Genomic DNA, 115,343 nt, shown 5'->3' with positions numbered 1-115,343 from the left:
AACGGCTTTTTATCGCTCGTGCTCTCTATCGGCGGCCCGGCATTCTGTTCATGGATGAAGCCACCAGCCATCTTGATGAACATAACGAAGCGTTAATCAATGCTGCCATTCGTCAGCTCAATATGACACGGATTATTATTGCTCATCGCCCCTCAACCATCGCATCGGCAGATCGCATTATTAATCTGCCGCTATGATGCTGAGAGCAGCGCGATATCCACATCGGGGAAATCATGAAAAAGCTCGCTATGGCCGCTCTGTTATTAATGCCCACATGGGCAATGGCCAATACCTTTTCGATCACTAATAATGGTAAAGCTGAGGATGTGGCAACGATAAAGATTTCATTTTCAGGGCTGATCAGCGGCAATAAATCGGCCGCGTTGCAATCGGTGCTTGATGAGATTAACCAGCGTTATGTGAACAGCAAAAAAATTTATCTCTACCTGAACAGCGATGGCGGCAATTTAGATAGCGCGCTCGCCATGTATTATGCCCTTCGTAGCACAAACAAGCAGGTTGTTACCGTAAATCAGTCGATGGTTGCGTCGGCCGCTACCCTGCCTTATTGCGCGGGACAGGAGCGTATCGTGCTGAAAGAAGCAAATTTCATTATTCATCCGGCACAAATGGACAGCATCGCCGATAAAAATATTACCCCGGCGAAACTCGCCACGGCCCAGAACTATATTGGCATGTACAACCGCATGTTCAGGAATATCTATCAACACTGTACGGACTTCAGCGCAGGGGAGATGGATAAGGCGCTGGGCAGCGATGATAACCGTCTTTACCTCACCTCAGAGGCGGCGCTGCAACACAAGCTTGCCACTGGCATCGACGATAAAATGGTCGCCGCGCCCGTCTCCTATTTTATTACTGATTAGCATTCCGGTTATGCTGGCTGACTGCCGCTGGCAGTGGCATCACACACTCTTTTTCTGGCTGCCAGCACCGGCTGGCGCGTTTCGCCCCGGCGGATAGCGACGTAAACGTCAATATGCAGCTGCTGCGCGTCGGCGGAGCGGAGCGGGCGGTAACAGAGCCCATCCTGCGTAAAGATGCACTTTGACTGCGGCATCAGGGCAAACCCTTTGCCTCTGGCAATGTGCGTCAGCATTACCAGCGAATCATCCGGCTCTTTGACACGTTTAATTGCCGTTTCTAGCCGGGAAAAATGCTTTTCACACTTATCATAAAACGCCGGATTCGCGCTTCTGGCGAACCAGAACAGCGGCAGATCGCTGACCGATTCCAGCGACACGTTCTCCTCTGCGCTGGCGGGATGAGCGGCGGGCAGAGCCAGCAGCAGCGGTTCGCGGCAGAGCCAGCAATAGTCGATGTTTTCCGCCTGCGCTGCGCCTTGTTCACCGCTAATAACCAGATCCAGCGTGTTTTTGGTCAGGCACTGCAACAGTTGCGCCGAGGTCAGATTGGGCGTTTCAATATCCTCGCCGACCTTGAGATGTGCGAGTGACTGCTTCAGCGACGCGATTCTGTCAAAATTCAACGTGCGAGTCAGCCCGATGCGCACGCGCGCATCAGCGGGTGAGGGCTCAACCTTTAGTCCGGCAAGTGACAGCAAAATCTCTTCCGCGCGCGGAACCAGCGATCGCCCGGCTTCCGTCAGGCTCACCTCATGGGTGCTGCGTAAAAAAAGTGGCTGGTTCAACAGCGCTTCCAGGCTTTTGATCTGACGCGTTAACGGCGGCTGCGTCATGCTGAGCCGTTCTGCGGCGCGGCGAAAATTAAGCTCATGCGCCACTGCCAGAAAACATTGCAGCTGTTTTACGCTGGGCAGCATGGTGCCGATCAGGTGCGTTGCCGGGGTCATAGAATCCTTCCTGCCAGTCAAAAAGGTATTTTACCTGTTTACCCTTTGTCGATATAGCGGGCGGCCGCCCGCGGCAATAACTGGTGCGCGGGTGCCTGGCCAGATAACAGAAAAAAAGACCGGCCTGAGCCGGTCCTGAAGGGGTTTGATTGATCTCTCCGTCTGCGTCTTAACGCACCAGATGCAGGAAGTGAAGGTGTTTTTCATACTGGTCAAGAATATCGTTGATGATCTGTTCCTGAGGCCAGCTCATCACGTCATAATCCTGGCCGCCTTCCTTCAAATGCACTTCGGCGCGGTAGTAGCGGTTCTCCTCTTTTTTCTCATCGCCTAAGGCGGCAAGGGCAAAAGTAGGCTGAATATAGGAGCGCAGGCGAACCTCATAAACAAAGTTCAGCTCATTGCCTAAATCCACTTCAAAACGCACGCGATCGTCCGCACTGTCGTCGATGTGCGAGACGGTGCCTTGCTTCAGCAGCTCGCCGCTAACCATATGCATCGCGGGCTGAATCACCTCATCCATAAAGCGCTTCACGTTTGAGCGTTTCGGGAAGTAGGCGATGTTACGCAAGCGACGCTGCCAGGAGATGGGATTGCGCGAGGCTGGCGTGGCGATGGTGGTGATCTGCTTGCTTTCCCGCTTGTAATAGTCGATACGCAGCGCTTTAAACAGCCCGTATATCGAGGCGAGCAGAATAACCGCAAAGGGCAATGCACTGGCAATAGTCACCGTTTGCAAAGCTTTCATGCCGCCCGCCAGCAGCAGCACAATGGCCACCACGCCCATCATCGATGCCCAGAAAATGCGCTGCCACACCGGCGTATTGTCGGTGCCGCCGGAAGCCAGCGTATCCACTACCATCGCCCCGGAGTCCGCGGAGGTGACGAAGAACACCACCACCATGGCCATCGCAATAAACGACAGCACCGAGCTGAACGGGAAGTGCTCAAGGAAATTAAACAGTGCCAGCGTCTGATCTGACTGCACGGTTTCTGCCAAATCGCGCGCGCCCTGGCTCATGATCAGCCAGATGGCGCTGTTGCCGAAAAAGGTCATCCACAGCAGGGTAAAGCCCGCTGGCACGAACAGCACGCCGGTGACAAATTCACGGATGGTACGGCCACGCGATACGCGGGCGATAAACATGCCGACAAACGGCGACCACGCCAGCCACCATCCCCAGTAGAACAGCGTCCAGCCGCCCAGCCACTTGCTCGATTTCGGCTCATAGGCATAGAGGTTGAACGTTTTGTTCACAATCTCAGAGAGATAGCCGCCGGTGTTTTCCACAAAAGATTTCAGCAGCAGCACCGTTGGGCCCATCGCACCGACCAGAACCAGCAGCAGCACCGCCAGCGTCAGGTTAATTTCAGACAGAATACGAATGCCTTTATCCAGCCCGGAAACCACCGACAAGGTGGCAAGGCCGGTGATGACTACAATCAGGATCACCTGCACGGTTTCGTTTACCGGCAAGCCAAACAGATGGTTCAGTCCGGCATTCACCTGCAATACGCCATAGCCCAGCGACGTGGCGACACCCAGCACGGTGCCGATAACTGCAAACACATCCACCGCATGGCCGATCGGACCATAAATTTTATCGCCGATAATCGGATAAAGCGCCGAACGCAGTGTCAACGGCAGGCCGTGACGATAGCTGAAGAACGCCAGAATCAGCGCCACGATGGCGTAGATTGACCACGCATGCAGACCCCAGTGGAAAAAGGTGATGCGCAGCGCCTCTTTGGCAGCCTGCACGCTTTCCGGCGTGCCTGACGGCGGAGCCATGTAGTGCATCACCGGCTCGGCGACGCCAAAGAACATCAGGCCGATGCCCATGCCCGCTGAGAACAGCATGGCAAACCATGAGACGTAGCTGAAATCGGGTTCGGAGTGATCGGGCCCGAGTTTGATATCTCCAAAACGCGACATGCCAAGATAGGCGACGCTCATCAGGATAAGGGCAACGGTCAGTATGTAAAACCAGCTGGCATTGGCGAAAATACCGCTTTGCAACGCGCTCAGCTGCCGGTCGGCAAGCTCAGGAAAAACCGCGGCGAAGGCGACAATAATAAAGATCAATATGGCGGAGCTGTAAAACACCGGGGGATTGATTTTGCTTCGGGGTGAGCGCTCCGTTGTTTGTGGTTGGGACATAAAACCTCGTTGATACGTTTCTGAATGTAACGGCCATTATGGCAGACGAGACGAAAATGTCAGGAAATTGCTAGCGTTAAGCTAAATTAATTTATTCGTTAAAAATAATATTGTTACAGATGCGGCTCAACACAGCGCTGTTCTACGCTTGCTTAAGCGACTGCTGAACCTGCGTCGGAATGCCTGCAAAGTCAGACGGTTGAGGACGTCTTAGTCACGGCGACTAATCTGTTTTACGCTCGCGTTATTCACGCTACGTGCGGGCCGGTAACCCCCCTGTTAAAAGGCTGATTAAGGAAGAGAACATGACCTCAAAATGGCATTGGTTGCTGCAACAAATGACCCGCAAGCTCTGGTTTCGCACCTCGCTGTTTGCCATTCTGGCGGTGCTCACGGCGCTGGCGGCGGTAGTACTGAAAGCGTTTATTCCGCCTTCGGTTGCCGGTTTGATCGGCACCGATGCGGTCGATAAAATCCTCGGTATTCTGGCTTCCAGCATGCTGGCGGTCACCACCTTTTCACTCAATATTATGGTGACGGCCTACAATGCGGCCAGCAGCAGCGTTACGCCGCGAGCCACCCGATTGCTGGTGGAAGACAGCACCACGCAGAATGTATTGGCAACGTTTATCGGCTCTTTTCTCTACAGTTTGGTGGGCATCATTGCGTTGAGCATGGGTGCGTACGGCAGAGAAGGGCGGGCGGTGCTGTTTTTTGTCACGCTTTTGGTTATCGTGCTGATTATTATCACGCTGTTGCGCTGGATCCAGCATCTGGCACAGTTTGGTCAACTGGGCGAAACCACGCAGCGCGTTGAAGATGCGACCCACAACACGCTGTGTGCACGGATGGATAATCCTTTGCTCGGCGCTAATGAATGGCAGGCACAGCCGATCTCCACCAGCAACGCCACGGCGGTATCTGCTCAAGAGGTGGGTTATGTGCAGCATATTGATATGCAGGCGCTGGCGGCGTATGCCGATGCGCACGCGCTGTCGATTTTCATTGCCCGCCAGCCGGGTGAATTTGTTTACCCGGCGCAACCGTTGCTCTGGCTGTCTCCCGCCCAGCGAGACTTCCATGCTGAGGCGCTGATTGCGGCGTTTACCCTTCAACCCCAGCGCTCGTTTGAGCAGGATCCGCGTTTTGGTTTCTGTGTGCTGTCTGAAATTGCTTCACGCGCGCTTTCTCCAGCGGTTAACGACCCTGGTACCGCCATCGACGTCATTGGCCGTGGTGTTCGGCTGCTCTCCTGCTGGCCGCGCCAGATTGCCCACGCGACGGTAAGCTATCCGCGTCTCTTCATAAAACCCATCCAGGCCAGCGACCTGTTTGATGATTTCTTTATGCCGATCGCGCGTGACGGCGCAGCAATCATCGAAGTGCAGATTGCGTTGCACAAGGCGCTCACCGCGCTGGCGATGTTTAATCCCCTGGCGTTCAGCACCTGCGCCCGCGAACATGCTGCGCAGGCAGTGGCGCGCGCTGAGCAGGCGCTGCAATCGGAGCATGACAAAGCCCGGCTGCGAAAGTGTGTCGCCGCGGAGTAATCCTGCTTCGTGAGAATGAAAGCCGCAGGCAGAAAGCGGCAATCACCTGCCTGGTCATAGCAGTCAGATACAGCTTTCTGCGCGCAATTTTGCTGCCCTCAGCTACGTTGGCGCACTAAAGACGATAAATTTGAGCAGGCGTATTGGAAAATGAATTGATTTATCTGGAGCATTAACTCAGGATTGTCCTTTGTCCCGGGACGCAGGACAGTGGCGCTGGAGTGATAATGAAAGGTCAAGATATTTTATTGCTTTTGAAGTTAATCTCGCTACAAAAGCAAGAGCAGTTATCAACTGAAGCAGCAATGATGTCATTGGCTGAGCGGTGGCAGGACTGGGAAACAACTGAAGAAGAAACGTTGCAGCAAAAGGGGCTTATTGAACCTGGCGGAATAAAAGCCTGGCGTGAAAGCCTGTACACCGTCAGAAGCCTGGAAAACAGCACCGGAATCGGTAAAACACAAATAGGGGATTCCTTACGCCGTTGTATTGATATTGGCTTAGCGAAGAAAGACAGAAAATACGGCGTACCTCGCGCGAACAGAAAGTCGCTGCTGGAATTTTTTATTTATGGCTTAAAGTATGTATTTCCAGCACGAATGGCCGAAATGACCCGTGGAATAGCAACGTCATTCTCAGCGCCGGTATTAAGTACCACACTTTACAGTGCGGGCGATTTGATTCCTGTGTGGCCGGACGAAAGGGCAAAAAGTAAAGGGCTAAAGGTTCAGCCGGTGTTTCATACGGTGCCTTTCGCGGTAAAAAAAGATAAGGACCTCTATGCCATGCTTGCTCTGACGGATGCCCTACGATTAGGCAACCCACGTGAAGCAGGCGTTGCTGCGGACATGTTAGGAAATATATTCAGGGAAGGAACATAATGGAAGCTGCGATGCAACACAGCATGCTGATTGAAGTCGCACGGGCACTGGGGCCTGACTTGCTAAAGCAAATGACTTTTGTGGGCGGATGCACAACAGGACTTTTACTGACTGATGAGGTCACACGCGAACAGGTCAGACATACCGATGACGTTGACTTAATTGTTCATGTCATCAGTTATGCCGGTTATTCCGCGCTGCAGGAAGAGTTACAACGTCGTGGTTTTAAAATAGAAGCCCCATCAGACGATGACGACATTCCTATTTGTGCCATGAAGCTGAATGAATTACGGGTCGATATCATGCCCGATGATGAATCAATATTAGGGTTCAGTAACCAGTGGTACAAAGCGGCGATGGAAAATGCTTTGCCTTTTGTTCTCCATGAAGAGATTGCAATACGTCTGGTCTCACCCGTTTACTTTATTGCCACAAAGCTTGAAGCATGGTTAGGGAGAGGAAAGGGTGATGCACTCACCAGTCGCGACATTGAGGATATTATCAATTTGATTGATGGGCGTGAAGAGTTACTTGATGAAGTGATAATTGCCCCTGCGTCGGTAAAAAATTATATCGGTAAACAGCTTAAGGTTCTCCTTGAAGATATTAACTTCGAATACGCCGTGAGCAGTCAGTGTTGGAATAGTCCCCATCGTGAGCAGGTCATTTTTGAAAGGATCGAAGAAATGGTTCAAGGGATATTGGACTGATGAACATTATCTGGACAAGTATTCAGGGGCTCAGCGCAATGCAAATAATGATTATGTGGCGGTAAAAGCAGATGAAGAACAATTAATCGCGGTGATTGTCGACGCGGCGGAAAGAGGCGGAAATGCACAACGTTTTGCGGAACACTGGTCAACACTATTGTTAACGACGTATACGCAACCCACCAGATTGCCACTCAATATTCTTTTGCGTGAGTTACATAAAACGCTGGTGCCAGAATTCCTGCATGAACGGGCAAGTTACAGTCTGGTCGACATTGATTTACGCAATAACAGCGGTGAGATAATCTATGTGGGCGATTGTCTTTTGGCTGTGGTAACCGGCTCTCAAACATACCGGGTTAGCCGACCCCATGTTATTAATCATACTTTTACCAGCCTTGGTGACAGTTATGCGCATATTCTTACCCGGGTGCTGAAAGCAAATCGATTTATGCCGCCTGAGCGTATAGGCTTTACCTGGCAGCAGGGTGACAAGCTACTGTTGAGTACGGATGGCTACTGGCAATGGCAAGCAGATGGGCAGACTCAGTGTAGTGACGATGCTAGTGCGCTGCACATTATTCCTGATGGATCAGGCTGCCATTTTACGGCTGAAACTGAAGATACAAACTTTCGGGTTTATATATAGAAAGCAGTTAATCATTATTCTGACAATGACGTCTCATGCCTGCGAAAAAAAGTAGCCGGTCGAATCACTCTCATTGCGCCTTAATACGCTCAGTACAGAATTGGCAACAATAATCTGTTCCGGCGAGCTTATTGCAGAAGAATTAAAGATGTACTGATTTATACCCTGACGTTCCGATGGGCATGATGATTTTTTTAGCCAATGATAATAGTTTTATCAAACCACGGAAATAACCCTTTTCTGTAACCGTTCATTCTGAAACGCTTTTCAGGCCACACGCCATGCCGCTTCGCTCGCAATATTCCTGCTGTTGTACTTAACTCAAATTGATGTTTGATCATCGTTTCAAGTCTGCAACAGGAGGTTCCTTTGGCCGATAAAATCCATGCTGAAGACCATACCGATGAGCTGGTGTTACGTCGCTGGATCACGGTGGGGTTGCCCGCTACCGATCTGTTTGCGCTGTGGCTGGATCCTGATACCTTGCCGCGCATCATGAGCCACTTTGCCAAAATCACGCCGGTGAATGCCAGCGATGCGCTATGGCAGGTTGATGGGCCGTTAGGCAAACACTATTCCTGGGAAACGCGCATTGTCGAGGCGCAGCCGGGTGAAGTGATCGCCTGGCGTTCCCTTGAGGGCGGCGACATTCCCAATGAAGGCGAACTGCGGCTTCGGCCAGCGCCGGGCGAATGGGGCACCGAGCTGGCGTTGACGCTGCGCTTTACTCCACCAGGCGGCATGCTGGGTAAGAAAGTCACTACGACTTTTGACCTGCTGCCAAAAGAAGTCGTCAGCAAAGCGCTGCACCGTTTCAAAAGCCTTGCTGAAACGGGTGAAATTCCCACCCTTGATGGTCAGCCCGCTGGCCGCCACGCCGAACGTCAGGATAAGGAGAAATAGATGCGCGCACTCTGCTGGAATGGCGTAAACGATTTACGCGTCGAAACCGTGGCCGATCCGGGCCTGATCAATCCACACGATGCGATTATTCGCGTGCGGCTGACCACCACCTGCGGCTCCGATCTGCATGTGATCGACGGCCTTATCCCCAGCATGCGGGAAGGCGATATTCTCGGTCACGAATTTATGGGCGAAGTGGTTGAGGTTGGCAGCGCGGTAAAAAATATTCGCCGTGGCGATCGGGTGGTCGTGCCGTCGTTTATCTCCTGCGGTTCATGTTGGTATTGTCAGCATCAGCTGCCATCGTGCTGCGATAATACCAATCCACAGTGGGAAAAAGGGGAAACGGTGCTCGGTCATGCCACGGGCGGCATCTACGCCTACAGCCATGCGTTTGGTGGCTATGCCGGTTCCCATGCGGAATATGTCCGGGTGCCTTTTGCCGATAATGACTGCTTTGTGGTGCCGGACGGCGTTAGCGATGAGCAGGCGCTGTTTCTGTCGGACGCAGCACCGACCGGTTATATGGGTGCTGATTTTTGCAACATTCATCCGGGCGATACCGTGGCCGTATGGGGTTGCGGCGGCGTCGGGCTAATGGCGCAACAGAGCGCATGGTTGATGGGCGCGCATCAGGTGATTGGCATCGATCGTTACCCCGAGCGCCTGGCAATGGCGCGTGATCATGCTGGCAGCATCACGCTGGATTACAGCAAAGTGGATGTGACCGAAGCGCTGCTGGAGTTAACCGGCGGACGAGGGCCGGACAGCTGCATTGATGCGGTGGGCATGGAGGCACGGGGCGAAGGGCTGAGCCATGTCTATGACAAAACCAAACAGCTGCTGCATCTGCAAACCGACGTCGGCACCGCATTGCGTGAGGCGCTCTATGCCTGCCGCAAAGGGGGAAATATCTCGATTCTCGGCGTGTATGGCGTGATGGATAAATTCCCGCTCGGCCTGATGATCAACAAAAGCCTGACTATTCGTACCGCGCAGCAGCATGGGCAGCGCTATATGCATCGCTTGCTGGATCACGTGGCTAAAAATGAGCTGAGCCCAGCGTTTATGGCGACTCACCGCTTTACGCTGGAAGAGTCGCCCCGTGGTTACGAAATGTTTAAACACAAAGAAGAGGGGTGCCTGCGCGCCGTCTTCGCGCCCTGAGCAGCGGCGCCGTTACAAACGACGGCGCAAACTGCGTAATCCCAGCCAGGCAACGGCGGCAACGCTAAGGATCGCCAGGCCGGGATTATTCATGTTGAGATGCAAGGCACGGTCTTCGGCCTGATTGTCAAAACGACCGTGGCTGCGATGCAATCCTTCCACCGGCTGATGCAGGTTATCCGGGCGATCGGCGGCTTCCGGCTGGTCGGTGATTTGTCCTTCCCAGCCCTGTTTCGCCATCATGCGGTCAAGCAGGCCGGGAAACAGCATGGTGCCGACAATCGATTGCAGGGTGGAACGGCCCAGCCACACTTCGCGCGGTGCCCGACGTGCGGCACTGAGAATGGCGCGTGCGGCCACTTCCGGCTGATAAATCGGCGCGACCGGCTGCACGTTGTTGCCCATCTTGTTGCGCGACCAGTCGAACTGCGGTGTATTGACGCCCGGCAGATGCACCATGGTCAGACGAATCGAACTTTTGTTGTGGATCAGCTCGCTGCGCAGAGAATCGGTAAAGCCGCGAATCGCGGCTTTAGCGGCGCAGTAGGCGGCCTGTAAAGGCACCGAACGATAAGCCAGCGCAGAGCCGACCTGCACGATAGTGCCGCGGTCGCGTTCGGCCATGAGCGTCAGCGCGGTGCGCGTACCGTGGACGCAACCCAGATAAGTCACGTCAGTGACGCGCTGAAACTCTTCATCGGTGATGTCAGTGACCGGTGCCAGCACGGTCAGCGTTGCCGCATTAACCCAAATGCTGATCGGCCCCAGCTCAGACTCAATTTTGCGTCCGGCCGCCAGCAATGCCGCGCCGTCTGAGACATCCACTGCGGCACCGCTGGCGCGAGCGCCCAGCAGCCGGAGTTCTTCAATGGTGCTGTTCACACCCTGTTCGCTGCGGCCAATTACCGCTACCGCATAGCCCGCCTCGGCAAACGCCTGCGCGCTGGCGCGGCCAACGCCTGCCGTACCGCCGGTAATCACCACCACTTTTTCTGGAAACATAATCGGTCCTTGTTAATGGCCAGCGTGCAGCCGGATGATCGAAGAAATCGTGCGTTTTGCTTATCTGATTATGGCAGGTGGCTGAATAATGACGGGTTTAGTCGGGAGTTTTTTGTACGGACAGGCAAAGCGCTGTTTTTTTCAGCGATTTGCAGTCTGCCACTCTGCGCGGCTGAGCTGATAACAGAGGCTTGGCGGCCCGCTATCCACATCCTGAAGCGTGAAGACGTAGCGCAACCCGCTGTTGAGCAGCACCTTTTGCGAGGCGAGATGGGCTGGGCGGACCTTTGCGGAGATTGTCGCTAAGCCGATTTCCATGAAGCCATAACGCACGGCGGCGATAGCAAACTCGGTTGCCAACCCTTTTCCCCAGGCAAGGGTCGCGAAGCGGTAGCCAAGGTTATTAACCGACACGCCGTCATAGTCCGCAATGCTGATGCCGCCAAAGCCGAGCACGTTTTCTGCGTCGTCACGCTGCGCGATGGCCCACATGCCAAAGCCGTGCTGCTGCCAGTGGGTGAGCCACCTGTGCAGCAGCGTGCGTGCGCGATCGATATCCGGGCAGGGCCCGGCGGGATTAAACTGGTTGGTTGCCGGATCGCCGTAAATGGCGAACAGGCGCGGCGCATCGGCGGCAGTCACCGCCCGGCAGCAGAGCCGTTCGGTCAGCATGCGATTCTTATCCGTTGTCCAGGTCACACCGTGCGGGAAGCGTCTTCGGCGCGGTAAAGAATCGCTGCAATCTCCTGCGCGGTGTCAGCTAACAGCTCAGCGTTGCGGTAGCTTTCTTTAACCTTGCCTTCTTCATCCCATGCGCTTTTCGGGCGCTCGATAAACTGGCCCAGCGGCGTAAAATCAGCATCCAGCACCACGGCAAAAGGAATGCTGATTTTCTCCAGCTTGAAATGCGCCATGAACGCCTCGCCCGCCTGTTCACGCGTGACAATGCCCAGCCCGACGTGCGGTGCCAGCTGCGTGACGCGACGAATCGCAGGCAGGTTTTTATGGCAGTCCGGGCACCACATTTCAGCCACCACCAGAATATTGCAGGCGGTTTGCAGCGTGGGCAGGCGTGCCAGCTCGCCCTCATTGCGGATCGCTTTGGCCAGCTTTTCGCACTGTTTCAGCGCCTCAATGTCCTTTTCTTCAGCCTGAGCGGTGAAGTCGTGATAGGTCGACGCAGCGGCAAAAAGCGTTTTGAAATATTGCATGGTTTCTCTTCTCTGTCAGTGAGCAGCGGGAACGATCGTCCCCTGGCAACAGTGTAAACATTCCTGCTGTGCATCGCCATGTCGGGACGCCGGCGGCAGTCAGGAACAGGAGAACGCCTGTATGATAGCGGCTGGAATCAACCACCTGGAGAAGAGAATGATGGAAGGCTCATGCCTGTGCGGTCTGGTCGCGTTTGCCGTGAAGAGGAGACCAACGACATTTTACCGTTGTCACTGCTCGTTGTGCCGCAAGCAGAGCGGCGTGGGATTTAACCTGGCAACACTGATGGATGCCGAGGCGTTCAGCTGGTTGCAAGGCGAAGAGGCGATCGTCAGCTGGACCAAAAGCACCGGCTATCGCAACGACTTTTGCAGCCGCTGCGGCTCCACCGTGCCGAATCCGCTGCGCGGTCAGCCTTATGTGTGGATCCCGATTGGCCTGCTGGACGTTGACGACGAGATGACCTGCGTGGGCGACTTCTGCATTAACGATGCCCGCCGCTGGGACAGGGTACGTTCTGACAACAACAGCGGCGACGCGGTAGATTCTGTGGCGTCGCTGGTGAAGCGTCTCAACCAGTAGCAGCCTTACAGCAGATGGCGCAACAACGCCGTCGATGCCACGCTGATCACCACCACCGGCAGCAGGGAGAACCGCATCGCGGCCAGCAGTGAAATCGCCAGCGCCAGCAGGTCGGCAGGGTTGCCGGTGACAAAATGCGGCGCGATCACCGTAATCAGCACGCAGCCGGGCGCGGCGTCCATCACCGCGCGGGTACGTGGGCCAAGGTGACGATTGCGCAGCAGAAGATAACCGGCCACGCGGGTAAAGTAAGTGCTCAGCGCCATCAGCACAATGGTGGCCGCGGTCAGCATGCTCATGCTTTGCCCGCCATCAGTAAAATCGCCAGGATGCCGCTGACTGCGCCGATCGGCACATACACCGCGCCCGGTAAAAAGTGATACGCGGTGGCGGCGCTCACCAGGCTCACCAGCCAGGGAAAGGCCATCTTCACGCCTTTCCACATGCCTCGCAGCAGCACAAAGAACACCGCCGGAAAGGCCATATCAAAGCCCCAGCGCGTGATGTCGCCTAGCGCTGGCCCAATCACTACGCCCGCGGCGGTAGAGAAAACCCACATCAACCACAGCGCGCTGACCAGCCCGACATAAAAGCCCATGCTGAAGGCAGGCGGCAACCCCTGCTGTTGTCGACGGGCGGCGTCGGCCATGCTCATCGCCCAACTTTCGTCGCACATAAAGAACAGCGCGGGCAGCACGTTGCGCATCGGCAGGTGGCTGAGCCACGGCGAAAGCGAGGCGCCCATCACCATATGACGGCTGTTAACCAGCAGGCTGACCAGCACAATGGTGAGCAGATGCGGCGGTGAACTCCACAGCGCAATGGCAGCAAACTCCGATCCGCCGGCAAAATTCAGGCCGGTAAGCAGCGCGAGACTGGCCGGTGAAAAGCCTTTTTGCGCCGCCTGCGCGCCAAGTAAGAGTCCAAACGGCAGCACGCCGATCAGCACCGGCAAGGCGGCGGTGATACCGCGGGAGATTTCCTGGCGAAAGGATGATGGATCTGAAACGCTGGAAGAGTGAACCGACATAAACAGCCTCCTTTAAGGCTGAATATTATAGAGGTTTCTTATGACAAGCGGTTGCATTCATACAATATTCTTATGATTTGCTGCCATGAAGCAGCAGCCGTTAGTCACCTTGCGTGCCTTCACGGTGGCATTCTCACAGAAATCAGCCAGGCTGAAGCGCATTCTGATACGCCGCCTGCACTTCTGGCATGCGGCGTGCCCACCGCAGGAGAAACAGCATGACTCAGGAATGGCAACAAGCAGGACTGACAGCCGATCAACGGGCCGATATTGTCGTCAAAGCAATGACGGAAGAGGAAAAATTTGCCTGGTTGTCGGGGCCGATGGCGATCCCGTTGGGCGATGAACCGCTGCCGGAAGGAGCGATAGGCTCAGCGGCCTATTATCCGGGCATTCCCCGCCTGGGTATTCCAGCTATTCAGCAGAGTGATGCCAGCCTGGGCGTGACCGCGCTGGGCAACGTGCGGCCTGGCGACAACGCCACGGCGCTGGCGTCGAGCCTGCTGCTGGCGGCCACCTTTAATCCCGAGATGGCAGAGCGCACCGGTGCGCTGGTGGGTCAGGAAGCGTTTGCCAAAGGCTTTAACGTGCAGCTGGCGGGCGGCGCCAATCTGGTGCGCGAACCGCGCGGCGGCCGCAATTTTGAATACCTCTCAGAAGATCCGCTGCTGACCGGCATTATGGCCGGGTATTCGGTGCGCGGTATTCAGTCGCAGCACGTGGTCTCCACCGTTAAACATTTTGCTGTTAATCCGCAGGAGACCGGGCGCGTGGTCGTCAGCTCCGATCTCAGCGAGGCGGCGATGCGCGAATCGGATCTGCTGGCGTTTGAAATTGCCAATGAGGTGGGGCAGCCCGGCGCGGTGATGCCGGGTTATAACCTGGTCAACGGGGAATGGGCGTCGGAGAATGCGTTCCTGCTCAACGAGGTGCTAAAAGGCGACTGGCGTTATCCCGGCTGGGTGATGTCCGACTGGGGCGCCACGCACTCCGCGGCAAAAGCGGCGCTGGCCGGGCTGGATGTGCAGTCCGGCGCTAATCTGGATCAGCAGGCGTGGTTTGCTGAGCCGTTGCAGGCAGCGGTGGCCCGCGGTGACGTGCCGCAAAGCCGCATCGATGACATGGTCAGACGTATTTTGCGCAGCCTGTTCGCGGTGGGCGCTATCGATCATCCGGCACAGCGCCACGGCGACATTGATTACATGGCGCACCGCTTGCTGGCCCAGCGGGAGGCGGAGCAGGGTATCGTGCTGCTAAAAAACAGCGACGCGATGTTGCCGCTGCGCCGCGGCGCGAAACAGATTTTGGTGGTGGGCGCGCATGCCGATCACGGCGTGCTGGCGGGCGGCGGTTCTTCAGCGGTTACGCCAGTGGGTAGCCTGCGCCTGCCGGGCGTGGATTTTATGGGCATTCAGACCGACAAAGTGTTCCAGCCGTCATCGCCGCTGTGGGCCATTCGCGCTGAGTCGGGCGCTGAAAACGTTGATTTTGTCAGCGGCGACAACCTCGACGAGACGCTGAAACAGGCCAAAAAGGCGGATGTGGTGATTCTCTTTGCGGAGGAGTGGCGCTCTGAGGCGCTGGATGCGCAGGGGCTGGCGCTGAGCGATGAGCAGAATACGCTGATTACTGCCGTAGCCGCGGTCAATCCGCAGTTGGTGGTGGTGCTGGAAACCGGTGGGCCGGTGACGTTACCCTGGATCGAGCAGGTGCCTGCGGTGATCGAAGCCTGGTATCCGGGTTCCGGTGGCGGCGAGGCGATTGCTGGCGTGTTGTTTGGCCGGGTCAATCCATCAGGTCGTCTGCCGGTGAGTTTTCCTGCCAGCGAAGCGCAGCTGCCGCATCCGCAGCAGGTCGATCCGGAAAGTACCACTTCGCTGCCCGGTATGCCGGTTAAAGGCGGCATCATTCATATCGATTATCAGGTTGAAGGTTCGGATGTGGGCTATCGCTGGTTTGCCCGTACCGGCCAGACGCCTCTGTTTCCGTTTGGTTTTGGCCTTAGCTACACCACCTTTACCCGTGCTGATTTACAGGCCACCGCTGAGCAGGAGGGTGTGCAGGTGAGTTTTACCTTAACCAACAGCGGCGCGCGCGCCGGTGCCGAGGTGGCGCAGATGTATATCAGCCCGACCGATGGACGTTTTGTACCGCGGCTGGCGGCATTTCAGCGGGTGGAACTGCAACCCGGCGAATGTCGTCAGGTAGTGCTGACGCTGGAGCCACGGGTGATCGCCTGCTGGGATGATCAGCAGCAAGCGTGGGTGATTGACGCGGGGCGCTATGACGTCGTGCTGGGTCAGCATGCCGGTGATGTCTCGCTCAGCGTGCAGATCGATATCGCGGCACGGCGCTTCGGCTACTGACGCGCAGAATAACGGGCACACGCTGCCCGTTATTCATCCGTGATGATTATCGATGCTGCTGTTCCGTTTGCAGGAAATGGTACGTGGCCCCCAGCATGCCGGAATCATTGCCGTAGGTTGCCGCGTCAACCGGTGTCTCCACACCATATTTCTTGAGGTGATCGGCCAGCTCGTTGAGGAAAGGCTCGCGTTCTGTAATTCCGCCGCCAATAAACACCGACTGCGGGTCAAACACGCTGACCAGGTTATAGAGGCAGGCGGCCAGATCGTTATAAAAACCGTCAACCACCTTCTGCGCCGTCTCATCGCCGTTATCAAATGCATCGAACACATCTTTGCCGGTCACCTCGTCCGGCGAGATTTTCATCGCGCGCGCGTAATTCTCCCGCAGCGCGGTCATGGTGCAACTCTTGCTCATGGTGTGCGGTTCAATATTGCTGTCGGCGGGACGCGAGGTGAGCAGGCAGCCAAACTCACCGGCGCGATTACGTCCGCCGCGGATCAGCGCACCGTTACAAAAGGCGGCGCCGCCGAGGCCGGTGCCGATGGTCAGCATCAGGAAATCATTAAGTTTTTTCGCCTTGCCTAACCAGCGTTCCGCCAGCAGGGCACAGTGCGCATCGTTTTCGACGCTGGTGGGCAGCGAAGTATTTTCCTGCAGCCACTTGCGCAGGTGGAACTGGTCAAAGTCGCGAATGGTGCCGCCCATGCTGATAAAGCCGCTGTCCGGATCCACATAACCGGGAATGCTGATGGCAATGCCTTCGCAGGAAGGATTCTTTTCCAGCCAGGCGAGGATCTCCTGCAGGATTTTGTCGCGTGAATTATCCGAGATATCCATGCTGTCGCCGGTAACGATGTTGCCGTCAGTGTCGGTCACGCCCATTTTTAACGAGGTGCCACCAATATCAAAGGCTGCAATGTTCATGAATGTTCCCAAAGGTGGTGAAGTAAATCAAAAGTATAGCGTTGAATTCTCAGCTGAATTCTCGCTTTAAGAATTCCACCGGGAGATTTGTCAGCGAGGTTGTAGAAATCTGGATTAATGTTAATTTATTGTAAATTATATTCTTATTTGTCCGGCCAGCCGCTGCATTTGCCCCAAGTTGAACCGTACACAGGAGTCAGTAAATCGATGCCCGTTAATTTTGACCTGAGCGATCTCTACGCGTTTCGGGCACTGGTGGAATATGGCAATTTTCGCATCGCCGCGGAATCGATCTGTCTGTCGCAATCGGCCCTGAGCCGCAGAATCGATAAGCTGGAAACGGCGCTGGGACTGAAACTGTTTGAACGCACCACGCGTCGGGTGATGTTGACGCTAAAAGGGCAGGCGTTTGCCGAGCGCTCGACGCAGCTGCTGGCCGATCTCGAAGCGGTCATGGCCGATCTCAGTGAAGTCAGCGCAGTGCGCACCGGCCTGGTGACCGTCGCCTGCGTGCCTTCCGCTGCCTACTACTTTATGCCGCGGGTGATCCGCAGCTTTCAGGCGCGCTATCCTCGCGTGCGGGTAAAGCTGATCGACAGCAGCGCCGGTAACGTTTACGACGCCGTGGTGAGCGGACAGGCAGATTTTGGTCTCAGCTTTTCCGCTGGCTCACAGCCGGATATGGCTTTCCTGCCGCTGCTTGAGGATCGGTATGTGGCCGCCTGTCGGCACGATCATCCGCTGGCGAGCAGAAAGAGCATTAGCTGGCGTGAATTTTATCAGCACGACTGGGTGGGACTCGATAAAACCTCGGGGAACCGCAATGTGCTCGATCGGGCGCTGGCACATATCGCGCCGGCGAAACCGAGTATATGTGAAACGCGGCATGTCACTACGCTGCTGGGAATGGTTGAAGCGGGGCTGGGCATTGCTGCCGTCCCCGCTATGTCGCTGCCGATCTCCGAACCCTCTGCGCTGACCAGCGTGGCGCTGGTCGATCCGCTGGTGAATCGTACGGTTGGCCTGTTAAAGAAGCACACCCGTTTGCAATCACACATTGCAGCTGAACTGGAGAACCTGCTTATTGAGCAGTTTCAACAGCGTTAACCGGCTGTGACAACGTAACCGAATGCAGCCCGGTATCCTGAACCACCTGCTGCACTTCAGCGGACGCCAGCCATGCTAACAGACGCTTCGCCTGCTGCGGATGGGCCGAGCTTTTCACCACCGCACCGGCAAAACGGGTAGTGTATTGCAGGCTGGCGGGCAGTTCGCCAATAAAGGTGACGCCTGGCACCGGCAGCAGTTCGCTGACCTGCTGGAAGCCAATCGCATATTTCCCGGCGGCAACCTGCGAGGCGACCGGTATCCGCTCGACCTGCGTGGCCTTGCCTTTGACCTGTTGCTCAATACCCAGCTTTTTGAACAGTTGGGTGCTGACGTATCTGCCGCTGGCGCTGTCCGAATAGGCGATGGAGTGCGCATTAAGCAGCGCCGAACGCAACTGCTGTTCAGTGCTAATGCTGACGGGCTGCGTGCCTTGTTTGATCACCGCGCCGATACGCGAGTCAGCCAGCTCAACCCGCGATCCCGGCAGGATGCGCTGCTGCTTTTCCAGCCCGCTCAGCGCATCGCCCACCATAATCACCACGTCAGCCTGCTCGCCACGCGCCAGCCGTGCCGGAATGGCCTGCGGCGTATTGCCCATCGACGGACCGGAAACGGTATGAATCGCCTCGCCTTCCTGTGCGGCATAACGCGGCGACAGCTGCTCCCAGGCCGCCTTGAAACCACCTGAGATCATGACGGTCAGCTCTTTAGCCTGCACGCCCGCAGAGCAGACCCACGCCAGCAGAAAACCTATGAAGATACGTTGAATAGCCATGATTATTCCTTAATCAGAGTAGGGGATGTGCGTTGAAACGACTCGGCACGATGACGGTATAAAAACAGGGTTGCCAGCAGCGCGCAGATGGCGGCAAAGCTCATCCAGTAACCGGGCGACGCTTTATCACCGGTATATTCAATCAATGCGGTAGACATCACCGGGGTAAAACCGCCAAACACTGCGGTCGCCAGACTGTAAGCCAGCGAGAAGCCCGCCACGCGTACCTCGGCGGGCATGATTTCCGTCAGCGCCGGGATCATCGCGCCGTTATACAGGCCGTAGATAAATGACAGCCACAGCAGCACGCCCAGCATCATATAAAAGCCGGGTGCGCCCGCCAGCAACCGCAGCGCCGGATAGGCGGTGGTCAACGCCAGCAGCGCCATGGTGATCAACACCGGTTTACGGCCAAACTTATCGGATAACGCTCCACCAATTGGCAGCCAGAGGAAGTTGGATACCGCCACCAGCAGCGTGACCAGCAGGCTGTCGGAGGCGCTCAACATCAGCACCTTTTTACCGAAGGTCGGCGCATAGACGGTAATCAGGTAGAACGCGGTGGTGGTCATTGCCACCATCAGCATGCCTGCGATCACCACCTGCCAGTTTTTCAGCAGCGTGTTAAAGGCCTGACGCATATCAGGATGGCTGCGACGTGCGTTAAATTCCTCCGTCTCTTCCAGCTTGCGGCGTAGCAGGAAGATAAAAGGCACAATCATGCAGCCGATCAGGAACGGAATACGCCAGCCCCAATCGCGGATGGCGCCCTCATCGAGCAGCGCATTGAGCCCGAAGCCCAGCGCCGCAGCGACCATAATGGCAACCTGCTGGCTGCCCGACTGCCAGCTGGTGTAGAAGCCTTTGCGTCCCGGCGTGGCAATTTCAGCCAGGTAAACCGATACGCCACCCAGCTCAGCTCCGGCAGAAAAGCCCTGCAATAAACGCCCCATCAACACCAGAAAAGGTGCCCACAGGCCAATGCTCTGATAGGAGGGAATCAGCACGATCAAGAAGGTTCCGGCGGCCATGATCGACAGCGTAACGATCAGTCCTTTACGCCTGCCCACTTTATCGATCCAGGCACCGAGCACCACTGCGCCAATCGGCCGCATCAGAAAGCCTGCGCCAAACACCGCAAACGTCATCATCAGTGAAGCAAACTCGCTGCTCGCTGGAAAGAAAGTGTGCGCAATATAAGTGGCATAAAAACCAAACAGGAAGAAATCGAACTGTTCGAGAAAGTTGCCTGAGGTTACGCGGAAAATGGCGCCAATTCGCGCCCGAGTGGTCAGCGGTGAGTGAGGGGATGTTTGCATCAGGTTCTCCAGTGTATTGATGACGCTTTTAGCTGCGCCTGTGACTGCAGAGTGAATCAGGAACAAGGACGTAATAAGTGCAAAAAGCGGGTTAACCGATGTGCCAGACGCATCAATCACCGCACGGCAGTTAAAAAAACCTGCCTTTACGTGGGTTTACAAAAGGAGAGAGATCTTTCGCATCATGCACCGCCAGAAAAACCGATGTGTGGAAATGTGACGGCATTCATAAGCGCAAACGCACTATTGCTGCGCGACCGGGACGGGTAGCTTAGGGCGTTATCAGAAGTAGACCACGTGGGATTTAACTCCCCGCGTCGATCGCTTTGCCTGCTGTCGCTGCCTGGTTGCGCCCTTTGCGTTTGGCGGTATAGAGCGCGTCGTCGGCCAGCTGCTTGAGCTTTTTCATGTCATCTTCCTGATTGGTGCTGAACAGCGTGGCGCAACCGGCGCTGATAGTGACGATGCGTGCCGGAATGGTGGTCGTGGCGTGAGGAATGTGATGGCTGCGAACCGCGCGCACGGCACGCCAGGCGATCGCCAGCGCTTCGTCGGCGCTGGTTTCGGGCAGGATCAGCGCAAACTCTTCGCCGCCGTAGCGCGCCGTTAAGCCGATACCGCGCAGCGACATGCCGCGAAGCGCCGCGCTGACATTTTCCAGGCACTGATCGCCCGCGACATGGCCATAAGCATCGTTGTACTGCTTGAAAAAATCGATATCGATCATCACCAGCGATACCGGCTTGCCGCTGCGAAAGGCGCGCTTCAGGCTGTCGCGCAGAAAGAGATCGAATTGTCGGCGATTGGCCAGGCCGGTCAGGCCATCGATCATCGCCATCGATTGCAGGGTGTGATTGATGGTGGTGAGTTCGTCACGCAGATGGGCCAGCTCGTGCTGATTGCGAATATTAATACGCACCTGACGCAGGATCCAGATGCCGACGGCCAGCATGATCGCCAGCAAAACGGCATTGAGTATCACATCCTGCAGCCTGCTTTTTAGCCAGTTCTCCCGCAGTGAAGTCTTGTCAAAACCGGCTGCAACCACCAGCGGATAGCGTTCGGAACGCACAAAACCAAACACGCGCGGCAGGCCGTCCAGCGCCGCATTCCATTCGCCGCTGCCGCGATCCGATTTCATCAGCATCTGCTGGAACAGGTGGCTGGACGAGAGGTTCCTGCCGATGTAGCTGTCTGGCATCGGACGGGCGTAGAGCACGGTGCTGTCCGCCAGCATCAGTACCAGCACATCTTTATCATCCAGTTCGTAATAGTTGTAAAACTGGCGAAAATAATCGACTCGCACCGTGGCAAGCAGGATACCGGCAAAGCCGCCCGCCCTGTCGTTCAGGCGCAGTGAGACCGGGATCACCAGTTCGCCGGTGCTGCGACTGTGGATCACCGGGCCGATATGAATATTGTTGTGGCCGTTGAGACGATGGTAGGCGAAATATTCGCGGTCGGAATTGTTGACGCCCGCTGGCGAACGGCCGGTTGACCAGGCGATCCATCGGCCTGACGGATCATAATAAAACAGGCCGTGCAACTGCGGCAGGCGACTGCGCTGTTCCCGCATGATACGGCTGAGTTCATCGGCGTTGACCTCGCCAGGCGGGCGCTGTTGAATATTGCGCTGAATCTCCCGCAGCGAAATCTCGGTTTGCAGAAAGGTGTCTTCCGCCTGACGCGCCTGTGACAGCGCCAGGTTTACCGCGGTTTCACGGGCGGCGTTGACGCTGAGCTGCCAGGAATCGCGCAGCGACCAGCCGTTCATCAGGATCACCGCCAGAATCAGCAGGCAACCGGAAATGGCAATGCTGCGACCAAGTGGCGAGCTAAGTAATGAAAAAGAAGAGGGCTGTTTTCGTGACGTCATTGCGCCTCCCGTATACACCTCCTTTCATTAAAGCACACCTGATGGTCTGCAACCTTCATTGTCGCTAATGAGTGGGCTGCATGGTTTCAGGCTGATGGTAGCTGTCATCCAGTAAAGTAAAACAAAACTGACGTTGAGAAGAGCAGATCACCTGTTTATCACGCGTGACAAAGATCGCCTCGATATCAGGGTGGGCAGCCAGATAACGCATGCCCTGCTCAACGCCCATGCCATAAAGCAGCGTGGTGTAGATATCGCCATCAATGGAGCGATCGGAAATGATGGTGACGCTCAGCAGTTCGTTATCCAGCGGATAGCCGGTTTTGGGATCGAGAATGTGATGATAATAGTGGCCGTCTACCTTGAAATAGCGCTCATACACGCCGGAGGTGACCACCGATTTATTCACTACGTTAATCACGCCAATTAGCGCATCCAGCCCGGCAAAAGGCGTTTTCAGGCCAATCGCCCAGCCCTGCGGTTCATCCGGCGGCGCACCAACCGTCTGCACGTTACCGCCGAGGTTGATCAGCGCACTGCCGACCTGCTGCTGACGGAGAAACGCCTGTACGCAGTCGGCGATATAACCTTTGGCAATGGCACCGAGATCGATTTCCATGCCCGCCTTACGCAGAAAAACCGACCGTGCGGCGGCATCCAGTTCGATATCGCGCGGATCGGTCAGCGCCAGACGCGCCTGCAGCTCTGCGGCGGGCGGCACGTGATCGCCCTGAAAGCCGATTTTCCAGCGCTTCACCAGCGGGCCAATTGCCAGGTTAAAACAGCTATCCGGCAGCTGGCTAACCTGACAGGCGATCTGAATCAACTCGAACACCGGCTGGCTGACCACCACGGCATGCTGGCCCGCTGCCTGATTAATATTCATGATTTCAGAAGGGGAACGGTTAACGGTGAGCAGGTTCTCCTGCTGCTTGATCAGCTGGAAAACCTGTCTGGCGAGGGTTTCATCGTGGTCGAAGAGTTTAAGCAGAATGGGCGAACCCATCATCACGGCGGAATAAGCACAGACGCGAGCTTCAGTTGGCATGAGCGACCCTGCATTGCGGGAAAAAAGCTGTGCCCGCGTCGCCGTGGGCACAGTTGAGCGCTTAACGCAGGGCCATCGCCGCTGCGTTGCGTCCGGCCAGAATACCAAAGATGATGATATCCGCCACCGCATTACCGCCGATGCGGTTAGCGCCGTGAATGCCGCCGACTACTTCACCGGCTGCCCAGGCACCCTGAATCGGCTGTTGCTGCTCATTGAGCACCGCGGTATCCAGGTTGATGGTCACGCCGCCCATGGTGTGGTGCACGCCGGGGGCGATGCGGATAGCATAATAAGGACCCTGATTAATCGGATGGCGCAGCGCAGTAGTGCGGCCAAAATCCTCATCTTTCTGCTGAATTACACATTCGTTGTAACGGCCCAGCGTGGTTTGCAGCGTTTCCTGATCCATATTGAGTTTGACCGCCAGCTCATGCGGCGTTGGCGCGCTGATCACAAAGCCTTTGGCAATGTATTCGTCGGCCGCTTTGTTGCCGCTACGCACCTGGTCGTCAAAGATAATCCAGGCACTTTTCTCCGGCAGGGCGATGATTTGCGCAGAGACTTTGTCACGGGTTTCCATTTCGTTGTAGAAGCGCTTGCCCGCCTGACTGACGAGGATGGCACCGCCGCCGCGAATGGATTCAGAAATTAGATACGAGGTGGTCTGTTCCACGGTGGGGTGAATCTGGATTTCGCCCATGTCCACGGTGCCAGCACCAATGTGTTGCAGCATCGCGATACCGCTGCCGGTAGCGCCTTTGTGGTTGGTGGTGACAAAGCCATCCAGCTCAGGACGGTAGCTGACCACCATTTCACGGTTGGCGCTGAAGCCGCCGGTAGCCACAATCACGCTTTTCGCGTTCAGGATGCGGCTGTCGTTATATTCATCCACCACTTTCACGCCGGTAACCACGCCGTTGTCACACAGGATCTCTTCAACGGAGGTCTCCAGCAGCACTTCAATATTGCGCTGGTTAAGGTTTTTCACCAGGCCGCTGATCAGGAAGCCACCCACCGCAGAGCGGTCAGCCGGGCGGTGCGTGCGGTCGATGCTCATGCCGCCGGTGATGGTGATGTCATTGAGCTGGATGCCATGCTCATCGAGCCAGTCAATCGCCTTCGGCGCCAGCTCAACAAACTCTTTCAGCAGTTCAGGGTTGTTTTTAAATTTGCCGCCTTTCAGCGTCTCTTCATAGAACAGCTCTTTGCTATCGAGGATGCCTTTAATTTTCTGGAAGCGGGTTTCCGCCGCGTTCATGCCCACCGAGGCTTTAATGGTGTTCCCGCCGATAGTCGGCATTTTTTCGATGATCACCACGCGGGCACCTTCATCGTGCGCCTGAATCGCCGCGGCCAGGCCAGCACCGCCGCTACCGATAACAACGACATCGTAATTTTGCGGCGCCTGCGGATTGCCACCTTCTTCAATGACGTGCGCTTTACTGGAGGTGGTCAGCGCGCGGGAAACCGCTTTTTTCAGCGCTTCACTCTGCGTGGTGGCACCGGTAATGGCGTCAACGTGCGGGCTGTTGGCCACCAGAATGCGGCTGCGCAGGCTCTCGAAGGTGGTGGTGAAATCGACGTCGAGTGATTCGTCCGGCACCAGTGAGATGTCGGTGATACGGTCGGTATCCAGCGTGACGTTGATTTTCAGCTTCAACGCTTCCGCCTCGACTTTCTCCTGATAGACGCCCGCTTTGTATTTGCGGCCGGTATCGCTGACGTCGCGGATCATGGCGTCCACCAGCGAGAAGCGCCACAGCGGTTCCGGGATAGTCAGCGCTTCGCGTTGGGTGCTGTCGATAAACAGCTCAAGATGCTGGTTGTTGATGATGCGGTCGGTCCAGTCGGGATAGGCGATGCACGCTTTACCGATCGCCACTAAGTCGTAGCCGTGCTCCAGCGCCATTTCGGCATCGGCTTTATTGACTACGCCGCCAACGCCGATAACCGGGACTTTAGCCAGCGTCTCTGAGCGGCGCGCCAGATATTTGGTGATCAGCGGCGTCGGGTCGCTGGTATCAACGATAGAAGGGCGCAGCAGCTGGCCAACGGAAAAGTGTACATAATCGAGGCCGCGCGCCGCCAGTTTTTCCAGCAGCCACAGCGTGTCGTCGAAGCGGATGCCGGGCACTTCAATCTCTTCCGGTGAAAAGCGATAGCCGATGATGAAAGAGTTATGCGCGAAACGGTCCGCCATCTTATGGGTGATTTCCAACACTTCCAGCGGGAAGCGTGCGCGATTTTCGCGGCTGCCGCCCCATTTGTCATCGCGCTGGTTGGAGTTGGGGGAGTAGAACTGCTGAATCAGATAGGTATTGGCGCCATGAATCTCCACGCCGTCGAAGCCCGCCTTGATGGCGCGATTCACCGCGTCGCCAAACTTGGTGATCATCACGTCCACTTCTTCGGCGGTCAGCGCCTGCGGGGTGGTGGCGCCTTCACGCGGTGCGGCGATGGCGCTGGGCGCAACCGGCGTTCTGCCGCCAATCAGCTCGGGTTCTACCATGCGGCCGCCATGATAGATCTGCAGGATAGAAGTCGAGCCTTCTGATTTGATGGCGTCGGCGATGCGTTTCAGACCAGGAATTTTATTGTCGCTGTCGATGGCGATGGCGCCGGGAAAGGCCGGACCTTTGGGATCGATAAAGCAGCACTCCACGATCACGGTGCCGATGCTGCCCGCGCGAGCGCGGTAATACTCCACCAGCTCACTGGTTACCGTGCCGTCATAGAAGCCGGTGCAGGTGGTCATGGGGGCCATCAGCAGGCGGTTTTTTAATACGGCGCCATTGGGCAAGGTAAGAGGATTAAGAATAGGGGTGAGCGTATTCATCAGGATCGACTCCAATATAAATGTGCAGGATGCTTTAGTGGACGCTTTTATTTAAATAAGTGGTCCGACTTCATGCCTGATAATATATCCCTTTTCTGTGATCTTGATAAGTATTAAATAGGGATAATTGATGCTAAATTTCAATTATGATTAAAGTTTGACAAAAATGATAAGGATATTTATCTTAATTGTTAATCAATAGTAAGCAAAAAGCAATCTTTTGATATTTATGGTTTTTATACAATAAATACAAGGGGTTGCAATGAGTATTTCGTTGCTGAGTATCCCGTTTTTTTGTAAAAGATTAACGGGAGTGACATCGTATTGTCATTTCGTGGCAAAGGTCGTTTAAAAACAGTGGCATTACTCTGGTTTATTGATCCAGATCAATTTTTAATTTCAGATATTACGCATCATATAACAAAGTCCTTATGAGATAATTCATATCAACATTAAAGGACGACTCCAAATTAACGGCGTCGCGATGCAAAAATCGCAAAAAATAAAAACCATAAGAAATAAGTGAAGTATCGGGGCGCAAATCGCATTCTTTTCAACCTTGCAGATAACTACTATGAAACAGACAACCGTTAAGAGTGAAACGGGCGCAGCACCTGCTGCTCCACCCAAAACCAAAAAATCGCCGATTTTCATGATCCTGCCGGTGCTGGTGGCGGTTCTGCTGCTGCTGGTGCCGGTGCCTGAAGGGTTGGAACCCTACGCATGGCACTTCTTCGCCATTTTCGTTGGCGTGATTGTCGGTTTGATCTTTGAACCGCTGCCCGGCGCGGTGATCGGTCTGACCGGCGTGGTGGTCATCGCCTTGTTCAGTCAGTGGCTGCTGTTCAGCCCGGCTGAAATGGCGGCGCCGAAGTTTAAACTCGCCAGCGAGTCGTTTAAGTGGGCGGTCAGTGGCTTCGGTAACTCCACCGTCTGGCTGATCTTCGGCGCCTTTATGTTCGCCGCCGGTTACGATAAGACTCAGTTTGGACGCCGCCTGGCGCTGATACTGGTGAAATATCTGGGCCGTCGCAGCCTGACGCTGGGTTATGCCATCACCTTTGCCGATCTGCTGCTGGCACCGTTTACCCCTTCCAATACCGCACGCAGCGGCGGCACCATCTACCCGATTATTGCCAACCTGCCGCCGCTGTACGGCTCCAAACCCAACGACCCCAGCGCGCGCAAAATCGGCTCCTATCTGATGTGGGTGGCGATTACCGCAGCCTGTATCACCAGCTCCATGTTCCTCTCTGCGCTGGCACCTAACCTGCTGGCACTGGCACTGGTGAAAAGCATTATCGGTTTTGAAATCTCCTGGGGCAGCTGGTTTATCGCCTTCCTGCCACTCGGTCTGCTGCTGATTCTGACCATGCCGCTGCTGGCGTACTGGTTCTATCCGCCGGAAGTGAAGATCAACGACGAAGTGCCGCGTTGGGCGAGCAGCGAACTGGTGAAACTGGGCAAGCTGTCACGTAACGAAATCTTGCTGCTGCTGTTTGTCTGTAGCGCGCTGGGCATGTGGATTTTTGCCACCGCGTGGATTGAACCGGCAATGGCGGCGCTGCTGGTCATCGTGCTGATGCTGTGGACCGGCGTGCTCAACTGGAACGATATCACCAGCAATAAACCGGCCTGGAATACCTTCGCGTGGTTTGCCACTCTGGTAGCGCTGGCGGATGGTCTGGCGCGGGTGGGCTTCATCGCCTGGCTGGGTAAAGAGGGCGCGCATCTCCTGAGTGGTATTCAGCCCAACGTGGCCGCGGTAATGCTGCTGGTGGCCTTCTTTATCCTGCACTACCTGTTTGCCAGCACCACCGCGCACACCACCGCGCTGCTGCCTGCGATGCTGACCATTGCTGCCTCGATTCCGGGCATCAATATGCCGGTGTTCTGCTTAATGATGGTGACGTCACTGGGTCTGATGGGCATCATCACACCGTACGGTACCGGCCCAAGCCCGATTTATTACGGCAGCGGCTATCTGCCAACCAAAGATTACTGGCGGTTGGGCACTATTTTCGGCGCTATCTTCCTGGCGGGTCTGATGTTAATCGCCTATCCGTGGATGGTATTGATGTTCTGATTGCCGAGGTAAGATAGTATTCTGCCAGCACCTGTCAGCCTGGCGTATCGGGCTGACAGGATAATAACTAACGATCTGGCTCGCCGCTCCGCACTGCGGAGGCACACATTTCTGAGTGAGAAACAATGTCTGATAAACCTTTCTTCTACCAAAATCCGTTCCCAGTCGCCCACGATGACACTGAATATTATCTGCTGAGCCGAGACTATGTCTCCGTTGATCACTTCAACGGCCAGGAGATGCTGAAAGTCGATCCGCAGGCGTTAACCTTGCTGGCGCAGCACGCGTTTCATGATGCGGCTTTTATGCTGCGTCCGGCGCATCAGCAGCAGGTTGCTTCCATCCTGCACGACGACGAAGCCAGCGAGAATGACAAATATGTTGCGCTGCAGTTTCTGAAAAATTCCGAGATCGCCGCCAAAGGCGTGCTGCCAACCTGTCAGGATACCGGCACGGCGATCATCATGGGTAAAAAAGGCCAGCGCGTCTGGACCGGCGGCGGCGATGAAGCCGCACTGTCCCGCGGCGTCTATAACACCTACATCGAAGACAATCTGCGCTATTCACAGAACGCCGCGCTGGATATGTATAAAGAGGTCAACACCGGTTCAAACCTGCCGGCGCAGATCGATCTCTACAGCGTTGATGGCGATGAATACAAATTCCTCTGCATCGCCAAAGGCGGCGGGTCAGCCAACAAAACCTATCTTTATCAGGAAACCAAGGCGCTGCTGTCGCCGGGCAAGCTGAAAGCGTATCTGGTAGAGAAAATGCGTTCGCTGGGTACCGCAGCCTGTCCGCCGTACCACATCGCTTTTGTGATTGGCGGCACCTCAGCAGAGAGCACGCTGAAAACGGTGAAGCTGGCCTCGACGCACTATTACGACGGCCTGCCTGCTGAAGGTAATGAACATGGTCAGGCGTTCCGCGATCGTCAGCTGGAACAGGAGCTGCTGGAAGCGGCGCAGGAGCTGGGTATCGGCGCACAGTTCGGCGGCAAATACTTTGCCCATGATATTCGTGTGGTGCGCCTGCCGCGTCACGGTGCCTCCTGCCCGGTGGGCATGGGCGTCTCCTGCTCCGCTGACCGCAATATCAAAGCCAAAATCAACCGCGACGGTATCTGGATTGAGAAGCTGGAAGAGAATCCAGGCCAGTACATTCCGCAGGCGCTGCGTGAGCAGGGCGAAGGCGATGTGCAGCACGTTGATCTGAACCGTCCGATGGAGGAGATTCTGGCCCAGCTGTCTCGCTATCCGGTTTCCACGCGTTTGTCGCTGAGCGGCACCATCATCGTGGCGCGTGATATTGCGCATGCGAAGCTGAAAGAGCGCATCGACAATGGCGAAGGTCTGCCACAGTACATCAAAGATCATCCGGTTTATTACGCCGGTCCGGCTAAAACCCCGGAAGGTTACGCATCGGGTTCGCTCGGCCCGACCACCGCAGGGCGCATGGACAGCTACGTCGATCTGCTGCAATCTCACGGCGGCAGCAAAATCATGCTGGCCAAAGGCAACCGTAGCCAGCAGGTGACTGACGCCTGCCAGAAGCATGGCGGTTTCTATCTTGGCAGCATTGGCGGCCCGGCAGCGGTGCTGGCGCAGCAGAGCATCAAAAAGCTGGAATGCCTGGAATATGCCGAGCTGGGTATGGAAGCGATCTGGAAAATTGAAGTGGAGAATTTCCCGGCGTTTATCCTCGTGGATGACAAAGGCAACGACTTCTTCCACCAGCTTCAGCGCAATCAGTGTGCGAAATGCGTTAAGTAAAGTTGCGACATCAGGCTAAACAGGCCTGAATTCCCTTCACGCGGCAGCGATACCTGCCGCGTTTTTTTTGCCTTTTCCCCGCGCGTTCGCCGCTTTTCAGCCTCATTTTTACCTCTTCCTGTTTGTTATGCGGAATTTTCACTATGCATAGCAGTTTAACTTAATAGATGAAAGCGCAGCCGACTGGCAGAGTGGCGTCATACCCTTTCAGGAGAGCAATGATGAGCAAAAGTAATGCCGTTGCCCTGCCGGTTATCGACTTCGCGCTGTTACAGGGTGACGAAGCGGAACGGCAACAGATCCATACCCAGCTAAGTAAGGCGGCCCGCGAGGTCGGCTTTTTTTATCTCACTAATCACGGCATCGATTCGCAACTGCTGGCCGTGGTACAACAGGTATCACGGGCATTTTTTGCCCTGCCGCAGGCGGAAAAGCTCAGCGTGCAGATGGCGCAGTCACCGCATTTTCGTGGCTACAATCTGGAAGGCTCGGAGATCACCCGCAGCCAGCCCGACTACCGCGAACAGTTTGATATCGGTGCCGAGCGCCCGGCACTGCCGCTGACCGCCGGGACGCCCGCCTGGGCGCGGCTGCAGGGCCCTAATCAGTGGCCGCAGGCGCTGCCAGAATTGCAGCAGGTGCTAACTGAATGGCAACAGGCGATGACCGCGATGGCGCTTGAGCTGCTGCGCGCCTTTGCCGATGCGCTGCATCTGCCGCACAACGCCTTCGATAACCTCTACGGCGCGCTGCCCAATGAGCACGTGAAGCTGATTCGTTATCCCGGCAGGCCGGATAATGGCTCGCGGCAGGGCGTCGGCGCGCACAAAGACTCGGGATTTCTGACCTTCCTGCTGCAGGATGATCAGCCGGGTTTGCAGGTTGAAGTTGCGCCGGATCGCTGGGTCGATGCCACGCCGCTGCCGGGTGCATTCGTGGTGAACATCGGCGAGCTACTGGAGCTGGCAACCAATGGTTATCTGCGCGCTACCGTGCATCGGGTGGTTTCTCCGCCTGCCGATCGGCAACGGCTTTCCGTGGCCTTTTTCCTCGGCGCCGAGCTGGGCGCGGTGGTGCCGGTGTATCAGCTGCCCGATTCGCTGGCGCGGCTGGCACAGGGACCGGCCAGCGATCCGCTCAATCCGCTACTGCGCGACGTGGGCTGGAACTACCTCAAAGGCCGTTTGCGCTCTCATCCTGACGTTGCGCAACGCTTCTATGCTGATTACCTGCGCGACACCGCCAGCGTCTGATTAGGGAGAGAAATATGAAAAAAGGATTCGCTTTACCGCTGGCGGCGCTGACCCTGCTGGTCGCGCAGGCGGTTAACGCCGCGCCGTTGCGCATCGCCGCCGATCCGGTGCCGCATGCTGAAATTCTGGAGTATGTCAAAACGCTGGACCCCGGCCTCGATCTCAACATTACCGAGTTGAGCAATGGCGTGAATGCCAATGAGCTGCTGGCCGCTGGCGACGTCGATGCCAACTACTTCCAGCATCTTCCTTATCTGCACGATCAGGAAAAGGCGCTGGGCAAAACCTTTGCGGTAGCCGCCGCGGTGCACATTGAGCCGCTGGGGCTCTATTCCAGCAAAATCAAAACGCTGGCTGCGTTGCCGGAGGGGGCGCGCATCGCCGTGCCGAACAACACCACTAACCTGAGCCGCGCGCTGCTGCTGCTGCAGCAGAGCGGACTGATTACCCTGAAAGGCGCAGCCACCAGCCTGCTGACGCCAGCGGACATCAGCGCTAATCCTAAAAAGATTAAAATTGTGGAGATCGAATCGCCGCAAATTCCTCGGGCGCTGGATGATGTCGATGCGGCGGTGATCAACGGCAACTACGCGCTGGAGGCGGGCCTGGTGCCAGCAAAAGATGCGCTGGCGCTGGAATCCGCCACGAATAATCCCTATGCCAATCTACTGGTAACCACGCCGTCGCTGGCGAAAGATCCGCGCATCCTGCGGCTGGCAAAAGATTTGCGCTCGCCAAAAGTGGCGGCGTTTATTCGTCAGCATTACAACGGATCGGTGATCCCGGTCGTGGATGAGCAGCATGATTAGCATTGAGGCGTTAAACAAGCGCTATGGTGATAAATCCGCGCTGCTGGATGTCTCTTTCGAGATTGAGACCGGCGCCATTTTCGGCATCCTTGGCCGCAGCGGAGCGGGAAAAAGTACGCTATTGCGGTGTCTGAACCGGCTGGAGCAGCCCGATGCGGGCAGGGTAGTGATTGACGGCGAGGATATCAATCGGCTCAGCCTGCGCGAACTGCGCGCCCAGCGGCGGCAAATGGGCATGATTTTTCAACATTTTAACCTGCTGCACGCACGCACGGTGGGCGAGAACATCGCACTGCCGTTGCAGATCGCCGGTGTGCCCGCCGCACGGCGTGGCGCACGAGTGGACGCGCTGCTGACGCTGGTTGGGCTGGAAGGCTACGCTGACGTCTGGCCTTCGCAACTCTCGGGCGGGCAAAAACAGCGCGTAGGCATTGCCCGAGCGCTGGCCGCTGAACCGCGCTATCTGTTATGCGATGAGGCGACCAGCGCGCTCGACCCGGACACCACGCTGTCGATTCTCGATCTGCTGGCCAGCCTGCAACGCCAGCTGAATATCACCGTGGTGTTAATCACGCATGAAATGGCGGTGGTGAAGCGCATCTGTCACGGTGCCGCGCTGCTGGAGTCGGGACGGCTGATAGAGAGCGGGTCGCTCAGCGCAATCATGGCCAATCCGCACGGTCGCCTGCGTCAGTTGCTGTTGCAGGATGGCGAAGCGGACCGCGCGTTTCTTGCCCGTTATCAGGAGCAGTTACGATGCGTGGCATGAGTTGGGACCGCTTTCAGTCACTGCTGCTCAACGCTACCGGCGAAACACTGTATATGGTGGCGCTGGCCGCGCTGTTTACTCTGCTGATCGGCCTGCCAGTCGGCGTGCTGCTGTTTATCACCCGCGCAGAGGGCATCTGGCCGCAGCGCGCGATTGCGCAACCGCTGAATCTGCTGGTAAATATCGGCCGCGCTTTGCCATTTATCATCTTGCTGATTGCTCTGATCCCCTTTACGCGGCTGCTGATCGGCACCACGCTCGGGAGCACGGCGGCAGTCGTACCGATTACGCTGGGCGCGTTTCCGTTTTTTGCACGCATCGTGGAAAATGCGCTTGCTGAGGTTGACCGTGGGCGCATCGAGGCAGTGATTGCCATGGGCGGCACACAGTGGCATCTGGTCAGTCGGGTATTGCTGCCAGAGGCGCTGCCCGCCCTGATTGGCGGCATCACGCTGACGCTGGTGATGCTGATCGGTTTCTCGGCGATGGCTGGCGTGATTGGCGGCGGTGGTCTCGGCGACCTGGCGATTCGCTACGGTTATCAGCGCTTCAACAATACAATGATGATCGCCACGGTGATCGTGCTGCTGCTGTTGGTGTGGGCGGTGCAAAAGCTGGGTGATTGCGTGGTACACCGCCTGGCGCATCGGCGCTAAATGCTTTTAGGTTCCCGCTGGCAGCCCTCTCACGAGCTGCCCGTTCGTCTCTTCTGCCTGAATCTGTACAGCCCGCACTTAACAAAAATAATCATCGATAAATAAACCCGCCCAAAAAGTAATATCCTGAATGCATTGTTTATTAATTAGATACGGCCGTATCAAATAATGGATGCGTTGCCACAATGTTAACTCAAATTTATTTTCTGAACGAATTGAGCTATTTCATTAATCGTAATTTTTAAGAAAAAGTCTGATGGTTTTATATTATTCTATGCTTTAATTGCGACAGATAACAAATGGGTGACAGCCACGCGACAGCTACAGATAGCCGCCGTACTGCCGATAACTCAATCAAGCCAGGGGAGGCGCTGTTACTGGATTGCGCGCTTCACACACCTGTTTTCCGGCAATAAGCGAAATTTTCGAAATAATATTTTTTGAATGCCTCACTGGCAGGGCTCATATTTATTTCACTTAAATATTTATAAGAATGATTAACGTAATTAAAAATTACAGGGTATTAGTATGCGCCTGAAACTTCGCTGGCTTGCACTGCTGAACGTCATGACCATTATATTACTGGCCAGTCTCTGGGAGTATGGTGCCGAGGCGTGGGTATCCAAATTATTAGGTCTGAGTTATGACTCTGATTTTGAAACCGCTGAGCGGCTAAAGTTTATTATGACTTCGGCTTGCTTTGCGCTGCTGGCCATGGTCGTGCCTGGCCTGCTGGTGGGTGGCCTGATGCGCAAACTGCTGCGCACTGAGCAGGCCGCCACGCGGATGGCGCATGTCGATGAACTCACGGGCGTGGGCAATCGTCGGGCCTTTCAGGTGCGCACCGAACAGCTTGATAACCTTGATGTCGTTTATGCCATCATGATGATCGATGTGAACGATTTCAAAATCATCAACGACCTGAACGGTCATCATCAGGGCGACGCCACGCTGGTGGCGCTGGCATCGCTGCTGATGGAGTTTACCGGCCCACAGACCCACGTTTTCCGCATCGGCGGCGACGAATTCGCGCTGATTACCGTCACCGACAGCACCGATGCGTTGATGGCGGAGGCGGAAGAGATTCGCACTCGCGCGGGCAAAATCATGACCGGGCCAGCCAGCTTTCTCAGCCTGTCGATCGGCATTGCGCGATCCACCGATTGCAGCACCTACAGCATTATTCAGGCCGCCGACCTGGCGATGTATCAGGCAAAAGGCGGCAAAGGTGCGCAGCTGGCGCTGTTTACGCCTGACATGGAACGGCAGTTTCGGCAAAAAGAGATGTTCGAGCGCAGCGTGGCTAACGCGGTGCGGAACAATGCCGTGGTGCCGTTTTTACAGCCGATCCTGACGCTGTCCACCGGCAAGCTGGCGGGTTTTGAAATCCTGTCGCGCTGGACGCTGCCCAGCGGTGAAGTGGTTGCGCCGCAGGTGTTTATTCCGGTCGTGCAGAAGCTCGGCCTGATGGACCAGCTCACCGTGCAGCTGCTGCGTGCGGTCAGCGTGGTGGCAAGTGAATGGGCCGGTGATTTAACGCTGGCGCTGAATATTACCCCGGAGCAGCTGATCAGGCCGTCGCTGACCGATCGCCTCTACACCATTATTCGCGACGCGGGCGCACTGCGCCTGGAGCTGGAAGTCACCGAGAACGACGTGATGAGTATCTCCGAAGAGGCGAGGCAGGCAATTGAGCGGCTGAAAGAGCGCGATATCCGCGTATCGCTGGACGATTTCGGCACCGGTTATTCCAACCTTTCCGTCCTTCTCGGTCTGGGCATCAGCAAAATTAAAATCGATCGCTCGTTTATTTCAGCGGGCATGAATAACCGCGAACAGAAAAAGGTAGTGGAAACGCTGCTGGCGCTGTGCCGCGAACTTGGCGTTGAGGTCACGGCGGAAGGCATCGAAGATATCGGTACTCTGATGTGGCTGAAACAGCAGGGCTGCAATTACGGTCAGGGCTATCTGTTCCGCAAGGCCATCCCGGTCAATGAAGCAACCAGCCTGCTGCCGTCGGTGGCGTTTGCCTTACCGGTCAAGGAGCTTCCGGCCAACGATCATGGCCATGCCGCCCAGGCGGTTTAGCGATAGTGATCTCACCGGGCGTTCTTCTGTGCCCGGTTTCCCCTCTGTTTTCACCTCGCAACATCTGCTGGCGAAGAAAGCCCATTTCTTAAGACACAGGTTTACAGTTTTAGATCCGGTTACGATCTATAATTGCGCCTGATATGTTCACGCCGCCCGCAGGTATGCAGGCGCAGCTCCCCGCCTGTGAAAGGAAGAGGCCAGTCTGATGCTTTCCCGTTTTTTATTTATCGCCCGGTCTTCGCCTGGGTTATTGCCATTTTGATCATGTTACTCGGCGCGCTCGCCATTACCCAACTGCCGGTGGAGCAATATCCTGACGTTGCACCGCCATCGGTCAACATCAGCGCAACCTATACCGGCGCCTCGGCAGAAACGCTGGAAAACAGCGTAACGCAGGTGATTGAGCAGCAGCTCACCGGTCTGGATAATCTGCTCTATTTCACCTCCAGCAGCAGCTCTCAGGGCAACGTTACCGTCACCGTCACCTTTAGCCAGGGCACCGATGCCGATACGGCGCAGGTGCAGGTGCAGAACAAAGTGCAGCAGGCGCTGTCCCGTTTGCCGAGTGAAGTGCAGCAGCTTGGCGTCACCGTCACCAAATCACAGTCCAACTTTTTGCTGGTCATGGGGCTGTACGACACCACGGGCAAAAGCAGCAGCAACGATATTGGCGACTGGCTGGTCAGCAACATGCAGGAGCCGCTGGCGCGTACCGCCGGCGTTGGCGATATTCAGGTGTTTGGCGGACAGTACGCCATGCGCATCTGGCTCGATCCTTTCAAGCTGAACTCGTTTGCCTTACAGCCTTCTGATGTTACCGCAGCCATTCTTGCGCAAAACATTCAGGTTTCGGCGGGCAAAATCGGCGGTCTGCCGTCGCCGAACAATCAACAGCTCACCGCCACGGTGCGCGCGCAGTCGCGGCTGCAAACCCCGGAGCAGTTTCGCAACATCATTGTGAAAAGCGACCGCAGCGGCGCCATCGTGCGCGTTGGTGACGTGGCCCGCGTGGAAATGGGCAGTGAGTCCTATGACATGACCACGCGGCTAAATGGTCATCCGGCCGCGGGCGTCGGCGTAATGCTGGCTCCGGGTGCTAACGCGCTGGATACCGCCACGCTGGTGAAGCAAACGGTAGAAGAATATCGCCACTCCATGCCCGCGGGTTATGAAGTCGCCTACGCGCTCGACAGCACCGACTTCATTAAAATCTCAGTGGAAGATGTGGTCATCACCCTGATCGAAGCGATTGGGTTGGTGATCGTGGTGATGTATCTGTTCCTGCAAAATTTCCGCGCCACCATTATTCCCGCGCTGGCGGTGCCGGTGGTGCTGCTTGGCACTTTCGGCGTGCTGGCGCTGTGTGGATACACCATTAACACGCTGACGCTGTTTGCCATGGTGCTGGCGATCGGCCTGCTGGTGGATGATGCCATCGTGGTAGTGGAAAACGTCGAGCGCATCATGCACGACGAAGGCTTACCGGCAAAAGAGGCGACGGTGAAGTCGATGCAGGAGATCTCCGGTGCGCTGGTGGCAATTGCGCTGGTGCTCTCTGCGGTATTCCTGCCGATGGCATTTTTCGCCGGATCGACCGGCGTTATCTATCGCCAGTTTTCAATTACCATTATTGCCGCGATGACCTTCTCCGTGGTGGTGGCGCTGACCTTAACGCCTGCGCTATGCGGCATCCTGCTGAAGCCGGGCAAGCCGCACAACAAGGGCTTTTTCGGTGGTTTTAACCGCTTTTATGCCGCTACCGAACGCGGCTACCGGCACAAGGTAGTCAGTACGCTGCGGCGACCGCTGGTGATGGTGGGATGCTACGCGGCGCTGGGTGCGGTGCTGTTTGTGATGTTCACCCGTCTGCCCGGCAGCTTCCTGCCAACGGAAGATCAGGGCAGCATTATGCTGCAGGCGACGCTGCCTGCGGGCGCCACCGCCAGCCGCACCGAAGCGGTAAACCAGCAGATTGTTGACTGGTTCCTGCGCGAGGAGAAAGCCAACGTCGACGTGGTATTTACCATCAACGGCTTTAACTTCAGCGGCGCGGCGCAAAATGCCGGTATGGCCTTTATTAAGCTGAAAAACTGGGAAGATCGTCCCGGCAGCGAAAACTCAGCCGAAGCGATCGCCACCCGCGCCACCATCGCGCTGGCGGCCATTCGTGATGCGCAGATTTTTGCCCTGACGCCACCGTCGGTGCCTGGCCTCGGTCAGAACAACGGCTTTACCTATGAGCTGCTGGCCAGCGGCGGCACCACGCGCGATGAGCTTAACGCATTGCGCGATCAGCTGTTGCAGAAGGCGACGCAGACGCCTGAGCTGAGCGCCGTGCGCGCCAACATTCTGCCGCAAACGCCGCAGCTGCAAATCGATATCGACACCAATAAAGCGGTGGCGCTGGGTTTATCGCTGGATGACGTGACCAGTACGCTAACCAGCGCCTGGGGCGGCGCCTATATCAACGACTTTATCGATCGCGGCCGCGTGAAACGGGTGTACGTGCAGGGCGACGGTCAGTACCGCTCGGCGCCGTCCGATCTCGATAAGTGGTTTATTCGCAACAGTGACGGCGGAATGACGCCGTTCTCCGCCTTCGCCACCACGCGCTGGACCATGGGGCCGGAAAGCCTCGATCGTTACAACGGCTCTGCGTCTTATGAAATTCAGGGACAAAACGCGGAAGGCTACAGCTCGGGTGAGGCGATGGACGCCATAGAGCGGCTGGCAAATGAGCTGCCTGCGGGTACCACCGGCGCCTGGAGCGGGCTGTCGTTGCAGGAGAAACAGGCGGGCGGCCAGTCAACTACGCTGTATGCCATCTCAATTCTGGTGGTGTTCCTCTGCCTGGCTGCGCTGTATGAAAGCTGGTCGGTGCCTTTTTCAGTGCTGCTGGCGGTGCCGCTGGGCGTGCTGGGTACGGTGCTGGCTATCGCGCTGCGCGGGCTCGATAACGATATCTATTTTCAGGTTGCGCTGCTTACCACGGTGGGGCTGACCTCGAAAAACGCCATCCTGATTATTGAGTTCGCCGAAGAGGCGGTGCAGCAGGGACGATCACTCAGCGCCGCGGCGTTGCAGGCTGCGCGCACCCGCCTGCGACCCATCATGATGACCTCGCTGGCCTTTATCGCTGGCGTTATGCCGCTGGCGGTGGCGACCGGCGCAGGTGCTAACAGCCGCATCGCTATCGGCACCGGTATCATCGGCGGCACGCTGGCCGGTACGATACTGGCACTGTTTTTTGTGCCGCTTTTCTTTGTGCTGGTGAAGCGCTACCTGACGCGACACGCCGCTTCTGACAAAACCGCTTAACGGATTATCGGCGCGCCATGCACATTTCCCACGGCGCGCCATAATAGTTACTCACATGCTCGTATCATAACGTTCCGCTAAGTGAGGTTTTCAATGATGTTGTCTCTTGAGAAGCAGGTTGCTCTGGTTACCGGCGCCAGTTCCGGATTAGGCTATGCCTGCGCTGAGGCGTTGGCAGAAGCCGGTGCCAGTGTGGTGATTAACTATCACAGTCAGGCTGAACCTGCCGATGAGCTGGCGTCAAGAATACGCGACCGCGGCGGTGAGGCGATTTCGGTAAAAGGCGACGTCTCGAAAGAAGCCGATGTGGATAATCTCATCGAACATGCGGTAGATCGCTTTGGTTCGCTGGATATTCTGGTGGCCAACTCCGGCCTGCAAAAAGATGCTGCGTTTGCGGATATGACGCTGGAGCAGTGGAACGGCGTGCTGGATGTTAATCTGACCGGACAGTTTCTCTGCGCCCGTGCGGCACTGCGCCAGTTCCGCCGCCAGGGTGCCCGTCCTGACGTCAGCCGCGCGATGGGGAAAATTATTCACATGAGTTCGGTGCATCAGCTGATTCCGTGGGCCGGACACGCCAACTATGCGGCCTCAAAGGGCGGCGTGGATCTGCTGATGCGCACGCTGGCGCAGGAAGTGGGCGAAGAGCGCATTCGCGTGAACAGCATCGCGCCGGGCGCCATTGCCACCGCCATCAATGAAGAGAATACGCAGGGCGACGCGGGGAAAAAGCTGCTTGAGCTGATCCCTTACGGTCGCGTTGGCGAGCCGCAGGATGTCGCCAACGCCGTGGTCTGGCTGGCGAGCGATCTCTCCGATTATGTGCACGGCACCACGCTGTTTATCGACGGTGGTATGAGTCTTTATCCTGGCTTCCGTAATAACGGTTAATCGTTTACCGCGCCCGGTTTCGGCCTGGCGCGGCTTTCATTACGCTCACGGAGGAAAATATGCATCCGATCAGGCAGATTATTGAGGCGTGCGATCGCGCTATTACCGCACAAGATTTCGATACGCTCATGACTTATTACGCCGACGACGCGGCGCTGGTGGTCAAGCCAGGCATGATCGCGCGCGGCAAAGAGGATATTCGACGCGCCTTTGTCGCGATTGCTGACTATTTTCAGGGGCAGCTGCATGTCGAGCAGGGCGAGATGCAGATTATCGAAGGCGGCGGCGATGCGCTGGTATTGATGGAAACCGTGCTGCGCTTTCCCGACGGCAACGGCAGCCTGATTGAAACCACGCGCCGCGCAACCTATGTGTTTCGTCAGTCGCCTGACGGAAACTGGCTCTGCACCGTCGACAACTCCTACGGTACCACGCTGCTGGACGGCGAAACCGCCTGAACCGAGGGAGATTCTGATGAAAACACGGATGATATTCACGGCGATAGCGCTGTCCGGCGTGGTTACCCTTGCGTCAGCCGCCAACTGGCCACCGGAAACCGGCGCTAAAGTGCCTGGCAATGCGCTTGAGTATCCAACCAAACTGGAGCCGGTGAACCGCTCGCTGCAACAGATGCTGAACGAGGGCGCCACCGTGGTCTCTTCCGGCCTCGGTGAGAACGGGCCGGTAGTGACGCTGCACAGTGGAAAAAGCTATGTCATCTGCATACTGAAAGGGGCCGGAACCGGCTCCGATCAGAATGTTGCCACCTCAAAATGCTATGCCATGAACTAACCTGGCTGCCCCACGCGGGCGGCTACCACTTCATTTCACCGGTCAATACCTTAGCGCTCAGTTCCAGCGAACTGGTCTCAGCAAGCTGCGGCCACGCGGCGGTCATCGTCTTGATAACGCCTGCGGAATCGTGGTGTGCGGCCAGCGCTTTCTCCATCTGCTGCAAATAGGTCAGCGTAAAGCTCACTGCCGCATCGCCCTGCGGACGCGGGCCGATAGAGTGCCCGGGAATCACCGTCTCAGGACGTAGCTGCTGTATCTCCGTCAGCACATGGCGCCATGATTCACGACTCTGCGCGCTTTGTGTATCGGCGGTCCAGAGATGAATGCCCGACGAAATGCCAGTGCCGCCAAGAATTGCTTTGTTAGCCGGGATCCACAGGTAGGCAGCGTAGCTATCGGCATGCCGCAGCTCCACCGTTTCGCCATCCACGCTGAAGCGTGTTTCGTGTGTCACCTGCGGCACAATCAGCTTTTCAGGCGCGCCTGCTTTCATCTGCGGTCCCCAGTAACTGAGCTTGGCCGCTTTGGTCTCCTCAATGTGTTTCACCACGGCAGGGGATGCCACCACCGATACCTGCGGGAATGCTTTTACAATCGGTTCCAGACCGAAGTAAAAATCGGGATCGCCGGAGGTGATGATGATCTGCTTGAGCTGTTTGCCGCTGGCTTTGATCAGCGCAACCAGCTTCTCGCCATCCTGCACGCTGAACTGCGCATCCACCAGAATCGCCTGGTGCGGGCCAGAAATCAGCGTGGAAGAGACCGGAAAAATACCCTGTTCCTGTGGATTGTATACTTCGAGCTGAAGCGGTGCCGCCATTGCGGGAGCGGCGGCCATCGCCAGAATCAGGGAAGCGGTGCGTAACGTCATTAGGGTCATCCTGTTAATCGGCTGTCGGCGCGGAAAAATCAGCGGCAGACCAGCGGCGGTAAGGTTGGCAATCGATTTCTGCTGCCGTCATGGGGTGCTGTCTGTTGCACTGCGCCTAGTGTAAGGCTTTTGGCTTCTGTTAGAATTCCTGCAATCAGAGATGCTGAGTTTCATAAATCGAGTAGGTGGCATGATGGACAGAGTAACAGCCGCAGCAGTGTTTAACCGGATATGTGAACTGGGCAGTCTGAGCGCGGCCGCGCGTGCGCTGGGCATGTCGCGTCCGATGGTCAGCCGCTATCTGGAGGAGATGGAGAACTGGGCCGGCGCGCGCCTGATACATCGTTCGTCGCGGCGGCTAACCATCACGCCCGCCGGTGAGAAAATCCTGCAGAAAACCGCGCAGCTGGCGCGCCTCTCCGAAGAGATTAACGATCACGCTTCGCATAAGGCGATCGCCGGAACCTTGCGCATCGCCTGTGCGCATTTCACCGCAACACAGATCGTCGGGCCGGTGATCCCGGGTTTTCTGGCGCGTTATCCCGATCTGCGCATCGAAATGGAGATCAATAATCAGCCGGTCAGCCTGATTAGCGAGCGAATTGACGTGGCGATTCGGATCACTGACGCGCCGGAACCTGCGGCTATTGCCCGCCATCTCGGCGACTGTGTATCGGTGGTGTGCGCATCGCCAGGCTGGCTGCAGCGGCACGGTGAGCCGCGCACGGTGGCAGAATTAGCGCAGCACAACTGTCTCTGTTACAGCCGTTTTGCCGGCCAGCTGTGGCATTTCGAGGATGAGCAGAGCGAGAAGCTGTCGGTGGCGGTGAGCGGTAACTACAGCGCGGGCATCTCTTCGCTGCTGTGCGAGGCGGCGATGGCCGATGCGGGTATCGCCATGGTGCCGGAAATTGAGGCGCGTGCCGGGTTGCAGAGCGGTCGGCTGGTACAGATTCTGCCGCGCTATGCGCCGCGACGGCTGGGTATCTATGGCCTGTACATGTCGCGCGAACATACGCCTGCTGCCTTGAAACTGCTGCTGGACGAGGTAAAAGCGGCGCTGGTGGCCGATGCGCAAAAGCAATCAGGCGCGACTGGCTGAATAATCCCGTGACGAGGCAAAAGCTCAGGACATGAAAAAGCCGCCCGCAGGCGGCTTCAGCTGTGTAGCACAAACACAACCATCAGATATCGCTGTCATCCGGCGTTCGACCAACCACCAGCTCCAGCGTGCTGCGCAGAATATCCTGTTGCAACACATCCTCGGAGCTTTCCAGCGCTGCCAACAGATGCAAAATAATCGCTTTGTTGGTGACGTGGCCTTTCGCTGCGGTAATTTCGCGAATCGTCGCGCCCAGCACTTCGGTTTCAGTGGTGTAAAGATCACCGCTGCTTTTGAAGTATTCGAGAATGTCTGCTTCTGATGACTGCTGCTGCATGTGCTTTTTCCTTACCGGGAAAAGCCCGGTTAAACGTTGTCGGGGTTAATGTTTTTTCGCGTCGTCGGCAGGGCCATCATTGTTAAAAACGTGGCTGACGTTATTGCCGTCGCGAACGTTTACGGACGTAGTGTTATGGCTGGCACTGATACTGTTATTCACATCGACAATGGCTCGCGAACAGGCGGACTGACGCTCTTCATCAGACTCCTGCGTCGCAATTTGCTGCAGCTGCATAAGCAATGTGGATGCCGAAACGCGCCGACCGTTATTCAACAAGGCCAGCACCGCTTCGCCTACCATAATATCCGCCAGTTTGTCGTCTTCACTTCTATTCATGTCAGCTCCCCCTGAATCGATTTACGCCTCCACTCTTCGTTGGATGCGCAGTGATTACAGGTCCCTGTAAAGGTCGGCAGGGCCTTAACCGTCAGAGCAGAATGGCTCTGGCGGTTAACGTCCCATGATGCTGAACAAGGTCAGAAAGTGTTAACGCAACGTCGGCCATCTATGCAGCCAACGCCCCTTAAATCATTCGTCCCGAGCAAACAGCATCCGGATCAGTTCCTGATAGTGCTTCTCTTCTTCTGCACTGCTGGCAACTTCAAGGCGCAGCAGCAGTTTGGTGCAGATAGATTTACGATTGAGGTTTTTACCTGCGCGCAGGATTTCAACCACAATGCGACCCAGCGTTTCTTGCTGTGAAGGCAGGGCGATGCTGTTGAAGTAACGGGCCATATCGTTAGTAGGTAAGGCTCTTTGTCCGTCCTGGCGCATGCGTCAGTCCTCTGTGGTTAAAAGTTGTTCATCAAGTTATGTGGCAAAGTTATACAGAATCAGGAAACTTGTACAGTTATTTGCGTTTCGTTCAGGGCGTTTTATGTGGCAAAAAGTGCTAGCTGTTATATATCAGTTGGTTGGCTGTTTTTGAACTACTGTGCCAGCACAAGCCGTATGCGACAGGAGAGCGGCTGAGGCCAGTGGGGGCAACGGGTGCAGGGCAGATGGAGAAAGTTGTACAACCTTGTACAACTATCAGCAGGCAGGCTGAATGTGATGGTCAATATTTCAGGAATTGTCTGAAAATAAGCGTTCTGGCTGGTCAGGTGCAGAAATATATAAAAAAGCACGTTGAATGCGATGTTTTCTTAAATAAAAAAAGGGGCGTGGAAATTAATTATTAAACCAGGGATAAATTAGCGGGAAATAAAAATAACCGGGAACCGGATTGGAATATCGCGACAGTTTATCAGAGTGAAACATCAACTGCGCCGCGAGATAGCGCAACAAGCATCAGCTTAACAGTTCTCAGTAAACAATGACTTGCAATGGGGGCAGAGCATGGTATGTCCCTGGGATTTCTGCTTTTCCGTCGGGCAGGAGTACATTTTACATACCGGACATTTAATGCCGGGCTGCTGTTTTTTCACCAGACTTAAGAACCATTGCAAATGCGTCATGACAAATCCATTGTTTGTGTTTCGCGCACCTTAACACAAATCAACACCAGGGATGAAATTTCACGCGTCTGGGCACGGAATAAACGCAGCGGCAGCGGAGATCGTTATTCCCGACTGCCGCTGGGTTATTTGGTCATGTGCGCCACGGCAGCACCCCTGCGGGCAGCCGCGATGACAGCAGGGTTGCCAGGCCCATAAACAGCAGCACGACAGCTATCATCAGGCATCCGGTAGCGGCGGCCAGCGTCGCTGACCCGCCTTCATCCAGCGCAATAATCAGCGGCCCCAGGGTTTCGGTATCGGCGGTCACCAGCAGCACCGACACCTGAATTTCATTCAGTGCGGTGAGAAACACCAGGATCGCGCCTGCCATCGCCGAAGGCGCCGCCAGCGGCAGCAGAATATCCCACATGCGCCGTAAAAAATGGGCCCCTGCCAGCTGCGCGGCTTCATCCAGCGCCCGATCGATCTGCGCAAAACCGGCCAGCGTGGGCCGTAATACCAGCGCAAGGAAGTTAGAGAGATAGGCGGCAAGAATGATCCACACCGTGCCGTAAAGGCTGATATTCAGCAGCGGCAGCGGCTTGAGAAAAAAAAGGATGGCGGCAATGCCGGTGACGATGCCCGGCAAGGACCAGGCAATTTCGCTGGAGAGTTGAAGCAGGCGCACCAGCCGCGTGCGCTGCCAGCTGATCCAAAAAGCCATAAACAGCGCGGCCAGGGTCAGTAGGATGGCTGTTAACAGCGTCAGCCATAGGCTGGTAAAAAAGGCGTTGCGGATAGCGGGAAAGCCCCACAGTGCGGTGGCGTAGTTATCCAGCGTTAACGTCGCCCAGCTTAACGGCTGACCAAATCCACGGGTAAGTGACGTGCCCAGCAAGGCAGAAAGCGGCAGCAGCAACGTGATCGCCATCCAAAGCCAGGCTGCGATGGTTACCGCTATGCGTCCGCGACCCAGCGGCTGCTGATGATGACGTGGCGTGCCAACCACGCGCACGTCGCGACTGCCGCCCAGCTTCTGACTGACCATCAGGCCAGTCAGCGTCATTACGGCGATCAGCAGTGACAACACTGCCATATCGGGCAGCGCATCGGGTCCCAGGCTGTTGAGCCGTTGATACACCAGCGTAATCAACGTGGGTACATGGCCGGGAATGCCTAACATCGCCTGAATACCAAAGTTACCGACCGAGGCGACAAACGCCAGCGCAGCACCGGCAAAGATCGCCGGACGGGCCAGCGGCAGGATCACCGAAAACAGCAGGTAAGCTGGCGACGCGCCGGTTATGCGAGCCGCTTCCACCAGCTCTGCGGGCACCCGTCGCAGCCCGGCGCGCACCGACAGAAAAACCAGCGGCGCGCCATGCAGGCCGAGCAGCAGCACAATGCCGCCCGCCGAGTAAAGCGGTTGCTCACCGGCAGCAGGCGCAAGCCCGCTTACCCGCAACAGATCGAAGAGCGGACTGCTCGGCGAGATCGCCTGAATACACGCCAGCGCGGTGACCTGTGGAGGAATCATCAGCGGCAGGATAAACGCGAACACCCAGCTCTGTTTTCCAGGCATGTCGGTCAGCGCCACCAGCCAGGCGGCCAACAGGCCAAGCAGCACGGCGATGAGCGTCGCCGCCAGGGCGATCCACAGCGTGTTAAACGCCGCTTCACTGACGCGTCTGCTGGCAATCAGCCGCAGCAAACGGGTTAAATCCAGCGAGCCTTCCGGAGCTAACGCCGCCCATAACAGCCGTAGCAGCGGGGCGATCGAAATCAGCGCAATGACCAGCACCAGAAACCAGAGGATCAGCTGCTCGCTGCCGGGCAATTTAGCGCGCCAGTCAGCGGGCTTTCGCGGCAGCAGCATTGAGAGCAGGCTCACGCTTATCCCCCAAACAGATCGGTGAATTCAGCGCGCACCGCCTTGTCTTCCACCACCGCTTTGTCGCTGTCCAGCGGCAGCAGTTTTATCTGCCCAAGCGGCGGAAAACCTTCTGGGGCGGTGACACGATCGTCAACCGGACGATCGCCTTTCTCCCTGACCAGCTGCTGACCGCGCTCGGAAAGCATGAAATCGACAAAGGCTTTGGCCGCGGGCAAATTATGGTTGCCTTTAAGGATAGCGACCGGCTCGGTGACAAATGACACGCCTTCACGCGGATAGATCACGTCAACCGGCGAGCCCTGCTTCTTCGCGCGAATCAGCTCGGCGTCGGTGATGATGCCATATTTTGCCGTGCCGCCTGCCACCGCCTTGAGCGCCGGGCCGTTGCCGCCCTGTGGGTGAATATCGTTGGCGGCCAGCTTCTGATAGAACGGCCAACCCAGCGAGGGCGTGTTGATCAGCGTGTGCAGGTGATAGAGCGCCGCGCCGGAATAGAGCGGACTCGGCACCGCCACCTGGCCTTTATTTTCCGGCAGGGTCAACGCCAGCCAGCTGTCGACAGGTTTCGCTGTGGTGGTGTTATAGCCAATGGCGGTGGCGATGATTTTGGTGCCAAAAAAAGCCTTATCCTTGTCGTAAAACGCCGGATTGATGTGGCTGACCGGCGCAGCGTCATAGGCCAGCAGTGCGCCTTCTTTCTTCAGGGCGCCGAGATTAATGGCATCCGCCACCAGCAACACATCGGCCTTTACGCCACCGCTCATCTGCTCGGTGCGCAGAATGTTCATCAGCTGCGTGGTGCCGTTGCGTGTCCAGGAGACGTCAATATTGGGCTGAGCCTGCTTAAAGGCATCAATGGTCTGTTGGGCAATTTCGGGCGTTTGCGAGGTATAAATCACCAGCTTACCTGCAGGGGCATCAGCGGCCTGAGCAGGAATAATGAAGCCGAATGCGGCCGCGCTCAGCAGAGCGAAAACGGTGTGACGAGCTTGATACATGGTCAGGGAATCCTTACGCAGAGGTAAAAGAGGGAATAATCCAGCCGTTGTTCAACGTGAGCGGCAATGTGTCGCCGGGCCGCAGCCCGCCCGCGTTCGGTAAATGCAGCGACAGCCTCGCGCCCGGCACGCGGTTCGGCTCCACGTCGATCTGGCTGTAGCTACCGCGATAGATGATGCGTTTAATCGTGGTGCCAAAAGCGATGTCATCCTGTTTTGCAGGGCGCAGATCGTCCGCATGCAGGCAGGCGATGCCCGCGGGCTGCGCGGATTGGTGTGCGTGACAGCGTAACCTGTAGCGCTGTCCGGCCAGCTGTACGCTGGCATAACCGTCGCCCAGCGGCTCAATATCACTGATCGGCATCAGTCGGCCATCGTCGATAAAGGTGGCGACCATCTCATTGGCCGGTTCGCGATAAAGCTGCTGTGGTGTCGCAAACTGCATTATTTCACCCTGATCCATCACCACGATGCGGTCGGCAATCGCCATCGCCTCCTGCTGATCGTGGGTGATATAAACCAGCGTGGCGCCGGTGTGCTGATGAAAACGGATAAATTCCTCTTCCATCGCAGCGCGCAGGTGTACATCAAGATTGGCCAGCGGTTCATCAAGTAACACCACCTGCGGCCGGGCAACCAGACAGCGGGCGAGGGCGACGCGCTGGCGCTGGCCACCGGAAAGATCGGCAGGGGAACGCCGGGCAAAGGCGGAAAGTCCGACCATCGCCAGCGCCTCATCCACGCGTTGCTGGCGTTCAACGGCGCTGACGCCGCTGACCTTGAGGCTGTATTCGACGTTGCCCGCCACCGTCATGTGCGGCCAGAGGGCGTAGCTCTGGAACACGATGCCAAGGTCACGTTTTTCTGGCGGCAGATGAAACTGCGGTGAGGAGTAGAGCCGATCGCCGAGCATTACAGTGCCGGTCTCCAGCCGTTCAAATCCGGCCAGCACGCGCAGCAGGGTGGTTTTTCCACAGCCGGAAGGGCCCAATACCGCGACGATTTCGCCCTGCGCAATCTCCAGCGAAATGGCGTTGAGAACCCTGATGCCGTTATAGGATTTGGTAAGCTGATGAATATGGATAGCGGATGCGGGCAAAGCAAACTCCGGTAACAGGGGCTGAGCGACCGTTAAGAAAATACGGCCTGAAAATGACAGAAAGGTGACAGGAACGGCGGCGCGTATCAGCCAGGATAACCTTTTTTAGTTACAGCATACTATTAGCTATTCATTTTAGTTGTTTAACTACTGCGTTAACCTCAACAAGCTAAGCAGTACAAAGCAGAATCGGAAAACGCACAAAATGGTCAACCTGCCGGAGTAAAACCGCAAGGAGGGTTCACTTCCTGGTCAGAAAAGGCATAGTAATGCGCTGAGGTCACCACGGCGGCAGCATCCTGCCTGACTATGCCGCTTTTCATTCGCCCGGAGAAAACATTGAACCAGCACGTCATGGACGCCCAGCCCAAACGGATTTTTCACTACGCCGCCTTCCGTTATCTGTTTTTTGCCCGCTTGTTTACCGTGCTGGGCAATGGCATCGCGCCGATTGCGCTGGCGTTTGCGGTGCTGGATATCGGCGGCACACCTGCGCAGCTCGGCATCGTCGTGGCGGCGCGCTCGCTGTTCAACGTGATCTTTTTGATGGTTGGCGGCGTGCTGGCCGATCGTTACCCGCGCGGCAGGGTGCTGTTCTCGTCCTCAATGCTGGCGGCTTTATCGCAGGCGCTGATCGCCTGGTTAATTCTTGATGGCAGCGCAACCATCGTTGCGCTGGCGGTTATCGGCGCATTCAACGGTGCCGCGGCGGGCATTGCGCTACCGGCATCGTCGGCGATGGTGCCGCAAACCGTGCCCGCGACGCGCCTGCGTGCCGCCAATGCGGTAATTCAGCTGAGCATCTATGCGGGAACAGTAATTGGCGCCTCGATGGGCGGCGTGCTGACCAGCACCGTCGGACCGGGCTGGGGACTGGCGATCGATGCACTGGGCTTTGCGATTTCAGCGCCGCTTTACTTACTGATTAAGACCGGCGCGGGTCAGGTGGTCAGCGCACAGAGCAGCATTTTGCACGATCTTCGCGACGGCTGGCAGGCGTTCAGCAGCCGCAGCTGGGTATGGGTAATCGTCGCGCAGTTCACCATAGTTAATGCTGCTTTCAGCGGCGTGGTGATGGTGATTGGCCCGATTGTTGCTGACGCGTCGTTTGGCCGTGCCGGCTGGGGAATGAGCGTGGCGGCGCAAAGCGTTGGCCTGATCGCCGGCTCCTTTATAGCGCTACGCTGGCGTCCGCAGCGGGAGCTGTTTATCGGCGTTATGCTGGTCGCGCTCTCAGCGCTGCCGGTGCTGCTGCTCAGTCAGGGCGCGTCTCCGGGCTGGCTGATGGCCGCGTTTTTTATGGCGGGCATGGGCTTCGGCCAGTTTGGCGTGGTGTGGGCGCATTCGCTGCAAACGCATATTCCGCCGGATAAGCTGGCGCGCGTCTACGCATGGGACGCGCTGGGTTCCTTTGTCGCTATTCCACTCGGTGAGATTGCCGCCGGTCCGCTGGCGATGCATTTCGGCACGGGGAAGGTATTGCTGGCCTCCACTGCGGCGGTGCTGATTGCCACGCTGGCGGCGACGCTGACGCCCGCAATCCGGCGGCTTGATAACCCGCATCATTGATCACCTTACGGCGAGGTTAACGGCTAATTCGCTGTTATCGCTATGTTATTTGCTAAAATTTTACGCCAGAGGCACTGATTTTTACGTCTTTTTTACAGGGTTTGATGATTAACTGATTGCTGACAATCTGCACGGATCGCGTTGGCGATCGGTGCCATCATCTCACCCTTACGGACAACGCTATGTCAGGCTTGATTCTGGTTTCACATAATCTGCATCAGCACTCTACGCTCGCCGCTATTTACACTGCCATTTTGTCGCGCCGCGGCGGATTGTGGGTGAGCTGGGACGGAGAGTTTCACATTGCCACACCGGATCAACGGCGTCCGCTGACATTTCAGCAGGGCGATAAGTTCGATACGCTGACTTTTCCGCTGACCCGCGCCGAGTATGAAGAGGGTTATCACGGCTACGTGCATCAGGGACTGTGGCCGGTGTTTCATCAGCGCCCCGATCTGGCCCGATTCACCCACGACAGCCGCAGGCAGTATCAGCAGCTCAATCACGCCTGGGCCACGGCAATAACCGAATACGCCATGCCGGACGATGTGATCTGGGTGCAGGATTATCACCTGATTCCCTGCATTAAAGCGGTGCGCGATGCCGGCTTGCTCAACCGCATTGGTTTCTTCTTTCATCAGCCTTTTCCCGTAGGTATGCATTTCGAGGCGATTCCGGAATGGCAATGGCTGGCGGAGTCGCTGCTCTGCTGCGACGTGATTGGCTTTCAGACGCAACAGGACATGAACAACTTTCTGTCGTGGATCGACAGCGAATTTCGCACCGAGCGGCTGACGGCGAACCGCTTGATGATTCATGGCCGCATCATCTCCACCGGCGTGTTTCCGCTGGGTATCGATCTCGACGAAGCGATCTGCCTGAGCGAGAGCAACAGCTGTGAATTTATGGCGCAGCAGTGTCAGGAACGTTTGCCGGTTAACACCGTGCTGAGCGGCGGCCATCTTGATGAGAGCGCCGGATTGCCGTATCGCATCAGCGCCATGGAAGTGCTGCTGCGCAGCCATCCGCACTATGCGGGCAACGTCACGCTGTTGCAGCTGGCGGCGCCCGCGGCCGGTCATCCGCATCGCGCCTCCACGCTCACTCACCAGCTGGAAAGCCTGTGCGGCGAAATGAATGGCGTCCACGGCACGCTGGAGTGGTATCCGGTGAGCTGCCTGAATCATCAGTACAGTCGGGAAGAGCAGGCGGGAATTTATCGCGCTTCGCGAGTGGGCGTCGTGACGCCGCTGGTATCGGGAATGAGCCTGATGGCTAAAATGTACGTGGCGCTGCAGGATCCTGCCGATCCCGGCGTGCTGGTACTTTCACGCTTCGCCGGCGCGGCGGAACAGATGGACGGCGCGATTCTGGTTAATCCTTATGATCCGGACGCCATTGCGGATGCCATTCATACCGCGCTGCAGTTGCCCCTGCGTGAACGGCAGAAGCGGCATGCCCGGCTGATGAAGGGGTTGCATCGCTTTGATTGTCACTGGTGGGCAGAGAGCATGATCGGCCGGTTAATCGATGCCGATGGGCATGATGCGCAGCCTGCCAGCGGGCTTCAGCGGCTCTATGTCGCCGCGCCTGGACGTGTGCGCTATTAACCACGACTCAGGCCGGAATCAGTTGTTGCTCTCCGCATCTGGCCTGAGGCGTTCCATCAAATCCACCATCGCGCCCTGATGCGCATCGATATTACGGATATAGCGCATCAGCGTTTCCGGCTTTTTCCACGTGCCTTCCTGCATGATCTGCGCCACGGCATAGCCCTGTTTGGCCATATCCTGCGCCGCGCCAACGCGCGCGCTGTGGCCGCTCCAGCCGCGATAGCGCGATTTATTGGCTCTGGCCGGTTCCGCCGGGCCGATGGTTTGCCAGGCGTGACTGAATATCGCTTCAATGGCGGGCGTGCTTAACGGCGCCTCTTCGGTGAGCAGGGCTTTATTGCAGCGATGCACCCGGCAAAACAGAAACGCATCGGGCTCGCGAGCCAGGCCAGCCGCGGCGATCCACGCCTCCAGCCGTCGGGTCGAAAGGGCGCTCAGCGCCTTGATCAAGCCGCCGGTTTGCACGATGGTTTTGGTCCAGGCAACATCAAGGATAATGCGCCCATCTTCGGCTCGCGTGACGTCGCGCACCCGCAGCCGCGCCAGTTCGCTAACGCGTAGCAGCGTGCCGTAGGCAATATGCAAAAAGGCGAGATTGCGCAAATCCTGTAAGCGCGTCGCGTTAACCCAGCAGCGATCCAGCGCCATCAAATCGTTGAGCCGGAACGGCACAGCCTGACCGGTACGCTCACCGGCGATCACCGCCACACGATTGATCTTTTTCATGGTGCGAAATACCGCAGGCGAGGTATTGGGCGGTACCAGCCCTGCGTTGCGGTGCAGCATGGAAATCAGCGACGCGTGGGTAGAAATGGTGGAGGAGGCGCGGCCGATCTCCTGCAGATGGGTGAGATAGTCACGCAGATCGTCAGGTGACATAGGCAGAAACGAACGTCCATTCTGCTGCGACCAGCTAAAGCAGATGCGCATCACGCTTAGCAGCTGGCGCCAGGTATTCGGTGAAAAGGCGTCTTTGTCGCGCACAAATTCCGCCAGACGCGCGCTGATATCGGCGTCGGCAGAGAGGGCGTGTAACGGCAGCGGTGCGGGTAACGAATCGGTCATGGGTGGCCTGAATATGCTGAAAAATATAACCTCTGGCGTTCAGCATAATGCGTCGCGTCGCTGCTGTCATGACGTTATATAAGCGGCGTCGATTTTCTGCCTGAACTGCCATCGGTCGAGGGCATTGTGCGGGCCGCTTCTACCCACGTCGCCAGCTGTTGCATGGCGTTGAGCAACGGGCGCGGCATAGCATCAAACTCCATGGCGTCCATCAGGTTCTTCACTTCCAGTCCCAGTTCGGTATCGCCTTCGATAGCCAGTCGGCGCTGGAAAAACAGCATGTCAGGATCGGCCTTGCGCGCCGCCACCAGCAGCAGGTCGTTAGCGTTGCCGCGAAACCAGACGTCAGCGTCGTCGCGAGCCATCACGCTGAGTTGACCCTGTTGCAGCGTGGTAACCCAGCGCAGGCCCATGTCGAGGATATCAATACCGAGGAAGTGATCCTGCAGAAAATCGAGATCGCCCTCCGCCAACGCCTGGCGAAATTGCGCGTTCAGCAGCTGCTCTAACATCCGCTTTCTCAGCGGAAAAGGCGTCAACGCCACGGGTAGCCCGACCAGCGCGGGGCCGTTTTGCACACACAGATTCTGTAATCGTTTCAGCACGGTTCAACTCCTGAAAAAAATTTCACTGATTCTGCCACAGGGATTTTTAGCCGCCCGTGCCGGGATCAATAAAAGCGCGTGGGTGGCAGAAAAAATCCTCTTACGCTCAACAACTGCGGTTTCTCTGCCTTACATCAACATTTTCATCGCGCAGGCTGCCTAGACTCGACGCCCATCTGCAAGCTGAGAGGATCAACTATGGAGCTGTTGTGCCCGGCGGGCAATTTGCCTGCGTTACGCACCGCGATCGAAAACGGGGCCGATGCGGTTTATGTTGGGCTGAAGGATGACACTAATGCGCGTCACTTTGCAGGGCTTAACTTTACCGATAAAAAGCTGGCTGAGGCGGCGCGTTATCTGCATCAACATCGCCGCAAACTGCATGTGGCGATCAACACCTTTGCCCATCCGGACGGCATGACGCGCTGGCAGCGGGCGATCGACGTTGCTGCGCAAAACGGTGCCGATGCGCTGATTCTGGCGGATATCGCCACGCTGGAGTATGCCGCCACGCGCTATCCGCAGGTGGAACGGCATCTGTCAGTGCAGGCGTCAGCCACCAACCTCGAGGCGATCCGCTTTTATCATCGCCATTTTAATCTGCATCGCGTGGTGCTGCCGCGCGTGCTGTCGATTCATCAGGTTAAACAGCTGGCGCGCAGTACGCCGGTGCCGCTGGAGGTGTTCGCCTTTGGCAGCCTGTGCATCATGGCGGAAGGGCGCTGTTATCTCTCGTCATGGCTCACCGGCGAGTCGCCCAACAGCGCGGGTGCCTGCTCGCCAGCGAAGTTTGTGCGCTGGCAGCAGACGCCAAAAGGCATGGAATCGCGGCTGAATGAGGTGCTGATCGACCGCTATGCGCCTGACGAAAGCGCCGGTTATCCCACCTTATGTAAAGGGCGCTATCAGGTCGACGACAGTTGTTATCACGTGCTGGAAGAGCCGACCAGCCTGAACACCCTGGCGCTGCTGCCTGAATTGCTGCGCGCGGGCGTGGCATCGGTAAAAATTGAAGGGCGCCAGCGCAGCCCGGCTTATGTGGCGCAGGTGGCGCGCGTCTGGCGCCAGGCGATCGATCGGTGCATGGCACAGCCGGAACAGTTTGCGGTTGCACCGCAGTGGATGCAGTCGCTGGGCGAGTTGGCCGAAGGCACGCAGACCACGCTGGGCGCTTACCACCGTGAATGGCAATAAGGAGGCAGAATGCAATATTCTCTTGGTCCGGTGCTCTGGTACTGGCCAGCCAGCGAGCTGGAAAGTTTTTATCAGCAGGCGGCAAACAGCAGCGCTGATATCGTTTGCCTCGGCGAGGCGGTGTGCAGCAAACGGCGCGCCACCACTTATCCGGGCTGGATGACGCTGGCACGCGAACTGGCAGCCAGCGGCAAGCAAGTGGTGCTCAGCACGCTGGCGCTGCTGCAGTCGCCATCGGAGCTGAAAGAGCTACAGCGTTACGTCGAGAACGGCGAGTTTCTGATTGAGGCCAATGATTTCGGCACCGTTAACATGGCCGCTGAGCGCAGGCTGCCGTTTGTTGCCGGACCGACGCTGAATGTCTACAACGTTGATACGTTGCAGCTGTTGGTGAAAGAGGGCATGACGCGCTGGTGCCTGCCGGTGGAGATGTCGCGCGACTGGCTGCGGCTGCTGATGCAGCAGTGTGAGGAACGTGGCCTGCGGCAGCGGTTTGAGATCGAGCTGCTGGCTTACGGCCATCTGCCGCTGGCGCTCTCGGCGCGCTGCTTTACCGCCCGCTCGGAGAATCGGGCAAAAGACGCCTGCGAAACCTGCTGCATAAACTATCCCACCGGACGCCCCGTAAAATCGCAGGAGGGACAGCAGGTGTTTGTGCTGAATGGCATTCAAACCCTGAGTGGCTACTGTTACAACCTCGGTAACGATCTGCTGAGCATGCAAAATCTGATCGATATTGTTCGTCTGTCGCCGCAGGATGCCAGCACATTGCAGATGATCGATCGCTTTCGCGCTAATGAACAGGGCCAGGCGCCGCTGATGGTTGCGCAGGGCAACGACTGCAACGGTTACTGGCGCAAAGTTGCGGGTATGACGCTGGCATCCTGACCTCGCTAACTTCTTCTTTCTACTGGCCCGCACCCTATAGCGGGCCGTCTTTTCATCTCCTCAGCCCCCTGATGGCATCGAATCCCACCGTGTGAAAAGACACGTTTGCAGAAATCCGGAAAAGTTCCTTAATATCCTTTTACACATCAAATAAAAAAATTATAGTTCTCATTCTCATTTGTGTTCCGACTTGCAGCGCCTTTTTTAGGTGTTAGCAGCAGCGGCGCATACGGTGGAAATAATAAAAAAACTCTTCTGAGGTAAAATGATGTCTTCTGTTTCACGTTGTAACCGGGAAGTTCGTTCTGACGCCGTTACCGGCATGCGTACCTCATTGTCTGTGGTCGCCCTGATGGTGGGTGCCGCGCTTGCCGCACCGCAGGTGTACGCCGCTGAAGCCGTGGCACAGGAACAGCAGACGCTGACCGTTGATGCCTCTGCCAGTGATGCGGCCGAGAGCAGCGCCGCCAGCGATTACAGCGTGCCGGTGACGCGTTCCGGTACCAAGATGGCGCTGGTCGCCCGCGACATCCCACAGTCGGTGAGCATTGTCAGTAAACAACGTATGGAAGATCAGCAGCTGCAATCGTTGGGCGACGTGCTGAATAACACCACCGCCATTCAGGAGAGCGTGGCCGATCTCGATCGTCGCACCTATTATTCGCGCGGCTTTCTGATCGATAACTACATGGTTGATGGCATCAAAACGGTGTTTGAGCCGCGCTGGAACCTCGGCGATGCGCAGTCCGATACCGCGATGTATGAACGCATTGAAGTGGTTCGCGGGGCGACCGGCCTGATGACCGGCGCGGGCAATCCGTCTGCCGCGGTCAACATGGTGCGTAAGCATGCTGACAGCCGCGAGTTTACCGGCGACGTTTCGGCGACCTATGGCAGCTGGAATAAACAGCGCTACGTTGCCGATCTCTCCGCGCCGCTGAGCGAATCGGGTAACGTGCGCGGCCGCGTGGTGGCTGGTTATCAGGATCGCAACAGTTATGTCGAGCGTTACGGTGCTGAGAAGAAGTTTATCTATGGTGTGATCGATGCCGATCTTACCGATGCCACCACCTTGTCGCTGGGTTATGAATACCAGGAAACCAACGCCGACAGCGTGACGTGGGGCGGCGTGCCGCGCTGGTACGTCGACGGCAGCGAGACCGACTATCGTCGTGGCTTTAACACCGCACCGGACTGGGCCTACAACGACAAAACCAGCAAAAAAGCCTTTGTGAACCTGAAGCAAAACTTTGATAACGGCTGGCAGACCACCCTGAACGGCACGCACAATGTCACCACGCTCGACAGCCGTCAGCTCTACATTCAGGGCTACTTTGATAAGAATACCGGCGCGGGCGTTTCACCTTACGCTGGCTATCCAGTCGTGGGCGGCACCGGCTATAACACCGGTGAACGCAAGATGGATGCGGTCGACGCCTTTGCTAACGGGCCGTATGAACTGTTTGGTCGCCAGCATGAGCTGATGGTCGGAGTGAATTACACCAAACAGCACAACACCTATTACGGCACCTTTGAAAACATCTCCAGCGAAATGCTGGGCGATTTCAACAGCTATAACGGTAACTTCCGTGAAACCGACTGGGGCGAGCGCTCGCTGTCGCAGGAAGATATCACGCGGGAAAAATCGGCTTATATGGCAACCCGTATTTCACTGGCCGATCCGCTGCACCTGATCGTCGGCGCGCGTTACACGCGCTGGACCAACGACACGCTGACCGCCAACATTGAGAAAAATAACATCACGCCGTACGCCGGGCTGATTTATGACATCGATGAAAACTGGTCAACCTACGCCAGCTACACCTCGGTCTTCCAGCCGCAGACCTATCGCGACATCAATGGCGGTTATCTGTCGCCGGTAATCGGTAAAAACTACGAAGCGGGCGTGAAATCGGACTGGTTTAACAGCCGTCTGACTACCTCACTGACCCTGTTCCGCAGCGAGCTGGACAACGTGGCGCAAAGCACCGGTCGCATCATTCCGAACAGCACTGAAACCGCGTATGAAGGGGTGGATGGTACGGTGAGTCGCGGGATTGAGTTTGAGATCAACGGCGCGATCACCGACAACTGGCAGATGACCTTCGGCGGCACGCGCTACATTGCGGCAGAACGTGACGGCACGGCGGTGAACCCGGATCTGCCGCGCACCCAGCTGAAGCTGTTTACCAGCTATCGCCTGCCGATGTTGCAGGAGCTGACCGTTGGCGGCGGCGTTAACTGGCAGACGCACGTCTGGCAGGATGTCGATGCGCCGGAAGGCAACGGCACCTGGCACGCCGAGCAGGGCAGCTATGCGCTGGTCAACCTGTTCAGCCGTTATCAGCTGACCAAACAGCTGACGTTACAGGCGAACATCAATAACCTGTTCGACAAAGAGTATGACACCAACGTCAGCGACTCAATTGTCTGGGGCGAGCCGCGTAACGTCTCCGTGACCGCCAGCTATAAGTTCTGATTCTCCGCCAACAAAAAGGGCTCCCTGAGGGAGCCCTTTTTTATCGGTCACAAAAAAGGCCGCCGCGGGCGACCTTGTCTGGCATGTCCTTATGCAACCATCTCTTACTTATACAGCTCAGCGGTCATGTGCACGCCGTTATTGGTATAAGCTTCGGTGATTTTGTATTGCGCACCCTGTTCCTGCGCCTGCATGGCGATTTTCGCTTCGGTGTTGTCCAGGGTATCGCCGGTAGCGGTTACGCTCTGGGCAAAGCTGGCGAATGAAAGAACAGACAGGGCAACGGCTGCAGCAGCGTTAATGATTTTCATGGTTATAATCCTTCATCGGTATGGTTGAAGACGTGATTGCCTTCGATGGGGGTTATAATAACCATTGTTACTATTAGCGTAGTGACAAAAAGTGCGATCCAGATCACATTTATTAGGGGCCGGTCACTGCTCTGATGAACGGGCATAAAAAAGGCGCTGTGATAAACACAACGCCATGCGCTCTACCTGCCACCTTTAGCCCAGCGCATCCAGTAGCGTGGCGGCGTTGCTTACTGCACCAAAAATCCCGCCCTGCATATGAATCATGCTGATTGCGGCGTCATGATGATGCTGTTCGGTAGCGGCACAACAATCTGCCAGCACCAGACATTCAAAGCCGCGGTCGTTCGCCTCACGCAGCGTGGTGTGCACGCAAACATCGGTGGTGATACCGGTGAGAATCAGGTTGGCGATGCCTTGACTGCGCAGGATCAATTCCAGATCGGTGGCATAAAATGACCCTTTGCCCGGTTTATCAATGATCGCTTCACCGGGCAGCGGCGCCAGCTCTGGGATAATTTCCCATCCTGCTTCACCGCGCACCAGAATACGGCCGCAGGGACCTTCACTGCCGATCTCAGCCTGCATGCGTTTGGAACGCCAGCGCTTGTTGGCGGGCAGATCGCTGAGATCGGGTCGGTGGCCTTCACGGGTATGAATAATCGGAAAGCCGAGTTCGCGCATGCGCATCAGCACCGACTGAATCGGCGCAATGGGCGCGCGGGTCAGGGCGATGTCATAGCCCATGGTATCGACATAGCCGCCTTCGCCGCAGAAATCAGCCTGCATATCGATAATCACTAACGCGGTGTTTTGCGGCGAGAAAGCGCCGTCAAACGGCCACGCGTAAGGGGTGGAATCAACGCTAAATGCCAACATTTTTCTTCTCCATAGCCGGATGGCTGACTTTACTGGCTTTGACGATCAGCAGATAGCTGAACGCGGCGGTAACGATGCCGATCACCGCTTCACCAAACTGCGGAAAGGCGAGGTGCGCTACGACCGCGCACAGGCTGCCGATGCCCCAGGCGATAAACGCCTGGCCGTGCACCGCCGCCACTTTGCGCTGTTGACTGACGCCCGCCAGGAAAATCAGGTCGACAATCATCACCGCGCCAAACGGCGGCACCACGATGCCAAGCAGGCTGAGCCATTGCAGAAAATATTGCCAGACGCCCGCCAGCGCCAGCGCGCCGCCGATCAGCCCAAGAATAATGGTCCACAGGCGCATCTTGCTGTTAAAAAGGTGGCTGTAGCCGACTGCACCGTTATAAAGGCAGTGGGTACAGACTGAACCGAGATTGATAAACACAAACAGAAAGGCGATGGCGGAGAGCACATCGCTGTGGCCCATCAGCAGCGGCAGAAAGTTACCGCCGTTGTGCAGCGGATCGACCGCCGCGCCCACCGCCACGATCACCACGCCAAACAGATACGAGACAACGTTAGCCACCGGAAACGCCGAGAACGCAGCGATCACCGCAGAACGGCCATCCTTAGACCAGCGAGTAAAGTCCGCCGTCATGGTGCCGGAATCGGCGAACCCGGCAATCACCATGGTCACCGCCGTGCCCATAGTCATCGCACCGGCGGCACTGGCACTGCCTTTCCACTGGGTCATGGTGCTGAAATCATGATTGGCAGCGATCAGCCACAGCGCGACCAGGCCAAGAATGACAAACAGCGGCGCGGCGATCATGCCGAGCAGCGACAGCGCGCGGACGCCAAGAAAGGTCACTGCGGTGTAAAGCACCATCGAGAAGGCGGTGACCGCCAGCGCGTTCCAGCCAAAGGTCTGGTTGATCACCGTGCCGGTCAGCCCGGTCTGAAAGGCGTACCAGCCAATCACCACCGTCGATAAAAATCCCGACACCAGAATATAGCCTTTGGTGCCGAAGGTGCGTTTTGCCTGGAGGGCGAAGTTCATGCCGGTATGCCCGGCGAACCAGCTCAGCGCACCCACGTAAGCAAACAGCACCAGATTGCCGAGCAGAATGGCGATCAACGCAGGCCAGAAGCCGAGATGCCAGGTAATGATGCCGCCGAACAGCGCGTTGGTCAGGATCATCGGGAAGCCGAACCAGACAGCGGAGACTGAGCGGGTGGAGTGACGATGGCTGAGCGGCACGGGCTCATGTTCAAATTCTTGTTCAAGCGCAGGCGTTGAGGCGGATGTTTTCATCACGGTTTCTCTCTGGTAGCAAACAAGGGAGGCTGCACCGCGTTCCACGGCTGCAGGCGTTCAAATGCCGCGCTGGCGGCGAGTACGGTGGCATCATCCAGGTGACGCCCAACGATTTGCATGCCCACCGGCAAGCCGCTGGCGGTGAAACCCGCAGGCACGGAGGCGGCAGGCTGCCCGGAAAAATTGAAGGGATAGCAGAAGGAGAGCCAGTGATCGCTGCGCACCATGCGGCCAGCGATGATCTCCGGGCCCTGCATATTGAGCGGAAAGGGCGGCGTGGCGAGGGTTGGAGTAATGATCAGATCGTAGCGCTGCATAAAACGCCACAGCTGATTCACCACCGCTTTGCGATCGGCGATGGCATCGGTAAAGGTTTCTGCGCGCCACGGCTGTTGCAGCATCGCCTGCAGGTGCGGCGACATCTCCTCGCGCGGCAGCGAACGCATGCCGCTGAGGTCGCTCTCCAGCGCCACCAGCGCGGCGAAGGTGGCCGAACGGTCGCCGAGATCGGGATGCGCCTCTTCCAACTCACAGCCAAGCTCGCTGGCAAAACGTTGTGCCGCTCGGGTGACAATGTCACGCACTTCGCCATCTACCGCGACGTAACCCCAGTCGGCGCTGAAGGCGATGCGCAAGCCGCGAATGTCGCGCTGCGGGGCTTCCCGCCAGTTAATATCGCCGCAGGGGATGGAATGCCGATCGCGCATGTCCGGCCCGGCAATCACCGACATCATCAGCGCTGCATCGGCTACGCTGCGCGTCATCGGGCCAATGTGCTCCAGCGACTCCCAGCTCGATACGCCGGGATAGCGCTCGTCGCGGCAGCCGGGCCACAGCGGTACGCGGCCCATCGATGCCTTAAATCCAAAGACGCCGCAGTGCGCTGCCGGAATCCTCACCGAACCACCGCCGTCGCTGCCTAATGCCAGTGGGCAGAGCCTGGCGGCCAGCGCCGCGCCTGAACCGGCGCTGGAGCCACCGGTGGTCATCTCGCGATGCCAGGGATTACGCGGTGCAGGAAACAGCGGATTATGCCCGACGCCGCTGTAGCCAAATTCTGGCGCGGTGGTTTTACCCAGCATGATCGCACCCGCCGCCAGCATTCTCTCTACCGAAATATCATCCTCCTGCGGAATAAAATCGCGGTAAGCCGCCGAGCCGGACGTGGTTTTCACCCCGGCGGTACAAATCAGATCTTTAACGCCCATCGGTACGCCAGCCAGCGGTCCGAGCGCTTCACCTCGCGCCCGGCTGCGATCAACCGTGGCCGCCTGTTGCAGCGCCAGTTCCGGCGTCGGCGTGCAGAACGCGGCAATCAACGGCTCGCGTTCAGCCATGCGATCCAGTGCCGCTTTGGCGATCTCAGTTGCAGAGACGTCGCCGCCATGAATGTGGGCGGCCAGCGCGATTGCGTCGCCATCCAGTAAGTCGTCAAACATAGGAAACCTCGCCAGTGGGAATGCGAGGAAGAATTTGCATTAAGCGTGCCACTCTGCGCGGCGCGGCGCGCTGTAGAGAGGAAATTCAGGCGGGATACGGCTTTGGATACAAGATGGAATACTTATGGCTCAGCGGCGATGGTGCGCGCCCGAACGCAGGCACCAGCATGGCGCAGGGTTGCCCGTAATCGGGCGCAGGGAGAAGAGGAGGGCAAAGCGATGTTAATGGCCAGCGCGGCTGGCCTGCTGCGATGGGTTAGTCGCGTTGATTTTTAGGGCGAGCGTTAGCCCACGGGCTGTCGGCGGGCAGTTCCGGCTCGGGTTCAGCAGGTTCATCCAGCGAGCTCAGATAAAGCGCCTCCACTTCGGCCCGTGCCCACGGCGTGCGGCGTAAAAACTTCAGGCTCGATTTCACGCTGGGATCGCTTTTAAAGCAGTTAATGTTGATGCGCTTGCCAAGCTCCGCCCAGCCAAAGCGCGCCACCAGCGCATTTATCTGCATTTCCAGCGTGACGCCGTGCAGCGGATCGTTTGAAGTGTGAGCGGTCATAATCTGTTCCGTGAGCTTCTGAAAAGTGTGCACATCTTACTGGGCTGACGCCGCAGCGCAACTCGTTGACCCGCTGACGGCCTGATTTTATCGGCAGCGCCCTTTACACTAATTAAGAATTAGCAGACATAAACTGATAAAAGTCACTGACATCAACATTTTAACACAGCTTTATTTTGCACTAATCTGCCTTTTCGCTGGTCTGAGTTCTATGCTCAACAGTATGACGGCGCGCAAGCGGCCCGATTACGTCACTGTCCGTTCAGACCCAGGGGGTTACAATGCTGATAAAAAAGAAGAAAGCGCGGTCGCACACTGAAGACCGCTATCTGGCTTTAGTGCTGGCGACCACGGCAGGCGTATTAAACGCCATGGCCTTTGGTGCCTTTGGTTTTTTTCCCTCTCACATGACCGGCAATGCCTCGCAGATCTCCACTGAAGTCTCCGGTGCCGACTGGCAGGGGCTGCTTTACCTCGCCACGTTGATTCTGGCATTTATCGTCGGCTCGATGACCGCACGCTTTGTGGTCATCGGCGGGCTAAAGAAGAAGCTGCGCACCATCTTTTGTCTGATTTTGATGGTGGAAGGGGTGATTTTAACCCTCGCATCGGTATTTGAAACTCTGCTGTTCTCCTCGAAGAACAACGGTGAAATTCTGATGCTGCTGGGATTTTTGATGGGCGTGCACAATTCTACGTCCACCCAGCTCTCTAATGGCCGCGTGCGCTCGACGCACGTTACCGGCACGCTCACCGATGCGGGCATTGCGCTGGGATCCTTTATCTCGGCGATCATCAGCCACGCGCCCTATGCGGAGCGTCGTCTGCACCAGAAGCTGCTGCACACCCATCTCACCACCATCTTTTCGTTCCTGACCGGCTGTATCGCTGGCTACCTGCTGTTTAACGCCTACGGCTTCAACGCCATGATCGTGCTGGGTATGACGCTGTTTGTCATTGCGCTCTACTTCACGGTTGTCACTATGCGTTCCGCTGCCCGCGTCACCGGTTAATCCCCGGCCCGCGCCGCAGCGGGCCCATTTTCTTGCCTTTTACTCTCGCTAGCACTTCGCTTTCTGTAACTGGTCCGATTTGTTCGGCGGGGCAGCTCAAGCACAATCGCCGCCTCTTAGCCGCAAACCTCGAATGTAACAGGGTTGATGACGAAAAATAGATTAATGATATGGACGCGCAAAGCAGGACAATTTCTGCTGCGCTTCTGGCCACAGCCGCTGGCTTCAGGCGGTAAACAAATTGTGATTGCGGCGGTGGGTGCCGGGCTGGGGCTTATGCTGACCAGCCTGCTGTGCCACTGGATTTTAGGTGAAGTGAACCTGTGGTTTATCGCGCCGGTGGGCGCCTCGGCGGTGCTGGTATTTGGCGTGCCTGCCAGTCCGCTGGCGCAGCCGTGGTCGGTAATTGGCGGAAACACCCTTGCCGCGGTGGTCGGCATTACGGTGGGCAATCTGCTGCCGCATCCTTCGGTAGCCTGCGGCGTGGCGGGCGCTATCGCCATGGCGCTGATGCACAAGCTGCGCTGCCTGCATCCGCCCGGCGGCGCGGTGGCGGTCACCGCCATTTTTGGCGGCCCAACGGTTCACGCGCTTGGCTATCAGTTTGTGCTGGCGCCGGTGCTGCTCAATTCGGTAATGCTGGTGCTGGTTGGGGTGATATTCAATCATCTCAGCGGCCGCCGCTATCCGCATTTACCCGGCCCGGTGCCGGGCCCGGCGCCTGTGGCGATGCCTTATCCCATCTCGCGTGAAGATCTGCATGAGGCGCTGCTCAGCGGTGAAATGCTCGACATTGATGAAGACGACGCCCGCGATCTGCTGACCCGCGCCGAACAGATCGCCGCCAGACGGCAGGCGGGCCGTGCGCGGTAAGAATGTATTTCACCCGAACTCGCCTGCCCGCCGCAGGCGGTGCAGGATGAGAAAGCGAAAATCAGCTACATTTTCATGACCTTTATCACTACAGCGGAGCGTCGCTGCGCCGATATAAGAACCGTATAAAAACCAGAAGGTGAAGTGTGATCAAATCTGAGAACAAGAGCAGGTACTGTGAATATGTCAGCTTCGCCCTGGCGGCGGCGCTGTTGTTGTTAACCTTTCCGCTACGGCTGATGTCCTGCCTGCTGGCGGGCATGATCGCCTATGAAATTATTACCAGCCTCAGCCGCCATATTTCACGGCTGGTGCGCACACGGATTGCCAGCTGGATTGCGGTATTTCTGATCAGCCTGTTGGTGGTCGCCTCGCTGGTGCTGTTGGTGGCCGGTGCCTGGAACGTGCTGACGCGAGATTTCGCCAACGAATACGACCTCTATGCCAAAACCAACAGCATGCTGCAGGAAGCGCAGCGTACGCTGTCGCCGGTGCTGGGCGATTATCTGCCGCAAAGCTATAACGATATTCAGAATGACTTCTTTATGTGGCTGCAGCGCAATGTAACGGTGATTCAGGCGCTGGGACAACGCGCGGTACACTTCATGGCGATGGTGTTTGTCGGCCTGGTGCTGGCGGTGGTGGTGTCGCTGAGTCAGGGCGGTGAACATGCTGCTTCTGCGCCGCTCTCTTATCATCTGCAACAGCGCGTCAGACGTTTTCGCGCTGCATTTCGCAACGTGGTACTGGCGCAGATTAAAGTGGCCGCGGTAAACACCCTGCTGACCGCCTTTTTCCTCTATGCGGTAATGCCGCTGCTGGGCCACCATTTACCCTATGCGAAATCGGTCATTATCATTACGTTTTTGTGCGGGCTGCTGCCGATCATCGGTAATCTGATCTCGAATATCATTATTGTTACCATTGCGCTGTCGGTTAGCCTCGGTGCCGGCGGCGTGGCGATGGGCTTTTTGATCTTTGTGCATAAGCTTGAATATTTTATCAACGCACGAATTTTTGGCAGCCGCATTGAATCGCAAACCTGGGAGCTGCTGCTGGTTATGCTGCTGTTTGAAGCGGCATTTGGCCTGGCGGGCGTGGTGGCCGCGCCGATCTATTACGCTTATCTGAAAGCCGAACTCAAGGCGCTGAAGGTGCTGTAGTAGCCCGCTGCTAATGCGATAACGCCTGCGACTCCAGTTCTGTCGCGGGCAGCAATGCCAGCGCATGCTTCATCCGGCGCGACTCCTCGCCGGGACTGCGGCCAAAGAAACGTTTGAATTCACGATTAAACTGCGAGGCGCTTTCATAGCCCACCTCCAGCGCCGCCGTTGAGGCGGGCATGTCACTGCGAATCATCATCAACCGCGCCTGGTGCAGCCGCACCGATTTGATGTACTGAATCGGTGAGGTGTGGGTCACCGCCTTGAAGTGATGATGAAACCGCGGCACGCTCATGCCCGCTTTCGCCGCCAGCAGCGGCACGTTGAGCGGGCTTTTCCACTGTTGATGAATATGGTTTAGCGCCTGCGAAATGCGGCCAAAATAGCCCTGATACGCCAGCGCCGCCCTGACCGCGCCGCCTTGTTCACTCATCAGTACGCGAAAGTGCAGCTCTCTGATCAGCGCGGCGCCCAGCGCGTGGGTTTCCAGCGGCGATGAGAGCGCCATCACCAGCCGATGCACGACATCAAATAGCGGCGCATTGAGCGGGGTGGAAATCATGCCTTCCGGCGCGGCAGACACCGACTCGCCGCTGTCATTCAGCAGCAGCAACAGCTCCGCAGCCAGCGTCAAGTCAAGGCGCACGGCTATCGCCAGCATCGGCGCATCCGGCGTGGCGTCGGTTTCAGACCAGAAAGGCAGCGGCACCGGTAACACCAGGAACTGTCTCGCATCATAATGATAAACCCGCCCCGCCAGATACCCGCGCTTACTGCCCTGACAGACAATCACAATGCCCGGCTCATACAGCACCGGCGTGCGTTCGATCGGCCGATCGGCGCGCATAAAGCGCACGCCATCCAGCGCAGATTTTGTATAGCCTTCGTGCGGTGCCAGCTGCATCAGCCGCTGGCAGATGTGCTGCTGCAATGCGCAATCGCTCATCAAAAAGGTCCCCTGATAAAAGATGATCGGGCAAGCATAACGCGACAGTATGACAAATTCTTTGAGCTAATGAGATAAACAGGCAACATTCGCAGAGAATTGGGACTATTGCCGCTGCTGCACTCTGCCTACTCTGAAGCCTCACAACCTATGAGGACGATGATCATGTCTGCATTACACTCGACTACCGCAAAAGTGATTCTGTTAACCGGTGCCAGCAGCGGCATCGGTGAAGCGACCGCGCGCCTGCTGAGCGCCGAAGGGCACATTCTGCTGCTCGGTGCCCGCCGTCGTGAACGCCTTGACGCGCTCTCTCAGCAGCTACGCGAGCAGGGCGCGACGGTCGATGTTCTGGAAACCGACGTGCGCCGACGCGGCGATCTGCAACAGCTGGCCGATCTGGCGATCGAGAAATATGGCCGCATCGATGTGTTGATCAACAACGCCGGTATCATGCCGCTGTCGCCGCTGGCTGCGCTTAAGGTCGAGGAGTGGGAAAGTATGCTGGAGGTCAATGTGCGCGGTGTGCTCTACGGTATCGCCGCGGTGCTGCCGGTGATGCAGGCGCAGCAGCGCGGCCACATTATTAACGTTGCGTCGATTGGTGCGCACAGCGTGTCACCCACCGCGGCGGTGTACTGCGCCACCAAATATGCGGTGCGCGCACTTTCTGAGGGATTGCGCCAGGAGCACGATAATCTGCGCGTCAGCGTGATTTCGCCCGGCGTGGTGGAATCGGAGCTGGCAGAGACCATCAGTGACGATACGGCACGTGACGCGATGCGCGCCTTTCGAAAAATAGCGCTGAAGCCGGAAAGCATTGCGCGCGCTATTTCCTGGAGCATTGCGCAGCCGGATGAGGTCGATATCAGTGAGATAATCGTGCGACCCACCGCCAGCCCTTATTAATCATTTTGCGAAAAAACCGGTCAGGGATCGCCGGCAGCTCCCTTGGATTAGACATTTCGATGTTGTCTATGGGGCAGGCATAAGAAAAAAACATTAGTTCATTGCGTTGATTCAATCCCGTCAGATAAAAATAATTGTAGAATGCCGGTCTGGAATAAAACCGCTTTTATGATGAATCACAGGATGACGGAATGCTTGAACTTTTCGACGTCAGTTATGATGAGCTGACCGGTAAACACTCTCATGAGCTTTACCGATTGAGAAAAAAAACGTTCAGCGATCGCCTCGGATGGGACGTGGTGTGCAAACAAGACATGGAATTTGATGAGTTCGATAATCCTGCTACCCGCTATATTCTTGGCTTTTGCCAGCAGCAATTGGTGTGCAGCGTGCGGTTTACCGGCCTCGAACAGCCAAATATGATCACCCACACCTTTCGGCATTGTTTTGAAGAGATGACCCTGCCGCCGGACGGCATTGAATCGAGTCGCTTTTTTGTCGATAAAACGCGGGCGCGCACGCTGTTAGGCGAACGCTATCCGGTGAGTCAGGCGCTGTTTCTGGCGATGATTAACTGGGCGCGGCACAACGGCTATGCGGGAATTCATACGATTGTCAGTCGGCCGATGCTGACCATTCTGAAGCGGTCCGGCTGGCGGTTTACCACGCTGAAAGAGGCTTTTTTGAGCGAGCAGGAGAGTATCTATCTGTTGTGGCTGCCCACCGGTGAAGCCGATCAGCACAGCATGGCGGCAAAACTGTTGGCCCATCCCAACGCGTCGGCAGCGTCGGCGCTTACCTGGCCGCTGTGTCTGACGGCGTGATTAAATCCAGCTCAACGCCCAGTCGAATTGCCTGACGGGCGTTGCTTACTCCCAGCTTGAGCACCACGTTGCCCATATGAAATTTCACCGTGCTGACGGAAATACCGGCGATGGCGGCAATTTCACCATAGGTTTTGCCCATACTTGCCCAGTACAGCACCTCGTTTTCGCGCGGGGTAAAAATAGGGCGGTTGGTATTCTCTTCGCTTTTCTTCCTGCCCGATGATACCGACTGCGCCAGCAGGTACATCTGCTCGTTGATATCAATCAACAGGGTCTGCAAAACGCCACGATGGGTGGAGAGATAATTCTCCAGCTCTTCCTGCTCGGGACTGCCAATAATCACCGACAGCAGCGCCAGATTATTGAAGTGATCGTGTAGCACAAAGGTGAAGCCGTTGACGATGTTGTACTGACGGGAGAGCGAGAAAATCTTGTTGAATTTCAGGTCAGACATCAGGGTGATGTTCTCATCCCAGGCAAACGCCGAAGAGCGTCGAAACGCATTGAGGATCACCGGATCGGTCAGCTGAAAGTTGTTGGTACGATAGAGATCGACCCATTCATCCGGATAACTGGAAATTATTAGGGTTTCTGAAGGATTTTTCTTATTTACGACCGTGTAGGCGTATTCCGGGCTGCCAGGAAGACATAGTTTTCGATCGATATAGTTTCGAAGTGTGTCTGTGAGCACCTGATTATTATTGAAAACTGAAATCATGCACGCTTCCTGAAGGTCCGTTTCTTCCTGTGAGACAAGAACCTGTACTTAAGTTCAGGATGGTCAGGTACTTAAGTACAGCTTACGAATTTGAATCCATCCACTATAATCCCTCGCAGTCGAATTGAAAAAAAACCTGACCATCACAGTCAGGTTGCCAATACGGCCAACACCAGGGAAAAACTGCCGGCCAGACGGTGCATACAATAGCTACCGATGGCCGGTTTCTTTGCTCGCTATACTACACCTCTTAATCGATCTTTCAACGCCTGAAAGCCAGTAAATCACGTCTGGATAATCTGTCAGCGAATCGATACGCCTGTCTCTGTTTCCACCCAATTCCGCACCATTTTTAACAAGACAAATCTTGATCCGCCGATCCCAACATGAATTCCTGTAGCCGGTTACCCCGCCAGGCGTTGACGCACCGGTGCGTATAATCATCATTATGTTAAATTGGATAGGCGATGGTTTTTCCTGTCTCTGCCCGTCTGCGCTACTGCGCTGTTTTCCCGGGTCTCTCAGTGATTGACATCAACGGTGATAATAAGAGAATGTCCATCTTTCCGCGCCGCTCAGCCAGAAATGGAGTTCACTATCACTCTCCTGCCCCCTTTGAATGCCGCTACCGGCGTGACCGCGCGCGCCGCGCTCACCGCGCTGGCCTGTTTACTGGTCAGTTGTTCTTCTGCGCCGCCGCCATCGCTGGTGACACCGTCGCCTGCGGTGACGCGACCAGCGCAGCCAGCGAAACCCACCACACCGACAATAACGCCGCAGCAACCGGTGCGCGGTGTTTGGCTGGCGACCGTTTCCCGGCTTGACTGGCCGCCGGTGAATTCCGTCACCGCCAGCAGCGCGGCGCAGCGCATCGCGCAACAGCAGCAGGCGTTGATCGCTAAACTGGATAAGCTAAAAACCCTCGGCATCAACACGGTGTTCTTCCAGGTCAAGCCGGATGGCACGGCGCTGTGGCGCTCGAAGATTCTGCCGTGGTCCGATATGCTCACCGGTAAGATTGGCGACGATCCCGGTTACGATCCGCTGCAGTTTATGCTTGATGAAGCGCATAAACGCGGCATGAAAGTTCACGCCTGGTTTAACCCTTATCGCGTAGCCGTCAATACCAAACCCTCCACCGTTGCCGAACTGAACCGCACCTTATCGTTGCGCCCTGCCAGCGTGTTTGTGCTGCATCCCGACTGGATTCGTACCGCCGGCGATCGTTACGTGCTCGATCCCGGCATTCCCGATGCGCGCGACTGGATCACCAGTATCGTGGCTGAAGTGGTATCGCGTTATCCGGTTGATGGCGTGCAGTTTGATGACTATTTTTACGCGGAAACGCCCGGCTCAGCGCTAAATGATGCGCAAAGCTTTAAAACCTGGGGTCAGGGATTCAGCTCAAAAGCGGACTGGCGGCGCCACAATACCCAGCTGCTGATTGAGCAGGTCTCACGCACGATTAAACAACTCAAGCCAGAAGTGGAATTTGGCGTCAGCCCAGCCGGCGTATGGCGCAATCTTTCGTGGGATCCTGCCGGTTCCGATACGCGTGGTGCGGCGGCCTACGATGAGGCCTATGCGGATACCCGCCGCTGGGTGCAACAGGGTTTGCTGGATTACATCGCCCCGCAGCTCTACTGGCCTTTTGCGCGTCAGGCGGCGCGTTATGACGTGTTAGCACGATGGTGGGCCAACGTTGTCAGGCCAACCCACACCCGGCTCTATATTGGTGTAGCCCTGTATAAAGTGGGTGCGGCATCGAAAAATGAACCTGACTGGACGGTCGGCGGTGGCGTGCCGGAGCTGAAAAAACAGCTCGATCTGAACGACGCCTTACCTGAAATCAACGGCACCATTCTGTTCCGGGAAAACTACCTTAACCAGCCGCAAACTGAGGATGCGGTGCGCTATCTGCGCTCGCGCTGGGGAGAATAATTACGCGTCGGCGCGGTCGCCAAACCATGGTCCCGGCGCGGTGGATTCACGCATGATGATGCGGGCCGCAAAGGTGTCGGGCTTACGCAGCTCGCCGCCATCGAGCATCGCCAGTAGCTGACGAATGGTCTCCTGCACCATGTCGGTTACCGGCACCTTGACGCTGCTCAACGACGGAATGATATAAGGCGCAAGCGGAATGTCATCAAAGCCGATCACCGATACCTCGCCCGGCACCGCAATATTCAGGCGCGAGAGCTGTTTGATGGCACCGATGGCCATTTCATCGTTGCTGGCCACGATAGCCGTGAACGACTCGCCGCTGTCCACCAACTGCGCCACCGCCTGCGCACCGCTTTCGCCGTGCCATTTCCCTTCGGCAATCAGCGCCGGATTGACGCTAATATGCTGTTCTGTCAGCGCCGCTTTATAGCCCGCCAGGCGTTCCATACCGGTCGGTGAATCCAGCGAGCCGGTGATAAACGCAATGTCGCGGTGTCCCAGGTCAATCAGCGTATTCACCGCCGCCATGCTGGATGCTTTTTGGTCAAACCAGATGCAGTAGCTGCCGTGTTGCCGCAGGCGACGGTTTACCACCAGAATCGGCTGCTTATGCTGCGAAATAATGTCGTCCATTTCATCAATCGATAAAAATCGCGGATAGATCATGATGCCGTCGCAGCGCAGATCGAGCAGGAAGTCGATGGCAGCGCGCTCTTCGGCGGCGCTGTGTTTGCCGTCCGCCAGAATCAGCTGCTTGCCCTGCTGTTCCAGAATGCGCGCCGACTGTGACATCAGCTCGCTGAAGTAGCTGCCGCTGTAGAGCGTGTTGGTGACCACCAGCCCAAGGGTTTGCGTCGATTTTACCGACAGGTTGCGCGCCAACAAATTGGGCCGGTAGTCAGTTTCGGCGATCGCCTGCGTGACCCGTGCCCTTTTCTCCTCGCTGACATAGCCGTTGCCTGACAACACGCGCGACACCGTGGCTTTCGACACGCCCGCTTTCTTTGCTACTTCCAGTATGGTTGCCATCGCGTTTCCCATTTTCCTACCGCAAGGCCAGCAGTTTACCTAACGCGCTCATTGATTGGGATATTTTAATCATCGCGTCGCCGCGCTGCGTTTGGCTCACAAAGTGATCGCATTCACACAAATTGAAAAAGCATTTCAAAACTATTGCTGGGTTAGTCGTAACTGTTCATGATTTTGTGAAACCGGTTTCTCATGTTCGATATTCGTACAGCGTTGCATTAACGCGTGACGCGGTGCTGGAGCCGCCTGCCGTATCGGCATGCGCATCTGCCAACATTCATTCAGAGAAGACAACCATGTCTACCAACTATTCAGAAGTCGCGCCCGCCATCGTCCGCTCGCTGGGCGGCCTGGGCAATATTGAGGCGCTGACCCATTGCATGACGCGCCTGCGCTTTGTGCTCAAGGACAGCAGCCTAATCGACAGCGCCGCGCTGAAAGCCATTCCCGGCGTGATGGGTGTGGTGCACAACGATGCGCAGTGTCAGGTGATCATCGGTAACAACGTTGGCAAGGCGTATCAGGCGGTGCTGAGTCTTGGCAATATTGATGGCACCCCTGCGCAGCCGGTGAAGCGCAAAATCACCCCGCGAAGCATTGGCGCGGGTATTCTCGATGCGCTGGTAGGCACCATGTCGCCGCTGATTCCGGCGATCATCGGCGGTTCGATGGTCAAACTGCTGGCGATGGTGCTGGAGATGAGCGGCGTGCTGGAGAAAGGCTCTTCAACGCTGATCATTCTCAACGTGATGGGCGACGGCGCCTTTTTCTTCCTGCCGGTGATGGTGGCGGCGTCAGCGGCGCTGAAATTCAAAACCAATATGTCGCTGGCGATCGCCATTGCCGGCGTGTTGCTGCATCCAAACTTCATTGATTTGATGGCGAAAGCGGCGCAGGGGCAACACGTGGAGTTCGGCTTTATCACGGTGACCGCGGTGAAATACACCTACACCGTGATTCCGGCGCTGGTGATGACCTGGATTCTGTCGCACATCGAGCATGGCGTGGATCGCATTACGCCTGCGGTCACCAAAAACTTCCTGAAACCGATGCTGATTGTGCTGATCGCCGCACCGATTGCCATTGTGCTGATTGGCCCGCTGGGCATCTGGATCGGCAGCGGCATCTCCGCGCTGGTTTACACCATTCACGGCTATCTCGGCTGGCTGTCGGTGGCGATCATGGGCGCGCTCTGGCCACTGCTGGTGATGACCGGTATGCACCGCGTCTTTACGCCAACCATTATCCAGACCATTGCGGAAACCGGTAAAGAAGGCATGGTGATGCCGTCGGAAATTGGTGCCAACCTGTCGCTGGGCGGATCGTCGCTGGCGGTAGCGTTTAAAACTAAAAACCGTGAGCTGCGTCAGACGGCGCTGGCCGCGGCGGCGTCTGCCATCGTTGCCGGTATTTCTGAACCGGCGCTGTATGGCGTGGCGGTTCGTCTGAAACGCCCGTTGATCGCCTGTTTGATCAGCGGGTTTATCTGCGGCGCGGTCGCCGGAATCGGCGGGCTGGCCAGCCATTCAATGGCGTCGCCGGGGCTGTTCACCAGCGTGCAGTTCTTCGATCCGGCAAATCCCTCCAGCATTCTGTGGGTTGGTGCGGTGATGGTACTGTCGGTGGTGCTGTCGTTCATTCTGACGCTGATCCTCGGCTTTGAGGATATCCCGGAAACCGCGCCCACCAGCGTCAGTGCCTCTGCCGGCACGCCAGAAACCGTTAAGCCCGTCAGCGCCAGCTGATCGGCGTCACGTTACGTTTATTGAGGTTATTTATGTCTGAACTGACATTTCCGCAAGGATTTTTATGGGGTGGCGCTTTAGCAGCAAACCAGTCTGAAGGCGGCTATCGCGAGGGCGGCAAAGGACTGACCACGGTGGATATGATCCCGCACGGCCCTGCCCGCATGCCGGTCAAGCTGGGCCTGGAAAAACGTTTTGCCCTGCGCGAGGATGAATATTATCCCAGCCATCAGGCGATCGATTTTTATCATCGCTATAAGGAAGATATCGCCCTGATGGCGGAGATGGGCTTTACCGTGTTTCGTACCTCTATTGCCTGGAGCCGCCTCTATCCCAATGGCGACGAGCTGACGCCCAATGAGCAAGGCATCGCGTTTTATCGCAGCGTGTTCGAGGAGTGCCGCAAATATGGCATCGAGCCGCTGGTGACGCTTTGTCACTTCGATGTGCCGATGCACCTGGTGATTGAGTACGGTTCATGGCGCAACCGTAAAATGGTCGACTTTTTTGCCCGCTACGCACGCACCTGTTTTGAAGCGTTCGACGGTCTGGTGAAATATTGGCTGACCTTTAATGAGATCAATATTCTGCTGCACAGCCCCTTTTCTGGCGCCGGTCTGGTGTTTGAAGCGGATGAAAACCACGAGCAGGTGAAATATCAGGCCGCGCACCACGAACTGGTGGCCAGCGCACTGGTAACGCGCATCGCCCATGAGGTCAACGCGGAAAACCAGGTCGGCTGCATGCTGGCGGGCGGGAACTTCTATCCGTGGTCGAGCAAGCCGGAAGATGTCTGGGCGGCGCTGGAAAAGGATCGTGAAAACCTGTTCTTTATTGATGTGCAGGCGCGCGGTGCTTATCCATCCTATGCAGCGCGCGTATTTCGTGAAAAAGGCGTCACCATTGAGATGGCGCCGGAAGATGCAGAGATTCTGCGCAACACCGTCGACTTTGTCTCCTTCAGCTATTACGCGTCACGCTGCGCGTCGGCGGAGATGAACGAGCAGAACAGCAGCGCGGCTAACGTGGTGAAATCGCTGACCAATCCGCACGTCCCGCGCAGCGACTGGGGCTGGGGCATCGATCCGCTGGGTCTGCGCATCACCATGAACATGATGTATGACCGCTATCAGAAGCCGCTATTTCTGGTGGAAAACGGTTTGGGTGCCCGCGATGAACTCACTGCCGATCAGCAGATCAACGATGATTATCGCATCAGCTATTTGCGTGAACACATTCGCGCCATGGCGCAGGCGATTGAGGATGGCGTGCCGGTGATCGGTTACACCAGCTGGGGCTGCATCGATCTGGTGGCAGCATCCACCGGTGAAATGAGCAAGCGCTACGGCTTTGTCTACGTCGACCGCGACGACCTCGGCGGCGGCACGCTGGCGCGCCTGCGTAAAAAATCGTTCTGGTGGTATAAGAAAGTGATCGCCAGCAACGGTCGCGACCTCGACTAAACGCGGTTCACAGGATGATGCCCGCGCGGATTGTCACATCGGCGGGCATGATTTTTTCCGGCGCGCAGGCTGCACGCCGGGAGAGCGGTTAAACGGATTTATTCGCTGGCAATTGGCGTTTCTGTCTCGGTGAGTTTGGTGTCACCCTGGATCGTGCTGATGCGTTTTTCAACCGCCGCAACCTGATCGGCGTTGTGCAACAAGGTGTAGGTCAAATCAAACGCGGTGCTGGCACCCGGCTCCAGCTGCTTCACGCGTTTCTGCTCACGCTCAACGGTCACCGGATAGGCGTAACTGGTGCCCGGCTCCATGCCGGTAACGTACCCCTGTTTAAGCGTGTCGGTGTTCTTCCACAGCGTCAGCACCGGCAGCTGTTGGGTATCGAACTGAATCGACACGCCTTTATCCGCCTGTTTATTCACCACCGCGGCAACCGTCTTATGCTGGTCATCCGAGAGCGGCTTGATATTAAACACCATCTCATCAAAGCCTTTGGTTGGGCCGAGATAGGTCTGCCAGTTCTTCAGGCCGGTTTTAGCGTAATCGTTGAACGGACTGATATCGGACATCGGCGCGATAAAGCGTGCGCCCTCTTCCAGAATTGGCGTACCGACATTGCTGTGATAAATAATCTGATAATCATGCGGATAGTCGGCATGATTGGTCAGCACATCATGCAGGCTGAAGCTGTTGCTGCCGGGTACATAACGCAGTTCGGTGAGCGTCTGCAGATCGGCCTTTTTAAAGGTGCTCTCTTTGATCAGCCCGCGAATGCGAATTTCATGCGGCGCGGCGTCAGCCACTTCAACTTCCACCTGTGAAACTGGCGTGTTGCCCGCTTTGCCGTGCAGCGTGTAGAGGCGGCCATCGGCGGTAACCGGATGGCCGGTCCATTCGTAGCCGCAGCGCACCATCATCTCGTTGAAACCTTCCAGCCAGCCCAGCCCGTTACGGCTTTCCAGATTAATATTGGCCGGGTTAACCACCTCTTTCACCGGCGAATCCCAGCCGATACGTGAGCCAAAACCCTCAATGTGCAGCAAATTCATACCGCGCGTCGGGCTGAGGGTGATGGTCAGCCCATCTTTACTGGTAAGGGTGATGATTTTACTGCCTTCCTGCTTACCGCCGTGCAGGACTTTTTGCTCAATGCTGAACGGCTTGCCCTGGAATTTCAGCTGTTGGCTGGAAATCTTCCAGTTTCCTTGCTCCACGCCCTGTTCAGCGCTGGTCAGCACCCAGGTTTTTGCCGCTGCCGAACCGGAAATCATCACTGCAAGTACCGTTAACGCCAGTTTGGTTTTCATTTTTTATCCCTTTTGCTGAATCGTTTTTACATCACTAAAGGCAAATCTACTGATTGCGGCGGTTCAGGAATGTGATGCTTCTCACCTGACGGGAATTAGGGCGGGATCAGATGCAAAAATGCGCGGTGAATCACAGATAAACCGCAATAGATTTACGATTTCATCACCGGAAGTGATGTTTTTCATCAAGCAGCCTTACGCGATTCAGCTTTAGTTCCGGCTCTTTTTACTGGCGGCTTAACAGGTGTGCGGTCGATGTGATTTGCGAAGCGAATGATGTGCGCAAGGCTGAAACTTCGCTGTTTCAACAGCAAGAAATGTCTCAATTAACGTTCTGCTGTTTAAGTTTTCAGGAAGCGGCGAAAAGCAAAGAGAGGAAATTTCCCTGACTGGCTATTTCTATTTAATCTACTGTATTTTGAGGTTTATTCTTTTTTTAGGCTATGAAAATAAATTCAAAATTCAAGACAGAATCCTGTTACCACCTCTCTCTAAAAACCCTAGGATTGGTCCTGTTTTTACGCACCCCATTTTTGCTAACAGACCCTTCTCAGGTAATGACACCATGGAAAAACATCCGCTGTTCCTCACAGGCAGACCAACGCAGCCTGCACTGACCACAACAAAAACTGCTTTTAGGTTAAATGCCCTGACTGCCTGCATGCTCTCGCTGTTCGTTGCGGTTTCGCCTACGGAATCACGCGCGGAAGCGCTGGAATTCCTGACCGAACGCACTGAAGAGCTGGAGCAAACCACGCGCGAAGTGCAAAGCATTGTCGTGGGGGATGGCGTGACCGGCACTGTCAGCGGCACCGGCGGCACGCTGATCTATAACGGCGGTGATTTCCTGCTTGGATCCGGTGAGGCCAATACCTCAAGGCTGGATATGAGTGGGTTATCACATTTTGTGTTCGACAGCGCGGACGCCGAGCTGATTGTGTCAGGCCGCCGCGAGGGGCTATCGGGCAACGGCAGTGATGGCGTGCTGAATCTGGCCGGTGAAAGCAATGTGATTACCGCGAAAAAATTGGGCCTGGCGACGATAAGCCGCAATGTGCAGAGTGGCGCCACTAACTATGGCCTGCTTGAAATGGGCCGCGCTAATACCTTCAATATCGATGCCATTGAGATTGGCACCAATCAGGGCAACGGTACGCTGAGGTTTGACCCTGATATCACTGATGGACATTTACGCCTGCGCGGCAGCAATGGCGTTGATGCGGTAGAACGTATTGATCTGGCACCGGGCGTAAACAGTAACTACAGCGACAGCACCGGCACCTTCAATACTACGGCGGGTACGCTGGATGCAAAAGTCGACATCCTGCATGTTGCGCTGGGCCAGTATGGTGCGCGTAACGCCAACGGCTATTTTTGGATGGGAGCCGGTCAGCTTGATGTCAACAGGGTCGTGCTGGGTGAAGATACCCGCACTTCCGGTAATGGCAGCACCAACGCGGAGTTTAAGGTCAGCCGCGGTGGTGTGGTCAATGCTGGCGACATCATCATGGGTATCGTCAGCGGTATTGGCCGGGTGACCTCCACGCTGATGGTGACCGAAGACGCTATGGTACGCGCGGCGACTATCCTTGCCGGAGAGGGCAATGGCACACGGCAGATTACCCTCAACGCAGGCACGCTGGCCAACCGTGCGGCGGATGAAAATATGCGCTCTGACGTCAATATTTTGCTGACGGGCAATGGCAGCTTTTTTAGCGAAGGCAAAGAGGCCACCATGACCATTGAGGGCGTGGTCAGCGGTATCGGATCGCTGATTAAAACCGGCCTCGGTACGCTGGAACTCACCGCCAACAACAGCTACAGCGGCGGCACGCGTATCGACGAAGGCGAGATCGCTTTTTCAGACGCCGGCAATCTGGGCAGCAGCGATATCACCTTAAACGGCGGCGGCCTGAAGTGGAACAGCGGCAACAGCAGCGATCTTTCCACCCGTTTGGTGGTGGATGCGCGCGGTGGCGTGCTCAACAGCAATGGCAATGACATTACTTTCGCTTCCGCTCTGCGCGGTGACGGCGGCCCGGTGCATAAAACCGGCGATGGCACGCTCACGCTGCTGAGCGATAACAGCTGGAGCGGCACCACCTTTATCGAGCAAGGCGCACTGCAGTTCGGCGATGGCGGCACTACCGGCAGCGTAGCGGGTGACATCGTCAACAACAGTACGCTGATTTTTAATCGCGCCGATGACGTGGTGTTGAGCGGAACCCTCTCCGGCGACGGCAATATTGTGCAAAGAGGCAGCGGCACCACTATTCTGACCGGCGATGTCACCAATGCCCGTGGCATCGCGCTGGAAAACGGTAAGCTACAGATTGGCAACGGCGGTAGCACGGGTAACCTGCATGCCGATGTGCAGCTTTCTGCCGGCAGCGCACTGTTGGTCAACCGTGCCGATACTACGCTGTTGCCTGGTGTGATTTCTGGCGAAGGTGCCTTTGCGCAAAACGGCAGCGGCACCACGGTACTTACTGCGGATAACAGCTGGACTGGCGGTACCGACATCACAAATGGCACGCTGCAACTCGGCAACGATGGCACCCACGGCAGCATCACCGGCGCGATCAACAACAACGGCATTTTGCAATTCAGTCGCAGCGATGTGTACACCGTTAACAACCCGATCAGCGGCAGCGGCGACCTGGTGCAGATTGGCTCCGGCACGCTGGTGGTAGCCGGAGACCAGACTTACAGCGGGCAAACGCGCATTGAGCGCGGCACGCTGCAGCTGGACGGTTCGCTGCGGTCGGCGACCTCGGTGGCCGCAGGCGGCACGCTCTCCGGCAACGGTCAGATTTTTGCTGACCTCAACAATGCCGGAACCGTACGCCCTGGCAGCATCGGCGCAACGGGCTATCATGCGCTGACCGTCAGCGGTAATTACGTGGGTGATGATGGATTGCTGGTGTTGAACACCGAACTGGGCGGCGATGGTTCGCCATCTGACCGGCTGATTCTGGACAGCGGGCACGCCAGCGGCACCACGCGCGTGGCGATCAACAACACCGGCAGCGGCCAGGTTTACACCGAGAAAGATGGCATCCGTATTATCGATGCGATCAACGGTGCCACCAGCGAAGAAGATGCGTTTCGCCTCGCCAGTGAGACGCGCAGCGGTGCGCTGAGCTACCGCCTTTTCCGCGGCGATCTCGCTAAACAGGACCTGGAGAGCTGGTATCTGCGCAATCAGTTTATCGTTGAGCCAGAAATCCCGGTGGATCCCGATCCGATTACGCCAGTAACGCCGGAAGATCCTGAAGTGCCTGAAGATCCAACATTGCCACTTCTGCCTGAAGATCCGATTAATCCCGTGACACCACCGGATGCGCCACGCACCGGTACGACGCTGCCGCTCACGCCGCCATCGTCGGTGCTGCCTGCAGGTGAATATCCGGTGATCGGACCGGCCATTGCCACTTACGGCGTGGTGCAGCCGATGGCACGCGAACTGGGCATGCTGACGCTCGGCACGCGCGATCAGCGTAGCGGCGACGGTGCGATGCTGATCAACGGCGACCAGCCACGCCAAACCAGCTTCTGGACGCGCCTGATCGCCACCAATATCGATCACTCCTGGCAGGCGTATGCCGCACCATCGGCCAAAGGTTCAGTGGATGGGCTGCAGCTCGGTGCCGACCTCTGGCAGCAAAGCGCTATTACCGGCCATCACGATCGGTTGGGCTTTTACGTCGGTCAGAGTCGCGCAGCGGTGTCGGTCAGTGGTTTGGTAACCAATGATGCCGGTACGCAATATGTGCGCACTGACACCGGCAAGGTAAAACTGAATGCCACGGCGTTGGGCCTGTACTGGACACACAGCACTGATGATCAAGCCTGGCTGGATGCCACCGCGCAGATCACCCGCTACCGTGGATCGGCGGAAAGCGCCTCGGGTCGTCTTGATGCGGAAGGTTACGGCTTTATCACCTCGCTGGAAGCGGGTTACCCGTTTGCCCTTTCCTCTCTCTCTCTGAGGGTTTCACTTTAGAGCCGCAGGCGCAGCTGATTTGGCAGCAGACTCGCTTTAAGCAGGCGCAGGATCATCAGAGCAGCGTGGCGTTCGGCAACGTTTCTGGCCTGACCGGCCGTGTGGGTTTGCGTGCGAAGTGGCACGTTGAGACCGGTTCTGGCAGTTTTGTCGAGCCGTTCGTCAGTCTGAACTACTGGCAGGACTGGGAAGGCAAAGCGACAACGGTGTATGACGATCTTGACCGCGCACCGCTGGCGTCCTCGGGCGGTAGAGTCAGCGCCGATGCTGGTGTGACGACCGGTCTGACGCAGGCTCTGAAGCTGTACGGTAACCTGGGTTATCAGACCAGCACGTCAACCTCTGGCCTGCAGGATCGCGACAGCTATCAGGCTGCGGTCGGCCTGCGGTATAGCTTCTGATCGATCACCCCCGGCACCTTGCGGTGTGCGGGGGATTTTTCTTCATATCTGGCATTTAGGGCAACCAGGCGATAAATGCCAGCAGCTGATTCAGCAGCTTGTTCAACAGCACGGTACAGAACATTGAGTACACACTTACCAGCACAAAGCCGATAGTTTCAAAATCCAATACCTTCAACAGCCGCCACGGGCTGGACAGCAAGCGCGCCACCGCTACGCCGGGACGACGCAGGCCGGGAACCGCCTTTGACCAGACAGACCACAGCACCAGCAATTCAATCGCAATGATAAACACCGGCAATAAGCCACCAATACTTTCGCCTTTAGGCGGCGCAACACTGCTGGCAAGCATTAGCACACCCACAAAAAGTGCCAGCAGCAGCAGCGAACAGAACAGCGAATCCAACACTAAAAGCAGCTTCATCAACCAGGATCGCCGCAGGCTTGACAGCATCAGGTCATAAAGCCAGAGGGAGTAAATCACCACGCCGCTGATGGCCAGGCCAATGGGCGACAGCAGACCGCCCTGCGGCAATGCCCACTTCAGCACCACGCCCCAGAATACCAGTAAAAACACCCCTTGCCAGTTCAGGGCGCGAGGCCGCTCCCGCAAAAAATCGAGCATGGCGGGATTCAGGCGATCTATCAGATCAGGGAACGTCGACCACAGTTGGTTAACCTGCTGCGACATCTTATCGAGCAAGCCCGGCACCAGCCTGATCCAGAACGGCGCGGCGGCGCGATCGCTGCACAGTAGTTTCAGCGCCAGGCCGCTCTGTCCACCGGCGTGACGCTGCTCGGCCATCAGCTTTTGCCAGGCTTTTTCCGCTTCGGTGGCGCGCACGCGTTCATCCAGTGCCCTCTGTAACGTCTCGGGTATCAGATGACCGCTGTTATAGCTCTCCAGCTGCCAGCCAAGTCGTTCGCTGACCTGTTCCACCAGCCAGTCCTGCAGCCCTGGCTGTTCTGCCAGCGACGCCGCCAGATCCTGATGAAACTGCTGTTGCTGCAGCAGATTGCCTTCCTCGCTCACGCGCTGATGCAACCTCTGCAGCGCAGGAAAATTCTGCGCGCTCTTTTCCACCAGGGCGGTGGCCAGTTCGGCGATCTCTTGCTCGCTGTAGAGCGGCATGACGGAAAACGCGTAACTCTGCGGCACGGTATGCGACGACTCATCGTGCGGTTCGGCGATCTCTTCCGGCCAGTCGATCGCACTATCCTGCAATTCGGCGACAGGCTGCAGCTGAGTATAGGGTTCGGCCTCAGCCGCACCGGCATGATTTTTTGCCCAGTCAAACGCCTCACGCAGCTGTTGATAACCCTGGGGATCGCTGTCCGGTCGATGTACTTTCAACAGGCGCGCATAGGCGCGGCGGATCAGCGATTCATCGGAGGTGGGTTCAATGCCCAGCACCTGCCAGCCATTCATCGTGGCGCCCTCTCTTCGAACTGTGCCAGCGCCTCTTCCACCTTCTGCCGAACGTCAGCGATCCGCCGCTCATCCTGGCTCTCCAGCGCCTGTTCAAATACGCTCATCACGTTATCTATCCACGCGCGCTCTTCGCCCAGCAGAAAGGCGAACAGCCGCGAGCCGTGCAGCAACAGTTCACGGTTCTCCTGACGATCGCGCGGATGACGCTTCAGGTCGTTGAGCTTTTGCAGGCTCTGCGCGATCTGCTCGGCACTCATCTGTCCCGGTACTTTTTCAATCACCATACTGACCGCGCTCGGGCTGTCACTATGCTGACAGGTCACTTCCAGCAGGCCATCCAGCGTATAGGTAAAACGCACGTCAAGGGCAACCTCACCGCGTGGGCGCGGCGGGATGTCGATATTCATCTCGCCGAGATAGACGTTATCGGTAATCCGGCGCCCTTCGCCCTGATAAATTTTCAGCAGCACGTGGGTTTGATTGTCGGCAACGGTATACAGTATTTTATTTTTACTCACCGGCAGCCAGGTGTTGCGCTCAATCAGCGGCAGGAAAAACCCCTCTTCCTGTTTGCCATAGCTTTCCTTGACCGTTTCCACGCCGAGCGAAAACGGCATGACGTCGGTGAGGATGATATCTTCCACCGCGGCGTCCTGCATCACCATGCCCGCCTGCACGCCCGCCCCGAGCGCCACGGCTTCATCGGGATGCAGATCGTGCCGCGGAAAGCGACCAAACAGCCGTGCTACCGCCTGACGTACCAGCGGCATGCGCGTTGCGCCGCCGACCAGCAGCACATGATCGAGATCGTGCAGGGCAAAGCGTGCGTCGTGGAGCGCCTGCATCACCGGCTGCTGCAAGCGGGCGATCAGCGGCTGGCAACAGTGGGCAAGCGCCTCTTCACTCATCGTCCAGCGCCAGGTTTTCTCCTGCCAGTACAGCTCGGCAGTGGCTTCCGGCACGCTGCTCAGCAGGCATTTCAGTCGGCCAGCCTCTTCCAGCAGCAGCGGTTTCACGGCGGGCAGCGCGGCTTTAAACTCCGGCTGTTGATTGAGCATCCACTGACAGATCGCTTCACTGAAATCGTCACCACCAAGCTGGACATCGCCGCTGCTGGCACGCACTTCGATCACGCCTTCAAACATGTCGATGATCGAAACATCAAAGGTGCCGCCGCCTAAATCAAAGGTCAGGTATTTTTGCTCGCGGTTTTCCAGCAGACCAAACGCCAGCGAGGCCGCGGTAGGTTCGTTCAGCAGGCGCAGCACGTTAAGACCGGCCAGCGTACCGGCGGTTTTCACCGCGCGCCGTTGTACGTCGTTGAAGTACGCCGGTACGGTAATCACCGCATCAACAATCGGCTGACCAAGCCAGCGCTCGGCATCTTCTTTTAGCTGACGCAATAAAATGGCGGAGAGTTCTTCGGCGCGAAAGGTTTGCGTTCCCAGCCTGAGCGTGGCTTCGGTGCCCATAAAGCGTTTAAAGCTTGCCTGCGTGAGATGCGGATGGGTACTAAGACGGGCTAGCGCCAGCTGGCCGGTGATCAGGTTACCCTGATCGTCCAGCCCGACCACCGACGGCGTTAACAGCGCACCCTGTTTGTTGGCAATCAGCTGCGATTTGCCATCCTGCCACACTGCCACCGCGCTGTTGGTGGTACCGAGATCGATTCCTGCTACCTGCCTGGCTGCCATGCGTACTCCCTGAATGCGACGGCTGTTCATCGCCGCGCCTGCGTCACTCTGGCGGACGATTGAACAACCTGTGGAAAGTTAATGAGGTGATTAATCTGTTTATCGTCTGTGAGCGGGAGATCTTTAGCGTGGATTGTCGGGCGCGGTTGCCTGATGCGATCAAGGCTGGCAACGGCTTTGTGATAAGGGTTGGGGTTTCAGCAAGCGGTATTGTGGTAACAGCAGAAATTGGATAGTTTTAAAGCAGTCGCCAGATCATCACAGCAGATTTACCCTGCCATGAGGAGAGCGTAATGAAACAAACGCACTGCATTCCTGAAATTTATAATCCTGCTCTGCCGCTTAGCGTGAAATGCGCCATCGTCAGCCAGCTATGCCAGGCGTTAGCGGTACACAGAGGCGTTTCATCCACCCAGCTGAGAAAAGATCTGCTGGAGAAACTGCACGTCGACTGTGAAAATCTGGAAGCTAATCCGGTTGGCATGCTGCTGCTGTATGAGTATCTGCACAGCCAGCGCCCGGCAGCCTGTTCGGCTTCGGTGGTGGAAAGGGTTCACTGAGGGAGGATTTAATGAGGCTTGGTTGCTCAGGCCGTTGTTGTTGGTTGTTGGGTTTTGAGGCGCGATATACTGGTAGGAATGTCACATCTTTTCAGTTATCGCACATCGAATTAGCCACGTTGGCCAATTTAATATGAGGCACATCTTGATACGAGCGTCTTCCCACGGCCTTGAGATTTTATCGGTTTACCCTCACCTCTTTAGCCACTAACAAAAACTCTTGGAGGGCTTTTCAATGTGGCTGATCACACCACATTATCCTCAACAACCATGTGACAGACTCTGTTACAGCAACCGTTTCAATTAAGGCGGGAATGCTGCTTACCTTAAGCTAAATTAAAAGAAGAAAAGCAGGATAAGTTAGAAATGATATTTCGCGAGGTTAGGATGAGTGATGTAATTGATTATTTTTTGCATCAATTGCTGACACACTTTTTGATGCCGGATGAAATAAACAGACGTCACGCTTAACTGTTCGCTATACAAAGCGGCACCTGCCGCCGCCGGAATTCGGCAGCAGGTTAGCGCGCGTCAGGCTACCTCAATCAGCCAGGCGAGCGCATTGTCAGAAACTGACTTAATCATATCTGCGCCGCGCCGCCGTCGACGAACAGCTCACTGCCGTTAACAAAGCTGCTGTCATCAGAAGCCAGAAACAGCGCGGCGGCGGCGACTTCAGACGGTTCTGCCAGTCGGGCCAACGGCGTGCTCTGTTCTACCGCGCGCACCATCTGCTGGTTCATCGCTGCATCTGAGGACAAACCGTGCCAGCCTGGCGTAGCGGTCGCGCCGGGCACCAGCACGTTAACGCGAATTTTGCGCGGAGCCAGATCCAGAATCCAGGCGCGAGCAAAGTTGCGTAATGCCGCTTTACTGGCGCTGTAAACGCTGAATGCAGGCACGCCGGTGGTGGCGCTGGTTGAGCCGGTCAGGATGATGGAACCGCCATCCTTCAACAACGGCAGCGCTTTTTGTACGGTGAACAGCGTGCCCTTGACGTTGGTATCAAATATGCGGTCGTAATGCGCTTCGGTGATATCCGCCAGCGCGGCAAAGTCACCGCCGCCGGCATTGGCAAACAGCACATCAATCTGCCCGGCCTGCTGGCGAACGGTTTCAAACAGCCGATCGAGATCCGCCAGCTTTGATACGTCACCGACGATGCCGGTTGCGCCGTGCCCGACGTCGCTTACCGCCTGCTCAAGTTCACTGGCGCGACGCCCGGTGAGAAACAGCCGTGCGCCCTCCCCCGCAAAGCGTTTAGCCGATGCGAGACCGATGCCGCTATTGGCGCCGGTAATAACCACAACTTTTCCTGTCAGCTTACCCATGATGTTCTCCGCATGAAGAGGTGAGAAACGAGTGTAATTTCTTACTTTCCTGTAAACTAGTACCTACCAAAAGGTAAGTATGGAGAAAAATCATGGAACCTGTTTGTGGCCTCGACGTGGCACTGCGTTATATCGGGGGTAAGTGGAAGCCGATCCTGCTGTTTCATCTGCAATATGGCCCGCGCCGCTTTGGCGAGCTGAAGCGTCTGGCGGAAGGGATCAGTGAAAAGGTGCTGATTCAACAGCTGCGCGATCTCACGCAGGATGGCATTTTGACCCGGCATGATTTTCAGGAGGTGCCGCCGCGAGTGGAATATACGATTACCGATTTTGGCCGCACGCTGGCGCGGGCGTTGCAGCCGCTTTGCGAATGGGGAAATGCTAATCGAGCCAGCATGCCCGCGGCGCTGGATCGGCGTGCGGGCAAGGGCTAGATTGCAACGGTCCAAAGGTGTGGTACATGCTGGCCTGTTCAGTCTGCAGCGATCGCGGTTTCCTGCAAAAAGCGCCACATCGGTTGACCGTCGATGATATCGATTACCGCCAGCGATCGGCGGCTGGAGCTCTCGCCCTCACGGTGATGCGTCTCTTTGTAGCGGCAAACCACGCTGTCGTCGCTGCTGAGCAGGGTTTCGCATTCATTAATGGCGATGCGCAGCGTGGGACGTGCGCCAGCCAGCGTGCGAAACAGCGTCTCAATATCGCACAGCCCAACGTGCTGACCGGCGGTGGTCACCATACGAAACTCCCGGCTGAAGCTGCTCATCAGGTTCTCCAGCGCCGACGGACGATCGGTGCGGCCGGTAAAAATCTCCTCAATCCATTGATGCAGTTCAACAACGCTATGATGGGCAATCAGTTCAGCTTCTGAGCGCATACGGCTCCTTTAATTGTCAGGTTGCAGCAGGCTGACCGCTGTGGGTCAGAATGTCGTAGTGCTAAGCGTAGTGCGCGGGTAAAGCAGAGCAATATTTCAGTGAAAAAAAGCGAGCTGATGCATAAAAAATCCTGGCTGGCGCACATTATCATATTGGAATTAAGGCGTTTTTTATTGCCTGTGCCACACTACCCGCTCTCACTGTCAGCGAAGGATAGAAGATGAAAACGCGTTATCGCCTGCTCTGTGTGGCCACCAGCTTGTGGAGCTGTTCGCTTATGGCGTTGCCTCTGCCGGTCAAACCGCCGGAAACGTTGGCACCTAAAAATTACATCTCGCAGGTTAACAGCGATCGCACCATTACCTGGCGGCTCTGGGCACCGTCGGCGAAGGCGGTGGAGGTGGTAACCGGCTCAACGCCCGACAGCTACGTCTCTCATCCCATGCAGAAAGATGCGCAGGGCATCTGGCATTTTACCAGCACGCCACAGACGCCCGATCTCTATGAATATTTTTTCAACGTCGATGGCTTCCGTACACTGGATACCGGCACTGCGCAGGCTAAACCACAGCGTCAGATCAATACCAGCCTGATTCTGGTGCCTGGCAGCCTGCTGGATGAGCGCAACATGCCGCACGGGGAAATTCATATGCTCACCTGGCACTCCGCGGTGCTGAATCGCGAACGTCAGCTGGCGGTTTGGGTGCCGCCGGGCGCAGAAAAAAGCCGTACGCCGCTGCCGGTGCTCTATTACTATCACGGCTTTGGCGACACCGCGCTGTCGGCAATAAATCAGGGACGCGTGCCGCAAATCATGGATAACCTGCTGGCCGAGAAGAAGATCAACCCGATGCTGGTGGTGATCCCGGATACCGAAACCGATATTGCCGATGCGATTCCGGAGAATTTTGCCCCTGGCGAACGCCGCAAGGTGTTTTATCCGCGCAACGCCGATGCGGCGGATAAAGAGTTAATTCAGGAGATCATGCCGAAGATCGCGGCGCGCTATAACGTGCGCAGCGATGCGGAAGGTCAGGCGCTGGCGGGATTGTCGCAGGGTGGCTATCAGGCGCTGGTTAGCGGCATGCGCCACCTCGATCGCTTCGCCTGGCTGGGCGTATTCAGCGGTGTTACCACAGCAACGGTGCCCGACGCGCAGGTGGCCGCCCGACTGGCTAACCCCGAGGCGATCAATCAGCAGCTGAAGCTGTTTACGCTGGTGGTCGGCGATAAAGATGTCACCACCGGTAACGACGTGAAGGTGTTAAAAGCGCAGCTCGACAAAGGTGGGGTGAAAACCGACTGGCACAGCTATCCGCAGTTGGGGCACGAAATGGGCGTCTGGCGTCCGGCTTACATCGATTTTGTGCAGAAGCTGTTCCGTTAAGCACCATGATAAACGCCTCGCGCTGCGGGGCGTTATTGCATTGAGCTTTCCAGCGGATAGGTGACTTTACCTACGCCGTTGAGCTGCGGTTTGGCAAACAGAAAGCCCTGAAAGTAGCGAATACCCACCGCATCAAGCCAGTGCCACTCTTCCGGCTGCTCCACCCCTTCCGCAATGATCTCAATTTCCAGCGACGAGCAGCATTCGATGATCGCCCGCACTATCGCCTGTCGCGCCTCACTTTTATGCACGTTGCTGATGATGGCACGATCGATTTTAATGCGATCGGGCTGAAAGCGCGCCAGCAGTGACAGCCCGGCATAACCGGCACCAAAGTCGTCAATCGCCAGCACCAGCCCGGCGGATTTTAGCCGACGGATCACAATCTCAAACTCGTCGAAACGGGAGATCATTTCGCTTTCGGTGATCTCAATGATCACCTGCTGCGGCACCAGCCCACAGCGCGCAATCTCATCCAGCAGAAATTCCACCGCATTGGGCACGGTGATCAGCGACATCGGCAGCAAATTCACTGAAATCGACGTGCGTCCCAAATCGATTTTCTTCGCCAGTTCAAAGGCGTAGCGCTTGGATTGCAGATCGGTTGTATAGAGCTGCTCACCGGAGAGCGCGGCAAAGAAGGCTTCCGGCGAACCGCCCTGCGGCGAGCGAATCAACGCTTCCAGCGCCACCACCTGTTTATCCACCGCATCGATAATCGGTTGCATGGCAAACTGGCAGGGCTGATGCGAGGCGTCGTCGGCGAGCTTAAATGTCACCTCTTCGGTAATAAAACGGGTTGCCACGATCTGTTGTTGTGGCACCAGCGTATGACGCCAGCGACCCGCAATAAACGCCTTGATGAATTTCAGCACCCGATCGTCATAACCAAACTGCGTATTGATGGTGCTTTTTTGCAGCAGCGCCAGCAGCAGGTTCTCTTGCGGATAATCGCGCAGATCGACGGTTTCCATGCCGAGCTTGCCGAAGCGGCGGCTCGGGGCATAATCACGCATGATTTCAACAATCTGGTAATGACGAGCATCACCGCTGATGCGATCAAATACCCGGTTTACCGCGTCAACCGGCCCTTCCAGCACCTGGAAAAAATGCGTGCCGTCATAGAGCAGAATACCGGTGACGCTGACGCGTTCGTTTTTATGGCGGGAGTGCGCCACAATCTTGTTCAGGCTGTCGGCATCCATGCCCTGCTCCGGGCAGCTACGGTAAATTATTGTCGAAAGCATCAAGGGTTCCTGTGAATGCACAGCCATTCGTTAAGGATAATTATTACAGAAAACTGAATGTTTAAGCCGTTGAGCGTCAGTTTTTGCCATCGCTTTTACATTAATGCGCTCACTATGCCACGCGCAGGCACCGCGCCGTTATTCCCTTATCGGCCTGACGCGTTTTTTATTTATCTCATTGGCGGTCATTGCCGCGAGAGATCGGCAATAATGTAGGCACCGCACAAAATACACATTTAAATATTTAAATGTATAAATATAATGCGCGCTCATTTTGCTAAGGATTAATGGTTATGTCTGCACCTTCTCTGTTCTCTCCTCTCGCGCTCGGCGAGCTGACGTTACGCAACCGAATCGCCCTGCCACCGCTGACCCGCTGTCGCAGTGAGCAGCCGGGTAACATACCTGGCGATCTGATGGTGGAATATTATCGCCAGCGCGCCAGCGCCGGTTTTATGGTCACCGAAGGCACGCAGATTGAGCCACGCGGTCAGGGCTACGCCTGGACACCGGGCATTCACAGCGCCGAACAGATTGCGGGCTGGAAGAACGTCACCGACGCGGTGCATCAGGCGGGCGGCACGCTGTTTTGTCAGCTGTGGCACGTAGGCCGCGTCTCGCATAGCGCGCTGCAACCCGACAACCAGCCGCCGGTAGCACCTTCTGCCGTAGCGGCAACCGGCGTGCGCGTGTTTATCGAAACCGGACCGGCAGAAGGCATTCTGACCGCGCCAGAGATGCCGCGCGCCCTGAGCACGGAGGAAGTGAAAGCGATTGTTGAGCTTTATCGCACCGCGGCAGAAAATGCCAAAGCGGCAGGCTTCGACGGCGTTGAGCTGCACGCGGCCAACGGTTATCTGATCAATCAGTTCATCTCTGAGCACACCAACCTGCGCACCGATGAATATGGCGGCTCGCTGGAAAACCGTCTGCGTTTCCTGAAAGAGATCGTTGAAGCGGTCAGCGCGGTGTTTGGCAGCCAGCGCGTCGGCGTGCGTTTTGCGCCGCTGTTTACCAGCACCGATGAAGAGCGCGTTTATCTTGGCCTGGTAGAAAGCGATCCGCATCACACCTACATCACCGCCGCTAAACTGCTGGATACGCTGCGTATCGGCTATCTTTCCATTGCTGAAGCGGACTGGGATAACAGCCCGGATATGCCGGAAGATTTCCGCGCCGATCTGCGCCGCACCTTTAGCGCCACCATCATGTATGCCGGTCGCTATACGCCACAGAAAGCGCAGACGATGCTGGAAAAAGGCTGGGGCGATCTGTTTGGTTTTGGACGCAGCTTTATTGCCAACCCCGATCTGCCAGCACGCATTGCAGCAGGACATCCGCTGAACGAGGCGGATAGCGCATCGCTGTATGGCGGCAACCATAAGGGATATACTGACTACCCTTATTATTCATCCTGATACGTCTGTGAGGCGGCATGACACCTGAAAATGCCATAAAGCTGTTGGCAAACCCAACGCGCGTGGCGGTATTGAAGTGGCTGAAAAACCCGGCGGAGTCGTTCGCTGGCTACAGCCAGCTGTACGATTTTGACGTTTACGGCGTGTGTGCCAGCCTGATTCAGGATAAGGCGGGCTTGTCACAGCCCGCCACCTCGCTTTGCCTGAAGGCGCTGCACGATGCCGGGCTGGTTGAGGCGAGCAAAGTGGGCAAGTGGACTTACTATCGCCGCTGCGAAGCGCGTATGCAGGAAACCATGGCTTCCGTGACGCGCTGTTTACAGGAGCTGTGATCCACTGCCCACCCTGTGCTTAGTTAAATACCATGCCGCCATCGATCAGCAGCGACTGGCCGGTCATGTAATCGGAATCGGGGCTGGCCAGATAGGCCACGCAGGCGGCAACGTCTTCCGGTTCGGAGAGCCGTCCCAGCGTGATGCGTTTGGCGAACTCTTGCGTACCGTAGCCTGGCGCTTTGCCCGCGGCGCTGGAAATCTGCCGATCGATCTCTTCCCACATCGGCGTTTTTACAATGCCTGGACAGTAAGCGTTAACAGTGATGCCCGCCGGTGCCAAATCCCGGGCGGCGGTCTGGGTTAAGCCGCGCACCGCGAATTTACTGGAGCTGTAGACCGCCAGTTCTGGATTGCCGACGTGGCCCGCTTGCGAACAGGCGTTAATGATTTTACCGCCCTGACCCTGCGCTTTGAATGCCTTAACCGCAGCCTGAATGCCCCAAATCACCCCTTTCACGTTGATGTTGTAGACATTATCGATAACCTCTTCGGTGATTTCGTCGATAGGTGTTGACGGCGCAATGCCCGCGTTATTCACGATCACGTCAAAGCCGCCCAGTTTCTCGCGCGTCTGTTCTACAGCGGCAAACACCTGTTCACGGCTGGCGACGTTAAGCTGTAACGCCAGCGCTTTGCCACCGGCGCCGTTGATTTCCGCCGCGACCTGCTCTGCGGTGGTGGCGTTGTAATCGGTGACCGCCACGGCAAAACCATCCTTTGCCAGACGCAGGGCAATCGCCCGTCCAATTCCCTGGCCTGCGCCAGTGACAAGTGCAACTTTGGTTTTCATGTTCTCTTCCCTCTTAATGATCACAGAATCTGATTCAGATGCAGCTGACCCATCAGCAGATGGTTGTCGGCATAGTCAACCGGCACCGCCACTACCGCCGGGCCCTGCACATCCATCGCTTTACGCAGAGTCGGTTCCAGTTCGGCAGCGCTGTTGACGGCAAAACCGGCGGCGCCAAAGGCTTCGGCATAGGCTTTGAAATCAACCGGGCCAAACTTCACGCCGGAAACGCGCTGATATTTTTTCTCTTCCTGCATCGCCACCATGTTGTAGGCCTCATCCACCCAGATGATGTGCAGGACGTTGGCTTTGAGCCGCACCGCGGTTTCCAGCTCCATGCTCGACTGCAGGAAGCCGCCGTCGCCGGAGACGGACACCACTTTGCGGCCAGGATCGACCAGCCAGGCACCGATGGCCCATGGCAGCGCGACACCCATGGTTTGCTGGCCGTTGGAGATCATGATTTGACGCGCACGGAAGCTGTAGAGATAACGGGCGATCCAGATATGGAAACTGCCCATATCCACCGTCAGCGTGACGTCGCTGTTAATGATGTCCTGCATTGCCCGCACAATACGCAGCGGATGCAGGGCAAACTGGTTGAGGTTTTTGCCCTGTAGCGCCAGCAGCTCACGCTGATGCTGACGATCGTCGAGCACGGCGGCGGCGGCCTGGCTGAGCTGCAAAGGCTGTTCAATGCGCGCAGCGAGCTTGTCCAGCGTGGCGGCGATATCACCTACCAGCTCGGCATCCGGCAGATAGCGGTTGTCGGTTTCCGCCGGGATCACATCAATGTGAATCAGCGTGGCGTTGCCGCTGTTCCACATCGCCGGTTCATATTCCACCGGGCTGTAGCCAATGGTGACGATCAGATCGGCCTGTTGCAGCAGGCGATCGCCCGCCTGATTGTTAAACAGACCAACGCGACCGGCAAAACGGGAGAAGTGCTCCTGACGTACCGCGCCTGCTGCCTGATAGGTGCTGGTGACCGGAATATGGCTGCGCGCCAGCAGGCGATGCAGCGCCTCGCTGTTTTCCGGCTGGCTGGCCATCAGGCCGAGCAGAAACACCGGGTTTTTCGCTTGCGCAATCTCGCGCGCTACCGCATCGATAGTGGCATCCGGCGCCGCGCCGAGCTGAACCCGCGCCTTGCTGCTCAACAGCTGGCCGCTGGCGGGCTGGTCGACAATATCCTGCGGCAGGCTGATAAAGCTGCTGCCGCCGCGACCCTGCTCGGCATAGCGAAAGGCGTTGGAAACCGCTTCTGCCAGTGCGGACGAATCGGTGACTTCCACCGCATATTTGGTGACCGGACGGAACATCGAGACGGTATCCATGCTCTGATGCACCAGCTTGGCGCTGTCGGCACGCTTCACCGCGCCGCCGATAGCCACCACCGGATCGCCTTCGCTGGTAGCGGTGGCCATGCCGGTAATCAGGTTGGAACAGCCAGGACCGGAGGTAACCAGCGCCACACCGGCGTTACTGGTCAGGCGACCCACCGCCGCGGCCATAAAGGCGGCGTTGGCTTCATGGCGCACCGGAATGGTTTGAATGGTGGAATCGAGCAGCGAATCAAACACCTTATCGATTTTTGCACCGGGAATGCCGAACACATGCTTAACGCCCTGCGCTTCCAGCTGTGCCACCACCAGATCGGCGCCGTGTTGCCAAATTTTGCTTTCAGGATTCTTCATGGTTTTCGCCTCAGGTTAGCTTTCAACCGCGCGGATAGCCGCGTCGAGATTGTCAGGGTTCAGGTTGGCGCGCAGAAAATCGTTATCGCGCGGCAGATCGATCACTAATTTGCTGATCTCGCCAAAGGTCAGCACGCCCGCTTCCAGGACATAATCGAGCAGATGGCCGCCGCCCTTGCGATCGCGGGTAATAAAATGTTCGTGGTAACCGGCAACGTTAATGCCCTGCATATACTGCGGCGTACGGAAGCCGATCAGTTCGCCCTGACAGTCGTTGAAGCGGAACACCGGCTGTTTATCCAGCACTTCAGGCATGGAGCGATAAGGCCGGAACTGGCAGGGCACGGTGCGGGTTTGCACCGAGGAGAAGCGGCCGCTGATGCGCAGCGCGCAGAACTGATTATCGGAGCGCACCTGCTGATCAATCACCTGATGCACCTCGTCGCGGCTGGCGGCGCGGTCAAAGCGATGTTCATACTGCGGATTGAAAAAGGTCATGACCGCAAACGGCGTTTTTTGCTCAGGATCCGCTTCCCTGGCGCTGCCGTCAGAGCGCAGTTGATAAACTTCGCTGTCAAACGCGATCAGTTCACCGTCGAGTTGATTGAAGGTGCCGAGGCCAAAATCCCCTTTTTGCAGCAACTCTGCCACGCGGGTGGTACCGTCATAAACGCCGCTGAGCAAGGCACTCATCAGAGAGGTTTGATAGATAACACTTTCTGGCTTGTTCTGCTGTAAGCCTCTGACGGTGTTTACAAGTTGTTCCTCGCATAAACAATCGGTTACAGAATTGGTCATACGTTACCTCGTCGATTAACTGTTAAGCTGGATTAACTTAATGTTGACTCGGTTCAGCGGTGAATACCAATACCGAAAGTCCACCACTTTGAGACGTTTTTGATATGGAACTTCGCCATCTGCGTTATTTCGTTGCCGTTGCGCAAACGCAAAATTTTACCCGTGCCGCCGAAATGCTCGGCATTTCACAGCCGCCGCTCAGCCAGCAGATCCTGCGGCTGGAGCGGGAGATAGGTACGCCGTTGCTTAAACGACTGACGCGCGGCGTAGCGCTGACCGAAGCGGGCAGCGCGTTTTATCAGGATGCCTGTCAGATTGTCGCACTGGCGGATCATGCGCTGGAGAAGGCGCGCGGCATTGCGCGTGGCATCAGCGGCCAGCTCTCGCTGGGTTTTGCCAGTTCAGTGGCCTTTCATCCGGCGGTGTTTCAGCTGCTGCGTGATGTGAGGGCGCGCTATCCGGCGCTGGAGTTGCTGACCCGTGAAGAGAACATGGCGTCGCTGATGGAGGATTTGCAGGATGGGCTGCTGGATGCGGCGTTTATTCGTCTGCCGTGCGAAAGCAGCAAGGCGTTTAACCTCAAGGTGATCGCCACCGAGCGTATGCTGATTGCCCTGTCGGCATCGCACCCGCTCAGCGGCAGCCCGTCGCTGTCGTTAAGCCAGCTGATCGGCGAGCAGATGATCATGTTTCCGCGTGAAGTGGCGCCCAGCCTCTATGAGCTGGTGATCAGCAGCTGTCTGCGCGCCGGTTTTCATCCCGATGCGCTGCTTCAGTCGCCGCAAATCGCCTCTTCGCTCGGCATGGTCGCCGCGGGCTGCGGTTTTTCCATCGTGCCCGAATCGATGACCTGTATCAGCCATCCCCACGTGCGCTTTCATCCCATTAGCGGTAACACGCTGTTTACCGATGTCGCGCTGGCTTGGCGGCGTAATAACCCGTCGGTAGCGGTGCGTCACCTGATCGGGCTGCTGGCAGAACAGCAAGAGACGGGCAAATCCACGTCATGACCCCGGCGCAGAATTGATAATTATTATCACCTGCACTATTGTGGCTGCGCTTTTTTGCCGGTCACACAGGATTTGATCATGACAACCGACTCTTCGCCGCTGGCCCAGCCGGACGCGATGGCCCAGTATCAGCGGGTGCTGCGCCGCCGCCTGCTGTGGATTGGCGTGCTGCTGCTGGCGATTTTCGCTTCGCTGCTGCTGGATTTCACTCTCGGTCCCGCCGGACTGTCGCTGGAGACGTTGTGGCATGCGCTGCGCGAACCGGCCAGCGTGGATGCCGGTACGCGCATCATCGTCTGGGATATTCGTCTGCCCTATGCCCTGATGGCGATGGTGGTAGGTGCCGCACTTGGCCTCGCCGGTGCTGAAATGCAGACCATCCTTAACAACCCGCTGGCCAGTCCCTTTACTCTTGGCGTCTCATCGGCGGCGGCATTTGGCGCGGCGCTGGCGATCGTGCTCGGTATCGGTATTCCTGGCATCGCCGATCAGTGGTTTATCTCAGCCAACGCCTTCGTGTTTGCCCTGTTTGCCGCGCTGATGCTCGACGGCATCAGCCGCTGGACCCAGGTTTCCTCATCCGGCGTGGTGCTGTTTGGCATTGCGCTGGTGTTTACCTTCAACGCGCTGGTGTCGATGATGCAGTTCATCGCCACTGAGGATACGTTGCAGGGCCTGGTGTTCTGGACCATGGGCAGTCTGGCGCGCGCATCCTGGGACAAGCTCGGCGTGCTCAGCGCCGCGCTGCTGGTGCTGCTACCCTTCTCGCTGCGCAGCAGCTGGAAGCTGACCGCACTAAGGCTGGGGGAAGATCGGGCGGTGAGTTTTGGCATCGACGTGCGCCGTCTGCGGCTGACCACCCTGCTGCGCATCAGCATTCTGTCGGCGCTGGCGGTGGCGTTTGTCGGACCGATCGGCTTTATCGGCCTGGTCGCGCCGCACATCGCCCGCCTGATGTTTGGTGAGGATCACCGGTTTTATCTGCCTGCCAGTGCGCTGATCGGCGCGCTGGTGCTGTCGATCGCCTCGGTGGTCTCGAAGAATATCGTGCCGGGCGTGATCGTGCCGGTGGGCATTGTGACCTCGCTGGTTGGCGTACCGTTCTTTCTCAGCATCATTTTGCGCCACCGGGGGAACGTATGAGCGAACAGGGATTACGCCTGCGCGATTTCAGCGCCGGGTATCGCAAGCAGCCGGTGCTGGAAAATTTACAGGTATCGCCGCTGCCACCGGGTAAAATCACCGTGCTGCTCGGGCCAAACGGCTGCGGTAAATCGACCCTGCTGCGTGCGCTGGCTGGCCTTGGCAAAGGGCACGGTGAGGTCTGGCTCAACGGCAATGACCTGATGAAACAGCCGTTTGCCCAACGTGCTGAACGGGTAGTTTATCTGCCGCAGTCGCTGCCTGCGGGCGTGCATCTGCACGTACTCGAATCGATTATCGTGGCGCAGCGCGCCTCGGGCGGCAGGCTGAGCACGGCGGCGCAGCAGGAGGTGCTCGCGCTGCTGGAGCAACTCGGCATTGCGCATCTGGCGATGCGTTATCTCGACGAGCTATCCGGCGGGCAAAAACAGCTGGTGGGTCTCGCGCAGTCACTGATTCGGCGGCCACAGTTGTTGCTACTGGATGAACCGCTGAGCGCGCTGGATCTCAACTATCAGTTTCACGTCATGGATCTGGTTCGTCGCGAAACTGCCGCCCGCAATATGATCACCGTGGTGGTGGTGCATGATATCAATATTGCCCTGCGCCACGGCGATCACGCGCTGATGCTGAAACAGGGCAAGCTGATTGCCGAAGGCGCGCCGGAACGGGTTATCGTGCCGGAGACGCTGGCCAGCGTGTATGGCGTTAAAGGCCGTATTGAGCGCTGCTCACAGGGCACGCCGCAGGTGATCATTGACGGACTAATGCCTGCGCGGCTGGGGTAAACGACGCTATTTGCGGCTGGCGGGCTTCAGGCCGCGATAGAGATCCTGCAAGCGCTTCATGGTTTTCACGGTGCGCGTTGACATCGCCGTCGCCACCGACAGCACGATCATCTCCAGACAGACCAGCACCGTGCCGTGCAGCGGAATGCGGCCATTCTCACCGCCGCGCGGCACGTTGATCACCACATCCGCCTCGCGGGCAAAAAATGAATCGCTGGCGCTGGTGAGCAGAATAATGGGTACGCCAAGTCGTTTCGCTTCGCGGATCACCGTGGTGCCTTCGCGGTGTGCCGATTTCTGCGCCATCATGATCAGCACGTCGCCGCGCTGCAACGCCAGCAGTTGCTCCGCCAGCGCCACGCCCGACCGATTCAGGCTCACCGCCGGCAGGCCGATGCGAATGAACAGCCGCGTGCTGTAATCCGCCAGAATACCCGAGGCGTTAATGCCAAAAATAGCCACCTGCCGCGCCTCGCTGAGCTGCGTCACCGCCGCGGTAACCGCCTGACGATTTGCCGCCGCCGCCAGCACTTCGCAGGCGCGCTGATGACCCTGCAACACAAAATCGATGCCCGCATTGACGTCGCTGGTCAGTTCACTGACCGTGGTGCTCATCTTCTCCGCTGAGTTCATCGCCGGGCCGAACCAGGCTTGCAGTGTCTGCTTCAGCTCGCGCAGGCCATCAAACCCCAACGCCTGCACCGCACGGATTACCGTGGCATCAGAGGTGTTGGTCGCCCGTGCGATCTCAATTGCCGTACTGTCGAGCACGCTCTCGCGATGCGTATTGATGTAACGCGCCACCGCCTGCAGACGCGGCGAGAGCTGCGCCTCACGCAGGCGGAAACGTTCGCCCAGCAGGTCGGTACGATTTTTGAGGCTATTATCGGCGGCCATCATCTGCTCCGGGTTAGCATTCAGTGTGTGAGGCAGGCGCCTGCGCCTGTTGCGTCCGGTAAGCTAATAATTGCAATCGTCTATTGCAAGCGGTGTTTGACGCGCCGTTTCTGTAGTGACTGAACGCACTGCGGCTTTTCCGCGAAGTGCTTATTACCCTTAATGAAATCAGGTGTTAGCAGAGACTAATTAAAAAACCGTTATTTAACAGAGATAAAGTAACAAATCTTTGGAATCCCCCGTCAGTTCAGCGCAGCGTCATTCTGTAGTAAACAGGCCGAAATAAAGATGTACTGCTACATCCTTTAATGTTTGAATGATTCTCAATTACATGACGGGTGCCGCACAGGTATCCGCGATTATTGCTTTGCTCTCCGGCGTTACGCCATTGGCGACATTCAGGGTCAGTAAACATCATGAACAAACCTTCACTCTCTGCTGCAAAACAGCGCACGCTGTTACTTTCGTTGTGTGGCGCGACGCTGGGCATCTCCGGCAACGGCGCGGCGGCGGATAGAGCCGATACTCTGGTGGTATCCGCCGCGCCGCGCGCTGAAGAAAGCTACGGCGCAACCACCGCGTCGGTGGCGGGCAAGACGCCAACTCGCCGCGTTGATGAGGCCAATTCGGTCAGCGTGGTGACGCAGCAGCAGCTGGATGATTATCAGGCTACCCGTCTCAGCGATGCGATGCGCTTCGTCAGCGGCGTTTCGGAGGCGAACACGCTGGGCGGAACCGAAGATGGTTTTGTGCGCCGCGGCTTCGGAGCCAATGCCGATGGCTCGATCTATCGCGACGGCATTCGCAGCAGCCAGGGGCTGAATCTCAACGCCGCCACCGAGCGGGTCGAGGTGCTGAAGGGATCGGCATCATTGCTCTACGGCATTCAGAATCCTGGCGGCGTCATCAACGTGGTAAGCAAAAAACCGCAGTACGAATGGCACAGTGCGGTCAGCGGCCGGTACGCCAGCGAAGGCGGAGGCGCAGGGACGCTGGATGTGACCGGGCCGCTGGGCAACGGTTTCGCCGTGCGACTGGTGGCGGAGAAGCAAAATCAGGATTACTGGCGCAACTTCGGCAGCGATGAACACACGCTGATCGCGCCATCGTTGCAGTGGTTTGGTGAGCAGGCGAGCTTTTTAGTCAGTTACGAAGATTATCGCTACGACATTCCTTACGATCGCGGTACGGCGTTTATCAACGGCAAGCCGGTTGATATTGGCTACAAGGATCGGCTCGACGACACCGCCAATCACGCCTGGGGCCATAACAAATCGCTGAATGCGCATTATGACTGGCAGTTCAACGACAGCTGGAGCACGCGCGTCAGCCTCGGCTGGAACCAGCGCCGCTACGACAACAACGAAGTGCGCGTCACTGCGGTGAACACCAGCAGCGGCAAGGTCACGCGGCGCGCCGATGCCAATCGCGGCTTTAACCACAAAACCCGTTACGTCTCCTGGGATCTGATCGGCAGCCCGGAGCTGCTGGGCATGAAACACGATCTGGTGTTCGGCACCGATTATGAGATGAATCAAACCTACCGGGCGCATCAGTATCAGGGCAAGGCGACCAGCAACTTCAACCTGTTCGATCCTGAGTACACGATCAGCTCACCGATCGTGGACGACAGCAGCGAAAACCGCGTCAACGCTAACAATCTTAATCGCATTCACAGCCGTTCACTCTACGCTAAAGACAGCATCACCCTGACGCCAGCGTGGATTGCGGTGCTGGGCGGCCGTTATCAGCACTATGAGCAGCGCGCCTCGCGTGGCTTTGATCCGGTGGTGCAGACGCTGGATGACGAAGGCAATAAGTTCCTGCCGCAGGCGGGTTTGATCTACAAGCTTACGCCGGACGTTTCACTATACGGCAGCGTCAGCCGTTCGTTTACGCCCTCCACCGACGTGGATGATGATGGCAACGTCGGAAAGCCCGAACAGGGCACCACCTGGGAAGTGGGCAGCAAGTGGCAACTCTCGCCACAGCTGTTCGCCTCGGTTGCGCTCTATCGCATCGATGAAAAGGATATGTCGCTGAGCATCAACGGCACCACCCGCGCCATCGATAAGGCGCGCTCCACCGGCGCAGAGTTTGAGCTGAACGGCGAAATCCTGCCGGACTGGGATCTCAGCGCCAGCTACAGTTATGACAAGGCGGAGATCGTTGACGACGGCGTGAATGCCGCCAACAACGGCAATCGTCTGCAAAATGCGCCGACCCATTCGGGCGCCCTTTACCTGAGCCATAACCTCACTATCCGTAGCGTGCCCGGTGACTGGCGTGTGGGCGGCGGCGCACGCTATATCGGCACGCGCGCGGGCGATCCCGATAACAGCTTTACCCTGCCCGATTATGCGGTGGCCGACGCCTTTATCGCCTGGAACAACCGCCTGTTTGGCGAAAAAACTCAGCTGCGTTTGAACGTTAACAACCTGTTCGATAAGCACTATTACACCTCCAGCGGTGGCAATCTGCGCGTGCGTGAGGGCGAAACCCGCAACCTGATGGTACAAGCCCGTGTTGAATTCTAAGCGCGCCCTGTGGCGCACCTTCACGGCGGCCCTGCTGGGCCTGCTGTTGATCAGCCTGACGGTGCTGGCGCGCACGGTCACCGATATTGATGGTCAGCGCGTTGAGGTGCCCGATCATCCGCAGCGCATCGTGCTGGGGGAGAGCCGCATGCTTTATACGCTGGCGATGCTGGAGCCTGGCAATCCGTTTCAGCGCATTGTTGGCTGGCCGCAGGATCTGAAAAAGTACGATCGGCAAACCTGGGACAGCTTTGCGCAGCGTTTTCCGGCGATGTTACAGATTCCCGCGCTGGGCCTCGACGGCATGAACGATATGAACCCGGAGCGGGTGCTGGCGCTGAAGCCCGATCTGGTGATCCTGCCGCAGCTGGCGCGCAAAGGCGATGCCGGTCAGCAGCTAATGATCATGCTCAAGGCGGCACATATTCCAGTGATCACCGTGGATCTGCGGGTGCACATGCTGAAAAATACCGAAGCGAGCGTGGCGCTGTTTGGCGAAGTGCTTGGCCAACCCGCACGCGCCGCCCGATTTAACGCCTTTTATCACCAGCACATGCAGCGTATTCAGCAGCGGCTGGCCGATTATCACGGACGCAAGCCGCGCGTGCTGTTACATCTGCATCTGGGACGGCGCAACGAATGTTGCGTGACGGCGGTTAACGGCAGCCTTGGCGAGCTGTTGCAGTTTGCGGGTGGCGACAATATTGCCGCAGGCGCGGTGTCTGGCGTGTTTGGTCGTCTTAACGAGGAAGCGGTAATTACAGCGCAGCCGGATCTCTATTTTGCCACCGGCACCGGCGGCCCCGATGCTGAAGGCGCACTCCGCCTGGGTCCGGCGGTCTCCGCTGAGCAGGCTCGCGCCAGCCTGGATACATTGATTGGGCAGCAAAATGGCCTGAAAGCGCTGCGTGCAGTGCAGAACCATCAGGCCGCGGCGCTGTGGCATAACTTTTATCTCAGCCCGTGGCACGTCGCCGCCACTGAGTTCTTCGCCAAAACGCTCTATCCCGATCTGTTTCAGGATGTCGACCCGCAACAGACCCTCCAGCAGATCTTCAGCGATTATCTGCCAATCCCCTATTCCGGCACCTGGTTTATTGCGCCGACTAAGTGACGTTGTCACCGTGGTTCGCCGCGCTGCCAGAGCAGCAGCAGGCCGACAAGCGTCAGCAACACGCCGGGCACGGCTCCGGCGTGAAAAGGCTCGTGAAAGCCCGGCAACCACAGCGCCAGTGCCCACACCAGCAGATAACTGATGCTCAACAACGGATAGGCGCGATTCAGTGCCAGATGACGCAGTGCCGCGGTCCAACAGAGCATCGACAGCCCGTAAGCGAACAGACCGCCTGCCAGTACGCTTAACGGCAACGGCGGTAAGGTTCGCCATTCGGCGCTGGTCAGCGGCAACTGCACCACTGACCAGCGCAGCATCAGTTGGGCAGCAGTAACCAACAGCATGCTGGCTAGCGCCAGTCCGCGTCCCTTCATGCGTATCGCCCCATTAATGCCACGCCCACCACAATCAGCAGCGTGCCCAGCCACTGCTGGCGCGACAGCTTTTCACGCCAGATTAGCCGCGCCGCCAGCGCCACCAGCATAAAGTTGAGGCTCAGCATTGGATAAGCCAGGCTGACCGGCAAACGTTGCAGCACACGCAGCCAGATCAGCATGCCCGCGGCCAGTAGCAGCAGCCCGCTTAGCAGCCAGCCGATGACGCCATAGCGAGTGCGCTGGCGCGCCGCCTGTTTCTGACACAGCTGGCCGCCACAGCTCAACAGGCTGGTAAGCAGTACCAGCAGAAGATTGCTGTTCATGGCGTCGGCTTGTATTGCAGCAGCAGCATGCGATCGCTGCGGCAGACCACATCCGCGCGCGGCAGATCCGCAGGTAGCGGCTCGTCGCGATCCAGCAGCAGCACCAGCGAAACGGTGCCCTGCTGACGGTGCGCCGCCAGCCAGGCGCTGAAACGATCGCCGCTGACAAAACGGTCCTGCGCATCGGCATAGCTCAGGCCATAACGCAGCTCGCCCTGCTGGTCATATAACAAAATATCGCTGCGCCGTAGCGTCCAGGCAAGCGCCGAGGCAATACCGGGATTGTCGCTGAGCAGATAGCGGCTGCCGGTGAGTTTGTCACTGACGCTGTGGATAAAGCCCTGCGGTTGACGGCTGTTTTCCACACTGCGCGGAATCGCCCCGCCGATGCACAATGCCAGCGCCAGCGGACAGAGCGCGGCCCATTGCCAGCGGCGCGCCGCCGATCCCAGGCTGAGCGCACCAGCCAGCGCCCAACCGGCGAAGGCGATCAGCGCCAGGCTCAGCGGCAGCAGTTCGTCGGCAGCATACAGCGGATGTTTACCAATGCCCCAGGGTGCCAGCACCAGAATGATCAGCAGCGCCGCGCCGCTGCCGAACAGCACATTGATCACCGCGTTAACGCGCAGCGTGCGCGACGCGCGGGCCGCCAACGCATGTCCGTGCGCGGCAATAAGCAGGGCCAGCGGCGCAAAACAGGGCAAAATATAGGTGAGTAACTTGCCTTTGGCGATGCTGAAAAACAGCAGCGGCAGTAGCGTCCAGCAGAGCAGATAGAGCATGCCCGGCGCGGCGGTACGCTGACGCCACGCCGTGAACAGCGCACCCGGCAGCAGCGCCAGCCACGGCAGCGTGCCCGCGATCAACATCGGCAGGTAGTACCAGAACGGCGCCTTGTGCTGCGCATCCTGGTCGGCGAAGCGCTGTATGTGTTCAACCCAGAAAAAGTAGTGCCAGAAATCGGGCTGCTGGTGATAAATTGCCAGCGCCCAGGGGGCAGAAATCAGTGCCGCACTGAGCAGCGCCAGCGGGCCGTAGCGTAGTAATTCGTTCAGCCGCCGCTGCCACGCTGCCCAGGGCACAATCGCCAGCACCGGCAGCACCAGCGCCAGAAAGCCTTTGGTCATAAAGCCCATGCCGCAGGCCAGGCCAAACAGCAGCCAGCCGCCAAGGCGTTGCGCGCGGCTCCCGGCGTGACTTGCCCACCAGAACAGCGTCATGGCAGCAACCAGCCAGAGCGTGAGCATCGGATCCAGCACCGCATAGGTGCTGACGCCATACACCAGCAGCGAGGTCAGAAAAATCAGGCTGCCGGTGAGCGCGATGCGACGGCTGGCAAACAGACGGCAGCCGAGCCAGTAAAGCAGCAGCGCGCTGGTCAGGGTGGAAGCGACCGCGCCAATGCGCACGGCGAAATTATTATGACCAAACAGCCACTGGCCGAGGTTATTGATCCAGTACCCCGCCGCCGGTTTTTCGAAGTAGCGCAGGCCGAGAAAATGCGGCGTGATCCAGTTGCCGTTGTGCAGCATCTCGCGGCTGATTTCGGCATAGCGCATCTCGTCGGGCTGCCACAGCGGCCTGAATTCCAGCGGCAGCAGGTAATAGAGCGCGATCAGGGCCAGCAGTAACAGGCCATTACGACGATGATTCATGGCTCAACCCCAGTCCGTGTTTCGCAGCCGAGCCACCCTTCCCGCCCGGCGATCTGCCCACGCACCACTTTCCCCAGCGGCAGCCGGTTAATGTCGGCGGGTAGCAGCGCGCCCAGCGGGCAAAATTCGATGCCCTGCGCTTTACAGCGCGTCAGCAGATAGTCAAAGGCGGCCAGTTGGCTAATGCCTTCCACCTCAGCATGAATGGTGTAAACCGGCGTGCCGGAATCGGCCTGCATGCGGCTGAGAATATAATCGTTGTAACCGGCAATGCTGGTTTGCGTGCCGACCACCTCATCCCAGGTGGGCAACGTCACCGGTATTTGCACCGTGCCCGGCTGGCCATTGGTGAGCAATGGGCGAAATGGCGCGGTGCCGCGGCAGTCGCTGTTATAGCGAAAGGCAAAATGCTCTTTGGCCTGCACCACACGGCCATCGGCGCGCCAGCCCGCCGCCGCTGAACAGCAGATGGTGCTGCCGGTAATGTTTTCCAGCAGCGTCAGGCCGCGCTGGATCTGCTGATGAAGCCGCTCTTTCGGCCAGACGCCCGCCCAGGTTTGCCAGGCAAAATGATCCCAGGCGTGCAGCCCGACCTCATGATGATCGGTGGTGGCGTTGATCACCGACGCCAGACCCTCGCCAATCACCCGGCCCGGCCACGCGGTACCCGCCAGCACGATGTCCCAGCCGTAAAGCGTGGCGGCGCGCGATCGCAGCATCTTCCATAAAAACGCCGGTTTCAGCATCCGCCACAGATGCCGCCCCATATTGTCCGGCCCCACGGTAAAAAAGAAGGTTGCCTGAATATCGTGCTTGTTGAACAGATCGAGCAGCGCTGGCACGCCCCGTTGCGTGCCACGCCAGGTATCCACATCAATGCGCAGGCCAATTTTTTTCATGAGGCGTCGCCTTGCACCTCGACGGTGCGCAGAAAGAAATCGAGCGTGTTGTCGATGGTGGTTTCCATCGCCACCTGTGGCGTCCACTCCAGCAGGCGGCGGGCGTTGCGGATCGAGGGTTTGCGGTGCTCAACGTCCTGATAACCTTTGCCGTAGTAGCTGCTGCTTTCCACCTCGCGGAAGCCGGCAAACGGCGGAAACTGCGCGCGCAGCGGATGGCGCTCAAAGCTCGCCAGCAGCTGTTCAGCCAGATCTCTGATACTCGCCTCGTTATGCGGATTGCCAATGTTGATAATCTGCCCGTCGCAGTTGCCCGCACGATTCTCAATAATGCGGAACAGCGCCTCGACGCCGTCGCTGATATCGGTGAAGCAGCGCTTCTGGCTGCCGCCGTCAATCAGTTTGATCGGCGATCCTTCAACCAGATTGAGGATCAGCTGGGTAATGGCGCGTGAGCTGCCGATGCGGGCGGCATTGAGGTTATCGAGCCGCGGCCCCATCCAGTTGAATGGGCGGAACAGCGTAAAACGCAGCCCCTGCTTATCGCCGTAGGCCCAGATCACCCTATCCAGCAGCTGCTTGGACACCGAATAGATCCAGCGCTGCTTGTTGATCGGCCCGACCACCAGCCGTGAATGATCCTCATCAAAGCTGTCGTCATCGCACATGCCGTAGACTTCCGAGGTCGACGGAAAAATGATGCGCTTGTCGTACTTCACGCAGTCGCGAATGATTTTCAGGTTCTCTTCGAAGTCGAGCTCAAATACCCGCAGCGGATTGCGCGTGTACTCAATCGGCGTAGCGATCGCCACCAGCGGCAGAATAACGTCGCATTTCTTGATGTGATATTCGATCCACTCTGAATGGATGCTGATGTCGCCTTCCACAAACTGAAAGCGTGGATGGCCGATAAAACGGCTGATGGCGTCGGCGCTGATATCCAGCCCAAACACCTCAAAATTATCATCCTGAAGCAGCCGTTCGGTCAGGTGATTGCCGATAAAGCCGTTGACGCCGAGGATCAGCACGCGCGTGCGGCGTTTCGCCGTGGCCACCGGCTGTGAGCCGAGCAGCGCGCCCGGCACCACGCCAAGGCTTTGCGCCAGCTGGCTGCCGTTCATGTAAACGCCGTTATCTGCCTGGCCGGTAACGATCTCCAGCGCGCCTTCACCGCAGGCGATCACAAAGGGTGCGGTAGAGATCACCGTGCCCGGCTTGCCCGCTGCGTCACCGGCCACGGCCACGACCCGGCTTTTCCAGACGGTGAATTTGGTGGTGCCCGCCCAGGCCAGGGCGCCGGGCCAGGGATCGGTCACCGCCCGCACCAGGTTGTGCAGCTGCGTTGCCGCCTGCGACCAGATCAAACGACCATCGTCCGGCGTGCGGGCGCGCATCACCGTTGCCTGCTCTTCCCGCTGCGGCCTGCCCGCTATTTTCCCCTGTAGCATCACGGGCAGCGCGTCATTGAGCAGATTATCCGCACAGCGCACCAGCTTATGATGCAACGTCAGCGCCGTATCCTCGGCATCAATCTCTTGCGTCGCCTGCGCAATAATGTCGCCAGCATCGGCGCGTTTCACCATACGATGCAGCGTGACGCCGGTTTGTGTTTCGCCGTTAACCAGCACCCAGTTCAGCGGCGCACGGCCACGATACTGGGGCAGCAGCGAACCGTGCAGGTTAAACGCCCCCTGCGCGGCGCAGGCGAGGATCTCCTCGCCCAGCAGGTGTCGGTAATAAAAGGAAAACAGCATGTCAGGCGCCATCGCCCGGATACGATCGATCCACAGCGGATGATTAACGTTATCCGGGGCGTAAACCGGAATGCCGTTTTCCGCTGCCAGCCGGGCGACCGAGCCAAAGAAATGATTCTCGCTGGTGGCATCGGCGTGAGTAAAAATGGCAGCGATAGAGTAACCCGCGCGCAGCAGCGCAGTGATGCCGGTACAGCCCATGTCGTGATAGGCGAAGACGATGGTTTTCATGATTCAGAGTCCTGTGCGGATGCGCCGGATTGGGGATAGATGACGCGCTGGATGAAATAACGAGGCCGGGCGCGCACGTCGTTGTAGATGCGGCCGATGTATTCGCCGAGTAAGCCCATGCCGATAAACTGCGCGCCGATAAAGATAAACAGCACGGCAAACAGCATAAAAATGCCGTCACCGGCCCAGGCGGATCCGAAGAACAGCCGCAGCAGTATCAGTGTGATTGAGAAGGCAAAGCCGGTCAGCGCGATCAGGCTGCCGAGTACGCTTAGCATGCGTAGCGGCGTGGTGGTCAGGCAAGTGATCAGGTCGTACATCAAGTTGATCAGCCGCATAAAGCTGTACTTCGACTCGCCAAACTCCCGTTCGGCGTGGGTGACCGGCAATTCAATGGTGCGGCGGGCAAAGGTGTTGGCCAGCACCGGAATAAAGGTGCTGCGTTCGTGGCAATTGAGCATTGCGTCGATAATGTGCCGACGATAGGCGCGCAGCATGCAGCCGTAATCGCCCATCGCCTTGCCGGTTACGCGCTGAATCAGCAGGTTGATGGTGCGTGAGGCGCGGCGACGAAACCAGCTGTCCTGGCGGTTTTGCCGCACCGTTCCCACCACATCGTAGCCCTGCTGTGCGGCGGCCACCAGCTGCGGAATCTCCTCCGGGGGATTTTGCAGATCGGCATCCAGCGTGACGATCAGATCGCCACTGACGTGGCTGAAGCCCGCCATAATGGCCGAGTGCTGGCCGTAGTTGCGGTTAAGCAGAATAGCGACAACGTGGCTACCCGGCTGGTTCGCCGCCGCGGCGATCATCTCACCGGAGTCATCCTGACTGCCGTCATCCACCAGCACGATTTCGTAATCCAGTTCGCAGCGCTGGCAGGCGGCATCGGTGCGCCGCAGCAACTCCGGCAGGCTCTCCTGCTCGTTAAACACCGGGATCACCACCGAGATTTTTTGTATGAGCATCTCCGTCATCCTCTGGCCCCGAGCGTGCGCAATGCGGTAATTACGCGCTCGACGTCGCTGTCGGTCATGTCGGGAAACAGCGGCAGCGAGCAGATGCGTTCGCTGTTCCACTCGGTGGCGGGCAGCGAGAGCTGTGGATAGCGCTCGCGATACCAGCGATGGGTATGCGCAGCGCGAAAGTGCAGCCCGCTGCCAATATCCTGATCTTTCAGCGCCTGCATCAGCGCATCGCGGGTGATGCCGCAGGCCGCTTCGTCAACGCGAATAATAAACAGATGCCAGGCGTGCTGATGCGGCCAGGTGGGCAGCGCCAGCGGTGCAAAAGGCAGATCGCGCAGTGCGCTGAGATAGCGCTGGGCGATGGCGTCGCGACGCGCGTTAAAGGCGGGCAGCCGCTCCAGCTGCACGAGGGCAATCGCCGCGCTGATATCGGGCAGGTTATATTTCAGTCCCGGCATAATGACCTCAGCCTGCGGTTGTCGACCGTGGGTAAAGCGATCAAAGGCGTCGACGCCCAGCCCGTGAAATTTCAGCATGCGCATGCGTTCAGCGAAGGCGGCATCATCGGTCACTACCATGCCGCCTTCGGCGCAACTGATATTTTTAATCGCGTGAAAGGAGAAAATAGCGGTGCCGGTTTGCCCCACCGGCCTGCCCTTGTAGTGCGTGCCGATGGCGTGCGCCGCATCTTCAATCAGCGGGATCGCGTGGCGTTCGGCCACCGCGCGGATAGCGTCGAGATCCAGCGGCGCACCGGCAAAGTGCACCGGTATAATCGCGCGCGTATTGGGCGTAATGGCCGCCTCAATCGCCTCAGCGCTGACCATCAGCGTGTCGTCATCGACATCAATCATTACCGGCGTAGCGCCCAATAAAGTGATGATATTCAGCGTGGAAACCCAGGTCATGGAGGGGGTGATCACCTCATCGCCCGGCTGCAATCCCAGCGCCATGAGCGCAACGTGCATGCCGCCGGTGGCGGAGCTCACCGCAATGGCGTGCTGATTACCGGTGAACTGACAAAACGCCTGTTCCAGTGCCGCGCATTGCGGGCCGGTGGTGATCCAGCCCGAACGAAACACCGCTTCAACGGCAGCCAGCTCAGCTGCACCGAGTGAAGGACGAGAAAAAGGAAGAAAAGCCATAACGTCTGTTCCTTAATGCGAAAAATGCCGTGCGGCAAGGGCGCCTGAACCGTTAAATAACCGGCAGCACAACGCCGCAGCGCAACGCTTCTGCACGGCTAAAAATAAGGATAAAAGGTGGCCGATTAAGACTTCAGCGAGAATATAAGCCGAACCTTAAAGGAACATTAAACGCGCTATTTTTTTAATTTGGGGAATACCCCCTGGAATGTAAGTAAACGCGTGCGGCGGTAATAAAAAAAGGCAGGGAATATAAGAAAAACCCTTTCTGATCAGGGGGTGCGCGGCTGGGCACGCAGCGGAAGGACATATTTATTTACAGGTGACAGAAATAGAAGAAGGGTTATTCCAGTATGCGTATTTACAGTTTATTGAGCTGCGGTTTAGATTAGAAAAATAAACCGCACTGTCATTATTATGAAATAAAGCCCATCTGCACGTGTTTATTTATCGCAACGGTGACCACCGTATTTCACGCTGGCATGACCTTATGGCACGCCACCTGATGCCCTTCAGCCACCTGTCGCAAACGCGGTGCCTCGCTGCGGCACTGCGCTGTCGCCAGCGGACAGCGCGAAGAGAAGCGACAGCCCGGCGGCGGATTCGCCGGATCGGGAATATCACCCTGCACGATCTGCGACGGTTTCTGCTGCGGCTGTAGCGTCGGCACTGCCGCCAGCAGCGCCTGGGTATAAGGATGCAGCGGTTGACTGAACAGCCGGTCGCGGCTGGCGGTTTCCACCAGCTGACCGAGATACATCACCGCGACATCATCGCAAAGGTGCTCCACCACCCCGAGATCGTGCGAGATAAACAGAAAGGTGACGCCGTGATCGTCACGCAGATCGGAAAACAGGTTGATGATCTGCGCCTGAATCGACACGTCCAGCGCGGAAATCGGCTCATCGGCGACGATAAAGTCAGGATTCAGGATCAGCGCGCGGGCAATACCGATGCGCTGTCGCTGTCCGCCGGAAAACTCATGCGGAAAGCGATCATAATGCTGCGCGGCCAGACCGCAAATGGTCATCACCTGTAGCACCTTGTCCCGCAGTTCTGCCCGGCTACACAACTTATGCTGCAACATCGCCTCGCCGATGGCGTCGCCGACGCGAATGCGTGGATTCAGCGCGCTGTAAGGGTCCTGAAAGACCAGCTGCATTTTTGGCCGCAGCGCCTGGCGTTGTCGCGCGGTTAACTGCTGCAGATCCTGCCCCTGCCAGAGAATATGGCCTGCGGTTTGTTCATACAGCCCGAGCAGCGTGCGCCCTACGGTGGTTTTACCGCTGCCCGATTCGCCGACCAGGCCAAAGATGGAACCGCGACGAATGCGAAAGCTAACGTCATCCACGGCGCGCAGCTGCCCGGTTTCCTGGCCAAACAAGCCATCGCGGATGGGAAAATATTTTTTCAGCCCGTCGACTTCAATCACATAGTCCTGGTTCATGGTTGCGTCTCCGCGCGTTCACTGTGAAAGCAGGCCGCTCGCCGCACCTCACCGATCAGCGGTGGCACGGCACTCCGGCAGTGTGCTGAAACGCGATCGCAGCGATCGGCAAAGGCACACCCGGCGGGCAGTGCCGCCAGATCCGGTACCTGACCGGGAATTGACCACAGGCGGCGACGGCGCTCGCCGGGCACCGGCCGTGAGGCGATCAGCCCGCGGGTGTAAGGATGCAATGGCTGACGCAGTACGTCGGCGGTAGGGCCCTGCTCAACCACCCTTCCGGCGTACATCACCACCACCTGCTCCGCCATCTGTGCAATCACGCCGAGATCGTGCGTAATCAGCATCAGCGCCATCTGCTGTGCCCGCGCACGTTCACGCAGCAGCTGCAGGATCTGCGCCTGTACCGTGACATCCAGCGCGGTGGTCGGCTCGTCGGCAATCAGTAGCTTCGGCTGACAGCTGATCGCCATGGCGATCATGATGCGTTGCAGCATGCCGCCGGAGAGCTGATGCGGATAACAGCGCATCAGGCTTTCGGCCCGGCCCAGCCCGACGTCACTAATCAGCTGTGTCGCCTGCTGCCAGGCCGCCTTCGGCGTGACGCCGCGATGGCGGATCAGCGGTTCACACAGCTGCTCACCCAGCGTTAACACCGGGTTCAGCGCGCTCATCGGCTCCTGAAAGATCATCGCCAGCGCGTTGCCGCGCAGATCGGCCATGCGCTTCGGTTTTAATTGCAGCAGATCTTCCCCCTCAAACCGGATGGCACCGCCATCGATGCGCGACGCCTGAGCCGGTAATAATCCCATTAGCGACAGCGCGGTAACGCTTTTGCCACAGCCCGACTCGCCGACGATGCCCAACGTCTGTCCGGGTTGCAGGGAAAAACTCACCTGCTGCACCGCGCGTACCCGGCCCTGCTCGCCGGCAAAAGAGACCGATAAGTTTTCGAACGAAATTAATGGCGTGCTCATTTCAGCCCCGGTTTCATTTTTGGATCAAGGGCATCGCGCAGGCCATCGCCCAGCACATTGATAGCGATCACGGTAAGAAAGATGGCAATACCGGGCGGCATCCATAACCACGGGCGGCGCTGAAAATCGATCAGGCTGTTGGCAGCGTCCATCATATTGCCCCATGAGGGCGTCGGCGGCACGACGCCAAGGCCGAGATAGCTCAGGGCGGATTCGGTGAGAATGGCGTTAGCGACCCCCATGGTCGCCATCACAATCAACAACGGCACGGTGTTTGGCAACAGATGGCGGAACAGCCGTCGACGCGACGACAGGCCAAGCACCTGGGTTGCCAGCATAAAGTCGCGCTCACGCAGCGAGAGAATTTGTCCGCGCACCAGCCTCGCCAGCTTTGGCCACTCCAGCAGGCTCAGCATGATCACCACCATGTAAACACGCGACTCGGCGGAAAAGTCGAGCTCGGAGAGCATGGCACCGGCGACGATCAGCAGCGGCAGGCTGGGAATGGTCATCACCAGATCGGCCAGCCGCATCAACAGTTTATCGGTGATGCCGCCGCGATAGCCGGCCAGCGCACCCAGCAGATAGCCCAGCGCTACCGAGAGCAGCATGGTCATCAGGCCGATCATCAGCGAGATACGCCCGGCCAGCAGCAGGCGCGTATAGACATCGCGGCCAAGGAAATCGGTGCCCAGCCAGTGCGCAGCACCGGGAGCCTTATTGACCATCAGCGCATCGGTGGCGTCGTTCTGCCACGGCGACCAGTAAGGCCCGACAACGCACCAGAGAGCCATGATAATTAATAACGCCAGGCTCAGCATGGCCAGCGGGTTATGGCGCAGCGTGCGCCACGCCAGATGCCAGGGTGACGGTGTCACGTTGGCCATCGTCGGAATAATCGCCTTGCGCAGGCGACGGGTGGAAAACAGCGTACTTAACATGATTATTTCACCCGAATGCGCGGATCGGCCCACGCGTAAAGCACATCGGCCAGCAGATTGCCCAGAATGGTTAATACCGCGAGAAACAGCGTAAAGCCCATTAGCACCGGATAATCACGCGCGGCGAGCGAATCGAGATGAATATGCCCGGCACCCGGCCAGTTAAAGACTTTTTCCGTGATGATGGCGCCAGAAAACAGCCCCGGCAGCTCAAAGCCGAGCAGCGTAATCACCGGCAACAGCGCATTGCGCAGCGCATGGCGAAAGATCACCGTACGCTCGCGCAGCCCTTTTGCCCGCGCGGTGCGAATAAAATCCATCTTCACCACGTCGAGCATGCTGGCGCGAAAATAACGCGTCAGGCTGCCCGCTTGCAGCATCACCAGCGCCAGCACTGGCAGCACCAGATGCGCAGCAACCTGCACAACCCAGGCCCAGCCGGTCTCGTCGCTGCCGGTGTTGGTCATGCCGCCTACCGGCAGCCAGTGCAGATCCACCGCAAACCATTTGATCAGCAGCAGACAGAGAAAGAAGGTAGGAAACGACATCGCAGCGAAGACCACCACGCTGAGCAGATAATCAAACAGCGAGCCAGGCCGCATCGCGGAGATCACGCCCGCCGTCAGGCCGATGCCCCAGTAAAACAGCAGCGCAATGCTCGCCAGCAGAAATGAATTCCAGATGTACTGGTTAAGCAGCTGGCTTACCGGTATCTGATACTGCAACGAAAAGCCGAGATCGCCGCGCAGCAGCTGACCCAGCCAGTGCAGGTAGCGCCACAGCAGTGGCCGATCGAGGCCGTAAATGGCTTTCAGCTCGGCGGCGCGCGCGGCAGTAAGCGTGACGTTGCCATCAATGAAATCGCCAGGCGTTTTGGCAAACAGCATAAAGATGATCAGCGAGGCAAACAGCAGCATTGGCACCGTTTGCAGCAGCCGTCGGAGAATAAAGTTTTTCATGCACGTCTCTGCGCAATGGCCAGCCAGCGCTGGCCACCCGATTATTTGGCGATGGTGACGTTCGGCAGGCTGCCGGTCAGGCCGTTGTAGATATCCGGTTTAAAACCGGTGACGCGGGCGCTGCTGGCGGAGAGAATCTGCCGGTAAGCAAGCAAAATCGCCGGTGGATCCTCGGCCAGTACCTGATACAGCCGGTTGTAAATCGGCTTGCGCTTTTCCGGATCAAGCTCGGTGTTGCCCTGATTAATCAGCGCGTCGACCTGCGGGTTGTTATAGCCCGACTCGGTGGCTTCCTTGCTGTAGAAATCCCACACGCCGTCATGCGGATCGTTCAGCGTGCTGGTGCTGAACGAGGCGAGATCGTAGTTCCCCGCCTTGCGTTGCGACATCAAGGCGTTGAAATCCACCACCTGTGGCTTGAGCAGCACGCCAATTTGCTGCCAGTTCTCTTTGGCGATCGGAATCAGTGCATCGTTCAACACTTTTTTGCTCACCAGCAGCGTCAGTTCCAGCCGTTTGCCCGCTTTGACGCGAATGCCGTCCGGTCCCTTCTTCCAGCCCGCTTCATCAAGCAGTTGGTTAGCGCGCGCAGGATTGTACTGATACGGATTCACGCCGTTAGCGTTCCACGCCCAGGAGATGGGCGCTATTGGCTCAATCGCCACCTTGCCGTAACCCTGATAAACCACATCAATCAACTTCTGGCGATCCAGCCCGTAGATCAGCGCCTGGCGTACTTTTGCATCCTGCAACGCCGGGCGATGCAGGTTAAATTCCACTTTGCTGTAATCACTGGAGCCATACAGGTTGATGTTGGCAAAACCGAGCATGCGCAGCTGTTCAATATCATCCGGACGGGAGGTAAAGGCGTCGTAATCGGTCTCGCCGGTCTGGAATAGCTGGAAGTTGGTCGATGGATTGGTGACGCGATAAATAAAGCGAGGTACCGGCGGCGTGCCGCGATAGAAGCGCGTGTTGGCGTGGAAGCGAATTTCCTGGCCGGGAATATATTTATCGTAAACGTAAGGGCCGTTGCCCAGCGGCTTGCCGTTGAGCGTACGCAGATAGTCGAGATTGCCACGCTGATAATTTTTTCCGTACCAGGCTTTTGACAGCACCGGTCCGCCAATTTTTGCCAGCGTGGTGGCACCTGGCTGCGTGGTGGTCACCTGCAAGGTCAGTGGATCAATCACCTTCAGCCCACTGACGCTGTCGGCTTTGCCCGCTTTGTAATCGGCTCCACCGGCAATGTTGGCCAGCGTGATATCCGTGTCGCCATCATATTTCGGATCGTGAAGCACGGTCAGGGTGAACGCGACATCCTCAGCGGTTAACGGCGAGCCGTCGCTGAAGGTTAAGTTCGGCCTGAGCTTAATGGTGTAAACCTTATGATCGTCGCTGACCGACCAACTTTCTGCCAGGCCAGGCACCAGCTTGCCCTGGCTATCCCAGTCGATCAGCCGCGAGAAGATGACGTTGGTAACGTTCTCATCCCAGCCATTGACGAAGAAATAGGGATTGAAAATGCCCTGAGGTTCAGAGATACCCGCCACCACGGTGTCTTTACGCAGCTTCGCGGACGCCGGGATTTGGCTGATGTCAGTGGCTGGCGTAATGCCCGGCTTCAGAATCTCATCGGCATAAAGCGGCGAGGAAAAGGCCATGACGCTGCTTAACACGGCGAGTGTCAGCGCCTGCGCAATGCGCGTGGGTTGTGCATATCTGGACAAACGTATTCCCTTATCAAATGGTTGCCATGAGGTTTACAAATCATGACGAAAGATAAGAGTCACGCTTAAGGCTGTCTAACAACGTAACGGCATGAGTTATAGCGATCTGTCCTTAGGAATTAAATGGCAAAGCTTTGCTGAATTACGTCTAAGTCGGCAGTGAAATCAGGTAACGCTTTGTTTAGTGCCAATATCGTTTGGCCGAATAAGATCATCTCTTGCTACTTTCGCTATGGCATTGATCTGAAAAGGCCCATAGAGAATGCACAGACATAGCCAACTCTGATAATGAAAAAATCGGCTGCCTGGTGAAGCACGTTAAATTTCTTTCCCTTTCTGTTGGGCTGCTAAACAAAATACGCCTGCCGCCTTCCCTGTTTCTGCTTTGAAAACGCCTGCTTCAAACTGCCTTTTAGCCCTCGCACCTGCCGTCCCGTTGGCAAAACATAAGCCAAATCACCACTGGCGACTATTTTGTGATCGTTTTCAATTAATGGAACGTTCCTGATAT

101 protein-coding genes (1 of these 101 only partly in view) are annotated in these 115,343 nt (G+C 57.2%); 49 read left to right on the top strand and 52 right to left on the bottom strand.

Annotated elements, in window-relative coordinates:
- A protein-coding gene (locus EM595_RS17990; RefSeq protein WP_067436027.1) for a peptidase domain-containing ABC transporter crosses the window boundary here: on the top strand, nt 1-197 show its final stretch. Its footprint begins 1,906 nt before the window's first position; the window shows 197 of its 2,103 coding nt (coding positions 1,907-2,103); its start codon lies off the left edge, out of view; it ends in the stop codon at nt 195-197.
- A gap of 51 nt (nt 198-248) precedes the next feature.
- Nucleotides 249-887: an ATP-dependent Clp protease proteolytic subunit gene (locus EM595_RS17985; RefSeq protein WP_157883934.1), complete on the top strand. Its 639-nt coding sequence runs from the start codon at nt 249-251 to the stop codon at nt 885-887.
- A gap of 8 nt (nt 888-895) precedes the next feature.
- Here the strand turns inward: EM595_RS17985 and EM595_RS17980 are convergent, their stop codons facing one another.
- Both EM595_RS17980 and EM595_RS17975 read right to left on the bottom strand, forming a co-directional pair.
- Nucleotides 896-1,834 (bottom strand): LysR family transcriptional regulator, encoded by a 939-nt coding sequence (locus EM595_RS17980; protein ID WP_067436022.1) that lies wholly within the window; start codon nt 1,832-1,834, stop codon nt 896-898.
- Between the two features lie 169 nt (nt 1,835-2,003).
- On the bottom strand, nt 2,004-3,995 hold the full coding sequence (locus EM595_RS17975; protein WP_067436019.1) for a BCCT family transporter: 1,992 nt from the start codon (nt 3,993-3,995) through the stop codon (nt 2,004-2,006).
- 305 nt (nt 3,996-4,300) lie between these two features.
- Between EM595_RS17975 and EM595_RS17970 the strand changes: the two genes are divergently transcribed.
- The 6 genes from EM595_RS17970 to EM595_RS17945 all read left to right on the top strand — a co-directional run bounded on the left by EM595_RS17970 (nt 4,301) and on the right by EM595_RS17945 (nt 9,855).
- A complete protein-coding gene (locus tag EM595_RS17970; RefSeq protein ID WP_067436016.1) occupies nt 4,301-5,545 on the top strand; it encodes a DUF2254 domain-containing protein in 1,245 nt (414 codons plus the stop codon).
- A gap of 227 nt (nt 5,546-5,772) precedes the next feature.
- Nucleotides 5,773-6,426: a hypothetical protein gene (locus EM595_RS17965; RefSeq protein WP_067436013.1), complete on the top strand. Its 654-nt coding sequence runs from the start codon at nt 5,773-5,775 to the stop codon at nt 6,424-6,426.
- The gene (locus EM595_RS17960) at nt 6,426-7,136 is read left to right on the top strand and encodes a hypothetical protein (RefSeq protein WP_067436008.1); all 711 of its coding nucleotides are present in this window, start codon (nt 6,426-6,428) and stop codon (nt 7,134-7,136) included. Before EM595_RS17965 ends, EM595_RS17960 begins: the two co-directional genes overlap by 1 nt.
- The gene (locus EM595_RS21190) at nt 7,096-7,785 is read left to right on the top strand and encodes a hypothetical protein (protein WP_157883933.1); all 690 of its coding nucleotides are present in this window, start codon (nt 7,096-7,098) and stop codon (nt 7,783-7,785) included. The genes EM595_RS17960 and EM595_RS21190 overlap by 41 nt, the downstream gene beginning before the upstream one ends.
- A 369-nt stretch (nt 7,786-8,154) precedes the next feature.
- Nucleotides 8,155-8,688: an SRPBCC family protein gene (locus EM595_RS17950; RefSeq protein WP_067436003.1), complete on the top strand. Its 534-nt coding sequence runs from the start codon at nt 8,155-8,157 to the stop codon at nt 8,686-8,688.
- On the top strand, nt 8,689-9,855 hold the full coding sequence (locus EM595_RS17945) for a zinc-dependent alcohol dehydrogenase (RefSeq protein ID WP_067436000.1): 1,167 nt from the start codon (nt 8,689-8,691) through the stop codon (nt 9,853-9,855).
- 12 nt (nt 9,856-9,867) lie between these two features.
- Here EM595_RS17945 and EM595_RS17940 read toward each other — a convergent pair whose 3' ends face one another.
- The 3 genes from EM595_RS17940 to EM595_RS17930 form a co-directional block, all read right to left on the bottom strand.
- Nucleotides 9,868-10,857: an SDR family oxidoreductase gene (locus EM595_RS17940; RefSeq protein ID WP_067435998.1), complete on the bottom strand. Its 990-nt coding sequence runs from the start codon at nt 10,855-10,857 to the stop codon at nt 9,868-9,870.
- Between the two features lie 141 nt (nt 10,858-10,998).
- Nucleotides 10,999-11,529: a GNAT family N-acetyltransferase gene (locus tag EM595_RS17935; RefSeq protein ID WP_067435996.1), complete on the bottom strand. Its 531-nt coding sequence runs from the start codon at nt 11,527-11,529 to the stop codon at nt 10,999-11,001.
- A 23-nt stretch (nt 11,530-11,552) separates the two neighbouring features.
- The gene (locus EM595_RS17930; RefSeq protein ID WP_067435994.1) at nt 11,553-12,068 is read right to left on the bottom strand and encodes a thioredoxin family protein; all 516 of its coding nucleotides are present in this window, start codon (nt 12,066-12,068) and stop codon (nt 11,553-11,555) included.
- Nucleotides 12,069-12,228: 160 nt separating this feature from the next.
- Here EM595_RS17930 and EM595_RS17925 point away from each other — a divergent pair, with 160 nt between their 5' ends.
- Nucleotides 12,229-12,651, top strand: a complete 423-nt coding sequence (locus tag EM595_RS17925; RefSeq protein ID WP_067436984.1) for a GFA family protein — start codon at nt 12,229-12,231, stop codon at nt 12,649-12,651.
- 5 nt (nt 12,652-12,656) lie between these two features.
- On the opposite strand, the gene EM595_RS17920 is transcribed toward EM595_RS17925, so the two are convergent.
- On the bottom strand, nt 12,657-12,950 hold the full coding sequence (locus EM595_RS17920) for a branched-chain amino acid transport AzlD family protein (protein ID WP_067435991.1): 294 nt from the start codon (nt 12,948-12,950) through the stop codon (nt 12,657-12,659).
- Complete coding sequence (locus tag EM595_RS17915) at nt 12,947-13,681, bottom strand: AzlC family ABC transporter permease (RefSeq protein ID WP_067435989.1); 735 nt, start codon at nt 13,679-13,681, stop codon at nt 12,947-12,949. The genes EM595_RS17920 and EM595_RS17915 overlap by 4 nt, the downstream gene beginning before the upstream one ends.
- A 218-nt stretch (nt 13,682-13,899) precedes the next feature.
- On the opposite strand from EM595_RS17915, the gene EM595_RS17910 reads away from it, so the two are divergent.
- Nucleotides 13,900-16,047 (top strand): glycoside hydrolase family 3 C-terminal domain-containing protein, encoded by a 2,148-nt coding sequence (locus EM595_RS17910; RefSeq protein WP_067435986.1) that lies wholly within the window; start codon nt 13,900-13,902, stop codon nt 16,045-16,047.
- Nucleotides 16,048-16,093: 46 nt separating this feature from the next.
- On the opposite strand, the gene EM595_RS17905 is transcribed toward EM595_RS17910, so the two are convergent.
- Complete coding sequence (locus EM595_RS17905; RefSeq protein ID WP_067435984.1) at nt 16,094-16,975, bottom strand: ROK family protein; 882 nt, start codon at nt 16,973-16,975, stop codon at nt 16,094-16,096.
- A 207-nt stretch (nt 16,976-17,182) separates the two neighbouring features.
- Between EM595_RS17905 and psrA the strand changes: the two genes are divergently transcribed.
- Nucleotides 17,183-18,082 carry an L-proline-binding transcription factor PsrA gene (gene psrA / locus EM595_RS17900; RefSeq protein WP_067435981.1) on the top strand — a complete coding sequence of 300 codons (900 nt, stop codon included), beginning with the start codon at nt 17,183-17,185 and terminating at the stop codon, nt 18,080-18,082.
- On the opposite strand, the gene EM595_RS17895 is transcribed toward psrA, so the two are convergent.
- The 5 genes from EM595_RS17895 to EM595_RS17875 all read right to left on the bottom strand — a co-directional run bounded on the left by EM595_RS17895 (nt 18,057) and on the right by EM595_RS17875 (nt 25,942).
- Complete coding sequence (locus EM595_RS17895) at nt 18,057-18,863, bottom strand: substrate-binding domain-containing protein (protein ID WP_371317196.1); 807 nt, start codon at nt 18,861-18,863, stop codon at nt 18,057-18,059. The genes psrA and EM595_RS17895 overlap by 26 nt on opposite strands.
- Entirely contained in the window at nt 18,863-20,179 is a 1,317-nt protein-coding gene (gene tcuC / locus EM595_RS17890; protein WP_067435976.1) for an MFS transporter, read from the bottom strand. The genes EM595_RS17895 and tcuC overlap by 1 nt, the downstream gene beginning before the upstream one ends.
- A gap of 304 nt (nt 20,180-20,483) precedes the next feature.
- Nucleotides 20,484-22,055: a sensor domain-containing diguanylate cyclase gene (locus tag EM595_RS17885; RefSeq protein WP_067435973.1), complete on the bottom strand. Its 1,572-nt coding sequence runs from the start codon at nt 22,053-22,055 to the stop codon at nt 20,484-20,486.
- A 64-nt stretch (nt 22,056-22,119) separates the two neighbouring features.
- Nucleotides 22,120-23,103: an FAD:protein FMN transferase gene (locus EM595_RS17880; protein ID WP_067435970.1), complete on the bottom strand. Its 984-nt coding sequence runs from the start codon at nt 23,101-23,103 to the stop codon at nt 22,120-22,122.
- A gap of 61 nt (nt 23,104-23,164) precedes the next feature.
- Nucleotides 23,165-25,942, bottom strand: a complete 2,778-nt coding sequence (locus tag EM595_RS17875) for an NADH-dependent fumarate reductase (RefSeq protein ID WP_067435967.1) — start codon at nt 25,940-25,942, stop codon at nt 23,165-23,167.
- A gap of 574 nt (nt 25,943-26,516) precedes the next feature.
- Between EM595_RS17875 and EM595_RS17870 the strand changes: the two genes are divergently transcribed.
- From EM595_RS17870 to EM595_RS17820, 11 genes are all read left to right on the top strand, one after another.
- Nucleotides 26,517-28,028: a DASS family sodium-coupled anion symporter gene (locus EM595_RS17870; RefSeq protein ID WP_067435964.1), complete on the top strand. Its 1,512-nt coding sequence runs from the start codon at nt 26,517-26,519 to the stop codon at nt 28,026-28,028.
- A gap of 125 nt (nt 28,029-28,153) precedes the next feature.
- The gene (gene fumA / locus EM595_RS17865) at nt 28,154-29,800 is read left to right on the top strand and encodes a class I fumarate hydratase FumA (protein ID WP_067435962.1); all 1,647 of its coding nucleotides are present in this window, start codon (nt 28,154-28,156) and stop codon (nt 29,798-29,800) included.
- Nucleotides 29,801-30,021: 221 nt separating this feature from the next.
- Nucleotides 30,022-31,053: an isopenicillin N synthase family dioxygenase gene (locus EM595_RS17860; protein ID WP_067435959.1), complete on the top strand. Its 1,032-nt coding sequence runs from the start codon at nt 30,022-30,024 to the stop codon at nt 31,051-31,053.
- Nucleotides 31,054-31,067: 14 nt separating this feature from the next.
- On the top strand, nt 31,068-31,862 hold the full coding sequence (locus EM595_RS17855; protein WP_067435956.1) for a MetQ/NlpA family ABC transporter substrate-binding protein: 795 nt from the start codon (nt 31,068-31,070) through the stop codon (nt 31,860-31,862).
- On the top strand, nt 31,855-32,631 hold the full coding sequence (locus EM595_RS17850) for a methionine ABC transporter ATP-binding protein (RefSeq protein WP_067435953.1): 777 nt from the start codon (nt 31,855-31,857) through the stop codon (nt 32,629-32,631). Before EM595_RS17855 ends, EM595_RS17850 begins: the two co-directional genes overlap by 8 nt.
- Nucleotides 32,619-33,287 carry a methionine ABC transporter permease gene (locus tag EM595_RS17845; protein ID WP_067435950.1) on the top strand — a complete coding sequence of 223 codons (669 nt, stop codon included), beginning with the start codon at nt 32,619-32,621 and terminating at the stop codon, nt 33,285-33,287. Before EM595_RS17850 ends, EM595_RS17845 begins: the two co-directional genes overlap by 13 nt.
- Nucleotides 33,288-33,815: 528 nt before the next feature.
- A complete protein-coding gene (locus tag EM595_RS17840) occupies nt 33,816-35,375 on the top strand; it encodes a putative bifunctional diguanylate cyclase/phosphodiesterase (RefSeq protein WP_067435948.1) in 1,560 nt (519 codons plus the stop codon).
- Nucleotides 35,376-35,642: 267 nt separating this feature from the next.
- A complete protein-coding gene (locus tag EM595_RS17835) occupies nt 35,643-38,696 on the top strand; it encodes an efflux RND transporter permease subunit (RefSeq protein ID WP_067436981.1) in 3,054 nt (1,017 codons plus the stop codon).
- 93 nt (nt 38,697-38,789) lie between these two features.
- The gene (locus EM595_RS17830) at nt 38,790-39,590 is read left to right on the top strand and encodes an SDR family oxidoreductase (protein ID WP_067435945.1); all 801 of its coding nucleotides are present in this window, start codon (nt 38,790-38,792) and stop codon (nt 39,588-39,590) included.
- Between the two features lie 59 nt (nt 39,591-39,649).
- Nucleotides 39,650-40,048 (top strand): YybH family protein, encoded by a 399-nt coding sequence (locus EM595_RS17825; protein WP_067435941.1) that lies wholly within the window; start codon nt 39,650-39,652, stop codon nt 40,046-40,048.
- Nucleotides 40,049-40,076: 28 nt separating this feature from the next.
- Nucleotides 40,077-40,382: a hypothetical protein gene (locus tag EM595_RS17820; protein ID WP_419190161.1), complete on the top strand. Its 306-nt coding sequence runs from the start codon at nt 40,077-40,079 to the stop codon at nt 40,380-40,382.
- 22 nt (nt 40,383-40,404) lie between these two features.
- On the opposite strand, the gene EM595_RS17815 is transcribed toward EM595_RS17820, so the two are convergent.
- The gene (locus tag EM595_RS17815) at nt 40,405-41,256 is read right to left on the bottom strand and encodes a Vmh family MBL fold metallo-hydrolase (RefSeq protein WP_067435936.1); all 852 of its coding nucleotides are present in this window, start codon (nt 41,254-41,256) and stop codon (nt 40,405-40,407) included.
- A gap of 193 nt (nt 41,257-41,449) precedes the next feature.
- Between EM595_RS17815 and EM595_RS17810 the strand changes: the two genes are divergently transcribed.
- Nucleotides 41,450-42,358 carry a LysR family transcriptional regulator gene (locus EM595_RS17810; RefSeq protein WP_067435933.1) on the top strand — a complete coding sequence of 303 codons (909 nt, stop codon included), beginning with the start codon at nt 41,450-41,452 and terminating at the stop codon, nt 42,356-42,358.
- An 82-nt stretch (nt 42,359-42,440) separates the two neighbouring features.
- On the opposite strand, the gene EM595_RS17805 is transcribed toward EM595_RS17810, so the two are convergent.
- The 6 genes from EM595_RS17805 to EM595_RS17775 all read right to left on the bottom strand — a co-directional run bounded on the left by EM595_RS17805 (nt 42,441) and on the right by EM595_RS17775 (nt 48,128).
- Complete coding sequence (locus EM595_RS17805; protein ID WP_067435930.1) at nt 42,441-42,695, bottom strand: biofilm/acid-resistance regulator YmgB/AriR; 255 nt, start codon at nt 42,693-42,695, stop codon at nt 42,441-42,443.
- A 45-nt stretch (nt 42,696-42,740) separates the two neighbouring features.
- Nucleotides 42,741-43,034: a hypothetical protein gene (locus tag EM595_RS17800; protein WP_067435928.1), complete on the bottom strand. Its 294-nt coding sequence runs from the start codon at nt 43,032-43,034 to the stop codon at nt 42,741-42,743.
- A 192-nt stretch (nt 43,035-43,226) separates the two neighbouring features.
- The gene (gene ycgZ, locus EM595_RS17795; protein WP_067435925.1) at nt 43,227-43,472 is read right to left on the bottom strand and encodes a regulatory protein YcgZ; all 246 of its coding nucleotides are present in this window, start codon (nt 43,470-43,472) and stop codon (nt 43,227-43,229) included.
- A gap of 816 nt (nt 43,473-44,288) precedes the next feature.
- On the bottom strand, nt 44,289-46,013 hold the full coding sequence (locus EM595_RS17785) for an ABC transporter permease (RefSeq protein ID WP_157883945.1): 1,725 nt from the start codon (nt 46,011-46,013) through the stop codon (nt 44,289-44,291).
- A gap of 17 nt (nt 46,014-46,030) precedes the next feature.
- On the bottom strand, nt 46,031-47,029 hold the full coding sequence (locus EM595_RS17780) for an ABC transporter substrate-binding protein (protein WP_067435915.1): 999 nt from the start codon (nt 47,027-47,029) through the stop codon (nt 46,031-46,033).
- A 13-nt stretch (nt 47,030-47,042) separates the two neighbouring features.
- Nucleotides 47,043-48,128: an ABC transporter ATP-binding protein gene (locus tag EM595_RS17775; RefSeq protein ID WP_067435912.1), complete on the bottom strand. Its 1,086-nt coding sequence runs from the start codon at nt 48,126-48,128 to the stop codon at nt 47,043-47,045.
- Between the two features lie 354 nt (nt 48,129-48,482).
- Here EM595_RS17775 and EM595_RS17770 point away from each other — a divergent pair, with 354 nt between their 5' ends.
- The gene (locus tag EM595_RS17770) at nt 48,483-49,697 is read left to right on the top strand and encodes an MFS transporter (RefSeq protein WP_067436978.1); all 1,215 of its coding nucleotides are present in this window, start codon (nt 48,483-48,485) and stop codon (nt 49,695-49,697) included.
- 182 nt (nt 49,698-49,879) lie between these two features.
- Complete coding sequence (locus EM595_RS17765) at nt 49,880-51,307, top strand: alpha,alpha-trehalose-phosphate synthase (UDP-forming) (RefSeq protein ID WP_082691696.1); 1,428 nt, start codon at nt 49,880-49,882, stop codon at nt 51,305-51,307.
- Between the two features lie 18 nt (nt 51,308-51,325).
- Here EM595_RS17765 and EM595_RS17760 read toward each other — a convergent pair whose 3' ends face one another.
- Nucleotides 51,326-52,375, bottom strand: coding sequence for a tyrosine-type recombinase/integrase (locus EM595_RS17760; protein ID WP_067435909.1), 1,050 nt, complete (start codon nt 52,373-52,375; stop codon nt 51,326-51,328).
- A gap of 74 nt (nt 52,376-52,449) precedes the next feature.
- Nucleotides 52,450-52,980 (bottom strand): ubiquinone anaerobic biosynthesis accessory factor UbiT, encoded by a 531-nt coding sequence (gene ubiT / locus EM595_RS17755; protein ID WP_067435906.1) that lies wholly within the window; start codon nt 52,978-52,980, stop codon nt 52,450-52,452.
- Nucleotides 52,981-53,178: 198 nt separating this feature from the next.
- On the opposite strand from ubiT, the gene ubiU reads away from it, so the two are divergent.
- From ubiU to fhuE, 3 genes are all read left to right on the top strand, one after another.
- A complete protein-coding gene (ubiU, locus tag EM595_RS17750) occupies nt 53,179-54,174 on the top strand; it encodes a ubiquinone anaerobic biosynthesis protein UbiU (protein ID WP_067435903.1) in 996 nt (331 codons plus the stop codon).
- Between the two features lie 9 nt (nt 54,175-54,183).
- A complete protein-coding gene (locus tag EM595_RS17745) occupies nt 54,184-55,062 on the top strand; it encodes a U32 family peptidase (protein WP_067435900.1) in 879 nt (292 codons plus the stop codon).
- Between the two features lie 322 nt (nt 55,063-55,384).
- Complete coding sequence (gene fhuE / locus EM595_RS17740; protein WP_225702094.1) at nt 55,385-57,541, top strand: ferric-rhodotorulic acid/ferric-coprogen receptor FhuE; 2,157 nt, start codon at nt 55,385-55,387, stop codon at nt 57,539-57,541.
- A gap of 104 nt (nt 57,542-57,645) precedes the next feature.
- Here fhuE and EM595_RS17735 read toward each other — a convergent pair whose 3' ends face one another.
- The 4 genes from EM595_RS17735 to EM595_RS17720 form a co-directional block, all read right to left on the bottom strand.
- Nucleotides 57,646-57,852 carry a YdgH/BhsA/McbA-like domain containing protein gene (locus EM595_RS17735; protein ID WP_067435895.1) on the bottom strand — a complete coding sequence of 69 codons (207 nt, stop codon included), beginning with the start codon at nt 57,850-57,852 and terminating at the stop codon, nt 57,646-57,648.
- 195 nt (nt 57,853-58,047) lie between these two features.
- On the bottom strand, nt 58,048-58,731 hold the full coding sequence (biuH, locus tag EM595_RS17730) for a biuret amidohydrolase (protein ID WP_067435892.1): 684 nt from the start codon (nt 58,729-58,731) through the stop codon (nt 58,048-58,050).
- Nucleotides 58,718-60,034: a purine-cytosine permease family protein gene (locus tag EM595_RS17725; protein WP_067435889.1), complete on the bottom strand. Its 1,317-nt coding sequence runs from the start codon at nt 60,032-60,034 to the stop codon at nt 58,718-58,720. Before EM595_RS17725 ends, biuH begins: the two co-directional genes overlap by 14 nt.
- On the bottom strand, nt 60,034-61,476 hold the full coding sequence (locus EM595_RS17720) for an amidase (protein ID WP_067435886.1): 1,443 nt from the start codon (nt 61,474-61,476) through the stop codon (nt 60,034-60,036). Before EM595_RS17720 ends, EM595_RS17725 begins: the two co-directional genes overlap by 1 nt.
- Before the next feature lie 102 nt (nt 61,477-61,578).
- On the opposite strand from EM595_RS17720, the gene EM595_RS21185 reads away from it, so the two are divergent.
- Entirely contained in the window at nt 61,579-61,752 is a 174-nt protein-coding gene (locus EM595_RS21185) for a hypothetical protein (protein WP_157883932.1), read from the top strand.
- Here the strand turns inward: EM595_RS21185 and EM595_RS17715 are convergent.
- Entirely contained in the window at nt 61,733-62,026 is a 294-nt protein-coding gene (locus EM595_RS17715) for a VF530 family protein (RefSeq protein WP_067435883.1), read from the bottom strand. The genes EM595_RS21185 and EM595_RS17715 overlap by 20 nt on opposite strands.
- Nucleotides 62,027-62,307: 281 nt before the next feature.
- On the opposite strand from EM595_RS17715, the gene EM595_RS17710 reads away from it, so the two are divergent.
- The 3 genes from EM595_RS17710 to EM595_RS17700 all read left to right on the top strand — a co-directional run bounded on the left by EM595_RS17710 (nt 62,308) and on the right by EM595_RS17700 (nt 65,075).
- Nucleotides 62,308-63,039, top strand: a complete 732-nt coding sequence (locus EM595_RS17710; RefSeq protein WP_067435880.1) for a YoaK family protein — start codon at nt 62,308-62,310, stop codon at nt 63,037-63,039.
- Nucleotides 63,040-63,186: 147 nt separating this feature from the next.
- Nucleotides 63,187-63,912, top strand: coding sequence for an HPP family protein (locus EM595_RS17705; protein WP_231938747.1), 726 nt, complete (start codon nt 63,187-63,189; stop codon nt 63,910-63,912).
- A gap of 146 nt (nt 63,913-64,058) precedes the next feature.
- Nucleotides 64,059-65,075, top strand: coding sequence for an AI-2E family transporter (locus EM595_RS17700; RefSeq protein ID WP_067435875.1), 1,017 nt, complete (start codon nt 64,059-64,061; stop codon nt 65,073-65,075).
- Nucleotides 65,076-65,085: 10 nt separating this feature from the next.
- On the opposite strand, the gene EM595_RS17695 is transcribed toward EM595_RS17700, so the two are convergent.
- Entirely contained in the window at nt 65,086-66,021 is a 936-nt protein-coding gene (locus EM595_RS17695) for an AraC family transcriptional regulator (protein WP_067435872.1), read from the bottom strand.
- Nucleotides 66,022-66,186: 165 nt separating this feature from the next.
- On the opposite strand from EM595_RS17695, the gene EM595_RS17690 reads away from it, so the two are divergent.
- On the top strand, nt 66,187-66,930 hold the full coding sequence (locus tag EM595_RS17690; protein WP_067435869.1) for an SDR family oxidoreductase: 744 nt from the start codon (nt 66,187-66,189) through the stop codon (nt 66,928-66,930).
- A gap of 191 nt (nt 66,931-67,121) precedes the next feature.
- Complete coding sequence (locus EM595_RS17685; RefSeq protein ID WP_067435867.1) at nt 67,122-67,754, top strand: acyl-homoserine-lactone synthase; 633 nt, start codon at nt 67,122-67,124, stop codon at nt 67,752-67,754.
- Here EM595_RS17685 and EM595_RS17680 read toward each other — a convergent pair.
- Nucleotides 67,726-68,475, bottom strand: coding sequence for a helix-turn-helix transcriptional regulator (locus EM595_RS17680; protein WP_067435864.1), 750 nt, complete (start codon nt 68,473-68,475; stop codon nt 67,726-67,728). The two genes, EM595_RS17685 and EM595_RS17680, sit on opposite strands and share 29 nt — an antisense overlap.
- Before the next feature lie 585 nt (nt 68,476-69,060).
- On the opposite strand from EM595_RS17680, the gene EM595_RS17675 reads away from it, so the two are divergent.
- Nucleotides 69,061-70,416 carry a glycoside hydrolase family 10-like protein gene (locus EM595_RS17675; protein WP_082691695.1) on the top strand — a complete coding sequence of 452 codons (1,356 nt, stop codon included), beginning with the start codon at nt 69,061-69,063 and terminating at the stop codon, nt 70,414-70,416.
- On the opposite strand, the gene EM595_RS17670 is transcribed toward EM595_RS17675, so the two are convergent.
- On the bottom strand, nt 70,417-71,448 hold the full coding sequence (locus EM595_RS17670; RefSeq protein ID WP_157883931.1) for a LacI family DNA-binding transcriptional regulator: 1,032 nt from the start codon (nt 71,446-71,448) through the stop codon (nt 70,417-70,419).
- A gap of 296 nt (nt 71,449-71,744) precedes the next feature.
- Here EM595_RS17670 and ascF point away from each other — a divergent pair, with 296 nt between their 5' ends.
- Nucleotides 71,745-73,193: a PTS cellobiose/arbutin/salicin transporter subunit IIBC gene (gene ascF / locus EM595_RS17665; protein WP_067435858.1), complete on the top strand. Its 1,449-nt coding sequence runs from the start codon at nt 71,745-71,747 to the stop codon at nt 73,191-73,193.
- Between the two features lie 32 nt (nt 73,194-73,225).
- Nucleotides 73,226-74,656 (top strand): 6-phospho-beta-glucosidase, encoded by a 1,431-nt coding sequence (locus EM595_RS17660; RefSeq protein ID WP_067435856.1) that lies wholly within the window; start codon nt 73,226-73,228, stop codon nt 74,654-74,656.
- A 98-nt stretch (nt 74,657-74,754) separates the two neighbouring features.
- Here the strand turns inward: EM595_RS17660 and EM595_RS17655 are convergent, their stop codons facing one another.
- Entirely contained in the window at nt 74,755-75,963 is a 1,209-nt protein-coding gene (locus EM595_RS17655; protein ID WP_067435853.1) for an aldose 1-epimerase family protein, read from the bottom strand.
- 661 nt (nt 75,964-76,624) lie between these two features.
- Here EM595_RS17655 and EM595_RS17650 point away from each other — a divergent pair.
- Both EM595_RS17650 and EM595_RS17645 read left to right on the top strand, forming a co-directional pair.
- Entirely contained in the window at nt 76,625-79,969 is a 3,345-nt protein-coding gene (locus tag EM595_RS17650) for an autotransporter-associated beta strand repeat-containing protein (protein WP_162265770.1), read from the top strand.
- A gap of 14 nt (nt 79,970-79,983) precedes the next feature.
- Nucleotides 79,984-80,370: an autotransporter outer membrane beta-barrel domain-containing protein gene (locus tag EM595_RS17645; protein WP_082691694.1), complete on the top strand. Its 387-nt coding sequence runs from the start codon at nt 79,984-79,986 to the stop codon at nt 80,368-80,370.
- Between the two features lie 55 nt (nt 80,371-80,425).
- Here the strand turns inward: EM595_RS17645 and EM595_RS17640 are convergent, their stop codons facing one another.
- Both EM595_RS17640 and EM595_RS17635 read right to left on the bottom strand, forming a co-directional pair.
- Entirely contained in the window at nt 80,426-81,799 is a 1,374-nt protein-coding gene (locus tag EM595_RS17640) for a J domain-containing protein (protein WP_067435845.1), read from the bottom strand.
- The gene (locus tag EM595_RS17635) at nt 81,796-83,526 is read right to left on the bottom strand and encodes an Hsp70 family protein (RefSeq protein WP_231938746.1); all 1,731 of its coding nucleotides are present in this window, start codon (nt 83,524-83,526) and stop codon (nt 81,796-81,798) included. Before EM595_RS17635 ends, EM595_RS17640 begins: the two co-directional genes overlap by 4 nt.
- 263 nt (nt 83,527-83,789) lie before the next feature.
- Between EM595_RS17635 and EM595_RS17630 the strand changes: the two genes are divergently transcribed.
- A complete protein-coding gene (locus EM595_RS17630) occupies nt 83,790-84,056 on the top strand; it encodes a hypothetical protein (protein ID WP_067435842.1) in 267 nt (88 codons plus the stop codon).
- Between the two features lie 581 nt (nt 84,057-84,637).
- Here EM595_RS17630 and EM595_RS17625 read toward each other — a convergent pair.
- Nucleotides 84,638-85,387, bottom strand: a complete 750-nt coding sequence (locus EM595_RS17625) for an SDR family NAD(P)-dependent oxidoreductase (protein ID WP_067435839.1) — start codon at nt 85,385-85,387, stop codon at nt 84,638-84,640.
- Nucleotides 85,388-85,479: 92 nt separating this feature from the next.
- Here EM595_RS17625 and EM595_RS17620 point away from each other — a divergent pair, with 92 nt between their 5' ends.
- A complete protein-coding gene (locus EM595_RS17620; RefSeq protein ID WP_067435836.1) occupies nt 85,480-85,821 on the top strand; it encodes a winged helix-turn-helix transcriptional regulator in 342 nt (113 codons plus the stop codon).
- Between the two features lie 38 nt (nt 85,822-85,859).
- On the opposite strand, the gene EM595_RS17615 is transcribed toward EM595_RS17620, so the two are convergent.
- Nucleotides 85,860-86,264 (bottom strand): hypothetical protein, encoded by a 405-nt coding sequence (locus tag EM595_RS17615; protein ID WP_067435833.1) that lies wholly within the window; start codon nt 86,262-86,264, stop codon nt 85,860-85,862.
- 221 nt (nt 86,265-86,485) lie between these two features.
- On the opposite strand from EM595_RS17615, the gene EM595_RS17610 reads away from it, so the two are divergent.
- Complete coding sequence (locus tag EM595_RS17610) at nt 86,486-87,652, top strand: alpha/beta hydrolase-fold protein (RefSeq protein ID WP_067435830.1); 1,167 nt, start codon at nt 86,486-86,488, stop codon at nt 87,650-87,652.
- 32 nt (nt 87,653-87,684) lie between these two features.
- Here EM595_RS17610 and EM595_RS17605 read toward each other — a convergent pair whose 3' ends face one another.
- Entirely contained in the window at nt 87,685-88,899 is a 1,215-nt protein-coding gene (locus EM595_RS17605; protein WP_067435826.1) for a diguanylate phosphodiesterase, read from the bottom strand.
- A 293-nt stretch (nt 88,900-89,192) separates the two neighbouring features.
- Between EM595_RS17605 and EM595_RS17600 the strand changes: the two genes are divergently transcribed.
- Together EM595_RS17600 and EM595_RS17595 are read left to right on the top strand one after the other, a co-directional pair.
- Nucleotides 89,193-90,317: an alkene reductase gene (locus tag EM595_RS17600; RefSeq protein WP_067435823.1), complete on the top strand. Its 1,125-nt coding sequence runs from the start codon at nt 89,193-89,195 to the stop codon at nt 90,315-90,317.
- 17 nt (nt 90,318-90,334) lie between these two features.
- Nucleotides 90,335-90,649, top strand: coding sequence for an ArsR/SmtB family transcription factor (locus tag EM595_RS17595; RefSeq protein ID WP_067435820.1), 315 nt, complete (start codon nt 90,335-90,337; stop codon nt 90,647-90,649).
- 19 nt (nt 90,650-90,668) lie between these two features.
- Here EM595_RS17595 and EM595_RS17590 read toward each other — a convergent pair whose 3' ends face one another.
- The 3 genes from EM595_RS17590 to budA are packed head-to-tail and all read right to left on the bottom strand — an operon-like array spanning nt 90,669 to nt 93,937.
- Nucleotides 90,669-91,442, bottom strand: coding sequence for a (S)-acetoin forming diacetyl reductase (locus tag EM595_RS17590; RefSeq protein ID WP_067435817.1), 774 nt, complete (start codon nt 91,440-91,442; stop codon nt 90,669-90,671).
- Nucleotides 91,443-91,462: 20 nt separating this feature from the next.
- Complete coding sequence (alsS, locus tag EM595_RS17585; RefSeq protein WP_067435815.1) at nt 91,463-93,139, bottom strand: acetolactate synthase AlsS; 1,677 nt, start codon at nt 93,137-93,139, stop codon at nt 91,463-91,465.
- Nucleotides 93,140-93,154: 15 nt separating this feature from the next.
- Nucleotides 93,155-93,937 (bottom strand): acetolactate decarboxylase, encoded by a 783-nt coding sequence (gene budA / locus EM595_RS17580; protein WP_067435811.1) that lies wholly within the window; start codon nt 93,935-93,937, stop codon nt 93,155-93,157.
- Between the two features lie 104 nt (nt 93,938-94,041).
- Between budA and EM595_RS17575 the strand changes: the two genes are divergently transcribed.
- The 3 genes from EM595_RS17575 to EM595_RS17565 all read left to right on the top strand — a co-directional run bounded on the left by EM595_RS17575 (nt 94,042) and on the right by EM595_RS17565 (nt 96,878).
- Nucleotides 94,042-94,947, top strand: coding sequence for a LysR substrate-binding domain-containing protein (locus tag EM595_RS17575; protein WP_067435807.1), 906 nt, complete (start codon nt 94,042-94,044; stop codon nt 94,945-94,947).
- A 72-nt stretch (nt 94,948-95,019) separates the two neighbouring features.
- Nucleotides 95,020-96,090: a FecCD family ABC transporter permease gene (locus tag EM595_RS17570; RefSeq protein WP_419190157.1), complete on the top strand. Its 1,071-nt coding sequence runs from the start codon at nt 95,020-95,022 to the stop codon at nt 96,088-96,090.
- Nucleotides 96,087-96,878 carry an ABC transporter ATP-binding protein gene (locus EM595_RS17565; protein ID WP_067435802.1) on the top strand — a complete coding sequence of 264 codons (792 nt, stop codon included), beginning with the start codon at nt 96,087-96,089 and terminating at the stop codon, nt 96,876-96,878. The genes EM595_RS17570 and EM595_RS17565 overlap by 4 nt, the downstream gene beginning before the upstream one ends.
- Nucleotides 96,879-96,884: 6 nt before the next feature.
- Here EM595_RS17565 and EM595_RS17560 read toward each other — a convergent pair whose 3' ends face one another.
- Complete coding sequence (locus EM595_RS17560) at nt 96,885-97,775, bottom strand: MurR/RpiR family transcriptional regulator (RefSeq protein WP_067435787.1); 891 nt, start codon at nt 97,773-97,775, stop codon at nt 96,885-96,887.
- A gap of 416 nt (nt 97,776-98,191) precedes the next feature.
- On the opposite strand from EM595_RS17560, the gene EM595_RS17555 reads away from it, so the two are divergent.
- Together EM595_RS17555 and EM595_RS17550 are read left to right on the top strand one after the other, a co-directional pair.
- Complete coding sequence (locus EM595_RS17555; protein WP_067435785.1) at nt 98,192-100,312, top strand: TonB-dependent siderophore receptor; 2,121 nt, start codon at nt 98,192-98,194, stop codon at nt 100,310-100,312.
- Nucleotides 100,299-101,426: an ABC transporter substrate-binding protein gene (locus EM595_RS17550; protein WP_067435782.1), complete on the top strand. Its 1,128-nt coding sequence runs from the start codon at nt 100,299-100,301 to the stop codon at nt 101,424-101,426. The genes EM595_RS17555 and EM595_RS17550 overlap by 14 nt, the downstream gene beginning before the upstream one ends.
- A gap of 5 nt (nt 101,427-101,431) precedes the next feature.
- Here the strand turns inward: EM595_RS17550 and arnF are convergent, their stop codons facing one another.
- The 12 genes from arnF to EM595_RS17490 all read right to left on the bottom strand — a co-directional run bounded on the left by arnF (nt 101,432) and on the right by EM595_RS17490 (nt 114,766).
- Nucleotides 101,432-101,800, bottom strand: coding sequence for a 4-amino-4-deoxy-L-arabinose-phosphoundecaprenol flippase subunit ArnF (gene arnF / locus EM595_RS17545; protein ID WP_067435780.1), 369 nt, complete (start codon nt 101,798-101,800; stop codon nt 101,432-101,434).
- On the bottom strand, nt 101,797-102,126 hold the full coding sequence (arnE, locus tag EM595_RS17540; RefSeq protein ID WP_067435777.1) for a 4-amino-4-deoxy-L-arabinose-phosphoundecaprenol flippase subunit ArnE: 330 nt from the start codon (nt 102,124-102,126) through the stop codon (nt 101,797-101,799). The genes arnF and arnE overlap by 4 nt, the downstream gene beginning before the upstream one ends.
- Nucleotides 102,123-103,781, bottom strand: a complete 1,659-nt coding sequence (arnT, locus tag EM595_RS17535; protein ID WP_067435774.1) for a lipid IV(A) 4-amino-4-deoxy-L-arabinosyltransferase — start codon at nt 103,779-103,781, stop codon at nt 102,123-102,125. Before arnT ends, arnE begins: the two co-directional genes overlap by 4 nt.
- A complete protein-coding gene (arnD, locus tag EM595_RS17530; protein WP_067435771.1) occupies nt 103,778-104,680 on the bottom strand; it encodes a 4-deoxy-4-formamido-L-arabinose-phosphoundecaprenol deformylase in 903 nt (300 codons plus the stop codon). Before arnD ends, arnT begins: the two co-directional genes overlap by 4 nt.
- Entirely contained in the window at nt 104,677-106,665 is a 1,989-nt protein-coding gene (arnA, locus tag EM595_RS17525) for a bifunctional UDP-4-amino-4-deoxy-L-arabinose formyltransferase/UDP-glucuronic acid oxidase ArnA (protein WP_067435769.1), read from the bottom strand. Before arnA ends, arnD begins: the two co-directional genes overlap by 4 nt.
- Complete coding sequence (gene arnC, locus EM595_RS17520) at nt 106,662-107,642, bottom strand: undecaprenyl-phosphate 4-deoxy-4-formamido-L-arabinose transferase (protein WP_067435767.1); 981 nt, start codon at nt 107,640-107,642, stop codon at nt 106,662-106,664. The genes arnA and arnC overlap by 4 nt, the downstream gene beginning before the upstream one ends.
- Nucleotides 107,639-108,778: a UDP-4-amino-4-deoxy-L-arabinose aminotransferase gene (gene arnB / locus EM595_RS17515; protein WP_067435765.1), complete on the bottom strand. Its 1,140-nt coding sequence runs from the start codon at nt 108,776-108,778 to the stop codon at nt 107,639-107,641. Before arnB ends, arnC begins: the two co-directional genes overlap by 4 nt.
- A 472-nt stretch (nt 108,779-109,250) precedes the next feature.
- Entirely contained in the window at nt 109,251-110,225 is a 975-nt protein-coding gene (locus EM595_RS17510; RefSeq protein ID WP_067435756.1) for an ABC transporter ATP-binding protein, read from the bottom strand.
- On the bottom strand, nt 110,222-111,202 hold the full coding sequence (locus EM595_RS17505) for an ABC transporter ATP-binding protein (RefSeq protein WP_067435753.1): 981 nt from the start codon (nt 111,200-111,202) through the stop codon (nt 110,222-110,224). The genes EM595_RS17510 and EM595_RS17505 overlap by 4 nt, the downstream gene beginning before the upstream one ends.
- Complete coding sequence (opp4C, locus tag EM595_RS17500) at nt 111,199-112,143, bottom strand: oligopeptide ABC transporter permease (RefSeq protein WP_067435750.1); 945 nt, start codon at nt 112,141-112,143, stop codon at nt 111,199-111,201. Before opp4C ends, EM595_RS17505 begins: the two co-directional genes overlap by 4 nt.
- Before the next feature lie 2 nt (nt 112,144-112,145).
- Entirely contained in the window at nt 112,146-113,102 is a 957-nt protein-coding gene (locus tag EM595_RS17495; protein ID WP_067435748.1) for an ABC transporter permease, read from the bottom strand.
- Nucleotides 113,103-113,143: 41 nt separating this feature from the next.
- Nucleotides 113,144-114,766 (bottom strand): ABC transporter substrate-binding protein, encoded by a 1,623-nt coding sequence (locus EM595_RS17490; protein WP_082691707.1) that lies wholly within the window; start codon nt 114,764-114,766, stop codon nt 113,144-113,146.
- Nucleotides 114,767-115,343: the final 577 nt, after the last annotated feature.

Origin of the sequence: Duffyella gerundensis, from assembly GCF_001517405.1 — a bacterium.
Taxonomy (GTDB): Bacteria; Pseudomonadota; Gammaproteobacteria; order Enterobacterales; family Enterobacteriaceae; genus Duffyella; species Duffyella gerundensis.
Note: the sequence above shows the minus strand (reverse complement) of the source record. Positions and strands in the feature narration are given on the sequence as shown.

Bases quoted from the DNA above. Each gene is read 5' to 3' on its own strand.
- EM595_RS17985 (WP_157883934.1), top strand. From the start codon at position 249: ATGGCCGCTCTGTTATTAATGCCCACATGGGCAATGGCCAATACCTTT.
- EM595_RS17980 (WP_067436022.1), bottom strand. From the start codon at position 1,834: ATGACCCCGGCAACGCACCTGATCGGCACCATGCTGCCCAGCGTAAAA.
- EM595_RS17975 (WP_067436019.1), bottom strand. From the start codon at position 3,995: ATGTCCCAACCACAAACAACGGAGCGCTCACCCCGAAGCAAAATCAAT.
- EM595_RS17970 (WP_067436016.1), top strand. From the start codon at position 4,301: ATGACCTCAAAATGGCATTGGTTGCTGCAACAAATGACCCGCAAGCTC.
- EM595_RS17965 (WP_067436013.1), top strand. From the start codon at position 5,773: ATGAAAGGTCAAGATATTTTATTGCTTTTGAAGTTAATCTCGCTACAA.
- EM595_RS17960 (WP_067436008.1), top strand. From the start codon at position 6,426: ATGGAAGCTGCGATGCAACACAGCATGCTGATTGAAGTCGCACGGGCA.
- EM595_RS17945 (WP_067436000.1), top strand. From the start codon at position 8,689: ATGCGCGCACTCTGCTGGAATGGCGTAAACGATTTACGCGTCGAAACC.
- EM595_RS17940 (WP_067435998.1), bottom strand. From the start codon at position 10,857: ATGTTTCCAGAAAAAGTGGTGGTGATTACCGGCGGTACGGCAGGCGTT.
- EM595_RS17935 (WP_067435996.1), bottom strand. From the start codon at position 11,529: ATGCTGACCGAACGGCTCTGCTGCCGGGCGGTGACTGCCGCCGATGCG.
- EM595_RS17930 (WP_067435994.1), bottom strand. From the start codon at position 12,068: ATGCAATATTTCAAAACGCTTTTTGCCGCTGCGTCGACCTATCACGAC.
- EM595_RS17925 (WP_067436984.1), top strand. From the start codon at position 12,229: ATGGAAGGCTCATGCCTGTGCGGTCTGGTCGCGTTTGCCGTGAAGAGG.
- EM595_RS17920 (WP_067435991.1), bottom strand. From the start codon at position 12,950: ATGAGCATGCTGACCGCGGCCACCATTGTGCTGATGGCGCTGAGCACT.
- EM595_RS17915 (WP_067435989.1), bottom strand. From the start codon at position 13,681: ATGTCGGTTCACTCTTCCAGCGTTTCAGATCCATCATCCTTTCGCCAG.
- EM595_RS17910 (WP_067435986.1), top strand. From the start codon at position 13,900: ATGACTCAGGAATGGCAACAAGCAGGACTGACAGCCGATCAACGGGCC.
- EM595_RS17905 (WP_067435984.1), bottom strand. From the start codon at position 16,975: ATGAACATTGCAGCCTTTGATATTGGTGGCACCTCGTTAAAAATGGGC.
- psrA (WP_067435981.1), top strand. From the start codon at position 17,183: ATGCCCGTTAATTTTGACCTGAGCGATCTCTACGCGTTTCGGGCACTG.
- tcuC (WP_067435976.1), bottom strand. From the start codon at position 20,179: ATGCAAACATCCCCTCACTCACCGCTGACCACTCGGGCGCGAATTGGC.
- EM595_RS17885 (WP_067435973.1), bottom strand. From the start codon at position 22,055: ATGACGTCACGAAAACAGCCCTCTTCTTTTTCATTACTTAGCTCGCCA.
- EM595_RS17880 (WP_067435970.1), bottom strand. From the start codon at position 23,103: ATGCCAACTGAAGCTCGCGTCTGTGCTTATTCCGCCGTGATGATGGGT.
- EM595_RS17875 (WP_067435967.1), bottom strand. From the start codon at position 25,942: ATGAATACGCTCACCCCTATTCTTAATCCTCTTACCTTGCCCAATGGC.
- EM595_RS17870 (WP_067435964.1), top strand. From the start codon at position 26,517: ATGAAACAGACAACCGTTAAGAGTGAAACGGGCGCAGCACCTGCTGCT.
- fumA (WP_067435962.1), top strand. From the start codon at position 28,154: ATGTCTGATAAACCTTTCTTCTACCAAAATCCGTTCCCAGTCGCCCAC.
- EM595_RS17860 (WP_067435959.1), top strand. From the start codon at position 30,022: ATGAGCAAAAGTAATGCCGTTGCCCTGCCGGTTATCGACTTCGCGCTG.
- EM595_RS17855 (WP_067435956.1), top strand. From the start codon at position 31,068: ATGAAAAAAGGATTCGCTTTACCGCTGGCGGCGCTGACCCTGCTGGTC.
- EM595_RS17850 (WP_067435953.1), top strand. From the start codon at position 31,855: ATGATTAGCATTGAGGCGTTAAACAAGCGCTATGGTGATAAATCCGCG.
- EM595_RS17845 (WP_067435950.1), top strand. From the start codon at position 32,619: ATGCGTGGCATGAGTTGGGACCGCTTTCAGTCACTGCTGCTCAACGCT.
- EM595_RS17840 (WP_067435948.1), top strand. From the start codon at position 33,816: ATGCGCCTGAAACTTCGCTGGCTTGCACTGCTGAACGTCATGACCATT.
- EM595_RS17835 (WP_067436981.1), top strand. From the start codon at position 35,643: ATGTTACTCGGCGCGCTCGCCATTACCCAACTGCCGGTGGAGCAATAT.
- EM595_RS17830 (WP_067435945.1), top strand. From the start codon at position 38,790: ATGATGTTGTCTCTTGAGAAGCAGGTTGCTCTGGTTACCGGCGCCAGT.
- EM595_RS17825 (WP_067435941.1), top strand. From the start codon at position 39,650: ATGCATCCGATCAGGCAGATTATTGAGGCGTGCGATCGCGCTATTACC.
- EM595_RS17820 (WP_419190161.1), top strand. From the start codon at position 40,077: ATGATATTCACGGCGATAGCGCTGTCCGGCGTGGTTACCCTTGCGTCA.
- EM595_RS17815 (WP_067435936.1), bottom strand. From the start codon at position 41,256: ATGACGTTACGCACCGCTTCCCTGATTCTGGCGATGGCCGCCGCTCCC.
- EM595_RS17810 (WP_067435933.1), top strand. From the start codon at position 41,450: ATGGACAGAGTAACAGCCGCAGCAGTGTTTAACCGGATATGTGAACTG.
- EM595_RS17805 (WP_067435930.1), bottom strand. From the start codon at position 42,695: ATGCAGCAGCAGTCATCAGAAGCAGACATTCTCGAATACTTCAAAAGC.
- EM595_RS17800 (WP_067435928.1), bottom strand. From the start codon at position 43,034: ATGAATAGAAGTGAAGACGACAAACTGGCGGATATTATGGTAGGCGAA.
- ycgZ (WP_067435925.1), bottom strand. From the start codon at position 43,472: ATGCGCCAGGACGGACAAAGAGCCTTACCTACTAACGATATGGCCCGT.
- EM595_RS17785 (WP_157883945.1), bottom strand. From the start codon at position 46,013: ATGCTGCTGCCGCGAAAGCCCGCTGACTGGCGCGCTAAATTGCCCGGC.
- EM595_RS17780 (WP_067435915.1), bottom strand. From the start codon at position 47,029: ATGTATCAAGCTCGTCACACCGTTTTCGCTCTGCTGAGCGCGGCCGCA.
- EM595_RS17770 (WP_067436978.1), top strand. From the start codon at position 48,483: ATGGACGCCCAGCCCAAACGGATTTTTCACTACGCCGCCTTCCGTTAT.
- EM595_RS17765 (WP_082691696.1), top strand. From the start codon at position 49,880: ATGTCAGGCTTGATTCTGGTTTCACATAATCTGCATCAGCACTCTACG.
- EM595_RS17760 (WP_067435909.1), bottom strand. From the start codon at position 52,375: ATGACCGATTCGTTACCCGCACCGCTGCCGTTACACGCCCTCTCTGCC.
- ubiU (WP_067435903.1), top strand. From the start codon at position 53,179: ATGGAGCTGTTGTGCCCGGCGGGCAATTTGCCTGCGTTACGCACCGCG.
- EM595_RS17745 (WP_067435900.1), top strand. From the start codon at position 54,184: ATGCAATATTCTCTTGGTCCGGTGCTCTGGTACTGGCCAGCCAGCGAG.
- fhuE (WP_225702094.1), top strand. From the start codon at position 55,385: ATGCGTACCTCATTGTCTGTGGTCGCCCTGATGGTGGGTGCCGCGCTT.
- EM595_RS17735 (WP_067435895.1), bottom strand. From the start codon at position 57,852: ATGAAAATCATTAACGCTGCTGCAGCCGTTGCCCTGTCTGTTCTTTCA.
- biuH (WP_067435892.1), bottom strand. From the start codon at position 58,731: ATGTTGGCATTTAGCGTTGATTCCACCCCTTACGCGTGGCCGTTTGAC.
- EM595_RS17725 (WP_067435889.1), bottom strand. From the start codon at position 60,034: ATGAAAACATCCGCCTCAACGCCTGCGCTTGAACAAGAATTTGAACAT.
- EM595_RS17720 (WP_067435886.1), bottom strand. From the start codon at position 61,476: ATGTTTGACGACTTACTGGATGGCGACGCAATCGCGCTGGCCGCCCAC.
- EM595_RS17715 (WP_067435883.1), bottom strand. From the start codon at position 62,026: ATGACCGCTCACACTTCAAACGATCCGCTGCACGGCGTCACGCTGGAA.
- EM595_RS17710 (WP_067435880.1), top strand. From the start codon at position 62,308: ATGCTGATAAAAAAGAAGAAAGCGCGGTCGCACACTGAAGACCGCTAT.
- EM595_RS17705 (WP_231938747.1), top strand. From the start codon at position 63,187: ATGACGAAAAATAGATTAATGATATGGACGCGCAAAGCAGGACAATTT.
- EM595_RS17695 (WP_067435872.1), bottom strand. From the start codon at position 66,021: ATGAGCGATTGCGCATTGCAGCAGCACATCTGCCAGCGGCTGATGCAG.
- EM595_RS17690 (WP_067435869.1), top strand. From the start codon at position 66,187: ATGTCTGCATTACACTCGACTACCGCAAAAGTGATTCTGTTAACCGGT.
- EM595_RS17685 (WP_067435867.1), top strand. From the start codon at position 67,122: ATGCTTGAACTTTTCGACGTCAGTTATGATGAGCTGACCGGTAAACAC.
- EM595_RS17680 (WP_067435864.1), bottom strand. From the start codon at position 68,475: ATGATTTCAGTTTTCAATAATAATCAGGTGCTCACAGACACACTTCGA.
- EM595_RS17675 (WP_082691695.1), top strand. From the start codon at position 69,061: ATGGAGTTCACTATCACTCTCCTGCCCCCTTTGAATGCCGCTACCGGC.
- EM595_RS17670 (WP_157883931.1), bottom strand. From the start codon at position 71,448: ATGGCAACCATACTGGAAGTAGCAAAGAAAGCGGGCGTGTCGAAAGCC.
- ascF (WP_067435858.1), top strand. From the start codon at position 71,745: ATGTCTACCAACTATTCAGAAGTCGCGCCCGCCATCGTCCGCTCGCTG.
- EM595_RS17660 (WP_067435856.1), top strand. From the start codon at position 73,226: ATGTCTGAACTGACATTTCCGCAAGGATTTTTATGGGGTGGCGCTTTA.
- EM595_RS17655 (WP_067435853.1), bottom strand. From the start codon at position 75,963: ATGAAAACCAAACTGGCGTTAACGGTACTTGCAGTGATGATTTCCGGT.
- EM595_RS17650 (WP_162265770.1), top strand. From the start codon at position 76,625: ATGCTCTCGCTGTTCGTTGCGGTTTCGCCTACGGAATCACGCGCGGAA.
- EM595_RS17640 (WP_067435845.1), bottom strand. From the start codon at position 81,799: ATGAATGGCTGGCAGGTGCTGGGCATTGAACCCACCTCCGATGAATCG.
- EM595_RS17635 (WP_231938746.1), bottom strand. From the start codon at position 83,526: ATGAACAGCCGTCGCATTCAGGGAGTACGCATGGCAGCCAGGCAGGTA.
- EM595_RS17630 (WP_067435842.1), top strand. From the start codon at position 83,790: ATGAAACAAACGCACTGCATTCCTGAAATTTATAATCCTGCTCTGCCG.
- EM595_RS17625 (WP_067435839.1), bottom strand. From the start codon at position 85,387: ATGGGTAAGCTGACAGGAAAAGTTGTGGTTATTACCGGCGCCAATAGC.
- EM595_RS17620 (WP_067435836.1), top strand. From the start codon at position 85,480: ATGGAACCTGTTTGTGGCCTCGACGTGGCACTGCGTTATATCGGGGGT.
- EM595_RS17615 (WP_067435833.1), bottom strand. From the start codon at position 86,264: ATGCGCTCAGAAGCTGAACTGATTGCCCATCATAGCGTTGTTGAACTG.
- EM595_RS17610 (WP_067435830.1), top strand. From the start codon at position 86,486: ATGAAAACGCGTTATCGCCTGCTCTGTGTGGCCACCAGCTTGTGGAGC.
- EM595_RS17605 (WP_067435826.1), bottom strand. From the start codon at position 88,899: ATGCTTTCGACAATAATTTACCGTAGCTGCCCGGAGCAGGGCATGGAT.
- EM595_RS17600 (WP_067435823.1), top strand. From the start codon at position 89,193: ATGTCTGCACCTTCTCTGTTCTCTCCTCTCGCGCTCGGCGAGCTGACG.
- EM595_RS17595 (WP_067435820.1), top strand. From the start codon at position 90,335: ATGACACCTGAAAATGCCATAAAGCTGTTGGCAAACCCAACGCGCGTG.
- EM595_RS17590 (WP_067435817.1), bottom strand. From the start codon at position 91,442: ATGAAAACCAAAGTTGCACTTGTCACTGGCGCAGGCCAGGGAATTGGA.
- alsS (WP_067435815.1), bottom strand. From the start codon at position 93,139: ATGAAGAATCCTGAAAGCAAAATTTGGCAACACGGCGCCGATCTGGTG.
- budA (WP_067435811.1), bottom strand. From the start codon at position 93,937: ATGACCAATTCTGTAACCGATTGTTTATGCGAGGAACAACTTGTAAAC.
- EM595_RS17575 (WP_067435807.1), top strand. From the start codon at position 94,042: ATGGAACTTCGCCATCTGCGTTATTTCGTTGCCGTTGCGCAAACGCAA.
- EM595_RS17565 (WP_067435802.1), top strand. From the start codon at position 96,087: ATGAGCGAACAGGGATTACGCCTGCGCGATTTCAGCGCCGGGTATCGC.
- EM595_RS17560 (WP_067435787.1), bottom strand. From the start codon at position 97,775: ATGGCCGCCGATAATAGCCTCAAAAATCGTACCGACCTGCTGGGCGAA.
- EM595_RS17555 (WP_067435785.1), top strand. From the start codon at position 98,192: ATGAACAAACCTTCACTCTCTGCTGCAAAACAGCGCACGCTGTTACTT.
- arnF (WP_067435780.1), bottom strand. From the start codon at position 101,800: ATGAAGGGACGCGGACTGGCGCTAGCCAGCATGCTGTTGGTTACTGCT.
- arnE (WP_067435777.1), bottom strand. From the start codon at position 102,126: ATGAACAGCAATCTTCTGCTGGTACTGCTTACCAGCCTGTTGAGCTGT.
- arnT (WP_067435774.1), bottom strand. From the start codon at position 103,781: ATGAATCATCGTCGTAATGGCCTGTTACTGCTGGCCCTGATCGCGCTC.
- arnD (WP_067435771.1), bottom strand. From the start codon at position 104,680: ATGAAAAAAATTGGCCTGCGCATTGATGTGGATACCTGGCGTGGCACG.
- arnA (WP_067435769.1), bottom strand. From the start codon at position 106,665: ATGAAAACCATCGTCTTCGCCTATCACGACATGGGCTGTACCGGCATC.
- arnC (WP_067435767.1), bottom strand. From the start codon at position 107,642: ATGACGGAGATGCTCATACAAAAAATCTCGGTGGTGATCCCGGTGTTT.
- arnB (WP_067435765.1), bottom strand. From the start codon at position 108,778: ATGGCTTTTCTTCCTTTTTCTCGTCCTTCACTCGGTGCAGCTGAGCTG.
- EM595_RS17510 (WP_067435756.1), bottom strand. From the start codon at position 110,225: ATGAACCAGGACTATGTGATTGAAGTCGACGGGCTGAAAAAATATTTT.
- EM595_RS17505 (WP_067435753.1), bottom strand. From the start codon at position 111,202: ATGAGCACGCCATTAATTTCGTTCGAAAACTTATCGGTCTCTTTTGCC.
- opp4C (WP_067435750.1), bottom strand. From the start codon at position 112,143: ATGTTAAGTACGCTGTTTTCCACCCGTCGCCTGCGCAAGGCGATTATT.
- EM595_RS17495 (WP_067435748.1), bottom strand. From the start codon at position 113,102: ATGAAAAACTTTATTCTCCGACGGCTGCTGCAAACGGTGCCAATGCTG.
- EM595_RS17490 (WP_082691707.1), bottom strand. From the start codon at position 114,766: ATGGCCTTTTCCTCGCCGCTTTATGCCGATGAGATTCTGAAGCCGGGC.